This is a genomic window from Arthrobacter pigmenti, from assembly GCF_011927905.1.
Lineage (GTDB): Bacteria > Actinomycetota > Actinomycetes > Actinomycetales > Micrococcaceae > Arthrobacter_D > Arthrobacter_D pigmenti.
The window spans coordinates 1,780,203-1,895,545 of the sequence record NZ_JAATJL010000001.1 but is presented as its reverse complement, the minus strand read 5'-3'; the positions used below and the strand labels follow the sequence as shown (position 1 = coordinate 1,895,545).

Below are 115,343 nucleotides of genomic sequence, written 5' to 3'. Positions count from 1 at the left end.
TTCAAGGTGATTGTAAAAACCTCAATTGAACGTAGGATTGACATCATGGACCGGCAGAAAAAGCACCCAGCCGCCAGCGCCCGCGAGATCAAGGCGCTGGCGCATCCGCTCCGATTGCGCATCATCCGGCTGTGCGGACTCCATGAGCTCACCAATAAGCAGCTCGCGGACCGGTTGGATCAGGATCCGGGGACGGTTCTCTACCACATACGCCAACTGCTCGCCTCCGGATTCCTGGAACCGGTCGAGGTGCGGACGGGGGAGAGTGGCGCGCTAGAGAAACCGTACCGGTCCACCGGGCGGTCCTGGACCCTCGACACCGCGCTGGACCAGGCGGGGCCGGAGGGGCCGCTCGCACCGGTCGAGGCGTTCCAGCAGGAGCTCCGGGAAGCGGGTCCAAATGCGCTCGCCGGGCTTTCACGATTCATGCTGCACCTTTCGGAAGAGGATGCCGAGGAGTTGAACGAGCGCATTCACCGGATCCTCCGGGAGTACACGGAAAGCGACAAGGAACGTAAGGACCAGCCAGCGTATGGCGGGATCTTCGTGCTTCACCGCTCCTCCGACTGAAGCAGCACTCAGCGGACATTCAGCGGATTCCCACCTGACGCCGTTAGCATGAAGGGTTACTGATTCTCGGCAGGGGAGCCTTTCGCTTGACTACGCAGGACTACTACGACGCCCCGCAGCACCCAACCAAAAAACGGCACCCGGTTCGCAACACTCTCCTGGTGCTTCTTGCGCTGCTGGTTGCGGTTGCCGTTGTGGTTGCGGGCTACGCCTTCAGCCTCGCGACGGCCTTCAACTCGCGCACCACCACCATCGAGTCTGCCTTCCCGGAGGATTCGACGAGGCCCACCCGGCCGGCGGCGGCGGAGGGCGCCATGAACATCCTGCTCATGGGAAGCGACGCGCGTGCGGCGGAAACCGCCGGAGAGTCCAACCTTCCAGAAACACCGGAGGGTTCGCGCTCGGACACGATGATGCTCATGCACATCCCGAAGGACCGCGCGAACATCTACGTCATGTCGATCATGCGCGACACCTGGACGGAAATCCCCGGGTACGGCATGCACAAGATCAACGCTGCGATGTCCTTCGGTGGAGTGCCGCTGGTGGTGCAGACGGTCGAGGGCATGTTCGATGCACCAATCGACCACGTGGTGATCGTTGACTTCGAAGGTTTCAAGGGACTGACCGACGCGCTGGGCGGCGTGACCGTGGACAACCCCATCGCCTTCCAGTCCGAGGGCGTCAACGGCGAGTTCTTCGAACAGGGCCCCATCACGCTCGACGGCGAATCCGCACTGAAGTTTGTCCGCGAGCGGTACGCCTTCGCAGACGGCGACTACCAGCGCGTGCGCAACCAGCAGCTATACATCAAGGCAGTGATGTCGGAGTTCCTGAGCGGCAGCACACTCACCAATCCCGCAAAGGTTAGCCGCATTGTCAATGAGATTTCCCCGTACCTGAGTGTCGACGAGCAGTTCGATGCCGCTGCCGTCGGATCACTTGCCTTCAGCCTGCGCAACGTCCGCACCGATGACGTCAAGTTCTTCACGCTCCCGAACCTCGGCGTGGGAACCTCCCCGGACGGGCAGTCGATCGTGGTGAAGGACGAAGCCGCCATCGCCGAGATTGCCGCCGCACTGGATGAAGGAACGCTCGGGGACTACCTGGAAACCGCTAATCTGAGTGGACAGGGAGCGTAAGGACATGATGAAGCGCATTGTTGGGGCACTGTTTGCTGCCGCGTTGCTGTTGGGTGCGGTCAGCGCACCTGCATACGCGGGGCCGGTCGTCACAATTCCGCCCGTGCTGCCGGTGCAGCCCACAGATCCGGCACCACCATCGCCCGGGCCGGAACCTGAGCCAGAACCGACTCAACCTGTTCCAACTGAAGAACCGCCTCCCTCGGAGCCCACACCGGTCCAGCCAGCACCTCAACCGGTACAGCCGCCTCCTCCGCCAGCCCAACCGCAGCAGCCAGTGGGACCTGCGGTGGATCCCGTTACAGGGTTCACGATCGATCCGGGGACGGGTTACCTGATCGAGCCAAACACCGGCTTGCTGATTGAGCCGGGTACAGGAAACCTGATCGATCCGGCTACATTCACCTACACGAACTTCCGCTGGGATCCGGCAACCGGGTTGATTGTTGACCTCACTGCACCGGAGGAAGAGCCCACCGAGGAACCATCGGAAGAGCCCTCACCTTCGGAAGAGCCGGAGCCAACGCCAACTGCCACGGCTGCGAGCGCCTCGCCGTCGTCCACCCCAGCGGCGACACCGAGCCCAAGCCCGTCTACCGTCGAAGCGGAAGCGAGCGCTGACACCGAGGACATCTCCATCGGCGAGCACCCGGTCACCCGCGTCTTGGTCATCCTGGCGCTAGTGGGCCTCGGAATTTTGTATTACACCAAGCTGCGTGGCGGCGCCCGCACGTGATCGGCGGAGTCTTAGGGGCGCAGAACTCGGGCGGAGGGCCGAGCCAGGGCGGGCTCACCGGCATGATTTCGGACGTGATGACCGCGCTGGGGGAGATCGGCGTAGGTTTCCTGGTGCTCCTCGAGACGGTGTTCCCGCCGATTCCGAGCGAGGTTGTCCTCCCGCTGGCCGGGTTCCTGTCGCAACAGGGGCAGATGAACGCGGTGCTGGTTTTTGTCATCGCGACGATCGGCAGTTATGCCGGTGCGCTGGTGCTCTATTTCCTCGGCGCGAAGCTGGGGGAGGAGCGCGTGGTGCGGGGGCTGTCGAAGCTGCCGCTGGTTGACCGCGAGGACTTCGAGCGCGCGGCCGGGTGGTTCCACAGGCATGGCCGGTCTGCCGTGTTTTTTGGGCGGCTGATTCCTGGCGTGCGAAGCCTGATTTCGCTGCCCGCCGGTGCGGAGCACATGCCGCTGGTGACGTTCAGCATCTTTACCGCAGCTGGTAGCGCTGTATGGAATGCGCTGCTCATCGGGCTCGGCTACTTCCTTGGCACGCAATATCACCTGGTGGATCAATATTCGCAGTACTTTGACATCGTCCTCTACGGGGCGATCGCGGCCCTCATTATCTGGCTGGTTGTGCGGCGGGTACGACGGCGGCGTGAGGCTTAGGCGGCAGGCGCGCGCCCGCAGCTAAGGCAACTATGAGCGGGCCGGCCTCCCTGCTCGACGTTCGAAGAGATAGGGTGCAGGAGCGAATCCCTCTGCTTCATACATCGACGCGGCAGAGGCGTTTGCGCTCACGGTCACTCGTGGAACCCCTCGCTCGTCAGCTACGTCGACCAATGATCGGACGAGGGCGGCTCCGATCCCTCGCCTCCTGTGTTCTGGACGCACAAACACACTCTGAATGTCACCTGTCAGACGATGTCGATCGTGAATATCGGGGACCCGTTCGAAAATCACAAGCCACGCCATTCCGACAAGTCGGCTATCGACCTCCGCTACACGGCACATCAGCGCCTGCCCTTGCGAACCTATTCAGTTTGAGAGATCTGCAATGAACTCGTTCCGCTCAGACTCAGATACCGGGTGGGACAGCGCAGCCCACGCTTCCTTCAGAGCGGCCAACTCCGCGGAGTCTTCTGGCTGCGCCCGTCTAATGATTACGTTGTCCTTCACCCATCGAGCATCGCCGTAATGGGCGAGTTGCTGCAAGGGCCATGCAGAAATTTGCCGGACTATATCTGCAAGATTCCCTTGTGGGAGTAAGCCAAATGGGTGAACGCTCGGAAGGAGTGCCGGGAACCGCTCTAGATTAACTTTGATCAGCATGCTTACAGTCTTCTTGTTGAAGGCGCTGAGGAGTCCGCTGACGATGTTGTCCGGTCATATTCTGCGGCGTGCCAATCAGGGATATGAAGTGTAGATGCCTGACTCTTGGCGGCTCCCATTGAGAGGTTGTCATGTTCACTCGATTCAAGTTTGCTCTATCGACTCTTTTCTTGTTTCCCTTGCTTTTGCTCGGTGTTGGACCGGTTGTTGCGGCCGGTGCCGGCGGGGATGGTTCAGCTGCGACGGTCCAGCATGCGGTGAGTTTCACCGTTCAAAACGTCAATAACAGCAAGATCGCCTGTGAGGCGGATGGTCAGACCTACACGGTCCGTGGTCACATCACGGGCCCGCAGGAAGCCCTGGAGAACCCGTCGTCTGTGACTTTGTTCTTGCACGGGCTGAGCTACGGCGAGTTTTTCACCAACTACAATGCCCAGCCGGACTACAACTTCGCGCAGAAGCAGGCCGCAGCCGGTAACGTCACCGTCACGATCGACCGTCTGGGGTATGACTCCTCCGATAAGCCGGCCGGCATGGGAATCTGCTTCGGTTCCCGCGCCGATATTGCGCACCAGATCGTCGATCAGCTGCGTGGCGGCCAGTACGGGATGGGGGACGGTACCCGCAGCATCCCGGCATTCGATCAGGTGGTCATCGCAGGTCATTCCGTTGGCGGGATCATCGCCCAGGCAACCGCATACAGCTTCGGCAATGTCGACGGGCTGATGGTTTTGTCCTACTCAGATACCACCGTCTCTCCTGCAGCGATGCAGGCCATGCAGACAGCCACCGCCGAATGCCAGGCCGGCGGCGGACCATCCGAAGGCGGGGCGCCCGGGTACGTCTACTTCGGTGCGGCCACTCCCGAGCAGTTCATCATGGCGCATTTCTTCACTGATAATGCCGACCCGGCCGTTATCGAGACGACCGCGAGCATGCGCAACCTTGATCCTTGCGGGGACATCATGTCCTACATGGGGGCGGTGGATGCGAACAAAGCTAACGTCGCCTCAATCACCGTTCCTACTTTGGTATTGATCGGTGGGGACGATGCCATCTACCCGATTCAGGCCGAGGATCAGGCGGCACTGCTGACCGGGGTCCAGGACCTCACCTCGGTGACCATTCCGGCTACCGGCCACGCGGTGACACTGCACAACACCAAGGACGAGTTCTCTAACGAGGTTTCGACCTGGCTGAATGATCGGAATTTTGGGTCATCGCAGATGGGGCAGATGCCCGTCGGTGGCGCCGATACCGGTGTATCCGGAGCGGCTGGCACGGAAGGGACGGATCGTTCCAGCGCCGTTCTGTTTGGTGTCGCTGGGCTTGCACTGCTGACTGCAGCTGCAGTGCACATCCTGCGCCGCAGAACTACTAACTAACAACAACGCAGAACTATTAACTAACAACAAATAGTCATGGTTGGGGCTGCCACAACCGGTGACAGCCCGCCCAGATGGGGACGACAGTTCACGAAGAGAAAGAGATTAAGCAATGAAAGCAGTAGTATTCAAAGCTCCCTACGAACTCAGCGTCGAGAACGTCGCCGACCCGAAGATCGAGGGGCCCCTCGATGCAGTCATCCGCATCACCACCGCCAACATCTGTGGTTCGGACCTACACCCCTATGAAGGTCGGGCGAATCTGGACGCCGGTATGGTCTTAGGCCACGAGAACATGGGAATCGTGGAGGAGGTCGGGCCCGGAGTGGACCGCATCAGCGTCGGCGACCGGGTGTCCGTGCCCTTCAATCTGGCCTGCGGCACCTGCCGCAACTGCAACAACGGGTACACCTCCGCCTGCCTGCGCGCTAACCCTTCGGGCCAGCCGGGTGCCGGGTACGGCTACCCGATGATGGGCCCATACTGGGGCGGCCAGGCCGAGCTGCTGCGCGTACCGTGGGCTGACTTCAATCTCCTGAAACTTCCCGAGGGTAAGGAAAATGAATCTGACTTCACAATGCTCTCGGACATCTTCCCGACCGGGTATCACGGCGCTGAAATGGCTATGGTCGCTCCCGGGAAGTCCGTGGCGGTCTTTGGTGCCGGCCCGGTTGGCCTAATGGCAGCCCATAGTGCCTTCATTAAGGGCGCTTCACAGGTCTTTATTGTGGACAAGGAGCCTGACAGGCTTGCCCTTGCCGAGGAGATCGGCGCAACACCCATCAACTTCGCCGACATGGATCCGACCGAGGCGATCATGGAAGGAACCGACGGGTTCGGGGCCGACTGCGGGATCGAAGCCGTTGGGTACCAGGCGCACGATCACACCGGTGAGGAACATCCGGAAATGGTTCTCGATAATCTCGTGAAAGTTGTCCGCGCCACCGGGCATATCGGGGTTGTCGGGGTCTATGTTCCAGAAGATCCCGGCGCCACGAATGAGTTGGCCAAGGAAGGGCGTGTAGCGTTCAACTACGGCGAAGTTTTCACCAAGGGCATCAGCCTGATGGGAGGGCAGTGCCCGGTGAAGAAGTACAACCGAGAACTACGCGATCTCATCATCCGAGGCAAGTCCAAGCCATCCTGGATCGTCTCCCACGAAGTCTCCCTCGACGAAGCAGTTGATGCCTACGCAAAGTTCGACAAACGCGAAGACGGATACACCAAAGTCCTCCTGCACCCGTGAGAAGGGGGAGTCGATGATCGTCCGCAGACGATTGTGCTCAGGTCAGCCCTGTGTGGCATCGGAGGAAGGAGCTGCAGGTTGCTGCAGGATCCATCTGATTGAATGACATATGGCCGATCCCGCATTCCTGCAGCCGTTCGTTATTACTCACGCAAGTGTCCCAAGGGAACGAATCGGCGCCATGGACATCTACCGGCCCGCTGCGAGCAGCGATGAACTGCTGCCGGCGATCGTGTTCATTCACGGAGGCCCTGTTCCTCCTGATCTGTTGCCCACTCCGCGGGACTGGCCGGTTTATATTGGCTACGGCTCGTTGGCGACGGCCAGCGGGGTAGTTGGTGTCACTGTAGATCATCGACTTCACTCGGTCGCGCACTACCCAGCGGCTGCGGACGATGTTATTGCTGCGGTCGATCAAGTCCGTGCTCTCCCAGGCGTTGATCCCCAAGGTATTGCGTTGTGGTTCTTCTCGGGCGGCGGTCTGCTGAGCGCTGACTGGCTGCGGGAGCCGCCAGAGTGGCTCCGCTGTGTCGCGCTGACCTATCCGTTACTGGCACCTGTTGGACCAACGGCTGACCGGGACATCAACGACAGGTTCAATCCCGCCGAAGCAGTGTCGGCGAGCGGCAAGCTTCCCATCCTCCTACACGGGTTGGCCGGGAGCGCCCGCATGTTGAAGCCACAGTCGATGCCTTCGTGAGCAGGGCACGCGAGTCCAGTGCAAGCCTGGAAGTGATTGACGTGCCCGAGGGGCAACATGGGTTCGACATGCTCGATCACACTGCAGAGTCCCGCGAAGCCGTCACGCAAGCCGTGGACTGGGTCAGCGCGGCCCTGCTCCGATGACGGCGCAGGCTTTCAGTCACTCCCTGAATTGGGAGGACGCTTGACCTCAGCGAAGTACGAGCGCATCCCGTGCTTCACTCCAAGGCGAATGACGTAGTAAAGGAGTACGGCCGCCAACATCAACGGAATGATGTACGCAAGGATGGCAAAGACCATCCCGAATCCTGCAGTCGACAAGAAATCCCCCAAGGTGCCAGTCCAGTAAGTATCCCTCCAGACTAGCTGCTGCGCGGGTAAGGGTGCTTCTAACGCTCTCGCAATAAGCCCAGGGGCTTATACGGCGTCCCTCGACTCTTCAGCTGCGAGCGCGAGAGGCAGAGCGACCAGGACTTCGATCCCAAAACCGCCCACCGATTGCTGCACATATCCGTTGGCTGAGTAGACGGCCTGAATCAGTGACTGCGGAGCGACGACGCCAATCACAGCGTGAAGCTCAACGTCCAGGTCGGAGGTAGACGCATCAGCCCGCACGAGGAGGCGGAGCCAATCGTCGTCGCACTCGATCTTTACCGAGATCTGAGCGGCGGTCTCTTTGCGCAGTACACCATCTAGCAGCGTGCGCGCAGACCGATAGAGCAGTATCGCCGTGCTTCGGTCCACCGCGCCTCTTGCTTGTGGGCACTCCATGACAAAGGTCATCCCGTAGGTGCGAGATACGAGTTGCTCGAGAACTCCCAAAAGGCCGAGTGCACTGAAGTCGACGGGACGGGCGCAGGCATCGTGAACAGTGGAGCGAACGAGATGAATCGGCTGAGTGTCGGCAAGACGGTGGCCAATGGGATCGGTGCGCGATAGGGTTCCCCACGTCGTCATGTTCCCACAGTGGTTGGCTGTCCTTGGAGATACCTTGTGAAAGGCGTCGAACAGGCAGCAACGGCCTTGAGCTGACGTCGCCGCGGAGCGTACGTTGTGGTCACCGCACATCCAAAAGCACCAGGGGGAGACCGCATGTTCGTCCTATATACGGTGATCGTACTGGGGCTTGGAACGCTTCTCTGGACGACAGTCGGAATCTTCAGATTCGTAGCAGAACGACGCCGGCAGAAACACCACAACGCAAACAGCACCGAGGACTCAGGGCAGACTGTACTTCCTGAACAAGTAGCGATTCTGGTGGCCGCGCATAACGAGGACGCCGTCATCGCCGAAACCATCGCCTCAGCCGCGGCGCTGGTACCGCTCCGCAATATCTTCATCGTGTCCGACGGCTCAACGGACGGCACGGTGACGGTGGCACGGAGAGCCGACGTCCGCGTACTCGACCTGAGCCAGAACCGGGGGAAGGCAGGGGCGCTGCTCGCCGCAATCGAATACTTCCAGCTCGCCAAACGCTTCGAAGTGGTAACCCTGCTCGACGCCGACACCCGGCTTGCCGCCGATTACCTGCAGACGGGGCTTCCTCCGTTCGCAGATCCCGGCGTGGTTGCCGTCGCCGGGAGAGTAATCACCAGCCCGGTACCTTCTCCCACGCGCTTCGGACGGTTTCTGATCGCTTACCGCGAGCGCTTCTACCGGGTGGTTCAGCTGCTGCACAAGTACGGTCAGGCTGCCGTCGCAGTGAACGTGGTGTCGATCGTTCCCGGCTTTGCCAGCATGTACCGGTCGAGCGCGCTCAAAGACATCGACATCGCTGCGCCCGGGCTGGTTATCGAAGACTTCAACATGACATTCGAGGTCCACGCCCGGAAACTTGGCAGGATCCACTTTCACCCGAAAACAGCTATCGCCTACACACAGGATCCGGATAATTTCCGGGACTACACCAGACAGATCTACCGGTGGAACCTCGGTTTCTGGCAAACCGTGCGCCGGCACGGGCTGCACAGGGGACGTTTCTGGGCCGCCCTTGCCCTGCAGATCTTCGAACTGATCTCCAGCAGCCTGGTGCTCCTCCTGCTCGTGCCGTTCATGCTGGTCTGGTCCGCATTTCAGATCGCAGAGATGTACAACGTCGAAAGCCCCGCAGCCGATTTCTTCAGCGGTGTCTTTGTTCCCGAGGCAATCCTGCTCGGGGTACTAATCCCCGATTTCCTGCTGACAATTTTCGTTGCCGCAGTCACCCGGGATCCGCTCTATCTGATCCGCGGGCTGGCATTTCCGCTCATGCGCCTGCTCGACGCCGGAATTTTCATCACCGCGTTGGTCAGGGCCTGGTTCGTTCGTTCCACTGGTATCTGGGTGAGCCCGGGCCGCAGGCCCCAGACAGAACATGTCCCATCCACCACCACTACTCAAGGTATTCACAAGGATTACGCCGTTTGATGAAACGACAACGGAGTTACAACTCCACCTCCGATCGCCCGTCCGCCATCGGTCTCACTAACCCTATGAGGGATCATTCATGTCAGTCTCGACCAACCCAGCCCGCCTCCAGGATCTAGCACCAATAGCACCCAAGCTTGCCGCACCAGCTCAGACGTTCGACTTCGACCTCGCCGTAGTGGGCCTCGGATACGTGGGCCTCCCAACAACGCTCGCATTCCGCGAAACCGGGCATCGCGTCCTCGCACTGGATGCCAGCCCGGCGCGCCTCGCAGCCGTCGCCAACCAGGATGTCGACCTGCTCCAGGAGGACAGGTGCCGGCTGGTGCGCGCGCTCGCCGACCCCACGTTCGAACTCACCCAGGACGCATCGCGTCTCGGCAGGGCGGCCGCCGTCGTCATCTGCGTTCCGACGCCGGTGGACGACTATCTAGTGCCGGACCTGACGATCCTGAAGAAAGCGTGCGCAACCGTCGTCGAGAACGCGGTGCCGGGGCAGGTCATCCTGCTCACTTCCACCACCTATGTCGGGAGCACCTGGGACCTGCTGGGCGCCCCGCTCACCGCCTCCGGATTCGACGTTGGAAAGGACATCTCGGTGGCCTTCAGCCCCGAGAGGATCAACCCCGGAGCGGACTCCTTTGCGCATGAGGATGTGCCACGGGTTGTCGGCGGGATCACCCGCTCATGCGGGGACGCCGCCGCCGCTCTGCTGGCGACCAGCGTGCGGGAGATCTACGTCGCTTCAAGCGCTGAAACAGCTGAGATGTGCAAACTGCTGGAGAACACCTTCCGCGCGGTCAACATAGCTCTCGCCAACGAGTTCGCGGACATTTGCAACTCGCTGAGTCTGAACGTCAAGGAAGTCATTGACGCGGCGTCAACAAAGCCCTACGGATACATGCCGTTCCTTCCCGGCCCAGGAGTGGGAGGACACTGCATACCGTGCGATCCCCACTACCTGTTGTGGCAAATGAAGAAGGCGCGTCTGAATTCACCGGTCATCGAACAGGCGATGAACGCCATTTCCGTCCGGCCCAGAAGGGTGGTCGAGCGCGCAATCCACGCGCTCGCCGAACGGGACCGGTACATTCACACTGCGAAAGTGCTGGTGGTGGGACTCGCTTACAAGCCCGACGTCGCCGACTTGCGTCAGTCTCCCGCGCTCGAGATCATCTCGGGGTTGCTCTCCGAAGGAGCTGAGGTCCACTTCTACGACCCGCGCTTTGAGACGCTGTCCCTGCCCGGCCACCAGATGCTCTATGGAGTGGCCGATCCGCGGTCGGTCGATGCGGACCTCACCATCGTCCACACAACCCACTCGGACGTGGACCTCGCGTGGCTGGCGGACGAGAAGATTGTCCTGGACACCACCTACCGGTTGACCGACCTACCGCAGCTCGTCCGGCTCTGAGGATCGCCATGAAGAACCTGATCACCGGCGGAGCCGGATTCATTGGTAGCCACCTGACAGAGTTTTTGCTGAACCGGGGGGACGACGTCGTTATTCTTGACGATCTCTCAACGGGATCGCTTGAGAACCTGGCCGGCATTGCCTCGGAGAAGTTGCGCTTCTTCAGCGGCTCGGTGCTGGATCAGGAGGCGCTCCAGCACGCGTTCACCGGCGTCGACCGCGTGTTTCACCTGGCTGCGGCCGTGGGGGTGAAGCGGATCGTGGAGGAACCTCTGGAAAGCCTGCGGACCAACATTCACGGAACGGAGAATGTTCTTGACGCAGCCTGTGAAGCCCACGCGAGCGTACTGCTGGTGTCTACGAGCGAGATCTACGGCAAGAACACATCGGACAGTCTCAGCGAGGACGCCGACCGCGTGCTGGGATCGCCGCTGAAGTCACGGTGGACCTACGCGGCTGCGAAGGGCATCGATGAGTCCTTCGCACACGCTTACTGGCAGAGCGAGGGACTTCCCGTTGCGATTGTCAGGCTGTTCAATACTGTTGGGCCTCGACAGACGGGACGGTACGGGATGGTTGTGCCTAACCTGATCGCGCAGGCGTTGGACGATCAGCCCCTTACAGTCTTCGGCGACGGACGCCAGACCCGGTGCTTCTCCTATGTTGGCGATATTGTGCCCGCGATCGTGAGAATCAGTGAAACGCCCCAGGCATACGGCCAGGCAGTGAATCTTGGCGGGAAGCGCGAGATTTCGATCCTGGAGTTGGCCGAAAGGATCATCGCCCTGCTTGGGAGCCAAAGCACGATTCAGTTGGTTCCCTACGAAGAGGCCTATGCCGATGGGTTCGAGGACATGCGTCGGAGGGTCCCCAACAACGCCAAAGCTGCGGCCATGGTCGGATTTGATCCTGCCACTGAACTCGATGAGATCATCCGCAGTGTGGCGGCAGGCATGGAGGATTCCCGCCGGCCGGACAGCCACGGGTACGCCGAATCACGCATGCAACTTCACCGATAGGCAGGCGTACGAATGAAACCCCGCGAGAAACGATCAATTGGACGAGCCGCCGCCGCGGCATTCGTTGTCATTTCCCTCGTCGCGGTGTTGGCCATCGTTCTCCTGCGTGGGTACGGGGCCATGGAGGCTGCACCGCCAAACCAGCCGGACCGGAATGCCGCTGCCGTGGTCGCGGATGAGCTGGCAGGGCCGGCCCGCGACCCCTACATCCAGCAGCCTGTCGGGAACTATGAGGATCCGCCACCTGACGAACCGCCACCCGTGATCGGAGCGGATGTTGTGGTGAGCCTGACTTTCGACGACGGCTTCAGCTCGCAGTTGCGGGCTGCCGAGCTGATGGACGGGCACGGGCTTTCGGGAACGTTCTTCGTCAATTCGGGCTCGGTCGGGAGGCCCGGATACCTGACGCTGGATCAGTTGCGTGCACTGGCTGATCAGGGACACGAGATTGGCGGCCACAGCGTCTCACACAACAGCCTCCCGTCACTGAACCAGCAGGAGGTTGTCCGGGAAATCTGCCTGGACCGCAGAGTCCTCACTGAGTGGGGATTCACTGTCCGGAACTTCGCCTACCCATTCGCTGCAACGAACAAGGCCGCTCTGCAGGCAGCCATGGACTGTGGATATAACTCGGCGCGCGGACTCGGTGGGCTGGAGAACCGCTTCGGCTGCCCGGGATGCCCAACAGCAGAAACCATTCCGCCCAGGAATCCCAGCCTGACAGCAGCGCCCTCGAACGTCACCGATGAATGGACGCTCGCCGATCTTAAGGACGCGGTCCAGACTCCCCAGCTGACCGGCGGCTGGGTCCAACTGACGTTTCACCGGCTCTGCACCACGGCCTGCGACAACATCTCAATCAAGGAAAACGTCTTCGAGGAGTTCCTGGAGTGGCTGGAGGAACGGACCCGCAACAGCAATGTCGTTGTGCGGACCGTGGAGGAGGTCATTAGCGGCGCAGTACAGCCAGTGGCCGAAGTGACGCCCACAGGGAACACAGGATTGAAGAACGGGTCGCTTGAACGTGCCGTGCCTGCTCCCGCTGAGGTTCCCGAGAGCGTGACGGTCGCGGGGGAGCTGCCCGAGTGCTGGACGCCGGCAGCGTTTGGCGAGCAGCAGGCCCTTGTGACGACGGTCAGCCCGGGTCATGCGGGAGATACGGCGATACGGCTGCGGGTGAAGGATTATATTGACGGCGAAGTGAAAGTGACGCCCACCCAGGACCTGGCCAGCTGCGCGCCTGCTGTGACCCCCGGCGAGCGTTACCAGTTGGGCGCATGGTACAAATCCACCGCTCCCACTCAGTTCAGCGTTTCCTACCGTCTGGAGCGCGGTGTCTGGGTGTACTGGACGTCCGGCCCCGTTTACCCGGAAGCTGAAAATTTCACGGAGGCGACCTGGACAACCCCTACGATTCCGCCGGGAGTCACGGCCATCAGCTTTGGACTGGCGCTTCAGCAAGACGGTGAGCTTGTCACCGATAACTACTCGCTTCGCCAAGCCTCTCACCAGCAGATCGAATGAACAGGGACAGGCGCACGGTCCACCTGGTTCTGACCGCCGGATTGCTTGTATGCGCCACCTCCTGTTCTCTGCTTCCCGGAGCCGGCGCACCCGGAAACCCAGGCGGGGATTCAGCGGAAGACCGGAGCTATCCGTGGCACACGGACATCGTCGCAACCGTGTTCTGGGTAGGGGAGATCCACGATCCAACTGCCTCGGACGGCAGCCAGGAAATCTCCACCTATGACAGCAACTGGATGGCCAATTATGGCGGGTGTGACGGCGTGATCGTCGAGGGGAGCTGTGAAACCGAACCACGGGTGGCGTCCAACGGATACTTCCCAAGCAGCATGACACCCAAGCAGAACCCGTTCTATCTGGACCTGCCGTTCGATGACGTGAATGACGAGGACGCCTTCGAGATGCGGGAAGAAGTGATTCCCTGGGCTGAGGACCCCGGTTATGCAGGCAAAGCGGATGACCGCACCTTCAGTTACATGAAGAACAGGTGGGTGCGGATGGAGAAGGACGGTTCCACCTGCTACGGCCAGATCCAGGATGCCGGCCCGGGAGTGTACGACGACGCCGAGTACGTTTTCGGTACCCTGGACCAAAGGCCCGCCAACACCCGGTTCAACGGAGCTGGCATGGACGTCTCGCCCGCGTTGGCCGGATGCCTGCAGTTCGAACAGCTCAACGGTGCACAAGCCCGCGTCGACTGGAAGTTCGTTGAAGAGTCAGAGGTCCCGGACGGGCCATGGAAGATCCTGGTCACCACCGCCGGCGTGGTTCCCTTCGAAGGACGCTAGCTACCGCAAGCCAACTTACGCCCCTGCGTGCCACAATTGAGTAATAATGACGGTTGCACAATAATTGCTGCTTTCGTCACTCAGCATGACAGGAACAAGATGCCTACCTACGTCACCCGAAGCGCTGACGGCCAGCCGCACCTTCTCAAGACGCAGCAGGCCATTCCGCATGAGCGGTGGCCGTTCTACAGCATCAGCACCGCTCTTGACACGGCAGATCCGGACATTGAGGCGCTGTGCGGGCTCGTCGATGACAGTACCGATCCAGCAACACGCTCATCGTTGCTCCGTTCTGCTGAGCGCCTCAGCAACCAGTTGAATGGGAAGACTGTTCCCGCCGGGGCGCCGCTTCGGACGTGGGAGCTCTCCTGCGCCGGTGCTGGGCTGGAGCATCTGTCCGAAGAATCCACCGATGCGCTCACGGTCATCCTGGAGAGATTCGACGCTATCCAGTCCTTGGCGGTGGACACTGACTCGGGCACCTTCCATGCCACGAGGGGCCGCATCGCGGACTACACCCAGGACGTGGATGATGCGCTTATCTCGATTTTCAGCAGTTCCCCTGCCTTTCGAGCCGTAACCTTCGCGGGCACGGGTGGTGCCGACACTCGGGTGGCCACGCCGCAGGACCCGTTCTGGAGCCCGCATGGCAAGGAAGCAAACCGGCTCGGGTATGAGCGTGCACTCGGCATTGTGGACGACGCTGCCGCCCGGACGGGAGCACTGGAGAACGCACGCACCGAGCCAACCATCACCTCACGTCCGGAGCAGTAAGCGCCGGAGGATCACGGCGACTGTGGGCGACATGAGAAGACCATGAGAAAAGTAACGATTGAGTAGACATTAACGCCACCAGACGGTAATGCGAGCCGATCACGCCTCGATGGGTAGACTGTTGCCTGCTTGCACCAACTTCGAGGGGAAGATCACTTTGGGGGTGACTCTTGCGTGTCCTACTCATGACGCATTCCTATGCGCCCGAACATAGCCCGCCCCAGCGACGCTGGACTCAACTAATCAAACATTTCCGGTCTGCCGGATGGGACGTCGATGTTGTCGCCCCAATTGCCCATGCACCTCATGGCCGCCGTACACTGCCCAAACGCGTGGCTGGGCGCGCTTTTCGCGCTGATACCGGCGAGTTTGGTGAGCGGGTTCGCAGGGTTCCTTACCTCTGGCACAAGAACACCCGCCTCGGGCGCCTCGTCAATCACCTCTTCTCAGCTGGTTGCAGTATTCCTGCCGCGCGAATGGGCGCGAAGCCCGACGTCGTCATCGTCACCGTTCCCAGCTTGCCAATACTTGGCGCCGGCTATGTGGTCTCCCGGATCCTGAAACGGCCTCTCGTGGTTGACATGCGGGATGCATGGCCGGATATTGCGCGAGACGCCCGCTTGGTGAAGGGCACCGCCAAGAGTCTCGCCGAACGCGGCATCATGGCTATCCAGGATCGAGCTGACCTCGTCGTTACCGTGACGCACGGTTTCGCGCGCACTCTGCGGGACCGCGGGCTGAAGAACGTAGCGACCGTAAGCAATGGCGTTGAACTCGAGCGGCTTGAGAAACTGGCGCCTCCGCCCATGGAGAAGCATCGTCTTGAGGTGCTGTACCTCGGGAATCACGGTGAAAGCCAGCGGCTGGAGGTGCCCATCCGCGCTGCCGCGATGGTGGGGGACCGAATGCGGCTGACAATGGTGGGAAACGGCGTCAAACGCAACGAGCTCATGGAACTGGCCGATCAGCTTGATGCCCCAGTGGAATTTCATGCGCCGGTGCACGGTCCCAAGGTCATGGACTTCTACGGCAGGTCTGACAGCTGCATCGTCTCGCTGCGGGATGACTGGAAGTCGTTTGAAACCACCATTCCCTCGAAGACCTACGAAGTACTTTCAGTTGGACGGCACATCACAGGAATCGTCCGTGGTGAAGCCCAACAGATCCTCGAAGACGCGGAAGCCGGCCACGTGGTCGACTCAGACCCGGAAGCCCTGGCGAACCTCTGGCGTCTCCTGGCCGACGATCGCATTCAACTACAGGTCAACGGCCACGGCCGGCTCTGGGTGAAGAACAACGCGGATGTCTATTCACTGGCACAGTCCTATATCAACCTTCTCGCTGAGGTAGCTGGCGGCGGTCCGCACCGGTGAACCTGCTCCGCAACATCCGGCTGACCGCTGCTACGGCGGCTCGGCACCTTGACGATGACCCCGTTCTCCTCCTGCTACAGCTTTCCCGCAGATTTCCCGCCCGGATCATCCAGCGAGCCGTGGACATCGCAAGTATCGTCGCCCGCGGACCGCTCGCTGGTGCGTTCACGGCGCACATCCGCGGTGACTCGGCGCAACGGGACACGATTCTGGCCAGTGCGTACGACGACGGCGTTTCGGGCGCCGCCGCTGCCCGCCTCGCCGACGTTGCATTAGCCGCCCATGACGTCCACCGTGCAGACGCGCTGCTGGAGCGCGCAGGCAACGCTCCCGGAACAAGAGCTCGCCGCCGCTGGTCCGACGGCGACATGACCGGCGCCGTCGCCGAACTCACCTCGGCCGGTCTTCACCGCAAGGCCCAAAGGCTCGAGAGCGAACTGCGGGTCTTCCGAGGCTGGACCCCAACACTTGAACCGGTATCGGGCTACCAACCGCGACCGCAGACGGTGCTGCACATACTCACCAACTCCCTTCCGCACACGGGCAGCGGCTATGCCCAGCGGTCGCACTCCATCCTGAAGGCGCAGCAGGAACTCGGCTGGAACGTTCACGCTGCAACACGGCTGGGCTACCCGGTGCAGGTTGGCAAGTTGTTTGCCGAGGACGTGGACGTGCTCAACGGCGTGACCTACCACCGCCTGATTCCTGCCCGGATGCCCGCCGGCTTCGATGAGCGCTTGCAGGCGCAGACGGAGGCGCTTCTGGAGCTCGCGCTGGAGGTGCGGCCGGCCGTGCTGCACACCACAACCCACTTCGTGAACGGTCTCGTTACCCGCGCCGTCGCTGACGTTCTCGGTATTCCCTGGGTCTATGAGGTGCGTGGGCAACTGGCCGATACTTGGGCCTCCACGCGCCACGATGCGGCTAAATCAAGCGAACGCTATAAACTCTTCACTGAATGTGAGGCGGCTGTGACGCGAAGCGCGGCCCTGGTAGTTACGTTGGGCGAGGCCATGAAGCAGCAAATCCTGGACACGGGCGGTGTCCGCGGCGAGGTGCTGCTCTGTCCAAATGCCGTCGGCGACGAGTTCCTGAATGAGCCAATCGACTCCCATGCCGCTCGAACTCTGCTTGGCCTTCCGTCCGAGGGTGTCTTCGTAGGTACCGTCAGCAGCTTGGTTGAATATGAAGGTTTGGACGTTCTACTTCGTGCCGTCGCGCTAGTTGCTGAGGAACGTCCGAAGGTGCACTGTCTCATAGTTGGCGACGGTGTCGCGGCCCCAGCTTTGCAGCAACTTGCACGCGAGCTCGGGATCGCCTCCCACGTGATCTTCACGGGTCGGGTTCCGCGCGAACAGGCGCATTTGTGCCACCAGGCATTGGACGTGTTCGTGGTGCCCCGGCGCAACCTAGAGGTCACTAGAACCGTGACGCCAATGAAGCCGGTGGAAGCAATGGCCGCTGCCCGGCCGGTCGTGGCGAGCAACCTCCCTGCCCTGAGAGAAATAGTTGAGGACGGAGTGACAGGAACACTCGTGATGCCTGAGGACGCAGAGGCACTGGCCGCTGGGTTGAAGAACCTAATGGACGACGACGGCGCCCGCGTCTCGCGCAGTGCCGTTGCCATGGGAGCGGCTGGCCGCCAGCGTGTGCTTTCGGAGCGTACGTGGGAACGGAACGTGTTGTCGGTTCTTGAGGCGTACCGGGCTATGGGACTTACTGCCTGATGACAGCAGTCGTTCCTCCGGGAGGAGGTCCCCAACCCGTGACGGTTCAGGTGAATCTCTCGAAAATGCGGAGGATTGGAGCTAAACCCTCGTTTCCCGATTATCTGGTTCAGCTTTGGGATCGCAGGCAGTTCATTTTCTTCGATGCACAGTCTCGTGTGCAGTCAGCAAATGACAAGGATCGTTTAGGGAGCCTCTGGCTCATCCTCACCCCGATCCTAAATGGCTTAACCTACTTCTTCATTTTCGGTATTCTGCTTGGCACAAGCCGGGGCATCGAGAACTTCATCGGTTATCTCGTAATTGGTATCTTTACTTTCCAGATTTCCGCCGGTGCGGTCGTTCAGGGCTCGAAGAGTTTAGTGTCCAACTCTTCCATGATCCAGGCGTTCAATTTCCCGAGAGCTGCATTGCCAATTGCGGTTAACATCCGTCAGTTGCTCGCGTCGATTCCCTCTACCATAGTGATGCTACTCATCATCATCGTTGCTGCGCCGGTCGAAGAAATAACATGGCGTTGGCTTCTCGTCGTTCCCGCGATTGTGCTCCAGCATTTATTCAATCTGGGCATCGGCATGCTGCTCGCTCCGGCTGTGCTCAAGGTTAATGACATCGGGAATCTATTGAGCTTCTTCATGCGTCTCTGGATGTATGGATCCGCTGTGTTTTACAGTTTCGATCGCTTATCGGGGTACCCGTTTCTAGTGTCTGTGCTCGAAGCGAATCCTCTTTTCTGCGTTATCGATATCATTCGAGACAGCGTTTTGTACAACACGACGCCTAGCTTTCAGACGTGGGCAGTGCTGGCCTTGTGGGCTTTCGCAGCGATCGCGGCTGGGTTTGTACTCTTCTGGCGGCAGGAGGAATCATATGGACGAGTCGACTAATCGAATTGAAATTGCACACGATGCCTCAATAGTGGTTGATGGTATATCGGTCAATTACCGGACCAAGCGGTACGCCCCCGCGACGGAAAGCAGATCCAGTGGGCCGTTGAGTGCGTTGCGAAAGCGAGTGAATGGCGGCAAGCAGACGATCAACGAGGCCCTGCGAGATGTATCCTTCGTGGGTTATAAAGGAGATTCCATCGGTATTATCGGCCGAAACGGATCTGGTAAGAGCACCCTTATGCGTGTACTAGCGGGCCTTACTAAGCCGAGTAGCGGCTCTGTATACGCGATGAGTGACCCGGTCCTGCTAGGTGTGAATGCGGCGTTGATCTCGGCCCTTTCCGGATCGCAAAATATTCGTCTTGGTTGCCTCGCGATGGGTATGACGGAATCCCAGATTGATCGCAAGTACGGTCAGATTGTAGAGATGTCGGGGCTGGAAGATGATATCAATCATCCAATGAAGTCGTACTCCTCAGGGATGTCCTCCCGGCTGCGCTTCGCCATTGCCGCCGCTGTCGATCCTGAGATACTGCTCATCGATGAGGCGCTCAACACCGGAGATGCTCAGTTCAAGGAGCGATCTAAAAATCGTATGGACGAGATTCGTGCGCAGGCGGGCACAGTGTTCCTGGTCAGCCATAGCCTCGGCACGATCAAGGCCAACTGCAACCGTTGCATATGGTTGGACAAAGGGGACTTCATCATGGACGGGGATACAGAAGCCGTAACCAAGGAATACCGAAACTTCGTCTGGCGGATGACCGAGGGCAACAAAGAATATGGTCAGAAGATTCGGGCGGAGCTGATGCATAATCGCCCGCCCATTCAGGCCGTTGTAGTTGACCGTGGGTGGCGCAGCGCGAAGGGTGGCGCTTGATGGCTTCGGTCAATCAGCTTCGGCAAGCGGTCTGGCACTTTCGAAGCGGGGGGTTAGAGCAGCTTCGTGAGTTCAAGCTTCGCGCGCGTCACAACACCTGGTCGGGCCGTCAGATTTCCGTAGTCGAGCAGGTTTTGGGAGTTGCTTTCCCCGTGCTCAGGAAGCCTACCTTCGTTGAGTTCGAACTTCCTCGACCCGTAGCAGCGAGTCCCCATATCCGTGTTGGCGTAATTCTCGACGATTTCTCACGCGCAGGCTTCGACTGGGAATGGACCTGCGTGCCCTTAAGCCCTGGTGTTGAAGAAGGGGACCTTCTAGCTCTTGAACTGGACTTTATATTCATCGAGTCAGCTTGGGACGGAAATGGTGGCTCGTGGAAATACAAACTGTTGGGATCTGGAGGTCCCAGCGAAGAGGTTCGCTCGCTTATTCGGTTAGCGAATTCACTTGAAGTGCCCGTGGCGTTGTGGAACAAGGAAGATCCCCCACACTACGAGGACTTCCTGCCGCTCGCCCGGCTCTGCGACTTTGTGTTCACGACCGACTCGAACATGATCCCGAGGTACACAGCTGACCTGGGACATGACCGGGTTGATGCACTACCTTTCGCTGCGCAACCGAAGCTTCATAATCCCGTGCGAGAGCGCCGCGGTTGGCATGACCGGGACGTTGCTTTTGCCGGCATGTACTTCAGCCACAAGTACCCCGAACGTCGAAAACAAATGGAAATGATGTTGCCTGGCGCCGTTGCCGCCTGCCAAGCCGAACGAACCACATTTGACATATTTGCTCGTGCGAGCCGAGGCAAGAAGGAATACCAGTTCCCCGACGATTTGCAGAAACACGTTCTCGGAGAACTCAACTATGCGCAAATGCTGGGAGCGTACAAGCGCTACAAAGTCTTCCTCAATGTAAATTCTGTCGTAGATTCCCCGACGATGTGCTCTCGCCGAGTCTTCGAAATGACTGCTGCGGGCGCGTCGGTTGTGACTGCACCCAGTCCCGCGATTGAAGCACTCTTCGAGCCCAAAGAACTGTCTGTCGTCTCCACAACAGAGGACACCACACACCAAATTAGGGCTTTGCTCCGGAACCCCTCCTATGCCGCGAGGCAAGTTCACAGAGCGCAGAGAAGAATCTGGAGGGAACATACCTACGGCAAGCGAGCACAACAGATCATGGCGGCTCTCGGAGTAACGAATTCGTCAAGCGCGAAGTCGCCCACCATCTCCGTCGTTGTGCCGAGTATCCGTCCCCAACAGTTGACGCATGTATTGGAGGGCATCGCTGCACAGAAAGAAGTTTCGGTACAACTTGTATACGGAGCGCATGGATTCAACCTGGACAAGGCGCACTTCCACTCACGTTGTGACGCACTAGGTTTGGAGAACGCGACAGCGGTATTACTACCAGAGAACATGTCGCTTGGGGAATGCTTGAATACTCTTGTCAGCCACGCAACAGGAGATTTCGTCGCCAAGTGGGATGACGACGACGTTTATGCACCTTGGTACCTTCATGACCAAGTGATGGCTTTGTATTACTCGGGCGCCTCCGTAGTAGGCAAGCGAGCGCACTACGTGCGGCTAAACGGGCTAGGCGCAACGGTGATTCGGAACTCTGCTTTCGAGCACCGGTTCACCCACTTCGTGGCCGGTCCAACCCTTCTAGGCAGGCGTGAAGTGTTCGAAGTTAATCCCTTCCTCGCAGTGACCACGGGGGAAGACACAGCCTTCCTGCGGTCCGTGCTTAGCTCCGGCGGCACCGTTTATGCTTCGGACCGTTTCAACTACTGTCAGATCCGGCAAGCCGACTCCAACGACCACACCTGGAAGATCTCGGCGAACGAGTTGTTAGCTACATCGGAAGTGGCGTTCTACGGAGACTCCGTGGAACAAATCTTCGTTTAGGGAGAGATTTAATGGGGCAGGAGATATTCGACGTTGCGGTCATCGGGTTGGGCTACATCGGCTTACCCACGGCGGCCACGTTCGCCGCTCGCGGTTGTACCGTCGCGGGGGTCGACCTGCAGCAGTCCACCGTGGACGCGGTCAATCGGGGTGAGGTTCCTTTTGTCGAGCCGGACCTCGGTGCTGTCCTGTCCGGCGTAGTGAGCAAGGGCAGCTTCAAGGCGTTCACTACGATGCCTAAAGCACAGGCCTATATCATTGCGGTTCCCACGCCGGTGACAGCTGACAAGAATGTGGACCTCTCATACCTTTGGAGCGCCGCAAAGAACATCGCTCCGGCGCTTACCGGCGGTGAACTGATCATTCTCGAGTCAACGTCTCCACCCGGAACCACCAAGAAGCTCGGCGATTACCTGATCAGTGAGCGTCCCGATCTGGCACTTGAACAGGGCTCGGGGGAGAACCAAATCTTTCTGGCGCATTCGCCGGAACGGGTGCTGCCTGGACGCATTATGATCGAGATCGTGGCGAACGATCGTGTCGTCGGGGGTCTTACAAACGAAGCAGCGGAAAAGGCGAAGAAACTCTACGAAGTAATTTGCCAGGGCCAGATCCACGTCACCGATGCCAGTACGGCCGAGATGACGAAGATCGCGGAAAACTCCTTCAGGGATTTGAACATAGCTTTCGCCAACCAATTGGCTCTCATAGCGAATGAGCTGGGCATCGACGTCTGGCGGCTCATTGAACTCGCCAATCATCACCCCCGAGTGAATATCCTTCAGCCAGGGCCGGGCGTAGGCGGGCACTGCATTGCAGTAGACCCCTGGTTCCTGGTCGGCGCGTTTCCGGATTTTTCAAGTGTGACAAGGGCAGCACGAGAGTTGAATGATTCAATGCCGGCCAGAGTAGTGGAGCGGATCGTTGAAACGGTTGCGCACATTGAGAAGCCCACGGTGTGCCTCCTTGGACTATCCTTTAAGGCGAATATCGATGACACAAGGGAGTCACCATCAGTCGAAGTCGCTCTGGGTGTCGCAGAAGCGTTGTCTGGGAGCCGCATTCTTTGCGTAGACCCTCACGTGGTTGAGCTCCCGCAGGAGCTCGCAGCTTTGGACAACATAGAGTTAGTGGACGTTGATGTTGCGATTGATGCCAATATTGTCGTCCTTCTCGTGAACCACGATGAATTCACTGACATTCATAGTCGATTGAATTCGAGCGCGTTGATTGTGGACACTCGAGGCGTATGGCCTTCTGCAGAGCATGCGGAATTAGTTGGACATGCTGAGGTCTTATCATCATGAGTAACGACCTTGAAGAAGCCATACCGGACTGGCTGTTCGAGGAGCACCTTGAGTTCACGGCTCTCCACAACCCGACCACCGAGAAACCCCTATGCCTTGAAATCCTGATCGATGCGCGCCAATCAGATGACAGGGCTGTCGTCCTAACACTTGGCACGTTGTTGGCTAGTACAGCGGGCAGCGCGTCGATTCAGCTATTAGCATCTGCTGAACATGATCATCTCGCACTCAAGGCTTGGGTAGACAACCGACCGAGGGTCGCATTTATAGACAGCATCGATGCGTTCTTGGCAGCACCCGCCGACTTGAAGCTCATATGCCCTGCCGGAGTTCTGTTCGGTGCGTTCTCAGTGGAAGCCGCGGTAGAAGCGCACCGCTCGACGCGCTGTGAGCTCCTCAGGGTCGCTGTAGATGGTGCTTCACGTTCGGTGGAACTGTGGAAGGCCAGCGTGCTGAAAGGTGCGTCGGCAGGAAAAGCAGAAGGGATAGTGCGGGAACGGGGACGCGAACGCTGGGTGTCTGGTTCAAGTCTCGGTGTTCGCAGTATCGGCAAACCTCTAATTCCACAGCATCTAAAAAAGGGTTCCGCAGGCAGAATGGAATCGCGCATCGTCGTGATGGATGCTACACAGAACGCGGTAGCGGAGGATTTTTTGGCACAGGTAAGGCGCCTTGAGCGGAACGTAGCTAGTTTGGAACGACGAAACTGGTCGCTCCAAACTCAAGCTGTAAGGGCGGCATCTAGTACGGCGGTGATTCGGAGTGTTCTTCGGAGGTCCAAAGTCTTGCAGTTGCTAGTTCGCCGCCTTCGGGCTAGGAAGTAAAGCTTATGGCCGGAAACAACGTGCTGCTTTCGTTCTCAGAGGTGGACCTTCACGAGATTGCCAGGGCGCTCCAAATCCCTGAAAAAGATTATGCTTGGGGGATAGTCAATTCCGCTTCGGCGGTAGAATTGCTATGTGTCGATGGTTGGTATCAGAACTTCGTTTTCTATGCCGAATCGATAGTTGAGGCAAATCGAACGTTAGCCCTTTTTCATGCTCAAGGCCGTGCTCAGAAGGTCTATTTGATTATGAAAGCCTTCGATCGCATCTCGGAGCGACCGAGTCACCTACCATCGAAACGGTTGACGAGGTCTTCTCGGTTCACTAGCGAAGGTGATCACCAGTTTGAGTACTGGCTCGTTGAGGCGGGGGGGTGGGTAAATGTTCACCGGGCGATGTCCTCGATTCTTAACGATCTTCAACCTGCGAGGTTCTCGCCGCCTCTGGGCGGAATGCGCCTCGGTATAGCTGAACCAGGGCTTGGCGCCTGGACTGCAGGAGATGCTTGTGGTCGCTACTTGCCGTGGTCGGACATAGAGCCAGCGGCGGGCGACATCCGCCCTGTTGACGTGATGGTGTCGGATGCTTCCGGTGCCTGCGGTGACAGTCCGGTCCCTTGCTTGTCGCCCAAGGCAGGGATGTTCGACGAAGATGGGTGGTCCTCTGCCATTGCGCCTGTTGACATTCGGCAGATCTCACCGAGGGGCTTCGAAGTCACCGAAACCGTCGGTATCTTGGATCTCCAGAGCTGGTACTCGCGAGATACTCCGCCTGAACGACTACTTGGCTCTTGCGGGTTGCAGTTGAGAGCGGATGCTTTCGTCGATGAGCGACAGCTCGCGGGTATCCGACGCTATAGCTATGTGGACCTGGCCGGTCTTGCGGGTCGGTTTTCGGCGCCTGAAATGGGCAATCTGGTGGCTGGCCTCGCCCTATCCGGAGTTCCGATGATCGGTGCGAATACAACCGATCTGCGCCTCTTGGGTAATGAGCTAACCAGCTTGGTCGAGAGATTCGATATCGACGATAACGAAATCGAACGTGAATCGAAGTCCATTGATATGCGGAGGGCCGCATTCGCTCAATTTTCGCCCTCCATGCGGTGGCGCCAATGGTTGAAAGCTTCAGGGAGGCTGATGGTTTCCGAGCCGACAGTGTCCGTGGTGTTGGCTACTCGGAGACCCGAGCGAATTGAGGTGGCCTTAAAACAAATCGACCGCCAGAGTTGGCCATCCGTTGAGGTCGTTCTGGTGTTGCATGGCGCTGACATTAGTGAGGCGGACCTCAAGAGGATGTCGGGAGACTTCACACGTGATCTCGTCGTTCGTAAGTGTGACGCCTCGATAGTTCTGGGAGAAGTGCTTAACGTCGGGGTGGAAGCGGCGGCCGGTGATCTGATCGCCAAAATGGACGATGACGATTGGTACGCGCCGCACCACTTGACTGACTTGGTAAACGCTCGAACTTACTCGGGCGCTGAGCTGGTTGGCTCCCAGGTCGAGTATGTTTACCTCGAAAGCTTGGATATCACTACCAAGCGGCCGTATGAGGGGGAGCGTTATGCCAACCATGTCGCTGGCGGAACTATGCTCATCTCGTCCTCGTCCCTCGCGGAGGTCGGAGGCTGGCGACCAGTGCATCGAGCTGTGGATCGTTGCCTGCTTGAGGCGGTCGATTCAGCCGGAGGTCTGATCTACAGGGGCCATGGACAGAATTACGTGATGCACCGATATAACCCGGTGACTTCGGGCCACGGAGGGCATACCTGGCAGCCTGACTCTGAGGTCTTCTTAAACAATTCGAGCGCGCAGTGGAACGGATTTCGTCTGCCTCCCCAATTCGCGGGATCGTCGGTTTGGTACACCTCGCGCGGACGGGATCGAGCTTGGAATAGTATGCTGGCCGATTTGGATTGATGGGCGGCGAGACCTAGAGACAGCTGTGCCGCCGGTTTCCGGGTTGTGACTTCGTGAACCTGCTTAGTTCGTTCGCGTAGAGAGTTCGTGCAGTACGGCCCCAAGAGCAGGCCGACAGTCAATTGGAAGGTGTGAAGTGGGACAGGTACAGTCGCGGGGCTTCTCAGTACAAAGAGCGGTAAATGGGGCACTAGTGCAACAGGCAGCTGTCGCGCTAGTCCTAGCCGTAGGAGCCCTACTCGTCGCTGTTGGAACGGTAGTTTCCAGCGAACCCATGAGCATTTCCGGTTTGGTCATCCTTGTTATTATGGCCGGTCTGATTGCGGCCCTAGCGTATAGACGAGTTATCCGGGGCGTGCGTCACACTCATAAAAACTCGGCTCTCTCGTTAAAGGCTATCAATGACGCGAAGTTAGAAATACTTAAAGTAAGGGAAGGTCAACGGTCACTTAGCCGCCCGAGCCCAAACGTCGGCGCGTTGGATTGGTGGAGCCGCGAGGCCAGCCTCAGTTCTGCACGAATCGTACAGCGATTGACCATACTCAGGTCAGTCGCAGGGCGTGACATCTTGGCGAGGATGGCCTCAGATGGCAACTGGGATTGGAATGACATCGGAAGGGCGATCGAGGCTTACCGTATGGGTGGTTCACCCAAAAAAGCCGTAATGACCGTTCTCAAAAGCACTCCTCGAGTACGTCTACTTCAGCTCGCGGACCTCTGCTTCCGGCAGAACTGTCTGCCGCAGGATTTGGAGAACGCAGCTACGCTCTATTCCATCGCGTACCGACTGGACGGACCGACGGACTTCTTAGGTAAAAAGCGCAGCGAGTTCTTCTTGGACGCGATATCGCGAAGTGGCGATCGAGAGAAGGCCCAAGAACTGCTCCCACTCTTGGACGGCGGCAATGTGGGCGAGTTTGACCGGTCGCTCTATGAGTCGAACGCAACTCGCCCGAGGGGAAGAGCCGGCCAAGACGAGACCGAATGGTTGAACTCAATCAACCGAATGTACCAATCCGCCGGTTTGGTCGGTATTCGCCTGGTGCCGGGGGACGATCCCGCGTTCCTGCGACTTAGTTCTGAACCGGCTCCCGCCGTTATCGAAGGACCTCTCGTGTCCGTTGTGATGCCTGTCTTCCAGCCCGATGACGCAACCGAATTGGCCATCCGATCCGCACTTCAACAGACGTATCAGAATATTGAAGTAATCGTAGTCGATGACGGATCCGGCCCGGAATACGTCGAGCGACTGAACCGGATTGCGGAGCAGGACCATCGTCTGGACATAATCTTCAACGAGGTCAATTCTGGCGCCTATACATCGCGGAACATCGGGTACCAACGTGTTAGGGGTAAGTACATGACGGTATTCGATGGTGACGATTGGCAGCACCCGCAGAAACTCGAGCTGCTCGTGCGAGAAGCAGAGCGTATTTCGGACGGGCAGCTGGTCAGCGCTCGCTGGACGCGTGTAGATGAGAATCTACACTTCCAGTATCGAGGGTGGAGGGGCGCATATATCACGCCGGCGCACGTCTCTGCCTTGTTCCCCGTGGCGCAGGTTAGGAAAAAACTGGGGCATTGGGACACTGTAAGAAAAGCTGCAGATACGGAATTTATCCTCCGCTATCAGCTATTGATTAATGAAGCTGAGCCGTTAGAGGTGTCTCAGGCACCGTTAACACTGTCCTTGGTGGGCACGGCGAACCTGTCAATAGAGGACTTTCGACTCGGTTACAGGGCGCCGGACCGAGTCTCTTACCGGGCGGCCTACGAGCATTGGCACAACAGGATCAGAGCGGGTGAGGACAACGGATACCTGAAGTTCCCCCTACGCGAACGACGTTTTCCTGCTCCTGCGCGCTTCCTCCCCAACCGGCCGAAGCAAGAAGAGATAGAGGTGCTCATCGTTGGGGACCTCGCTGAAAGCACGCGTGCAGCTGGTTCGTTGGTAACGGCGGCCGAGGGATTAGCCAAAGCGGGAAAACGCGTGGCGGTCATGAATGTGCCGAGTCTCTTGTCTTCGTACTCCTTCACGGATGGAATGAGCGTACACCTCATGGAACTCCTCCGTGATGGCGAAGTCACACGCGTCGCTCGAACCGATGAACTCTCAGCCAACACTGTTGTCGTCACGGACCCAACTGCCTTTCAGTTCGCTCAATTTATAGAAAGTTCAGTTGTTGCGAAGAATTTGTATGTGCTTGCGGATGCGGCGCCGTATGACACATCGAAGAAGCGGCACACATACGAAGTGTTCACGGTCTCGCAGAACCTGGAACACGACTTCCAGATGCGGCCGATGTGGGTTCCCACAAGCGACAGAGCAGCCACCGTGCTGTCAAGGATCGTGTCGGAGAATGATCTACTACCTCTTCCAACCGAGCAGGGCTCGGCAGGTGCTATTGCTGCGGATGACCGATTTGATGTTCATCTGGATAGAGTGCTCGCACATGCCCTTCACCAAGTTACGTCAGGAGGGGTTCATTGATTCCGTCTATGCGGTCTAAGAAGGGTGATTCCAGCGATCTCAGCGAGTGGGATGAGCGGCACGCCGTGAGCATTCGCCGTTTGCAAGCCGCGAGTGACTTTCTGCGAGATAGCGGACGCACCGAAAGAATCATTGTTACGCCGGCGGACGACTCACTACTGCCCTTGGATTTCCTATATGAACCCGAGGAATCAGCAACGCTGATAGTCATCTTGCACGGAGCCTTGAACAGACGTCGCTTCGAGCTCCCCAGATTCGAATGGCGCACCACTCTCGAACGGGTTAGAGCTTCTAAGTTGTATCTTTGCGACACTACAGTCTCCCAGCGTTCTGATATGGAGCTTGGCTGGTACATCGGTAAGGAAGCGGACAACCTAACAAAGCGCTATGCGGATCTGGTGCAGCAGATAACGGTCAAATGCGACTATGAGCGGGTAATCCTTGTCGGAAGTAGCGGGGGAGGATTTGGATCCCTCGCGATGTCTCGCCGAATTCCTCAGTCTTGCGCTGTAGCATTCTCGCCGCAAACCAGCATCGCAGCTTACCACCCTAATCACCGCAAGGTACTTTCAGCAGTGATTTTCCCTCAATTTACATCCTTCGATCAGATAGAGTACGAATTTGCTGAAAGAATCAACCTCCGCACACTGTATCGACGGACTAAGGAATTGAACTTCTTTCGATATGTTCAGAATACGGGTGATAGGTTCCATTTCGAGGCTCACTACGCGGCGTTCGCCCTGTCACACGGGGTGGATCCTGAAACCGGTGGAATGACTGAGTCCGGCAACGGCCACTTCATTGCTGAAAAATACGAAAAGGGTCATGCGCCGCCTCCCCGAGCTCGCTTCCGCGGGCATATTCGGGAGGCACACCGCGCTTATTTTGGTGAGGACCTGAAGATTGATTAAACGATCGTCGGTCGACCGACGGACGCCGATGCTGGCAGTAGCGCTCTACGATGCAATCAGATGCCGCGATTCAGAAAGATGAACTAGGACCTATGTATACCTCCGCGAACCAACATCCTGTGGACGTCGGCCATCTTCTGTACCGTAACGGGTTCTTACTCGCACCGACAGCGATGGCTGGCAGTCCGTTCGATTCGTGGCATTCACTATCAGTGGGAAATTCGACTCTAATGTCTCATCCCGAAACTCCGGTCCGGCAGAGGAAAGCGGCGGACGTAAACTTCATCCTTATCGGGTTCGCCTTTGACCCGGAAGCTGGGAACTTCAACGAGGAAGAAGTATTAACGGATATCGCGTCCTCCTATTGCAGTAGGGCCGCCTTACTGACGGTTTTGGATCGTCTTGCCGGCCGGTTCGTTCTTATAATCGAAGAGCACGGCGAGAGTGAGGTGTTCCACGATGCCATGGGGTCTAGATCGGTTTTTTATTCTTCCGGCACTACCCCCGTTGTTGCCTCCCACGCAGAAATAGTAGCCCGCCACACGGGAGTGGGCCTCGCTGATTTCGTGATTCCCTTTCTCACGTCCCGCAACTATGTTCAGCGTGATGTGAAATATCTGCCAGGACTTGCAACCTCTTATGACGACGTACGTCAGCTCACCCCGAATACATCACTGCGTTATCCTGAACAAGTCGTGTCCCGTTACTGGCCCAGACCTGATGGTTTCCGACATGGATCTACGCATGACGCGACGGACATGCTTGAGACTCATTTGAAGGGACTAGCGTCATACCTGAAATCTTCAGGTCGGCGCCCGGTAATGGGTTTGACTGGTGGGACCGATAGCAGGGGAGTGTTCTCGGCACTTTGGGCTAACGATCCGTTTATTTTCACCTATGTGCGTAGTCAGGACGCGCAGCAGTTGAGTTCCTCAGATTCGCGCAGTGCGGTGGAAATCGCAGGAGCTTACGGATTAGAAGTGAACGTGTGGCCGATATCCAACCGTTTATCCCTCAGCGCAGCTGATAATGGGTTCTCCTACGCTTTCCGGCGCTCTACAGGATACTATCGTGGGCCAGGATCGCCGTGGATAGACGAATTGCGCCTGATGAACTTCGATCCGGACCGATCGCTTTTCGTGCGTGGCTTTGGTGGGGAAATCATGCGTGGATTTTATCAGAAATTCTCGAAAAGAATTCGGCGTGTAAACGCATACCATTTAGCTGATGCCTACGATGTGAATGCAGGGTCCACCATCACGCGGCGGTTATTCGAAGAAATGCTCGAAATTACCAACCTCAATGAAGAAACCATCTGCGGGTATGATCCTAACGATATTTTCTACTGGGAGCATCGTATGGGAACTTGGGGCAGTGTGGCGATGTCGGAGGCCGATTTAGCAACCCCTTCAATAGTCGGGTACAACTCGCGAAATCTCTACTCCGCGTTCATGGATACAAGTGCGAGTGAACGAGATAGTCGGGTTGCCTTTGATGATGTGACAAGGCGGTTAGCGCCGCGGCTAACACCCCTGCTTGACCGATAGAGTGTCTCGAACCGCAAATCACAGACTGGCGAATCTCCGATCATAGAAATGAGCAGCATGAAACTATCCGTAATCGGTACTGGGTACCTTGGTGCTACCCACGCCGCATCAATGGCAGAGTTGGGCTTTGAGGTGTTAGGGGTAGACGTTGACAAGGTAAAAGTGGACAGCCTGAGTCGCGGGCAGTTGCCGTTCCACGAACCCGGTCTACCGGAACTTCTGAAGAAGCACGTTGACTCGGGACGATTGCGGTTCACAACCTCGTTTGACGAGGCTGGATCCTTCGCTGATATTCACTTCATCGCCGTCGGAACTCCCCAGCGTGCGGGTGAACATGGTGCCGACATGACCTACGTCGACGCGTCTGTGGCGGGGATTGCCCGGGCAGCAACGCGAGACACTCTAATCGTTGGCAAATCGACGGTACCGGTGGGGTCGGCGCGCCGGTTGAAGGACCTGGCGCGGGACGGAGCTGGCGTCGGCATAGAAATCGACCTGGCGTGGAACCCCGAGTTTCTGCGTGAGGGGTTTGCAGTTGAAGACACTTTGCGCCCCGATCGACTAGTGGTTGGAACCGATTCTGATTCTGCGGTCGCCAAGCTCCGGGAGGTGTATGCCTACGCGCTCGGTCGAGATACTCCGTTCATTTCAACGGACTACGAAACTGCGGAGTTGGTAAAGGTGGCAGCCAATGCGTTCTTGGCGACGAAGATCTCTTTCATCAACGCCTTTGCCGAGGTGACCGAAACCGTTGGCGGCGACATCCGTGTGCTTGCTGATGCGATAGGTCTTGATAAGCGTATAGGCCGACGCTTTTTAAATGCGGGCGTTGGGTTTGGCGGTGGATGTCTGCCGAAGGACATACGAGCCCTGCAGGCACGAGTATCGGAAATCGGGCTCGACAGCACTATGCGCTTCCTCAACGAGGTTGACGAGGTGAATCTTCGCCGAAGGGACCGGGTCGTCCACATTGTCCATGAGCTTTGTCCGGAACTGGATGGAAAGTCAGTGGCCGTTCTGGGTACTGCTTTCAAGCCCAACAGTGATGATGTTAGAGATTCCCCTGCCTTGGACGTCGCTGGGCGACTCTTCAACGAGGGCGCAGAAGTGAGAGTATACGATCCACAGGCTAACTCGAATGCCGCGAAGCGATTCCCACGTTTGAACTATTGTCAATCGCTCGAAGAAGCAGTCGAGGGGGCGGATGTCATCCTGTTGCTTACGGAATGGGACGAGTTCGTACAGATGAGACCGGAAACCTTGGCGCCTCTGGTCGCTCATCGTCAGATTGTGGATGGCCGCAATGTACTCAGGACGGAGCAGTGGGAGGCAGCAGGATGGATAGTTCGCGCACTCGGCCGGCGGGCCTGAAGGTGTCGGCCACCCGACATGCTGACGGTTCCTTTCTTGAGGTGGGTCAAGAGTTTCAAGCCGTCAGAGCGAGCTTTGATGAACCACGCCGAAACCCGGAATAGCACTCTTGCCCTCCCGGCTGAGGACATCCTTCCTTGAGCTCGTCGGCTAGGTACCCGACGCAAGGGGTGGCACGTCGAAGGTTGTTGATATGGTCGCCTCAAGTGGCCCTTTCGGGGAATACTAGTACCGTGATCGAGCCTGGCGCTTGGCCGTGTTCTATCAAAGTTGCACGGTGGTACCAGCTGCGGGCTATCACGATCGCGCGTGCTGAGAGCTTACGCAGAAGTTGAAAGAGGGCTCGTGGGCAGGACGGTTTATGTTTTCGCCAAAGGTGAGTCGAATCATTTCGGGACTGTGAGTGAAAGAGGGAGCAGAAAATATGACGTCTCCGTACGATGGGCTGCCCGCTAGACAATTCTGGAGGCTGGCTGTTGGCGATTCGGTTGAATCTGTACATGCAATGTATTCAAAGAAGTTTTCCATCTCCGGAAAGAAGATAGCGACTGCTGGTAGTTGCTTTGCGCAAGAAATAGCGCGGGAGCTTCGCAAGCACGGCCATACGGTGATCGATAAAGAGCCAAGCCCGAATACAATCCAAATCAGGGGAGATCTGGAGAAAAGGTATGGCTATGGTCTTTACTCAGCCCGACACGGGAATATCTACACTGTCCGGCAACTCCTCCAGTTGACAAAAGAAGCATTCGGGTTGTTTTCGCCTGAACCCGAAGACTACATCTGGGAGCGTGACGGACGGTTTTACGATGCCCTCAGACCAAACGTGGAGCCGGATGGCTTGCCAACCAAAGAAGAAGTCACGGCACAGCGGAGGGACCATCTGCGGCGGTTCCGGAACGTAATCGAAGAGTCTGACGTCTTCGTCTTCACATTGGGGCTTACTGAAGCGTGGGGCCACCGCGAGAGTGGACTGGTTTATCCCTCGGCGCCGGGGGTACTGGCGGGTGATTACGACCCAGAAGTGCACCATTTCTTGAACTTCGGGTTCATGGAAATCTACCTTGACTTTCTTGAGTTCCGAAAGCTTGCCAAAGAGCACAACCCGTCGATTGAGTTCATCCTAACTGTTTCCCCCGTGCCCCTAACAGCGACCGCTGCCGATTCACATGTACTGGTTTCGACGGTCCGCTCCAAGTCGGTTCTTCGAGCCGTCACCGCGGAGTTGTATGAAGAGTTTCTGGACGTCGACTACTTCCCTTCTTACGAACTATTTAGCACACCATTCCTCGGACCCTCGATGTTCAACGAGAACAAGAGGAACGTCACAAGAAAGGGGGTCGAAGCCGTCATGCGAATTTTCTTCTCTGAACACGATGGCTCGGATGTAGCAATCTTGACCGAGGAAACTGACAATGACGCTGTCTGTGAGGAGGCTCTTTTGGATGCTTTTGCCGGAGGTAGTAAGTGAAAATTGGCGCCATAGGAAACTCTCATATCGCGGCGTTCAAGCTCGGATGGGAAGAGATAAAGTCAGAGTACCCAAGAATCGATATAACGTTCTTTGGTTCTCCCACCACCTCCATGCGCTTCTTTCGTGTAGAAGATAACTGCCTTGTTCCCACGAGTAATGCCTTACGCGAGAATCTGCGTTGGACCTCTGGTGGTTATGAACATATCCCTGGCGAAATGGATGCGTTCATCACGGTTGGCATGGGTTTCAGTTTCGTGCACTTGATGGACCTTTTGAAGAATCATCGGCCGCCAAGCGAATACGACCCACTGGATGACGAGCAACAGCTCATATCTGAGAGCTTCTTTCATACGGCGATGGAGGGGACTCTTAAGAATAGCAATGCACTGAAGTTGATTGCGCAGATACGGCAGATCTCGGCGGCTCCTATGGTCTATGTGCCTAATCCGTACGGGTCGACTGATGTGCTAAACAGTGATCGTTACAAACACTTTCACAGCTGGCGCATCCGAAATCGAGTGTTTGGCTACTACAAGGCCGAACTAAGCGGGATGTTCTCAGAATCCAGCGTGCGCGTTATAGAGCAGCCGGAGGACACCGTTGCCAATAGAATGTTCACGAAGTCCGTATACTCTAAAGGCTCGATGAAGCTCAAGCGAGGCATGTCAAGTCCGCACAATGGTGATGACTGTTTTCATATGAATGCGGCTTTTGGTGCGACCTCTCTTCGAGCGGTGTTAAGGCATTTGCTATAGCACGCATTTCCAATTAGGGTATACGCGCGCCCTGCGATTGGTGACCGCGCACTCTGGCGCCGTTACCTTTTTCGTAGCCCAGGATCAGGGTGTGTTGGCCGGTCCGTCCCGGGATGGTTTTTGCCCCCAGTCGTCAATGATCCGGGGTGGTGTCACCGGGACCGGCTTGGGGGCCGTTGATCGCTGATAGAGGCATGACAACAGGTCCTTCGTAACGTGGATGCCGACAACTGCCGCCGTTGACCAGCCAGCACATGACGGTGACGGTTGAACAAGGGAGCGCGTGTGGCGGTGACTCTGGATCAGCAGGACACAGACGTATTCATTGGATTGGGCGTCGGGAAATCCGGGTAGCCCTGGATCGATCATGGAAGAAGCTCTTCGATAAAGCCCGGCCCAACGACGAGACCAGGCGGGAGATCCTCGCCGACCTGAGCGGGCAAGGACAAATGCTGCTCGTCGTGGACCAGCCGGCCACCATAGGTGCACTGCCGGTCGAGGCTGCCAGAAGCATGCCTCACACGCTACGGTCCATCGCCCTAGATGATGAGATGCTGGCTGAGCTCGGAGTTTTTTTGTGCGGTTTCGATGACGACCTCGCGGCCCATTTCACCGCGACGTCCAACCGGATCCGCGGGCTACTGACCCAGATTCACCCAGCTCTGGAGCGTGCCCTTGGCCCACATCGCGATCATCCCGCAGTCGCGGACTTGCTAATCCGGTATCCGGCCTGAGTTGCACAGGTTGAGCGCGTTCTGAAAAGTTTTCGCAGGTCAGACGCTTGCGAGAGGTGTTTTTGGGGCACTAATCGGTAACCTGCTGAGGTGTTTCCATTCATTCGGAAGGTCAGGACGGCTTCGGGCGCGACTGCGGTGCAGATCGTGGAGAAGCGCGGTGGGGTCCGCCGGATCGTGGAGCATGTCGGATCTGCCCAGACGATACGAGCCTGGCGGTGTTGCTGCAGGCCGCGCGTGAGCGGTTGCATGAGGGCCAGCAAGCGTTCGATCTGGATCTCGGCGGGGACAAGACCGACCAAGCCTCCGGGGCTTCGTCCGCTGTCTCTTCGGCTGTGGTCACCGGCAGCGAATGTGAGGTGCTCTGGCAGGTGTTGACCGGCGCCTATACGCGGCTGGGCTTCGACATCTTGGGCGATGAGGCGTTCGCGGCGATGGTGCTGGCAAGGATCGTGGAGCCGGTCTCGAAGCTGGCCACGATCGGTGTCCTTGAAGAGTTGGGCGTGGACGCACCGCACCGCAACACGCTCACCGCAGCGTTGAAGCGCTCCCAAACACGTGACTACCGCGGCGCCCTGGTCACCGCATGGCGTATTCCGCCCAAACTACGGGCAGGCCGGCGATGGTGCTCTACGACGTGACAACTCTGCATTTCGAGAACAAGGACGAAGACGAGCTGCGCAAGGTCGGGATGAGCAAGGAGCACCGGATTGATCCGCAGGTCCAGGTCGGGTTGCTGGTCGATCCGGGTGGGTTCCCGTTGGAGGTGCACCTCTTCGAGGGCAATAAGGCCGAGACGACAACACTCATCCCGGTGCTGACGTCGTTCCAGGAACGGCATGGTGTCACGGACATGGTGGTTGTCGCTGATGCGGGGATGCTCTCCGCCGCGAACTTGAACGCTCTGGAGGATGCGGGGTTTGCCTTCATCGTCGGGTCTCGGCTGACCAAGGCACCCTATGATCTGGCTACGCATTTCCAGCGCCACGGCAACCACTTCGAAGACGGGCAGATCCTGGAATCCACCCGGTCGATGGGAACAGGGAAGGCCGAACGTGAGCGGCGGATCGTGTATCAGTGGTCGTTCAAACGCCAGAAGCGTGATGACCGCAATATCAACCTGATGATCGAGAAAGCCGAGCGAATCGCCGCGGGGAAGGCGCCGTTGAAGAAGGCCCGGTTCCTGAAGGTCACCGGCGCGGCCAAGGAGCTTGATCAGGCCACGATCGACCGTGCCCGGCAGCTCGCGGGTCTGAAAGGTTACGTCACCAACCTCGACATCAAGAAGATGCCTGGCGTCGCGGTTATCAACGCGTACCACGACCTATGGCAGGTCGAGGCGTCGTTCCGGATGGCCAAGAGCGACCTGAAAGCCCGGCCGGTCTTTCACCGCCAGGAAGAGGCAATCGAGGCGCACCTGACCGTCGTGTTCGCTGCACTGGCCATCGCCCGGCATCTGCAGGACACCACCGGAATATCGATCAAGAAACTCGTACGCACGCTCGGGCCCCTGCGAACCGTGACCATCAGGATCGGCAAACAAACCATCACAGCCGCCCCAAGCATCGGCGCCGACGCCCGAGAAATCCTCGACTGCCTACCAGCCATCAACGCGCCGGGGCACTAAGGCTGTGCAACTCAGGTCCGACGCCGGCCGCGCTGAAGACCACCGGCCGCGGACACGTCCGGGCTCGGCTGAAGAAGCGCGCGCCCCGGGCTGCAGAACGCCTAGCCCCGATTTTCATCGGGCGCCTGATAGGGCTTTTTGAGGGGGTGGTGGTTTGCTGCTGGTGTCTGCCGGTTTCAGGAGCGTGCGTTGGATGGCCCGTTGGGTCCCGTGGATGCGGTCCGGTTCCACGTCCGTTTGGTTTTACTCCTGGTCGTCGGGAGGGGTTTGGCTGCGTGGGTTTAGCCGGGCTTGAAGTGTTTGAGCGCGGTGATTGGCTTCAGGATCAGGTTGATGAGTTCTTTCTCCGGTGCTGATTCGGGGAGCAGGAGTCTGTGTCTGCTAGCTGTAGTGATGAGTTTCCCGGCGGTGGCGAACACGCGGTAGCGCCAGCGTTTGATATCCCAGAACGCTGCCCGGTGCCGGGTGGGCAGGCAGACGAGCTGGAGCCAAGCGGTGAGGTTGAAGGCCAGTACCGCGAGCATCGTCCAGGCCTGGTTGGCGGGGAATGAGTGGAACGATAGTTTGCTCTGGCCGGTGCTCTTCAGTCCCAACAGCACCAAGTACAAATCGGCGTCGACCGTGGCAGACACCACAATCATCCACTCATAACAACCGTGTATCCAGGGCGGAAACCCAGCACGCGAGGTACTTTCTATCGCCACGGAGCGTCAGCGACACTGAACCGCTAGTCCAGGAAGATACTGCGCCGGGATCAGTTTTTTGCTCACGCTAGCGGGGGAGGGAGGGCTTAGAGATCCTGCCTACTCAGTTCAGTCGCGCGGTGCGAATTCAATGTGGTAAGGCCTGAACAATTCCGGGGAGGTGGTTGTGACACGCCTATGGGCGGAATCCCGAGTCATGCCTTTGGCTCATTCAGGCTTTGGTAGCATGGCATCTGGTTCTCTCGCACCCTATGTACACTCACGAGATCGCGGGTCTATGAAGTTTAAGATTGTCAATTTCCATGCCCATCGGATCAGTGGTTGGGTGTACGAGCCGGATGCCGATCAAGGAAATGTGGTCTTGGACCTCATGATCAATGGCGAAACAGTCTCCGTCCTTAGCTGCAACATCTTCCGCGACGAACTTTCGACTGAGGAGTTCAGCACCCGAAACGTGGGTTTCCTCGGAAACCTGCCTCCGCAGTTCTGGACTGGTGAAGAATACGACGTCGCCCTAATCCATCGTGGGACAGGTGATGTGCTCACACAGAAGAGGTTGCGTACAGTCGATTCCCGAGTCGAAGGTACGGAAGATCTCCACGCCGACTTCATGGTTACCTCACGCGGCCAAGTGCTCGGGTGGGCAAGCACTAACAACCGGCCAGCTTGTGCCCGAGTGATTGTGGACGGGAAGGTCATCGACCAAGCGCAAACCGACCGGCGAGTCCTTCCCTGGAAACGCGAGACGGTAAAGTTCAACGGTCCCGTCGGATATATGTACGGCGCGCAAATTCATTCCGAGTTCTTCGACGGTAGGGTACACCGCGTACAAATCCTCGCTGGTAGTGAGCCTCACGCTTCCGTGTCCGTCTTTGATCAGACACTGGCGCTTGCGGAGATGCATCGCCACGCAGCAGAGCGCGAAGCTCAGCGCCTCGTGCAGAGTGCACGCGAAACCGCCTCGACTTGGTTGAAACAAGCCCGAGTCCGTACCGAGATCTGCGTTGCCCATGTGGAACTGACGAAATGCTATGCCTCCGTCACCTTGACGGGTCAGACGCAGCACCGGCGTCTAGTACTGCGTCTGGGTAAAACTGAGGTAATCCTCAGCGCACTTACAGAGCAGCTTGAAGGTGTTCCTGAGGCGGCGGGGACAGCGCGTTATGCTTGCGAAATTCCCTTCGAGAGCCGCTTCACCGACCCTATGCGGTTGTTCACGCCCGGAGCTGAGTTCGGCAACACCTTTGACCTCCGTCTAGGAGATGCCACTGGTCGCCGGCCCGCGGGGCTTCCCGAAACTGTAAATCAGGTCGACGGCGGTGAATTCCTGCTCTCAGCAACTGTTCTCGACGGCGGGGCGTTCACCGGGTGGGCATTTCACACGGCCGATCTCGACTCTCCGGTCGAGCTCGTCCTGCGTGAAGTCGTTGAGTCAGGAGAGGTGGACATTCAACGGTCCTCGGCTGTCTTGAAGAACAGTGACTCCAAATCGAAACATGGCATCCGCCATGCCGGATACGCGCTGGCACTGCCCTCCTCAGTTCTGGAGCGCCGTACTGCCCACCTGCGCCTCGTTGCTCTCCACCCACGGGGTGAGGAGCGGATGCTCTGGGAGAATAAAGCCTTCCTGGCAGCCGACAGTCTCCTGCTTGGTCAAGCGCTGCGGGAGGAGGAGCGAATGGCTGACCTCGCATCGTTGATACATGCGGGTATGGAAAAAGTCGCCTCTGTTATTGAGTCCAATAAGGGATACGACCACATCCTCGGTTCAAGGTTGGATAAGCCTGAGTACGCAAGAATCGCATCCAACTCGGCGGGGCTACTTTGCGATGGCGATGAACTGCAAGCTCTTTTCAGGAAGAGAGTGAAAACATACCGTCAGCGAGTATGTGTCCTTCCAGAAGAGGTGGCGAAAAACAAAATAATCTGTTACGCGTCCACGTCAAATAATCGACGAGAAGTTGCGCACCTGTCGAAGATGCTCAAAAAGCAGATGCTAGACGATAGTATTCCGAATCTATGTGACTATACTCAGCGCAAATCGAACCGCGAACTCCCAAGAGTTCGCGAAGCGATTACTGCCGCGTTTGGCCAGTTTCTGGCTCGACGAGAAGGAATAAGTCGGGGCCTACTGCACCAACTCCTAAACTATGGCGGCTTCTTCCTAACTGCGTATGAGGTACTTGAGGGTAGTGCCTGCGGCACTTTCGTAGTTGCCAATGACCACTCACCCGCACCCGTTGCCTATGCGAAGGCGGCCGCTCACTTCAATAAGCGGGTCGTATATGTGCAGCATGCTGAAGTCACCGCGAACTTCCCCGCTTTGGACTTTGATCTATCTATCCTACGAAACAAGGCTTCTCTGAGAACATACCGCGAAATAGGCCGCATCAGCGGGGAGACGCTGATCAGCGCGCGCGGAGACATGATGGCACGCTCCGCGTTAGTCGAATCTACACGAAACGAGCTCAAGAAGCGCGCTCAATTACCCGCGCTGATCTACCCCACCAGTGTTAGTAGTACTACCGAAATACTTCGTCTATACCAGTCTCTGGCATCTCATCCAGCAGTTTCAGAGATCGCAGTGAAGCTTCACCCGTCGGCAAAGAATGATGATATCTACCGCGACCACGGCATGCGTATTATGCGTGACACCCCGACTTACGCGCACTTGGCGGTTTGTGGGAATTCATCGGTCGCCGTAGAGCTTCTTGCTACGGGTAGCCTTGTCTATCAATGCTTCGATATTGATCAAATAGCACCGGATTACTATGGTTTCGTCAGCCAGGGCCTGGTTGGGAGCGTGAGTATAGCGGATATCGCCGAGGGAGCGTGGCGACCGGGCCAAGACCTACCGGTCCAGATACCGTTACTAGACGACTTCATTCCGAATCCAGACAGTGTCGATGGAATTGTTGAGCACCTCAAGACGCCGCGATTGTTGCTCCAGAACTGCACCGGGAGCTCGTTAGAGGTCGGCGTGGAGCGTCGCATGAGAGAGGAGGAGCGACTCCTTCGAGATTTGTTCTGTTCGCCGGCGGCGTTTTCGCCAGAGTCGGAGAAACGAACGTTTGTTACGTACGACTACGACGACTGGTGGGTGATTGGGGTACTTAACGCTGCGTTCGACCGGCGTGAAGTTTACCTTGATTCTGCATATGGCGCGGTTGATGTTAATTCAGCTCACTCGACCATTGGATTTTGGCTAGCCGCAAAAACGATCGAGTGGACTGGTAGAATTCCTACTTCCGTCGGACTGGATAGTCTGGCGGAATTCGTCGATCAGTACAACCGCAATGTGCGAGCGCGGAAATGGCTCGAAGCGAAACTTTTTGATCTAATCATCCGATTCGGCGAGCCTCCTCAACTTATACGATTCTTGAGTCGCGCAAGATATGTATCAAAGACAACGTTGACTGCAAATAAAAACGTTGCGTTCTATCGGTATATGAAAAGACATCCCGAGTGGAAAGAAGAGCTTCGCAAGCTGTATGACCCGGAGTTTGCCGACCTAGCGTCGCTCGACAAGCTCAAAATATCGGTCCAAGGTCTACGAGAAATCGATGGACGCTTGGAGTACTCGAAGTTCCAGGACGTGGAGAAGGTGTTCTTGGAATCCCACCCAATTATTGCTGACGAGTATAATAAGTATGTAGTTTCGACATACAAGTTGCTAGGTGAGCGTGTCAGGTTCATCGACGTGGAGCGAAACGAGCAGGAGCGCCAAGCCGTATTCAATCTAATTCGTGACCGAATTTCTACACGGACCGGATTCGCCTTTATACGTCTCAGCGATGGAGAAGGAATTATATTCAAAGACGATTCTAATTTCTTCTCATTGTCCGATATTGCGAACAGGCAACGCCACTGGTGGGGCCAAGAGATACCGCAAGACATTTTGGACGAACTAATTCGTGACCTCCAAGCTTCCGTGCGATCTTCAGACCTACTCGGCATTCCGAGCGTTTACCGATTCGTCCGGGACCACTCGCACAGGACAACCTCACTCGGTCAGACATTGCAGGGTAGAGGTCTTCTTTCGGTACTCCAAGGGTTATCTCAGTATGATGATCCAGGGAAACTCTACACGGATGATAAGGCCAATATCGTCCTTTTCACCGATCCCGATAATATTCACAAGTTGGCTAGAGCTGCCAACAAGTTAGTTGTGGTGTCTAGTGGATCACCGGATTCGGTCGACTCGATGTTTGGTAGAGACGGTTACAGAATGATACACATAGCTGTACCCACTCACAACAAAACCCGAACAAATCCCAAGTACCATTCTGACGGTAGACCCTTACCGTTTACTTATCGCGCCGTGAATTCACGACTGACAGAAGTTGTGGAACCAGGCGACTTGGTTCTAGTCGGTGCAGGTGTTGCAGGGAAAGTGTTTGTTGCGACTGCAAAGAAGGCGGGGGCAGTAGGTCTGGACATTGGTAGCGCTATGGATCAGTTGCTCGATGCAGGAATTCATTCACTTTTCTAGATAGGAGAAAGCTCTGTGCTCGAAAATTCAACAATATTGGTGACGGGCGGAACAGGTTCGTTCGGTCACAAATTTATCCCTATGACGCTTCAGAAATATCGACCTAAGAAGATTATCGTCCTGTCGCGTGATGAGATGAAGCAGTGGGAGATGGCGAAAAAGTTCAAGGATGATCACAGAGTCCGGTTCTTTCTGGGTGACGTCCGAGACAGGGATCGGATCTATCGTGCGCTTGACGGTGTCGATTACGTTATCCATGCTGCCGCCACTAAAATTGTTCCAACTGCGGAATACAACCCATTTGAATGCGTCAAGACGAATGTTGTCGGCGCTATGAACTTGATAGACGCGTGCATAGATAAAGGGGTGAAGCGCGTCGTCGCTTTGTCTACAGACAAGGCCAGCAGCCCAGTGAATCTTTATGGTGCCACCAAATTGACCTCCGATAAATTGTTCGTGGCTGGAAATTCATACGCAGGCGGGCACGAAACACGTTTTTCTGTGGTGCGTTATGGAAACGTAATGGGTTCGCGAGGCTCTGTCATTCCGTTTTTTCTCACCGAACGCTCAGAGGGGGTTCTTCCAATCACCCATCCGGACATGACGCGTTTTATGATTTCGTTGGAGCAGGGGGTTGAGTTGGTCTGGCACGCGTTGTCGGACATGGAGGGCGGAGAAATCTACGTTAAAAAGATTCCCTCAATGAAGGTAACCGCGCTCGGTGAGGTCGTAGCGCCCGGTGTGAAGCAGGAAATTGTGGGCATTAGACCCGGTGAAAAGCTCCATGAACAAATGATCGGTTCGGAAGACGCCCCGTACACCTATGAGTATGGGGAGCACTTCAAAATACTTCCGGCCATCAACAGCTGGGATAAGGACGCCAATCGGATTAAAGACGGTCGACTCGTGGCCGAGGACTTCACGTACGCCAGCGACAACAACCCTGAATGGATGGAACCCGGCACACTCCAGCATTGGTTGGAGTCCAATTGGAGTCAGATCGGAGCAATCTGATGCTTCCGTACGGGCGCCAAGATATTCGGACCGAAGATATCGATGCGGTAGTTGCGGTGTTGCAATCGGATTTCTTGACTCAGGGTCCAGTGGTACCCGCCTTCGAAGGGGCAGTTGCCAAAAAGGTGGGTGCCCAACACGGGGTGGCTACGAACAGTGCCACGTCAGCACTGCACGTCGCATGCCTGGCGCTCGGCCTTGGTCCGGGTGATAGCTTATGGACCACCCCAAATACGTTTGTTGCGTCGGCCAATTGTGCGATTTACTGCGGAGCTAAGGTAGATTTTGTGGACATAGATCCATACACCTACAACATGTCGGTGGTCGCCTTGGAGCAGAAGCTACGCTCCGCTGCAGCGTGCGGAGACCTCCCGAGGATTCTAGTTTTGGTTCATTTCGCCGGCGAACCATGCGACCTTGAGGCTATCGCCTCGTTGGCCACTCAATATGGGGTGCGAATTATTGAGGATGCTTCGCACGCCGTCGGCGGTAAATATCGCGACCACTATATCGGAAGTGGAAGATACAGCGACATCACCATTTTCAGTTTCCATCCTGTGAAGATCATCACCACGGCTGAGGGCGGGCTCGCACTGACGGGCGACGCTGGCCTGGCTGATCGAATGCGACTTTATAGGAGTCATGGTGTGACTCGGGACCCTGGTTTGATGGAGAGTGAGTCCGCAGGCGCGTGGTATTACGAGCAGGTCGCTCTCGGATTCAACTATCGGATGACGGAACTGCAGGCGGCTCTAGGGCTCGCGCAGCTGGACCGGTTGGATGACTATGTTGCCCGCAGACATGCGTTGGCTGACCGATATGACGAACTGCTTAGCAGCGTGCCAGTAGTCACCCCCACGCGCGGCCACGATCGGTACTCCGCACTGCACCTCTACCCCGTCTGTCTCAAGAGTCCGGACGTCCGAGAAACTGTTTTCAACGGGCTGCGGTCTCGCGGAGTAGGTGTGAATGTCCATTACATTCCCGTACATACACAGCCGTTCTACCAAGCTCGAGGATTTCAGTGGGGGGATTTTCCGGCGGCTGAATCCTACTACCGAAGGACAATCTCACTGCCACTGTTCCCGGCGATGACCGACGATGACTTAGCTACGGTGGTAGGCGCTTTGGAAGAGACGTTGGAATCCGTGTGAAGCGCTATCTGGTCATCACGACCTACCCGGCTCAAGGCTCTCGGAACATCGGTGACTATCTCATTACACAGTCACTTGTGTCCTTGATCCAGCGTTCGGCGCCGGGCGATGTTGTCGTCGAGGTGGTTTGGCGTGCGGCGCCGTGGAAAGACGTCGTCTCCTTGATCGAGAGATCAGACCACGTCTTCTTCGCCTGTCTGGCGATCCGATCGGATATGGAGAAAACCACTTATCCCTATGCGCGCCGCTTATTGGAGAGCGGTGTGCCATACTCTATTCTCGCTGCGGGCACTGATCTTCCCGTCAAAGGCAATTCTGATTTCTGCGGCGCGATCGACTCCGGGAGCCTCGACCTGTTGCGAGTAATGAGCGAAGGGGCGCGCATATTTACGACTAGAGGCATTCTCACACAGAATTTTTGCCTGGGTGTAGGCATAAAATCGGCCGTATACCATGGCGATATATCTTTTTTTGCGCCTGAGTCGGATGATCGGGAATTTACATTCCCGGAAGAAGTTCGTTCAATTGTATTGTCAGATCCTCATCGACCGGAAAAATACCTGTCATCATTCTCCGCGCTCGTGGCGGGAATTAGGTGTGTTTTCCCGGACGCTTCATTGTCTGTCGCTCTTCATGGCGTCAATGACCTAATTCAGAAATATTGTGTTGAAGAAAAGTTGGACTGCGAGGAGATATTCAAAAGTCCAGCTCGCGGGCTCGAGTTTTATAACAAGTTCGACCTCCATGTTGGATATCGGGTACACGGACACGTGAACGCCCTAAATCGTCGGATGCCGTCGTATTTGCTTGAGCAGGACGGGCGCGGGGCGGACTACGGCTTGAGTCTCTCCCGTAAACTGAGCGTCCCGAACTACTTGCAATACTTCCCGACATCGGCTGGCGGTATCGCGCCTCTGGAGGCCTCCATATCGGCTCCCCAACAGGTTATTAGTATGATGTATCAGGATTCGGTTGACGGCTACTCCCGGTTTTCGGGCCTCGGTGCTGAGCTCGCAGAGATCAGTCGTCGTGCCGAGCGAACAGTGCGCGCCATCGTAGATCCCTCGTGATGGAGTTGTTGGAAAGATGAGTCTTTGTGTGATTCCGGCTCGTGGTGGGAGCAAGCGCATTCCACGAAAAAATGTTCGTGAGTTCTCAGGTCGACCCATGATTAGCTGGTCTATACGGGCGGCCCTAGACAGCAGTATCTTCGATCGGGTCGTGGTATCTACGGATGATGAGCATATTCGCGAGATTGCTATTTCGGCTGGGGCGGAAGTCCCATTCATGAGGCCAGCCGAGTACTCGACCGACTTCGCAGGAACTATCCCCGTCGTCGCGCATGCGATCCAGTCGCTGGGTCTTGATACTGGTCTTGTTTGCTGCCTGTATGCGACGGCGCCTTTTGTCGAATCGCGAGATTTGGTGACTGGCAGGGAGGCGCTGGAATCGGTGGCGAGCGCGGACTATGCAGTGGCTGTCACAACCTATGAGTTTCCAATCCAGCGTGCTCTTCGGTCGAGCGCAGACGGGCGCTTACGACTCTTCACGCCGGAATACGAAACCTCTCGCTCTCAGGACCTCGAGGAGTCCTGGCATGATGCTGGACAGTTCTACTGGGGCCGAGCGTCCGCATGGCGTGAGCAAGTGCCAATATTCGCGAGCGGCGCGGTTCCCGTGGTCTTGCCCAGGTACCGAGTGCAAGACATTGACACCTTGGAAGATTGGGAACGCGCAGAATGGATGTTCAGTGCCCTCAGACGCAAGAAGAATGAAGACGTTGGTTGAGGCTTCGGTGAGATTACCTACTATGCCTTTGGACGTCACGGTAGTCTTCCGTGTTGACGCCTCGACGAAAATCGGGTCGGGCCACGTCATGCGTTGCCTTACTCTTGCCGAGGAACTGGCCTGGGGAGGCCGAGATTGTCTGTTCGTGTGTCGAGCGACTTCCGGTGATTTGGCTTCAGCAATTCGGGCGCGAGGGTTTGTCGTCGTTTCTATGGAACGCGCCGTGACGGCGCCTATTCAGCGAACGGGATCCAATGAAAGCTATGAGGACTGGCTGGTAGGTGGATGGCGCCAAGATTTAGATCAGACCCTTGCTTCGTTGGTTCAAGTGAGATTCCAATGGCTAATAGTGGACCATTATGGGATTGACCATCGGTGGGAGACCGCGTTCCGGGCCTCTCGACCATCGGTGCGAATCGCTTGTATCGACGACCTTGCCGATCGGGTTCACGATTGTGATTTACTTCTGGATCAGAATTTGGGCCGTAGACCGCATGATTACGCTCAGCTTGTTCCTCCTGGTTGCAAGATCTTGGTAGGAACGAGTTATGCACTTGTGCGATCAGAGTTCCGAGAGGCACGGGCTGCGAGTTTGGTTCGCAGGCAAACTCTGCAACGTCCGAGGCGCGTACTCATCAACTTTGGAGGCGTCGACAGCGGGAACGTTACTGAAGACGTGCTCGACGCGTTGGCCCACGTGCCCGGGTCACATTCATTGCGGGTCGACATCGTGATGGGGTTGGCAGCCCCACACCTGAAAGCGGTTCTGCGAGCGGCGGATCGCTCGCAGTTCGATACGAAAGTTCACGTCGACACGACGAGAATGGCATACCTGATGACAATGGCGGATGTGGCCGTCGGTGCTGGTGGGGGGACAAGCTGGGAACGATGCTGTCTGGGGCTACCAAGCCTAGTGCTCGAGATAGCGCTAAACCAGCGAGATGTCGTGCGCCAACTCGCGAGTCACGACGTTGCTTACGTTGTAGATCAGACTTCGCTTGTACGGTCGCTCCTTACCGCGTGGAAAAAAATCCAAAGTGGCGAGCGGCTGCTCGAAATGAGCAAGAACGCTTCCACTTTGGTCGTAGGGAACGGTGCGAGCCTGGTTGCTGAATCAATTATCAGAGGGACGGCACATGAGACCCGCTAGCGTCTTACGAAGTATGGTTCTCGACGACCTTCCCATAGTGCTTGGTTGGAGGAATCACCCTGAGGTTCAACGGTACATGTACACCCAGCACGAGATCACGTCGACCGAGCATAGGTTGTGGTTCAAACGCCTACAGGAGTCGCCACTAGAGCACCCTCTAGTTCTCGAAGCTGGCGCAGAAAGGCTCGGTTATGCGCGGATACACATCGTTGACCAATTGGCGGGACGGGCGGAGTGGGGCTTCTACCGTGCTCCGGAAGCGCCGCGAGGAACCGGATCGGACTTATGTGCAAGCGTCCTACAGCACGCTTTCGGGCAACTTGGACTTCACAAGATCTGGGGTGAGGTCGTATCCACCAACGAACCATCTGTGGCCCTTCACCGCAAGCTAGGATTTCGTGAGGAAGCGCGCCTCCGTGACCACTATTTTGATGGAGACAAATATCAGGACTCGTTAGGGTTCGGCTTGTTGGAATCAGAGTGGTGCAAAAATCTAGGAGTTCAGTAATGTCAAATGTAGATTCAATGTTCATAAATGGTCGTGAGATTTCACACAAAGTTCCTCCGTATATCATTGCCGAACTTTCGGCGAATCATAACGGTAAAATTGAAAACGCTTACCGTATAATTGATGAAGCCAAATTAGCTGGAGCGCATGCCGTAAAGCTACAGACGTATCGACCCGATACCATCACACTCGATAGTAGCCGGGAGGATTTTGTCATTTCAGGTGGTCTTTGGGATGGTCGGACTTTATATGAACTGTACGAAGAGGCTCACATGCCATGGGAATGGCACAAACCTCTATTTGATTATGCGAAAAAGATTGGTATTACGATCTTCAGTTCACCGTTCGACCGTTCCGCCGTGGACCTCTTGGAAGACCTGAACGCGCCTGCATACAAGATTGCTTCGTTCGAGGCTGTCGACCTGCCTCTCATCCAGTACGTGGCGCAGACCGGAAAGCCCTTAATTATCTCCACCGGTATGGCGGACGAAGAGGAAATTGCCGAAGCCATCGCGGCAGCTAGGGAAGGTGGGTGTAGGTCCTTGGCAATCTTGCATTGCGTGAGCGGCTACCCGGCACCTGCAGCGGACTACAACCTGCACACACTTTCCGATATGAGAAAAAGGTTTGGCGTCGTTACGGGGCTTTCCGACCATACCATCGATAATGTGACCGCTGTTACAAGCGTCGCGATGGGGGCTAGCTTGATTGAGAAGCACATTACTCTGGATCGTGCTGGAGGAGGGCCGGACGACAGTTTTTCGCTAGAACCCGAAGATTTGGTCGCATTGTGCAGGGACACGCACACTGCTTGGCGCTCACTAGGAGCTGTTAACTACGGACGAAAATCCAGCGAGTCCAGCAACGCGCAGTTCCGGCGTTCTCTGTACTTTGTGCGGGATATCGAGGAGGGACAGGTAGTGCTCCCTGAGTACGTGAGAAGCGTTCGCCCAGGGTATGGCCTGCCTCCTAAGGCCATCGACCAGGTGTTGGGCCGAACACTGAATCGACGAGTAGAAAAGAATACCCCGGTCACCGAAGAGGTGCTGAACTAGGATCTTTGTTTTGAGATCAATGATGTCGTTGTCATACGCAATGTTTGTGGGTGGGGCGAGAGAATCCAACTGCCAGAGAATCATCCTTACAGGTTTCCAATCTGGCAGCAGGGCTCCGCTGGGTTCTGCTCTCGTTAAGCTATGAGAGCGTGATTCGTTGAACTGTTGTGGAATAGCCCGATCGTTGTCGATACCTCCGGTCCGCATGCCGCACTCCGATATTGGTGCAGACACGCCCTGCTACAGCATGAACTCTGAGCAGGGCGCGGATGGCCGCCGCGGTATGGCCAGTGCGGTCTGCCTTGGGAGATGGGTTCTCGGGTGCGAGGATTCGTCGGATCTGAGACGCCACGGCATGGTCCAGTGCAGTTGACATCAGGGGAGTGTTCAATCTCCCCGTCGGTCGACCGGTGCCCAAGATTCGGTACTTATAATAGCGCAGAGCTATAAAGTCCCTCCGCTGCCTTGTGGAGAAACGTGGTGCGCTCGGCTCAGAGTGGTCGAACGCGATCCGACTTGACTCGTGCCATCGGTTGAGAGTTTCCGGAGGCGCATGCCTCTGACCTGCGGGTTCGTTCTAGTCGGGGGTGTGAAATGGTCACTAAAAGTCGGTGGGTGGGTAGCCTAGCTGGGTGGCTTCACGGGTCGTACGGAAAGTGAGGACCGCGTCCGGGGCGGGCGCGGTCCAGATCATCTCGCGTCAGGGCGGCAAGGTCATTGGCATCGATCATGTCGGTTCCGCGCATTCTGACGGGGATCTCGCGTTGCTGCTGGCGACGGCGCAAGCGCGGTTGTATCCGGGGCAGGAAGGAAGCGCTGGATCTGGGAGATGTGCCGCGGGTAGCAGCCAGCGTCAATGATGTGGCGGACTGGACCGCTCCCAGATACCTGCCAGTGCCGGCTCCGACGGGGCGTCCGCGTGTGGTGCGCGGTGGCGGTCGACTGGTTTCTACGTCCTCGTTGGTGTTGTGGGATGTGCTGCGAAGCGCTTACACCCACTTGGGATTCGACACCCTTGGTGATGAGGCGTTCACCGCGATGGTGCTGGCACGGATTATTGAGCCGGCCTCCAAAGCGGACACGCTGCGGGTGCTGGAGGAAGTCGGTGTTCCGTGTCCGAGCCTTCGCACGCTATTCCGTTCGCTGGCGCGGTGTCAGGAAGGCGATTACCGCGGCCAGCTGGCCTCTGCGGCGTTGGCGCACTCGTTACGCACCACGGGACGTCCCGCCCTGGTGCTTTATGACGTGACAACGGTGCACTTTGAGAACAAGGACGAAGATGACCTGCGCAAGGTCGGCATGAGCAAGGAACACCGCATCGACCTGCAGGTCCAGGTCGGGTTGCTCGTCGACCCGGGCGGGTTCCCGCTTGAAGTGCATCTGTTCGAGGGCAACAAGGCGGAGACTACAACGATCGTGCCCGTTCTGGAGCAGTTCCAGAAACGCCACGGGATCACTGACATGGTGGTCGTCGCCGATGCCGGGATGCTCTCGGCAGCGAATCTGAATGCTTTGGAGGACGGTGGATTCTCCTTCATCGTTGGGTCCCGGCTGACCAAAGCTCCCTATGATCTGGCCGAGCATTTCCAGCGCCACGGCAACTACTTCCAGGACGGGCAGATCCTGGAATGTACCCGCTCAATGGGTACCGGGAAGGCCGAACGCGAGCGGCGGATCGTTTATTAGTGGTCGTTCAAACGGCAGAAGCGCGATGACCGGAACATCAACCTCATGATCGACAAAGCAGAACGGATCGCTGCCGGGAAAGCCCCGCTGAAGAAGGCCAGGTTCCTAAAAGTCACCGGCGCGGCCAAGGAGCTCGACCAAGCCACGGTTGACCGCGCCAGGCAGCTCTCCGGGTTGAAAGGCTACGTCACGAACATCGATGCCGAGAAGATGCCCGGCGCGGCGGTGATCAACTCGTACCACGACCTATGGCAGGTCGAAGCCTCGTTCCGGATGACCAAGAGCGACCTCAAAGCGCGTCCCGTTTTCCACCGTGAACGCGACGCGATCGAGTCACACCTGACCATCGTTTTCGCTGCCCTGGCCATCAGCTGGCACCTGCAGGAGCTCACAGGCATGTCGATCGAAGATCGTTCGCACGCTGCGAACCGCTCGATCAGCAACGATCGAAGTTGACGGCCATCAGATGTCCCTCGACCCGGAACTCTCCACCCCTGCCCAAGAGATCCTCAACCGCCTCGAAAACGGTCACTAAACCAAGTGGCACGAGTCAGGCCCGAGGCCGACGGGTCAATCGGCGAAGTCGGTTACTCGAGTGGATCACCCTCGAGGTTTTCCGACTGATGAGCGACGACGGTATCTGTGCAGGGGGATTGTGCTTTTTCTGTGCCCCTTCGATGAAACAGTTCTTTAATCGCTCCTAGAGTTCGGCGAGCGGCAAAGCCATCTCCGTAAGGGTTGATCGCATTAGCCATGGAATCATAGAGGGATTGATCCGTTAGGAGCGCGTTGACTTCTTTTACTATTACGTCCTCGCTCGTCCCAATCAGCGCGGCAGTGCCGGCCTCCACGGCTTCTGGACGCTCAGTGTTGTCCCGCATTATGAGTACGGGTTTCCCTAAGCTGGGCGCTTCTTCCTGAACGCCACCAGAATCAGTCAGTACTATGTGCGCTAACGATAGAAGTCGAGTGAATTCCCCGTAACTCAGGGAGTCTGTGATTATGATATTAGCTTTGCCTTGAAGGGCAGGCAGCAGTGCTTCACGGACTGCTGGGTTCCTATGTGCTGGTAATACAACTGTCAGGTCGATGTTTTCATCCGCGATTCGCAGGAGCGCTCGAGCGACTCCACGCATTGCATCACCCTGATTTTCGCGCCGGTGAGTAGTGACCAATAGTATGCGTTTGTTCGTAGCCGAGAGTTCCTCAAGGCGTCGATCAGTGAAAGAAACTCGCTTTTCAGCGGTAGCAAGCAGCGCATCTATAACAGTATTTCCTGTTACAACTATGTCCTCCTCTGACACGTTTTCAGCGAGCAGATTCATTTTGTTCGTAAGCGTAGGTGCCAAGTGCAGGGTTGCTATTTGGGAGGTAATCTTCCGATTTGCCTCCTCAGGAAAAGGGGAGAACGGATTGCCCGAACGTAAGCCAGCCTCAACATGCACCACAGGGATCCCGTGATAGAAGGCCGCAATAGCCGCCGCCGTTGAAGTAGTAGTGTCCCCTTGCACTACGATGGCGTCAGGTCTCCGTGATTGAAATAACCGGTCCAAGCCCTCCATCGTTCTAGTCATGATTGAAGTCAGCGACTGGCGCTGCTGAATGATATCCAAGTCATGCAACGGGACGATACCGAAGAGGTCGTTCACCTGGTCAAGCATTGCGCGGTGCTGTCCAGTAACGGTCACCACACACTCAAAATCTTTAGAGTCTTCGAGCGCTTTGACAATTGGAGCCATTTTGATTGCTTCAGGACGGGTGCCATATATTGGCATGATTACAGGCACAAGCGTCCCCCAGATCTTCGAGTGATTGACCGGTTCACCTTATCTCAGCAAGACGAGTGCAACGACGAGAGCGGGAATCGCCAAGGCCACCGTTATCGTGACTACTAGGGCTACGAGCCGCTTACGGCGATACACCGCCTCAATGGGGCGCCCGGGCGCGTCAGCTACAGCTCGCTCGTAGCCTTGTTCCTCAGATATGGGAGGAGACTCGGGCTGTCGCCGCCCTTTGGGAGCTGCTTCGCGTCTCTTTCCAACCGCTACTTTCAAATGTCGTGCTGCTGGTAGGTGCGACTCGTGATCGACCAAGCCCCTGCACCTCCATAATTCCCGCCGTCAACAGATTCTGTACCACTATAGTGCGCAGGCTGATATATGTGGCGCGTGCTATCCACAGCGAACACCGCAATATCACCCGTGCCCAGTACCGTGGAACCATGCCACTCACAGTCGCCCAATTGAGCGAGTCTGACCTGCTCGAACGCATCTTCCCGCGCCTTCGCACCGGGATTCCCTGGCAGGAGTGCGTCGTCGTCGGTCCAGGTGATGACGCCGCGGTGCTCGCCGTGGCGGACGGCAGGGTTGTAGTTTCCATTGATACCCAAGTGCAGGACATGGACTTCCGGCTCCAGTGGCCCAGCGGCTACCACACCACAGGTTTCGACGTCGGATGGAAAGCTGCGGCGCAGAACCTCAGCGACATCAATGCCATGGGTGGTAGGGCAACCTCGCTTGCCGTCAGTCTCACCCTTCCTGGCAGCACCGATGTGCAGTGGGTCGAAGACCTCGCGGATGGACTCAACGCCGCCATCCGTCAGCTCGGCGCAGACGGGTGTTCGGTCATCGGGGGAGACATCGGAGCCGGCGCACAGATTGCGGTGACCGCCGCTGTCACCGGGTCCCTTGAGGGTCGCAAACCCGTCCTGCGCTCTGGGGCGCAACCCGGCGACGTCGTCGTACTGGCAGGAACCGTGGGGCGCGCTGCCGCTGGGCTTGCACTGCTCGAGTCCACCCATGAGTACAGTTCGCTTCAAGCAGAACACTTGAATCTTGTGCAAAACCAATGCTGTCCGCTGCCGCCGCTGGCCGCTGGCCCGGCCGCCGCGGAGGCCGGTTCCACAGCGATGCTGGACATCTCGGACGGCCTGGTGAAAGACGCACAACGGCTCGCTTCCGCCAGCGGTGTGCGGATCGACTTCGATCCCGAGGTGCTTAGCAGCCTTGCGGAACCACTCCGCTCCGCCGCCGATCTGCTTGGAATAGATCCCATGGAATGGGTGCTGGGAGGGGGCGAGGATCACGGTCTGCTGGCCACCGTTAACCCGATCGTTATGCCCCTGCCCGGCTTCACTGCGGTAGGCTCGGTAAAGGCCGGGTCCAAAGGAGTGACCATCGGGTCGCAGTCGCCAGCCAACGTGGGATGGGATCACTTTGCAGACTAAAATCACCGCGAACGCGACAGCGATGAAGCGATGGTTAAGCAAAGCGGAAGAGTCCCTCGGCAACCACAGTGACCGGCTGAACGCCATCAACATTTTTCCCGTAGCCGACGGTGATACCGGCACCAACCTGTACCTCACTGTCCGCGCTGCCGCGCAGGCTGTACACGATCTTGAGACCCATGACCTGGGTGATCTCCTGAAGATTGCCGGTCAGGCTGCCATGGAAGACGCCCGCGGCAACTCCGGAACCCTCTTCGCGGTATTCCTCGCTGCAATCTCCGAACCACTTCACGGTGCACAGCGCCTCTCCGGCCCGCTCCTTGCGGCCGCACTCAACCGCGCGCAGATCCGCAGCTGGTCCGCCCTCAGTGACCCCGTCCCCGGCACCATGCTCTCCGTCCTCGAAGCTGCAGCGCTCGGCGCCGCGACCGTTGACCAGGCGCACAATGGCGATGACAGCAACCACGCCCTCGCCATGACGCTGCAAGGCGCCGTCGAAGCCGCCCTCGAAGCCGTTATCCACACCGAAAGTCAGCTGGGCGCCCTCACCGAAGCACAAGTGGTCGACGCCGGGGGAGTAGGCTTCCTGCTCATCATGGACGCACTCCGCGCTGCCTCGCTCGGCGAGGAACTGCAGGACGAGCTGCTTGACGGCCTCCACGGGTACGATGTGCAGGCACCACACATCCACAACGGCATGCCAGCAGAAGGCGTTGAGGTGATGTGCACCATAAACCTCAGCCCCCTCGACGCCGCAACCCTCCGCCTCCACCTCGACGAAGTGGGGGACTCAGTGATCATGAGCGCCGTCACCGAAGTTGAGGAAGGCTACCGCTGGCGCGTCCACGTCCACGTCCCCGAAGCCGAGCCTGCACTCAAGCTAATCGAAGAAGCCGGCCAGCCCAGCCACATCTCGGTGACCGAACTAGCGGGCGCAGGCGCCGTTGTCGCCCAGGACGGCGCCTAATCAATCGTCTTAGGCGGTTGATTAGTAGGCTGCTTCATCCATCGTGGAGAGAACCATTACGGCATCCTTGAGCGCTGAGCCTGCCTTCAGAGCGGCAAGAACGCCGAGCGCACTCGCCACCGCGACCAAGGACCGACTACCAGCGTGTACCAGCTCGTGATTACTAACCATGATCTGCGACCCTTTCTGCCGTTTCTACCTAGTTACAGAAAGGTAACGCCCCCACCTTGGAAAATCTTGTAAGCACCCTGTAGAACCTCAGCGCGTCGCTACGTGGCGCTGGGACATAAATGCTCCGCTGCCGCTCGCTGCATAATTGCAATGCGTTCGCGGGTTTCGTCTGTTACTCCTGGCTCGGAGTTCTCAAAATCCTCAATTGTCTTCCCTTCGACGAGCTGCGAACACACGTCCTCGCCGACCACAAGAATCTGCTCGTCGGTCAAAAACTCTGCGTCCGGGGCTTCAGCTCGAACTGCCGTCAAGAATGCTGAGGGGTCCGGCTTGCTTGCGGTTGCGGAGCAGCCCGTGGCTAGAACTGCAGTGATGACGACAGCAAACATACGGTTAACTTTCGACACCTATGCTCCTTCAATCGGTTGGTTTCAATAGCCTTGCAGGCACCAACCCCAACAACAAACTTGCAGGCAAGAACCTCACCAACAATGGCGCCTTCAAAGAGGCGGAGTCGATGTAGTGGACGAACAGCGGGGAGGTTAGTCTGGAACGACGCTGAATTCAGCCAAGCTTTGGAGAAAAATGTCTCACCCACCCACTGAACCCAACAACAACGTGCCGCCTGCCGAGGGCGCCAGAGCGCCCCATCAAGACCGCAAGCGTCCAAGTCCTCGAATGATTATCGGCGGTTCGGCTGCAGCACTCGCGCTCGTGGCCGGTGCGTTTGTAGGCGTTTCTGTACTCGCGAATGACGGCGTGTCAGAAACTAGTCCAAGTGTTGGTACGCCTCCGCCGCCCGTCTCCGGAGCTCCTTCCGCCCCAACTTCCGAACCCTCACCGTCGGAGGCGTCTTCCGAGCCGTTGCCGGCTGCGCCGACGGTGTTTTATGAGCAGGCGGGTCCGCCTGCGGGTTCGCCGTTGGAGGTTGTGGAGCCGATGAGTGTGTCGGTCAGTGATGAGCAGACGGGCACGGTTCTTCCAACGGGTCTTGTTGGTATTTCTTTGGAGGCAACGGATCTTGCTAATCCTCAGCTCTCCGGGGATAACCCTGAGATAGTTACGAGTTTGCAGGGGTTGGGGCAGCCGATGCTGCGCTTCGGTGGCAATGCTGTTGACCGTCGCTTCTTCTGGACCTCGTCCGGGGAGCCGCTTCCTGCCGGGCTGGAGGGCGATAAAGCGCATCCGGTGCGGGCTGCGGGACCGGCGGACCTGGAGCGCATCAACACCCTGCTGGTCGCAGCGGATGCCACCATCAGCCTGACCGTGGACCTTGCGCACTTCGATCCTGCCCGTGCCGCGGACATGGCCAAGCACGCCTCGAACATCTTCGGTGACCGCCTGGTGGGTATCACCGTGGGCAATGAGCCCAATGGTTATCCGAAGACCGGTCTGCGTCCGGATGACTGGTGGATCGAGGACTACCTGGCCGAGTTGAAGCAGTACGCGGAGGCGATGTACGCCGTCGCGCCCGACGTCGCGATCGTTGGACCGGGAACATACTCGGAGTCCTGGTGGGAGCCCTTCGCCCAGGCTGAGATCCCGCAGGAGAAGATTCTGTCCTTTCACCATTACCCGCTGTCCCAGTGCGACGGCGCCCAGGATCCGTTGGGTGAGCCGATCATGGAGAACCTGATGGCCGCGCCGATCCATGAACGTGCCCAGGATTACCGGTTGCAGGCAATGGCACCGGCGAATGCGGCCGGGTTGAATACGTGGATCCCGGAGACCGGCATCTCTGCCTGCCCCGGGTCCAACGAGACCACCGAAACCCACGCCTCGGCACTGTGGACCGTTGACTACGCCCTCAGCGCAGCAGAACTCGGGATTCCCCGGCTGAGTTTCCACAGCTCCCTGATTACCTGCCAGGGCGGACCGCCGATGTCCTCCATCTGCACCGGCGGCGAGTACTTGGAACCCGATGGCACGTTCCACGAACGGGCCAACTGGTACGGCCAATCACTCGTGGCCGATCTGCCCACCGGCTGGTTCCTCGAATCCTCACAGCAGGGCGGTGGGCTGGCCTACAGCTACGCCGTCAGGCATGAGGACGGCAGCATGAGTGTGATCCTCGTGAACCAGAACAACCCCCAGACAGCTGCTCCCACCGACGTGACAATCACCCTGCCCGAAGGCGCCCGCACCGGTGTCATGACGCAGATGACCGGGCCGTCCTACGGAGCGCACAACGAGACACGCATCGATGGACAACCAGCACCACCCATCCCAGCCCCGGAACGGCCCTCCATCCCCGACTTCGAACCAGGCACCACCGAGGTCACCCTCCCGATCACCGCCGGAACGGCAACCGTCTTCACCTTCACCTTCTAGCGTGTCGCAGAGCCCCCGAACTCGCTCCGCTCGTTCGGGGGCTCTGCGTTCCTAGTGTCCTGCGCCGTAAATTCGTTCAATAAGTTGTAGAATTGGGGTATGCCACGAACCGGTCGCCCCAAAGCCGAACTGACACTGACTGATGATGAACGCCAGATCCTGACCCGGTGGGCCCGTCGTGCCAAATCATCACAAGCGCTGGCTTTGCGCTCGCGTATTGTCCTGTCCTGCAGTGAGGGAAAGACGAATAAGGATGCTGCTGCCGCGCTCGGGGTCACCTCGCCCACGGTCGCGAAATGGCGCTCGCGTTTCATCGAGCACCGGTTGGATGGGCTCGTTGACGAACCTCGCCCCGGGCGGCCCGCGACGATCACGGCCAACCAGGTCGAAGACGTCGTGGTGTCTACCCTGGAACACACGCCGAAGAACGCCACGCATTGGTCACGAGCGAAGATGGCCGAACGCAGTGGACTGTCGAAATCGACGATCGGGAGAATCTGGAAGGCCTTCGACCTCAAACCACACCGGGCTGATGGGTTCAAGCTCTCCAACGATCCTATGTTTGTGGAGAAGGTCTATGACATCGTGGGTCTCTACCTCAACCCGCCCGAGTCGGCAGTCGTGCTCAGCGTCGATGAGAAGTCCCAGGTCCAAGCACTCTCCCGATCGCAGCCAGCGTTTCCGATGATGCCGGGCATGCTAGAGAGACGCACCCACGACTACGCCCGCCACGGCACCACGAGTCTCTTCGCGGCTCTGAACGTCGCTGATGGGACCGTGATTGCCTCGACGCATCGGAAGCATCGGGCGATCGAGTTCCGGAAGTTCCTGACCAAGATCGACAAGGAAGTCCCCGACCATCTCGATATTCACGTCATCTGCGACAATTACGGCACGCATAAACACCCGACGGTCAAGACCTGGCTCGACAAGCAGCCCCGGTTCCATATCCATTTCACTCCGACATATTCGTCATGGATCAACCAGGTCGAGAGGCTGTTTGCCGAAGTCACCCGGGACCTACTCCAACGCAGCGATCACCGCAGCGTGCAGGCATTGGAAAAAGACCTCAGGGAATGGGTAAAAGCCTGGAACGAGGACCCGCAACCCTACGTGTGGACCAAGACCGCCGATGAGATCCTGGAATCCCTATCCCGACTAATGCAACGAACTACCGGCGCAGGACACTAGCTTGTCTCCCAGCAGAGGCAAAACGGGTGCCCTGCGGGATCGGCATAGACCTGGAAACCCTCCGGCGCCGAAAGGTTCTCCGCCGGCTGCAGCAGACGCGCGCCCAGTGACATCGCCTTCTCGTGTGCCGCCTGGAAATCGTCCACGTGAAGGTCCACATGCAGTTGCTGCGGAGTGCCGGCCGGCCACTCCGGCGCCACATGATCCGGAGCCAACTGCACCGCGTACCGTTTTTCCCCATTGATCCAGATGGAATGCCAGTCATCGTCAGCTTCCACCGTGCCATCGAGGAGGCCTGCCCAAAAGGCGCTCTCGGCGTCCATATCCGCTGCATCGAAAACAGTGATTTGTCGGGTGATCTTCATTACGTCATCGTTCCACGACCCAGTGCACACGGGAACCTCCTGTCGCCGGATTTCTCCCGGACGGACGGTACGAATCGCGGTGGGATAGTCTCTGTTGAGCGCTGATCGGAAGGCAGGGATGGATACGGATACCAGGGCGGCATCGACACGAACCGCGAGGTTCGGCTTCGCCTTCATCGGCGTCCTGCTCATCGCGGTCAACCTGCGCGTCTCCTTCGTCAGCGTGGGCCCGGTGCTGGACAACATCAGCAGCGACCTGGAGCTCACCAGCGCTGCCGCGGGGTTCCTTACCGGGCTGCCGCTGATCGCCTTCGCCGTCTTCTCTCCGGTTGCGCCGGCCTTCGCCTCCCGCGTTGGCCTCGACCGCGCGCTGTGGTTCTCGCTGCTGATCCTGGCCGCGGGCATCATTCTCCGGTCCCTGCCCATCCCCGGGCTCATCTGGGTAGGCACCGCGCTGATCGGCACGGCCATCGCATTCCTCAACGTCCTAGTGCCCTCCCTCGTGAAACGCGACTTCCCCAACCGGGTCAGCCAGGTCACTGGCAGCTACACCGCCACCCAGGCGGCCTTCGCGGCTCTGGGGGCCGCCGTCGTCGTACCCGTGGCGCAAACCTCGCCGGCGGGATGGCGGCTGGCGCTGGGAATCTGGGCGGGCCTGGCGCTCATCGCCCTGGCGGTCCTGTTGCCCTGGCTGCGACGGCATGCCGCGAATCGCCCGGCGCAGCGGCAGGGAGAGGCCGCATACCGGTCGCCGTGGAAATCCGCGCTCGGCTGGCAGGTCACCCTGTTCATGGGCCTGCAGTCCATCGCGTTCTACGTGCTGATGGCGTGGCTGCCCACCATCGAACAGAGCCGCGGGGTCTCCGCGGCCACGGCCGGAGTGCACCTCTCGGTCTTCCTGCTGGTCAGTGTCTTCGCCAGCCTCGGAGCCGGCGCCCTCCTGCACCGTGGCTCGGACCAGCGGTTAATCGCCGTCGTCACCAGCGCGCTCACCTTCGTGACCTTCGCCGGGCTTGCCCTTGCACCGGCCCTGACGCTCCTCTGGGTGCTCGCGGGCGCCGTGGGGTGTGGGTTCTTGATCGTCATCGCACTCTCGCTGTTCAGCCTCCGCACGGTGAACTACCCGCAGGCGGCGGCGCTCTCCGGCATGGCGCAGTCAGTGGGTTACGGACTCGGCGCTGCCGGGCCGGTGTTGTTCGGCGCGCTGCGCGACCTCAGCGGCGACTGGACGCTGCCGCTGCTGACCACGGCGGTGATCATGATCGCCCTCTGCGTAGCGGCCTGGCTTGCCGGACGCAACCGGGTGATCGGCGCGTAGCTCAGGCGATCTCGGCGAGGTCCGGCTCGTTCGCGGCCATGGCGCTGACCAGCAGGCCGTCGCGGGTGGAGTTGATGACGTTCACCAGCGCCCTGCGCAGTTCCTCTTCGGCGAGCCTGTCGCCACCCACCGGAGCGCCAACGCCGCGCTGAACCGCTCCCAGAACCTCACGACCGGAAGCGGTGATCGACACGTACGTCACCCGCCGGTCAATCTCGCTCTTGCACCTGCGCACAAGGTCCCGGTTTTCCAGCCGCTCCAACGACTTGCCGATCGTCTGCGCCTGGACCCTCACAACCTCAGCCAATTCCACCTGGCTTATGGTCTCCATCGATGCGAGAACCTTCAGGATGGTGACCCCGGAGTGGGTGACGCCCAGGCTGCGGAGCCGCTCATTGTCGCGGTTCTCATTCAGCCGCGCGGCGGTGCTCAGCAAGCGGCTCGTGGACCAGTGTGCAGTATCCATGTCATGACCTTCCAGCCCCAGGCGCGCTGATCGACACGAAATGCAGCACGCACAAACGAAAACCGGTGGTACGACACCGGCTCAGGCACCCAGGCAACCGAAGCGGACGTTCGCATAGATAGGAAGGGCGCTTAGTGAAGTATCCTATGCGAAGAAAGTTGATGTTTGTACCATCGAAAGGCGGAGGTTGTGGGGGAATCTGTATCCTTCGAAACCGAACCGGACACCACGGAACTGGAGTCCACCGACGCGGCTCAGCAGGAAGAGCGGTCACTCCTGGAGGAGTTGCAGGACATCATCCTCGCGACCTCCGACATGCAGGAATTCCTGAACGAACTGGCTGTCCTGTCAGCGCGCAGCGTGAGCCACCTGGGCGAAGACGTGCTGTGCGGGATCACGCTCCGCCGTCGTCGTCGTGCTGCCACTGTTGCCTGCAACAGTCCGGAAGCCAAGGCGATGGACGAACTTCAGTACGCCTACCAGGAGGGCCCGTGCCTGACCGCGGCAGAGGAGCAGCGCACCATTGTCGTGAGCGACTTTCAGACTGACGGACGCTGGCCCGAGTATGCTGAGGCCGTCGCCCAGCACGGTATGCGGTCCATCCTCTCCGCGCCCTTCACCGTCGGCCCTGGTGCCAACGCGGCCCTGAACCTCTATTCCTATGAGAAGAACGCGTTCGACCACGGCGCCGTCACCTTCGCTCAAAGCTACGCCCGCCAGGCGTCCAAGGGGCTGCAGCTGGCCTTGCGGATGGCCCAGTACAGCGAAGAGGCCCAGAACCGCGGACGCGCCATGGAATCGCGAACCGACATTGATGTGGCGGTCGGCATTGTCATGGCACAGAACCGGTGCAGCCAGGAGGAGGCCTTCTCGATTCTCCAGCGTGCCTCGACCACACGGAACGTGAAGCTGCGCGTGCTCGCTGCCGAGATGGTGGAGAAGATCTCAGGCACGACGCCGGAGACCCACTTCGAAGAATAGTACACAATTTGCTGTACTATGGGTGGCGTGGAAACACTGGTTCATTCGTCTGTCCTCGCCCGTTTCGGGTACGCGGTTTCAGACCCGACGCGGGCAAGCATTCTGTTGGCCCTGCGGGACGCCCCTGCGTATCCAAGCGACCTCGCTGAGCTCCTTGGCGTGAGTCGCCAGAGCCTTTCCAACCACCTGTCCTGCCTGCGCGGCTGTGGCCTGGTGGTGTCGGTTCCGGAGGGGCGGCGGGCACGCTATGAGCTGGCTGATCCGAAACTGGGGCACGCGCTGACAGACCTCCTGGGCGTTGTGGCAGTAGCGGCGCCCGAGTGCTGCAGTGCCTCGGGGGAAGAGGGCTGCTGCGGATGAGCTCCCTCACCTCCAGCCGCGCACCGCTGACCTCGGAGCGCCGCGGGGTGCTGTCCCGGCGCATCCGAATCTTCGTCGCCGCGACCATCACCTACAACATCGTTGAAGCAATCGTGGCCATCGCCGCCGGAACGGTGGCCTCCTCGAGTGCGCTGATTGCTTTCGGCCTGGATTCGGTCATTGAGGTGACTTCCGCCGCCGCGGTCGCCTGGCAGTTCTCCGCCAGGGATCCCCAGGCGAGGGAGAAAACCGCTCTGCGCTTCATCGCGTTCTCCTTCTTCGGCCTCGCACTGTTCGTCGGGTTCGACGCCGTGCGTGCACTGATCACAGGCGCTGAAGCCAGCCACTCCGCCGTCGGCATTGTGCTCGCCGCCGTGAGCCTTGCCGTGATGCCGCTGCTGTCCTACCTCCAACGGCGGGCGGGCCGCGAGCTGGGGTCGAAGTCGGCGGTTGCAGACTCCAAGCAGACCCTGCTGTGCTCCTACCTCTCCGGGGTCCTCCTGGTTGGACTCCTCCTCAACAGCCTCCTCGGCTGGTCCTGGGCAGATCCGATCGCCGCACTGGTCATCGCCGGTTGGGCCATCAAGGAGGGCCGAGAGGCGTGGAGGGTGATGCCTGCTGCGCAAACCCCCTCGCGAAGCACGAGACCGAGGCCACGGCGGACTCCAGCGGCTGCTCCTGCTGCGACTGACACGTTCCCCCTATTCCTGTCCGCAAGTGAAAGATCGGTAAATGTCATCCTCCCGGCGCGCCATGACGCTGCCCAACAAGATTGCCCTCGGCTTCCTTCTTCTCTCCGCACTGGCCCTTGTCGGCTTCTTCGTTGCCTCAAACGCGAATGACGCCACGGAACGGGAAGACCTCGCCGCATCCGCGCAGGTGCTCCGCGAGAACAGCCACAGACTCTCCTCGCCCGAGGACGAAAAGGCGGTGCTGGTCGAGTTCCTGGACTTCGAATGCGAGTCCTGCGGCGCGGTCTACCCCTTCGTGGAAGAACTCAGGGCGGAGTATGGCGATCAGGTGAGCTTCGTGAGCCGCTATTTCCCCCTGCCCGGGCACCCGAACTCGATGACAGCGGCCGTGGCCGTGGAGGCAGCCGCCCAGCAGGGTGAGTTTGAAGCCATGTACCAGCGGATGTTCGAGACCCAAACCGAGTGGTCCCACAGCGACCAGCCCCAGGCCCCTACCTTCCGCAGCTATGCCGACAGCCTGGGGCTGGACATGGAAGCCTACGATACTGCGGTGGCGGACCCGGCAACCCAGGCGCGCGTTATGCTCGACAAGATGGACGGAACTGGTCTGGGCGTCAGCGGGACACCCACCTTCTTCCTCGATGGCGAACTGATCGAGCCCGCCACCCAGGAGGAATTCCGGCAGCTCATCGAAGCCGCGATCAGCAGCTGAAAAGGAATCCACCGATGCATAGACCCTTGGCGGCCGCCGACTCCGGTTCGAGCACAGAACAGGGCGGTTTCCTGCAGGACCGGCCGCTGGCCTTCATCCTCCTGATAACCGGCACGGTGGGGTGGATAGCGTCGGCCATCCTGGTGCTCGAACGCCTTGCCGTGTACGAGGATTCCGGCCACGTCACCAGCTGCGACGTCAATCCGTGGGTCTCCTGTGGGCGGGTGTTCCAGACCTGGCAGGCCTCGCTCTTCGGCTTCCCCAACCCGCTGATCGGCATCGTGGCCTTCGCGGTCATCATTACGACGACGGCGGCCCTCCTCGCCGGGGCCCGGCTGGCCCGTTGGTACTGGCTCGGTCTGCAGGCCGGGGTCACAGCGGGCTTTGTGTTCGTCGTCTGGCTCTGGAGCCAGGCCCTCTTCGACATCCACATTCTGTGCATCTACTGCATGGTTGTCTGGGCGGCGATGATCCCGCTGTTAGTCCTGCTTACCATCCGCAATCTTGACCGCGGCGTTCTACCCGCTCCGCGTGGCCTTGTCCGCTTCCTCACCGAATGGGCGTGGGCCATAGTGGTCCTGCTCTGGGTGGGTACCGCTGCCTCCGTGTTCTTCAGCTTCCTTCCTGTCTTCACCGGGTGAGGACAGGAAGGAAGCGTCAGCGAAACCTCTACTTGGCCAGGAAGTCGATCAGCACACGGTTCCACTCATCGGCGTGGCTCACGTTGCAGCCGTGCGGGGCGCCCGCGATCACGTAGAGCTCGCTGTTCGTCAGCGCAGCGTGGGTGCGCTGCCCGGAACCCTCGAACGGAACTGTGGCATCGCCGTCGCCATGAAGAACCAGCGCGGGCACGCTGACGTTCGGCAGATCATCCCGGAAGTCGGTTGACCCGAACGCGGTCATGCAGGCCAGCGCCGCCTTCTTGTCTGCCTGCTTGCACAGGGTGATGGCCTCCTGCCGCTGCTGCTCAGTGACCTTCAGCTCGCCGTTGACGGAGAAGAACTCGGTGGTGAACTGGTCGTAGAACGCGTCCTCGTCCTTGGTCAGCTCGGCGCCCATTTTCGCGGCCTCCGACTTGGGCAGTGGGCCCTCGGGATTGTCATCCGTCTGCATCATGAAGGGTGGTACCGCCGAGGCGAAGACAACGCTGCGCAGCCGCTCCGCGCCGTACTTGGTGAAGTAGCGGGCAACCTCACCACCGCCCATCGAGAACCCGACCACCGTGACATCATCCAGGTCCAGTTCCGTTAGCAGCGCGTGCAGATCCCCGGTCAGGGTGTCATAGGTGTAGCCGGTCATCGGCTTGTCGCTGCGGCCGAACCCGCGGCGGTCGTAGCTGATGACGCGATAGCCGGCGCCCTGGAGTGCACTGACCTGCTCCTTCCAGGACTCGCCCGACAGCGGCCAGCCGTGGATCAGGACAACGGGACGGCCCGAACCGCCGGTGTCATCAACGTGCAGGTTGGTGTCCTTGAAAAGACCATGGTGTGCGGTAACTTCCGTCATGTCGCTCGCCTTTCTTCGTGGGTACACTGCCTCTTTCATCGCCCACCCTACGTATTTAGTAAGCAGGCTGCCTATGGTTCGGAGGCATCGCCTCGGAGGATTGTCGGTGCCCTCGACTAAGCTCGAATCGTCCGCCCATACGGGCGGCTTTGCTGACTCGACCCCAGGAAAGGGTTATGGAGAACAGACGTCCGGCCGAACTTGCCTCCCCGCTGGACCCGGAGGTTATTGGCAAGCAGCGAGTCAAGGAGCTTGGGAGCGCCCTGGGCATCCACTCCGTCGGCCAGCTCCTCAACCATTTCCCGCGCGCGTACCTCGATCACCGGGCGCCCACCCCGCTGAGCGAGCTTCCGTTAGGGGAGGAGGTCACGCTCATCGCCCGGGTGCAGTCAGCCAATGATCGCCGCATGCGCACCCGGAAAGGCATGCTGCTGGACGTGGTGGTGACGGACGACGACGCCGGGCGCCTGGGCACCATGCATCTCACCTTTTTCAACGGGTACACCGCGAAACGCGAGCTTACCCCAGGGGTTCGCGCGGCTTTCACCGGCAAGACCGGGAGTTACCGCGGGCAGCTCACGCTGACCAATCCGCGCTATTCCCTATTGCACGACGACGGCGCGGCGGACCTTGAGCTCCTCAAGCCGACGCCCGTCTACCCTGCTTCCGAGGGGATCACCAGCGAATCCATCCAGGAATCCATCGGCAAGGCGCTGGACAGCCTGGTCCACTCGCAACTGAATGACCCCATACCGTTCGAGATCGCGCGCCGCGACAAGTTCATGAACATCACCCAGGCGTACGAGATGATTCACCGCCCCAAGCAGGTGGAGGATGCCTACCGCGCACAGCACCGCTTCCGCTACCAGGAGGCACTGGTCCTGCAGACGGCACTGGCACGACGCCGGGTCCAGACACTCGCGGAGGAAGCGACGTCGCGTCCGCCCCGCGCCGGCGGGCTGCTGGAGCAGTTCGACGCCGCACTTCCGTTCACCCTCACCGACGGTCAGTTGGTGGTGGGGGAGCAGTTGGCCAATGATCTCGCCGCGGCGCACCCGATGAACCGTCTGCTGCAGGGTGAAGTGGGTTCCGGTAAAACCCTGGTGGCGCTGCGGGCGATGCTGCAGGTGATTGACGCCGGCGGTCAGGCCGCACTGCTGGCGCCCACCGAAGTCCTCGCCGCCCAGCACTTCCAGTCCATCACCCGCACCCTGGGCCCGCTCGCGGAGGGCGGCATGCTCGGCGGCGCCGTGGACGGAACCAGGGTGGTACTGCTGACGGGTTCCATGTCCACGGCCCAGCGGCGTCAGGCAATGCTGGATGCCGCATCGGGGGACGCCGGAATTGTGATCGGAACGCACGCGCTGCTGTCCGAGAACGTCCAGTTCTTCGACCTGGGGCTGATCGTGGTGGATGAACAGCACCGCTTCGGTGTGGAGCAGCGTGATGCGCTTCGAGCCAAGGCCTCCGCTATACCGCACGTACTGGTGATGACGGCCACGCCCATTCCCCGCACTGTCGCCATGACAGTATTCGGGGACCTCGACGTCTCCACTCTCACCGAGCTTCCCGCAGGGCGGGCGCCCATCGCGACCCACGTCGTCGGGCTTTCCGAGAATCCGCGCTGGATTTCGCGGGTGTGGACGCGTGCGCGGGAAGAGATTGACGCCGGGCGGCAGGTGTATGTGGTGTGCCCGAAGATCGGCGACGCGCAGTCGGACAGTGACAGTCCGGACGCCGTCGAACTCTACGAAGGGCCGCCGGCGAACAAGCAGCAGCTGACATCCGTCGTCGAACTCTTCGAATCGCTGACGGAAGTTCCCGCAATGGACGGGGTCAGCATAGGCGTTCTCCACGGCCGGTTGGATCCGGCGGAGAAGTCAGAAACCATGGCGCGCTTCAATGAGAATGCCGTGAGCCTGCTGGTCTCCACGACGGTGATCGAGGTGGGTGTTGACGTACCCAATGCAACCCTGATGGTCATCATTGACGCCGACCGCTTTGGCATTTCGCAGCTGCACCAGCTGCGCGGGAGGATCGGGCGTGGCGGCCACCCGGGAACGTGTCTCCTGGTCACCGGGCTTGAGCCGGAGCATCCCAGTCGGGAGAGGCTGGACGCCGTTGCTTCCACTACCGACGGATTCGAACTCTCACAGAAGGACCTCGAACTGCGGAGGGAGGGTGACATCCTCGGTGCGTCGCAGTCCGGTGGGCGTTCAGCGCTGCGTTTCCTGAAGGTGATCCAGCATGCAAGCGTGATCGAGAAGGCGCGGAAGGACGCCCAGGAACTGATCGAAGCGGATCCGGCGCTCACGGAACACCCGGAGTTGGAGGAAGCGCTGGATCTTTACCTGAACGAGGAGAAGGAAGCGTTCCTCGAACGGGGGTGAGGCGCGCCGCTAGTAGGCGCGGGGCGTCCTTGCGGGAATGAGCCGGAAGCGGGACCGCTCCGAAGCCGGGATGAGTGCCGTCAACTCCCGGTGTCCTGCGAGGTAGCTGCGGACGACAGGGCAGAACGGCATGACGGAGAGCCTGCGCTTGTGCAGATTCTCCAGCACATTTCCCACCAGGTAGGTGTCCAGCCGGGCGTGCCTGAACCGCCGGTCAATCATCGTGTGAAGGAGCCAGATCTGCCCGTTCCGGGATTCGTATTGCACATGGCCGGCATGATCGCCGTCGACATACAGCTCAAAGCGGCTCAGCCGGGCATTGTCGCGTACTGCGGTTCTCATGGCGGGTTCCCCTCGGAAATGCTTCCTATGGCTCCCTGCTGAACCTGAGTTCAACTGTACAAGATGAACAGCCTGCTGATCAATCTACTTAGACGATCTAACTATCGAAATGTGTCTTTACATCCGCGGAGCCGCTGGCAGAAGCAACAACTGCCGACGCGACCTCGCGCAGCTTGATGTTGCGGTGGCTGGAGGCATCCTGGAGAAGCTTGAAAGCGTCCTGCTGGGTGCAGCGGTTCTGGCCCATCAGTATCCCCACTGCAACATCAATAACAGTGCGGGATTCCAGCGCCGCCTTGAGATCGTGATTGATCTCCCGATCGCCAGCAACCTTGACTGCCAGGCTGAGCGCCCGGGACGTGCGCAGCGCATGGGCTTTTGCCGTCCGGATGGCTTCCTCACTAAACCTGTCCGGCGATTCGCTGTACAGGTTCAACGCCGCCTTGGCATCTCCAATCAGGTCGAATGGGACGGCGAGGATGGAACGCATGCCCTGGCGGACAATTTCCGCCGCATAGTCCGGCCAGCGCAACTCATGAATGAGATCCGGGGCATACATAATTTCCTGTTCACGTGATGCGCGCAGGCACGGGCCGTCATCGTAGCTGTACTGAATCTCGTCCACAGCCCGGCCACGCTCATTGCTGCTGGCAACTGTTGCCGCGCGGTTGTGCCGCAGCAGTGTCACCCCGCAGAGCAGCTCACCGTCCTCATCGAGCTGCTCGACCGAGAAGAGGGCGAGCTCGGAGAGGAAGTCGTGGACATCCTTGCTGTCCAGCACGGCATCGACCAGCCGGCCTTCCGGTAAAAGCTCCTGGGACTCTTGATGGGCCATGCGGCCTCAATTCACGTTGCGCCCCGCAATGTGCTGGAACACCCCGGACGCCGTCACACGCAGGCGAGGTGAGACTCAGGCTCACGATCGAAAAGCTGGTGTTGCGACCGGTTCCGGCCGTGCATTAACTCTACCGCGTCGCGGGCTCCCGTCGATTGTCCGGGCATTGAAGAGTAGGGTTGAACGCATCGGTTCGACTGCGTCGGCGTCCGTCGGTTGCGGTTGGCCGGATCGAAAGAAAGGTGGGGAGCGCCAAGCCGTGAAATCTGACCTCCCGCTCGACGAGTTGTCGCTGACCATGGCTCGCGTGAGCAACCTCCTCCTCACTGAAGAGACGGTCGACCGGGCAATCGTCCAACTGGCGGCTGCGGCGAAGGCGATGCTTCTCGGCTCGCTGGGCGCCGGCATAACCCTCATCGATGCGCGTGGGCGGAGAACCAGTGCGGGTAGTACGGATTCTTTGGTGAGGGTGCTCGATAATTTGCAATACGAAGCTGGCGAAGGCCCGTGCCTCACCGCGTGGGCCTCCGGGCAGCCGGTCATCATCAACGATCTAGGTGCGGAAACACGCTGGCCGCGATGGACGGCGTCGGTTTATGCAGAGCCGGTACGGTCGGTTGTGAGTGTCCCCTTGATTTACAATGCTGAACCGCTTGGTGCACTGAAGGTGTACGCGGCAGATGCGGACGCCTTCGACCGGAATGCGGTGCAGACGCTTGTGCGATTTGCCGAACCGTCCGCAATCCTCCTTTCACATGTGCAAACCTCGGCGCTTCCAGCCAAACTGAGTGCGACGTTGGTTCAAGCACTGAGCAGCCGCAATGCCATCAGTGTGGGCAAGGGGATCCTCATGGAGCGGCTCAACCTCGACGAAGAGGCGGCTACCGAAGAGATGATTCGTCAATCGCGCACACAGGGCGTGGCCCTCCGATCAGTGGCGGAGCGCTCATCTCGGATCGCCCGGTGAAGCGCGCATAAGGTACTCACAATGAATTCCAGATCACAACAGGGGAACAGCGACGCTGGAAATGAGGAGACCCAGCGGCGCCTTATCGGCAAAGCAGTACGCCACTCACGCCTGGCGATCAATGATGTCTGGATGTATTACTTCAGTATCGGCGGAACGGTAGGGGAGTACGAGATCGAAGCCTTCCTGCATGCTTCCTATTCGTTGCCTCCGCTCCAGAGAGACATCCTGGCGCACGCAGTCAACGAGATGATCGACGAACTGGCTCCGCCGCCCCGCGCACCCTACTGCGACGACGTTGCAGAGGAGCGCCACAGGCGCGCCGAGTCCACACGCGATTCTCGGACGCAGGGGAGCGCGGGAGAGCAGCACGACGGCTGAAGCCGAACTTCAGCCGCCTAGCGAATTAGGCTACGCCTGATTTCAACTCTCGCAGCCGCAGCTCGTCGCAAATTGCTTCGTAGCGCTCCATAGCCCGCAGGTCGGGCGCCTCAGAGTCGAGTTCGTCGAAGAGGGCGTCAGACATCTGCGCCAGTTCGGACTCCGGCACTGCGGAGAGGTCTACTGGAAAGGTGTCATCCGCGGTTGGTTCCATGCCGAAGCCCGCGTAAACATCATCGCTGATCAAGTATTGGAGGTAGGGCTCGAAATCAGAGTCCACATGAGCGTCCATTTAGGTGCACTCCCACAAGGTTGGAAAGATCTCGTGGCTCGCTGCTGAACCTTTCGCCAGTGTAGCTGCATGCAGCTGGCTCGCAACACCCGGTACCGGTTCACAAGCCAAATAAAAAACTAATAAGCATGCTTCCAATTAGGTGTCTACAGTGTCTAGTCTTGATCCACCGGGACATTTCGGGGGAGTCCTTGAGCCAATCAACTTTCAAGGAGACGACATGATCACGCAGGAACACATCGACCGGATCCTCGACGGCAACGGAAACGTGGTTGACCAGGACGGCAACAAGATCGGATCCGCCGGGCAGGTCTACGTCGACGACCACACGGGTGAGCCCAGCTGGGTGACAGTGCGCACGGGCCTCTTCGGTACATCCGAGTCATTTGCTCCGCTTCAGGGCGCAAACATGGATGGCGACGACGTCCGTATTGCCTACACCAAGGATCAGGTGAAGGATGCGCCGAAGGTGGATCCGGACCAGAACCTCAGCGAAGCAGAGGAAGAAGAGCTCTATAGTCACTACGCCCTGACCCGGCCGGGTACCGGCACGGGTAACGGGTACGACGACGGATCGGCTGCCGACCACGGCACGTACGCAGGCACCACCACCGGCTCCGATGACATGGGTGATTCCCGTCCGGGAATTGCCGATGTCGGCGACCGCGACCGCGACCCATACGACGCGGACCGGGGTGACCGCGCTGTTGGCCACGACACGTCCGGTCCCACTACCGACGACGCCATGACCCGCTCCGAGGAGCGACTCCGTGTGGGAACCGAAGACCGCGAAGCCGGGCGCGCGCGCCTTCGCAAGTACGTTGTAACCGAGAACGTGACCGAGACTGTGCCGGTGCAGCGCGAGGAGGTACGTGTGGAGCGCGAGCCGATCACGGACGCCAACCGCGGCGATGCCTATGACGGCCCGGACATCAGCGAAGAGGAGCATGAGGTCACCCTTCACGAGGAACGTCCGGTAGTGGAGAAGGAAGCCGTACCGGTGGAAAGGGTTCGTCTGGACAAGGAAACAGTGACGGATGAAGAGACCGTCTCTGAAGATGTCCGTAAGGAAGAGGTCGAAACAGAAGGAACCGATCGCCGTCAGCGCGGTTTCTGATCGGAGTCGATGTCAGCCATGAAGAAATTGCTGCTGCAGGCACTTCGTTGGTTGGGCGGACGGCGCCTGCTGAGGCAACGGACCTTTCCGAACGCGTGTGCCGGCTCAATACCGCACAACTGTGCAGGGCGTGGCGGGTCAGCTTCCTTGCGGTGATCAGCGCCAAGACAGAGCAGGAGCTGGAGCAGCTGACGCAGAAGCGCCGGTTCTACCTGGAGGAACTGGAGCGTAGGAACCCGCAGGGCTTTGCCGCGTGGTTGAACTCCAACCCGCGTGCCTCAAGTGATCCGGAGCCATATCTGCTCGATGACGCGAACGGACGGCAGGGCGCCCAGTAAATCTTTGCTGAAGGTCAGGCCTGACTCGCTGGGACGGCCGTGACCACCACATTCTTGCCCCAGGGATCCTCGGTATAACAGCTGATGAGGACCAGGCGATTTGGCACGATGTCCCAAATGTCGCTGTCCTTCAGGGTGTCCTTGTCATGGGTGGTGATGGAATCGACCACATACCGTTGCTCACCGGACTTGGTGTACAGGATGATCTCATCTCCCACCTCGGTGTCCGTGCTGAGGTGGTTGAACGGCGCTTCGCGGTCTTGCCAGCTGTGCCCGGTGATGTAGGTGGTGTCTTTCGAGCCGTTGCCGGGCATCCCGTAGCTGGTCAGCCAGTACCCGTCCAGGGTGAAGGGTGGAACCAGGGACTGGGACGCCTGGTCCTCCGCCGTGGGCGTCAGCGGCAGAACCGCGACGTCGATCCCCGCGGACTCGACAACCAGCCGCTCCGGTGCCGCGGCTTCGGGGCCCTCGTCTGATTCGGCGGCTTCGGCCGTGGTCGGTGTTGGTGCAGGCGCCGCCGTTGCGCTGGTTGCCTCGTGGGTCGGAGCGGTTTCGGGAGCAGCTTCCGGCCCGAATCCGCCGATGAGTGCCGCCCCCAGCGCGAGGGTGGCCAGCACGGCCGCCCCCGCGCCCCAGTACCGCAAACGCGGACGGGGAGCGGGGGCGGCATCGTGCTGTGGATCTGTCATGCGCTTAGGTTAGCCGCGTTCTACGCTGCGACGGCGAACGACGACGACGGCGCCAGCCGCAGCTACTGCCCCAAGTCCGGCCAGCCCAAGCAGGAAGGCGACGTTCGCCGGGTCCGTAGCTCCGGCGTCGGACACTGCTGCGGTCTGGATGTTCAGGCCGCGCTGCTGCTGCTGTGCCGCGACGGTGACTGCAGGCTTCACTGCAACGCCGGAGCACGCAGCGATGGTGGCGTCAGCGAGTGCAACGAGCTGCTCCGGATCCGTTCCCGGTGTGGCGCCGAGCGTCACGAGGGCTGCATCCAGTTCGGTTGCAGCCGCGCCCCCCTGTGCCTCCAACGCAGTGATTTCAGGAGCCGAGTATGCAGCGATCGAGGCCGCCTCGAGGGCAGCGTTGGCTTCCTCCGAAGCGGTGATGGCCGCTTCAACAGCGGCGTCGGCCGCCGTAGCCTGTGCCTGTGCGGCCACGGTCACTGCAGCGGCAGCGTTGAGGGCTTCCTGTGCGGCGGTTTGCTCCGCTACAGCGAGAGCGAGTGCTTCGTCATCACCAGGCGGAACTTCATCGACTGCAGTGTCGGCGGCTTGGAGTCGAAGATCTGCGGCGGTCTCCACAGCGATAGCGGCGTTCAAAGCAATAGTGGCCTCGTCCGAGACACCGAAAGCTTCCCCGACGGCGGCGTCGGCGGCAGCGACCTCGTCCTGGACACTGGCTTCCGCCTGGACGTAAAGGGCTTCGAGCTGAACGCCCACTGTCTCGAGAACTGCGATGGAGGCCCGGATCTGGTTGGCCAGCGTGAGATCCGCTGAGGCAACGCCCAGTTGCGTGCCGAGGGCGGCCTGGGCCGTCAGGCACTCGGAGGACCCGGGTGCTGCTGTTGCCGGGGCAGCGGCGAATGCCGAGCCGGTTACCAGAAGTGCTGAGACACCTACAGTGAGCAGGCTGGAACGAGTATTCATTTGTGTTCTTTCTGAGAATGCCCCCAAGTCCCCCTTGAGCGGCGAGCGCCGGACGCACATTCGCGGACGCGGCTGCTTTCGGCTGGACTAATTGGAACATGCGGGACCGCTTTCTGCCAGTAGGCTTAGCGTCTTTTCTGTGGCAGACGTCACGCACAGGAGGCGCTGTAGAGATTCGTTGATTAGAGTTCTTCCTCATGAGTCGAATCATCGCGGGCGCGGCAGGGGGAACAACACTGACCAGTGTGGCGGGGCAGGCCACCAGGCCCACCACCGATCGCGTCAAGGAAGCGCTGTTCTCCCGGCTCGACGCCTACAACGTGCTCACCGGTGCACATGTGCTGGATCTCTTCGCCGGCTCCGGCTCGCTCGGCGTCGAAGCCGCGAGCAGGGGAGCGGCCACTGTTGACCTCGTTGAGTCCGCCGACCGCGCAGCTGCGGTCTGCCGAACCAACGCCGAAGCGATCAACTCCGTGCTCGGCTGGACTTGTGTGCGGGTGCACCGCTCGAAAGTCGAAACTTATCTGGACCGGGTTCCTGCCGGTCAATCGTGGGACCTTGTGCTCCTTGACCCGCCGTATCCGCTCGCGGACGCCCCGCTGATGGCCATCCTCGGGGCGCTGGCTCAGCACCTGGCGGAGGGCGCCGTCGTCGTACTGGAACGCTCCGCACGCTCGGGGGAGCCGGACTGGCCAGTTGGCCTGGCCCGCTTCGCGGAGAAGAAGTACGGCGAGACGCGGCTCTGGTACCTCGAGCCTGCCTAGATCCTCGTCACGGCGCTGCCCTGCACCGAGCGGACAGCCGCGTCTCATCTAACTCTCATCCCTAGTTCATCTGCACCCCATGCGGCGTCCGTACGGTGTTTCACAGAGCAACATCAGGAACATCAACGAATGCAGCTAGGGGATTCATCATGCGGTTATCTGTCATTGGGTGCGGTTATCTGGGCGCGGTCCATGCAGCCTGCATGGCGAAGCTGGGACACGATGTCGTAGGTATCGACGTCGATCCCGCAAAGATCGCGGGCCTCAACGAGGGGCAAGCGCCCTTCTTCGAACCCGGCCTCCCCGAACTCCTTGCCGATTCACTGGGCACCGGCAGGCTGCGCTTCTCCACGGACATGGCCGACGCCGCCGGCTCGGCAGTGCACTTTGTGGCAGTCGGTACGCCGCAGAAGCGTACCGAGAACGGAGCGGACCTCACCCACGTCTACGCCGCAGTTGACGCACTTCTTTTGCATCTGCGTCCCGGCGACATCGTGGTGGGCAAGTCCACGGTCCCTGTCGGGACAGCGCGCGACCTCTCCCTTCGGATCGCCGATGGTTGCCCGGGCGCCTCGCTGGTGTGGAACCCGGAATTCCTGCGCGAGGGATTCGCCGTGCAGGACACGCTTGAGCCCGACCGCCTGGTGTACGGCTTGGCCGACCCCGCGAATGGCGCCCAGCTGATCCTCGACGAGGTTTATGCGCAGGCGCTCGCCGACGTTCGGCCGCGCCTGGTCATGGACTATGAGACCGCTGAGCTCGTCAAGGTGTCTGCGAATGCGTTCCTCGCGACGAAGATCTCCTTCATCAACGCGATGGCTGAGGTGTGCGAGGCATCGGGCGCCGACGTGTCACTGCTTGCTGATGCCATCGGGCACGACGTCCGGATCGGCCGGAAGTTCCTCAATGCCGGCCTTGGGTTCGGCGGCGGGTGCCTGCCCAAGGACATCCGCGCGTTCATGGCACGCGCAGGCGAACTTGGGGCCGATCAGGCGCTGACCTTCCTGCGTGAGGTGGACTCCATCAACATGCGCCGCCGCTCCCGCATGGTGGACCTGACCCGTGAGGTTTGCGGGGGTTCTCTGCTCGGCCAGCGCATTGCGGTGCTGGGACTCGCATTCAAGCCAAATTCCGACGACGTGCGCGATTCACCCGCACTCAGTGTTGCCGCGCAGCTCCAACTGCAGGGCGCGGCCGTCACTGCATGCGATCCGGAGGCAGTCCCGAACGCTGCCCGGCGCTTCCCGGAGTTGGCCTACACCACCTCCGTGGAGGAAGCGGTCCAGAACGCCGACGCCGTAGTTGTCCTGACCGAATGGGAACAGTACCGGACGCTCGACCCCGCAGCTCTCGGCCGGCTGGTTGCGCGCCCGGCAATCGTGGACGGCCGCAACTGCCTGGAACCCTCGGTCTGGCGTGACGCCGGGTGGACGTACCGCGCGCTGGGCCGTCCCAAGGCGGCGGCCGTGGCTGCCGCGCCGGTTGCCGTGCCTGCCACGCCGGTTGCCGTGCCCGCCGCGCCGGCCGCAGTTCCTGCCACGCCGGTTGTCGTGCCTGCCGCGCCGGTTGCTGTGCCTGTGCCTCTTCCGGCTTCGCCCCTCGCCTAAGGGGCCGCAACCACTTACTCCATCGACTCTCCCCAAATGGGCCTTTTGACGGGGTTTTAGCCCCTCAGAAGGCCCATTTGGGGAGAGTGGTTGTGTGCGTCAGGTGCCGGCCAGCTTCAGAATCTCAAGTTCGACATCGATGCCCAGGAAATCCTCCGGGCGTCCCGTGGCGATCTTCATGTTGAGAACCCGCGCGGTTGCGGCCGGAATGAGCGTCGCCAATGGATACGTGCGTCCCTCCGGGTGAGGTGTCAGCGCGAGCTTGGCAAGTTCAGCGGCGGCCTTCTCATCGAAGGGGAGAACCCGCCGGTGGAGCGCGCCGTCGAGCGCCGCACGCATTGCCCGGTGGCGGGCCTCGCGGAAGATGGCTTCCGGTGCCCGGCGGATCGCGGCATAGACCTCGGCCAGGGCCAGCGCGGTGGTGTGCGGCTTGGCGGGAAGTTCTTTCACCCACTCCTCGACGGCGGTATTGTCCGTCCGGACCAGGGCCAGCAGCACATCCGAGTCCATGATCATCACGCCGCAACCTTCTGCTGAGCGTGGGCATCGCGGCTCTGCGCCGGCAGGTCGAGCAATCGAAAGGCCGAGCGGCGAGGCGGAAGAAGCGCCGGGCTGAGCCTGACGAAATCGATGGACGTACGCTGGAGATCGGTGTACCAGCGCGGCAACGGAATCATCGCGACCGGATAATTGGCGAGCTGGGATTCCCACGGTAGGTCCGCGAATCGCCGGAGGAGCAGGCGTAATTCGACTTGCATGGAGCGTCCGTTCGATGCGGCAATGCGCTTGATCTCATCTGCCGTGTGCTGGTCGACGTCGCGAATACTGATGTTCGGCATGGGGGTCTTTCTTCTGGGATTCCGCCTGCGGTGCAGGCATTGCATGCAATGAGTGCACCGCAGGCAGAATCCTGGAACAAGGGTGTCCCCCCGCTACGTTGAAAAGTGCAGCCGAAACAGCCCTGTTGGGGAGGAAAAGTGCAGCGCCGTCACTCGGCGCGGCGGCGGTTCATCCTGCGGGCGAGGTCGACGACGGCGCCGCCGCCCAGCACAATCGAGCCCGCCACCGCGGCGAGCATGAGATAGAGCCAGATCACGCTGCCCACCGCGTTTTGCGGCACGCTGAGCATCTCGAACCACTCCAGTGAACCGCCGACCCAGAAGATCGCCACAGCGAGCAGCACCAGCAGCGCCGGTGCGCAATCCCAGTGCAACACGCGCCGCATTCTTTTCTTGACTGTTTCATCAAACTGTTGCGTCCCCATGGCTCCAGTATTGAACAGCTAGCTGAGCTTTTCCCGCGTGTCGGAAGGCCGTTAGCGAATCGGGATGACACCGTTATGGAGCGGTTACGCGCGCTATGGAACAGGTCACATTCGAGCCTGGCCGGGCGTCCGGAGCGGGCTTTGGCCCCTACCCGATTCAACCTCTTCGAACCACCTCACCGCCACATCCCGGTATGGGGGACGGAAAGCGTAAATGCAGGCCAGCCGGAGGGCCGTCGCGGACGCGTACGCGCGCAAACGTCCCATCGGAACGCCCATGCCGCCCGCCGCATCCAGGATGTAGTGCTTCCCGATCGCGGACGCCGCAGCAGTCATCAAACCCTGGGCAACCCGGAAGTCCAGATGGACCATCAGGTTAGCGAGATCGAGAGCCGGTTCGGCGAGTGCAAGGGTGTCGCAGTCGATCACACCGATCGAGGAGGTGCGGGCGTCGAAGAGAAGCTGTTTGTCGTGCAGATCGCGATGCGCCAGTACCGCAGGCGAGGGATCGTCAGCCAGCGCCCGGGCCACGCGCGCCTGCACACGGCGCAACCTGTCTGCAGGTAGCCCCAGCGCGTCGAAGGACACCGCCTGATCAACCCAGCGGCTCACGGTCTGCGCTTCCGCCCGTGCGTTGTGCGTTGGCATGGAGCCGCCGTCCTGCCCCGGCGGAGTTGCGAACCGTGGCCAGCGCAAAGACCAGAGCTGCCATGCCCGGACCCACAGGTCGGCTGCGTCCAGGCTACTGCGCTGGCCCAAGTCATGCAGGCTCACGCCCGGAACCGCACTGACGGCAACGCTGCTCTCACCGGCAGTAACAACGCGGGGAACCGTCAACCCGCTGTCAGCCAGCTTTACAGCCACCGAGCGGTGCGCAGACGCGACCGCTGCCGCCTTCCCGGGAGCAACAAACTTGGTGTAAAGGCTGTCCGAGCGGACGACCGCCCGCCGCTTGTAACGGTGCACCAACAGGTCGCCTTCCATCGCGGCCGGCGTGAGCCCGCGCAGCACTGGATCCTCGCCGAAGGGGGCAATCCTCGCGAACCCCGCAGCATCGATGGTGCCCGCGCGTATTCGGCCGTTCCCGGTGTCCACGGCCTCGAAGATCAGCCGGCCGCCGTCGCGGGGCCATGCCCGCTGAACGTCCAGCTCAGTCCCGTGCCTGTCCGCCAGGTGTTCTGGAACGTGCATCACCACAGAACCCCTTCGATCATCGCGAGCCGGTTATCCATCTGTTGTCGCCACCCAGGCATGCAGGCACGGAACGGTTCACGCAGGCGGTTCAACAGGAAGAACACCGTCCAGCCCAGCACCTCGGATTCGTTGACCGCATCCGGCCCGGCGCTGTACCCGTCAAGGAGGGCGGCGGTGCGGGGCAGCGCCAGCACATCATCACCTGCTGGGGAGTCTGCCCCGAGTGCCTCCATGGCCGCGAAGCTGCCCAAATCCGATGCAGCGGCTCCGTACGTACAGCGTTCAAAGTCGATCAGCCGTACGTCACTTCCATCCACGAGCACCTGATCGGCGGAGAAATCCCCGTGAATCATCGCTGCGCGGCCCGGCCTGCGCAGCAGCGGCTCCAACGCGCTGCGCACGCGTGTCAATCGGTCTCCGCTCTCGGGTATCAGGGCAGCATTCTCCCGGACGAGTGACATCAGGCGGCCGGCCGGAGCCCGCCACGCGTGCGACTGATGCACGGGAGGCTGCCGGTGCAGGAGCGAGAGCGCTTCGCCGGCGGCATAGGAAGCCGCGCCGGCCTGCGCGGGCTGCACGGTGCTGAGGTCGCCTTCGCCGTACCAGGGCAGGTAGTGGACGTGCTTACCCGTCGGCGTCCCCGCAGCAAGCGCAGATCCGGAAAGCGGAACCAGCAAGGGGACACCGTTCGCGGCAAGCCCGGCGAGCATGTCCGGCGTGGTCCACGGAGCGGCGGCGCTGACCCTGCCCACCAGCGTGCCGCCGTCGGTCCCTCCACGCGTGCCGCGGTCGGTCCAGCCAAAACTGCCACCGCCGTCGGTCCCTCCAAAACCGCCGTCGCCGAACTCAGCTGTGCTGTCAGCGGCGTCGACCGCGAAGACCAGACGGCGGAATGGGTTGTACTTGAGCACCCGCACGGCTGGGGAAGCGAAGTAGTCGCCGAACCCGCGAAAAGGGCGCAGCGCGCCGTACAACCGGGGGTCCAGTGCAATCGGCCCGCTCGCCAGCACACCGCCGTCAATCTCGTATTGCTCCAGCGGAAGCCCATGGGCGCCTGCGCGCCGGAAGGTTTTCTCCAACTTCACCGCCGCGTCCTTGCTGTACGCGGCGAGCCAGCGCACGCCGTCGTCGTCGTGCAGGCGGGCAATCGCCGAGACACCGCGTTTCCAGCGCAGGTGGCCCGCGCGCGCCGGGCGGCCAAGCAGCGAACTGAGGGCATCGGCGTCGAAAAACAGATCGAGAGCCGCCAAACCCGGATCCAGCGGCGTAGTCACACAACTCATTGAACGCTCCCGACCGCGACGCCGGGCGATTCCGGCTGCTCATCCTGCGACTTGCGCTGCTGCTCTATCCAGCGGGCAAAGAGCGGATAGCCCATGAGCTCGTCCGGCGTGCCGTCCAACAGGACACGCCCGTCCTGGAGCCACACCAGCCGGTCGCTTTTCAACGCCACGGACGCTTCATGCGTGATGGTCACTGTGGTGCGTCCGGCCGTGAGGGTGGAGAGGGCTTCGAGCACCTCTGAACGCGCATCATGATCGAGCCCCGTGGTGACCTCGTCGAGGATCACCACAGGCGCATCCCGCAGCAGTGCACGCGCGATCGCGATGCGCTGCCGTTGCCCACCGGAGAGTGTTCCACCGCGTTCACCGACTACGGTTTCGTATCCGTCGGGGAAGGCGGAGATGAATCCGTGTGCCTGGGCCAGCCGGGCGGCCTTCTCGATGTCCTCATCGGAGGCATCGAGGCGCCCGAACCGGATGTTCTCACGCAGCGTTCCCGTGAAGAGCACGGCGTCCTGCAGCACCAGGCTCACGTTCGCGCGCAGTGAGGACAGGGTGATGTCCTTGACGTCGATCCCGTCCAGGCGCACCGAACCGTCCAGAGGATCCATCATGCGCACCAGGAGCGAGACGAGCGTCGACTTCCCCGAACCCGAAGGCCCCACAATCGCGGTGTTGCGGCCCTCCTGCAGGGAGAGGTTGAGCCCGGACAGCACCGGCGGTCCGTCGCCGTAGGATGCGGACACGTTCCGGAACTCGAGTTCACCCCAGACCTTGCCGAGCGGCATCGCGGTGGGGGAGTCTGTGATGTCAACCTTCTCCTCGAGCAGTTCGGCCACCCGTTCGCCCGACGCCGTTGCCCGCGCGATCCTGCCCGTGTACTTCGCGAGGTCCCGCAGCGGCTTCATGGCGGTCTTCAGGTACATGAGGAACAGCACCAGATCACCCGGGGTCATTGCGCCCTGGACAACCCGCCACCCGCCGCCGGCCAGTACGACGGCGGTAGCAACACCGACGATCACATCGGTCCGGCGTTCCAACGCGGCGGCGAGACGGCGTGACTTCACGCCTTCCTTGAGGGTCTTCTGGTTGCTGCTGCCGAACCTGTCGGCGAGCGTACGTTCCAGCCCGTAGGTCTGGACCACGCGGATAGCTCCGAGGCTTTCCTGCGCCGTATTCGCCAGCGAACCCTCGCCCTTGCGGGTTTTACGGGCAGCGATAGTGATCTTGCCGGTGCTGATCCTGGAAAGCAGGACGAACCCGGCACAGGCAACAATCACAACGAGCGCCAGCAGCGGATCCAGCCAGAACATGACACCGGCCATCGCCACGAGCGTGATGCAGTTCGCGAGGAGCGGCATGCCGGCGGTCACGGCGACCTCCTGGAGCCGCCCCACATCGCCCACCAGGCGCTGCACCGTGTCACCGCTGCGGTTCGCCGAGTGGTAGCGCGTGGACAAGGACTGGACGTGGTCAAAAACTTTCCCGCGCAGCTTCGTCGCCACGCGGGAACCCACCAGGGCAAAGGCCAACGTGGCAAAGAAGTTGCAGACCGCACGCATGCCGGTGAAGAACACCAGTGCCGCGCCGCACGCCAGGAGCAGCATCGGCGTGGCAACCGGACCGGTGCCCGCGAAGTCCGCGCCGAGGCTGCGGGTCACCGCATCCACCACGAACTTCACCGGCCACGGCTCCAGTACGCGGAAGGCCACTTCAAACAACAGCACGACGACGCCGCCCGCCATGAGCAGCTTCTGACCATTCAGGTGCGGAGTCAGGATACCGAGGGTCCGCCGTAGGGGAGACACTGTGGCGCTCATAGTTTCACTCCGTCCACGATGCGTTCCAGGACGCTGTCCCAGCTGTGGCTCCCGGTGGCCATCCCGCGAGCCGCGGAGGACATAGCGGCCCTGGCCACCGGTGCTGCAGCGAGTTCGTCGATGGCCGCAGCCAGCGCCCGCGGATCCGAGGGCTCAACCAGGAGCCCGGTGACGCCATCGTCAATAATCTGCGGCACCTGGCCCACACGGGACGCAACCACCGGCAGGCCCGCCGCACAGTACTCGTAAATCTTCAACGGGGAGAAGTACTGGTCATTGGCGTCCTGCGTCCTGGGGTAAGGTGCGGCGGCGATGGCGCATCCGGCCAGCGCCTCGGGAATGGACTCGGGCGGAACGGCGCCCGTGAACTCGACATCCGCACCGACCTTCGCCGCCAGGCTGCGCAATTCCTCACCCTGGGGACCATCTCCAACCACCCGCACTGTCCAGTCTCCCGATCCCGCGGCCTGCGCCTCGATGAGGGTTTCCACACCGTGCCAGGGTTTGAGGGTGCCGACGAACGCGACCACCGGCGTACCGGGTGCTTCCGCGGCCGGCCGGATCCGGCGCACGTTCACGCCGTTGGCGACCGTGCGGACGCAGTCGTGGTGCCGTACGTCAACGCGGTCACGAACCCAGCGTGCCACCGGGTCGGAAACGCATACCGTGCGTACCGCTGCTCCCACCTGAACCTGGAGTGCGTCCTGGGCTGCTGCTTCGTCATGGAGCGTGCGGTGAATGCGCTGCTCATCGATCAGTGGCGCGTTGACCTCCAGGAAGCCGGGGACGTCCAACGCGGCAGTAACCCTCGCCAGCCCGTCGCTGAACAGGGAGTAGCGCTCGTAGACTGCCGCGGCGCCGTCGCCGATGATCCGGTCCGCGAGCTCGCCGGCGGCCTTGGCCTGCGAGCGCTCGCGTTCGGCGCCCTTCCCCGTAACGGGTGCACTGACCACCGGGACGTCCCTGAGATCGGCGGGAACTTCGCCGCCCTTGCGGGTGCAGTAGATTGTCACCTCGAAACCACGGCTCCGCCAGGCACGGACAATTTCCTGTACATGGACGGATGCTCCCTTGCTGCCGAAGACCGGCACTCCGGGGTCCACGCAGAGGTAGGCGAGGCGCTTCACGGCGTCACCGGCTCGAGTTCGGGTGCCTTCGGGAAGACTCCCTCGCGGAGCGTCCGCAGGTGCGCGGACTGCACACGGGAGTCGAAGTTCCGCTCGATGAGCCGGCGTGCAGCGTGCGCCGTGCCGGTCCTGTCGAAGCCGGGGGAGGCGACCGTGCGTAGCGCCCGCACGAGGTCGCCGACGCTACCCGCACGGACAAGCTGTCCGGTGCTTACGCCGTCGTCGTCTGTGAGCAGGACCTCCGGGATGCCGGTGACGTCGGACCCGATGCAGGGCACTCCCATCGCCATGGCTTCCAGCAGCACCGTCGGGAGTCCGTCCGCGTTGCCGTCCGCGCCGATCACGCAGGGAGCCGCGAAGACGTCCGCCCAGCGCAGGAGCTCGATGACCTCACTCTGGGTGCGTGGGCCGAGGAGGTGCACGTGCCCGGTCAGACCGTTGGCGCTGATCTGCGCAGTCAGGTCTTCGGCGAGTTCGCCGCCGCCCGCAATACGCAGATCCACTTCAAGCCCCGATTCCGCAAGCAGCCGAACGGCTTCGATCAGCAGCCCGAACCCCTTCTTCTCAACAAGCCGCCCGACTGCCGCCACACGGAACGGCGAATGGAGCGGCGTCGGAGTCTCGAACGGGAAGCGGTCCAGTTCCAGCCCGTTGTAAATGCGGTGAATGGTTCCCGCTGCCGAGGGAGCCAGCTCTGAAAGGTAACGAAGGTTGAAGTCGCTCACCGTGACCGTGTGATGTGCCTCCTTCAGCAGGCGTACCAGCGCTTGATGGTCCACCAGTTCGTGGTAGATGTCCTTGGCGTGCGCGGTGAAGGAGAACGGAACGCCGGACAGGGCTGAGGCGATGCTGGCGGTGCGCGCGGCGATCGACCCGAAGTGCGCGTGCAGGTGCGTGATGCCACGTTCCACCACGCGGGTTGCGAGCTCGATGCCCTGGTGCACCTCGGAGGCTTCGGCGTCGGCAATTTCCGGCAGGAGCGCGGCGAAGCGCTGGGCGAAGTCCGGGATTACGCGGTGTGCGGCGGAGATGATCGGCCAACCCTCGGAAAGCTTCTGCGGACGTGCTACGTAAGTGACCGGTGCCTGCACCCGCCCAAGCTCCGGGTGGAACCGCGGATCCACCGGCGGGCGCAGGGAGAAAATCTCCAGCTCTTCCCCGGCGGCTTCACGCGCGAGGATCTCGGTGACAATGAACGTCTCGGAAAAGCGCGGGTAGATTTTCAGGACGTACCCGATCCGCGCGGGACTAGCCGGCTGCATGATGCTGCCAATCCGTAGAGTTGTGCGTGATGGCGCCGGGCGCTGTGAGGAGTTCGTCCGCGAACCGGGAGGCGGAGGCCAGCCCGTCGAGCTTCACACCGGTCCGCTGCACCTGCGTGCCGGCCACGTCACCAAGCCACGTAGAGAGAGCATTCGGGGTGAATTGGTCCGGATGGCAGAAGTCCAGCAACTGGTGCCGCGCAAGTGAGCGGGCCCGGATAAGCTGCTCCCTGCGGGGATGCACCCTGGGGACGATGAGCGCCGGCGTGGTGGTACTCATGATCTCGCACACGGTGTTGTAACCGCCCATGGCGACGACGGCGGCCGCGTCCCGGATTTCCGAGAGGGCGTCCCGCACAGACCCAAGCACTTCGGTGCCGGGCTGGGCAGCCGCTTCGATCTGCGCGCGGTGCGCCTTGGGCATCTGCGGGCCGGTGATGATGAGATGTTCGTGACCTGCCGGGACAGCTGCGCGGGCCGCGGTCAACAGGACGTCAAGGCCGTCCGAGCCTCCGCCTGCCATGGTCACCACATAGGGGACGCCGGTGCTGCTGGTACGACGCCGGACCGGACGGCCCGCGGATAAGTACCCGGTATGCCGCACGAGGTGCGTAAGTTCGGGCGGGATCTCACCGGTGTGCACCGGATTGTGGACCTCGGGATCACCGTAGACCCATAACTCGTCGAAGTCGTCGCGCACCTGGTTGAGGTCCAGGGCGTCCCATTCCTTGCGTGCTGTGGCCGGACGGTCGAGAACTTCGCGGAGGCCGAGGACAACCCGGCAGCCAGGACGCTTCCGGCGCAGGCGGTCCAACCCGTCGGCGAGTTCGTGGTCCACACCGAACGGATGCCGGTCGATGACAACTAGGTGGGGACGGAAGTCTTCGAGTACCGCCCCGATCAGCGAGGACCTCAGCTTGATGAGCTTCTTCTGTTTGATGGCGAGGTTTCGCGGGAGGTAGCCGTCTGTGCCCTTGGTGATCCCGGGCACCACAACCCAGTCCCAACCCTCGGGCGGGTCAAACCGGGTGGCCCCTGCAACTCCGGTGACCAACACCCCGCTGACCTCTCGGCCGGATTCCTTGAGACCGTTGGTGAGGGCGTGGGCCAGAGCGAGGTTACGCCGTGTGTGGCCCAGGCCCTGCGAATCGTGCGAGTACAGAATGACGCGCAGTGTGCGGCGTTTTTCCCGTGCCATGATCGGCCCCAACTTTCCCCGCAGCGTGGTGTGTGCCGCAGGGTTCCCATTTAGCCAGCCCGCTATGAGATGTTGGTGAGCCGTTCATGAGAGAGCTCTCATGGACTGAGGTACTACAGTGCTGAGCCCTGACGTGCTTCGTAGGAAAGGCAGTCCGCGAGGTCAGCGCCTGAGCCGATCTTCACATCGTGCTTCTGGCACATCAGGTGGCTGTTGTGAACGCACTCGTTGCGCTGACAGGCGCCCACGTGAGCAAGCACCATGGGCAATCCACCGGTTTCGGAAGTGTCGATGAACGTGGCGCAGGAAGCGTGCTCAGGGCTGCCGCTGACCGTGATGGCGTAGGCGGTGCAGCCGTCGTGGTTGAAGGCGCAATTGTGGACGGTGCAGTCGGATACTTCGGTGATTTCCGTGGTCATGATTCCTCCATCATTACGGCGTTCTCGAAACTGCTTTTATCCGTGCTTGTCCTTCAACGGTACTGCTGTGCGCGGCCTTTTTCAGCAGTTCAATAGCGCATGATAACTGCGCGTAAATCAGCGGTTTCCGCGGGCGAAATGCTCGTACTCAGCGCCGGTCAGCGCTGCCGCCGGATGTGGCCCAGCGGCGATCAGCGCCGGCGTCCATTCGGGCCGCCAACGGGTCGTGGCGGCGAGGACAATGTTGCCCGAGTGCCGCCCGCTGAACATGCCCACCTCGCCCAGCGCGGCGACGTCGTACCCGGTGTCCTGGAGCATCCGCGCCTGTTCGCGGGCAAATGTGAATGGAGGATCGTCACCGACATTGACCAGCACCACACCCTGCGCAGCAACCACAGAGGTCAACAGGTGGTAAAACTCGGGAGTGGCCAGCTCAGTGGCGCCGTCCGCGCCGGAGAAAACATCGAGGACGACGGCGTCGAAGGCACCGGGATCGGCGGAAGCGAGGGTGTCGCGGGCGTCCTCGATCAGCAGCGAGCACCGGGTGCCCTCCGGGAGCGGTAGGTGTTCGAGGACGAAACCGAGGAGTTCCCGCTCGCGCTCGACCGCAACCTGTTCGGAGCCGGGCCGCGTGGCCTGCACATACCGTGGAAGGGTCAGCGCTCCAGCGCCGAGGTGAAGAACACGGATGGGCTCGGCGGCCGGTCTGAAGACGTCCAGGACGTTCGCGATCCGCCGCAGGTACTCGTAGAACACGTGCCCGGGGTCCGCCAGGTCCACGTGGGACTGCTGCGCCCCTCCGATGCTCAGGATGAACGCGCCGTCGTTGAAGGCGTCGCGGTCAATCTCCGCATGCGCTCCGGCGTTCCTGAGGAAACGCGTCGGAACGCTCACAGGTGTTGGCGGAGGGTGGAGAGGCGTTCGGCAGCTTCGGCGAGCACGTCATCTTTCTTGCAGAATGCGAACCGCAGGAGGGAACGGGTGCGCCGGGCCCCTTCCTCGTGGCAGAACACGGGAACGGGTATCGCAGCGACTCCGACGAGTTTGGGCAGGCGGCGGGCCAGCTCGGTGGCGTCGGTGACCCCGAGCGGCGCGGCGTCAACCACGGTGAAGTAGGTCCCCTGCGGGGTGTAGACCTCGAACCCGGCCGCTTGCAGCCCCGGATTGAGCAAATCGCGTTTGCGCTGCAGGTTTTCGGCGATACCGCGGTAGAACTCATCATCGAGTCCAAGGCCGGCCGCCACCGCACCCTGGAAGGGTGTGCCGGAACTGTAGCTGAGGAAGGATTTCACTGTTCGGACGGACTCGACCAGGTGCGCCGGGCCGGTCAACCAGCCGATCTTCCAGCCGGTCACCGAGAACGTCTTGCCGGCCGAGGAAATGGTGATGGTGCGATCCCAGGCACCCGGCAGCGTCGCGACAGGAATGTGCCGCGCGCCGAACGTCAGGTGTTCATAGACCTCGTCGGTGACGATGATCGCACCGTGCCGTTCGGCTACTTCTACAATGCGCGCCAGGACCTCGCGGGAGAACACAGTGCCCATCGGATTGTGCGGGTTATTGACCACGATCACCCGGGTGCGTTCATTCACTGCGCGTTCCAGGGCTGCCAGGTCCGGCTGGAAGTCCGGCGCCAGCAGCGGGACGGTGGTGTGGCGGGCGCCGCTCAACCCGATGATGGCGCCGTAGGAATCGTAGAACGGCTCAAAGGTGAGCACCTCATCACCTGGGCCGGCCAGGGAGAGGATGGACGCCGCGATGGCCTCGGTGGCACCGGTGGACACGACCACTTCACGTTCCGGATCCACGTTCAGGCCGTAGAAGCGCTCCTGGTGGGCAGCGATTGCCTCACGCAGGACCGGCAACCCCCGTCCGGGTGCGTACTGGTTCATCCCTGATGCAATGTTTGTGCGGGCAAGGTCGAGGATGAGATCCGGGCCATCTTCATCGGGGTAGCCCTGGCCGAGGTTGATGGCCTCGTGCGTGGCTGCGAGCGCAGTGATCTCTTCGAAGATGACGGTTCCCAGTTGCCCGTCAGCGGAGAGGAGGTTCGCACCGCGCGCAGTGCGCTGCCAGGGGGAGAGGTGGGCGTTCATGTCCTCCAGTATGTCGAACGCCTCCCCGGGTGCACCAAAACGCATCCCTGGCGGACACGTTTGGTTCACAAGCCCGGTATTTAGGCCGGGTACGCGATAGATTCGACGTATGCGCCGCGCCGTCTGCCCTGGATCCTTTGACCCCATCCACAATGGTCACCTGGAGATCATCGCGCGCGCGGCCAGCCTCTTCGACGAGGTGATTGTTGCTGTCTCCACCAACTACGCCAAGAAATACCGCTTCTCCATTGAGGACCGGTTGGACATCGCTAACGAAACGCTCACGTACCTGCGCGGTGTCTCCGTTATTCCCATGGGCGACGGACTGCTTGCGGAGTTCTGCCGTGAGCACGGCGCCAACCTCATCGTCAAGGGACTGCGCTCCAGCCAGGATTTCGACTACGAATTGCCCATGGCCGCGATGAACCGCCAGCTCACCGGCGTCGAAACCGTGTTCATTCCGGCTGAGGCGAGCTATTCGCATCTCTCCTCAACCCTGCTGAAGGAAGTGTCAGCACTCGGCGGCGACATCTCGCAGTTCGTTCCCAAGGCTGTACTGAAGCGGCTCAAGGAGAAAGACGACTAAGGCGACTATGACCCTGTGACCGTCGTAGAATCGAGTCTCAATGCCAGTCGAGGATTAGGGGCGCATCGTGGGCAAGAGCCGGATCAAACCCGAAGACCCGTTCCCTGAGGACCTGAACCAACTCAAGGACAGTCAGGTGGAAGTCCTGAACAGCAAGGTCCACCGCCAACTTGAGGTCGAGTACGTCGAGGACGGCGAACCGGACCCCGAGACTGAGCAGCGGCATGAAGAACTCGACGAGGAACTCGATGACCGGGACCTCATGTCCGAGGCTGCGGGTGCTCATGCCGCCGAGCAGGGCAAAGCGGCTCCAGCGCTATAAACCTGATTACCAGCTGACTTCTCAGCGAAGGTAGAGGCTGACCTCCGTCGACTTCACGCTGAAGAAAACTTCCATCCCGGGCAGCAGATCCAGCTCCGCCGCTGCGGCAGTGGTGATTTCGGCGCTCAGGTGTCCGGCGCGCACCGTTGTTCGGCCGCCGTGCGGTTCCAGATCGGTAATTGTCACCGGGAGCACATTGCGTGGGCTACCTGTTGGGTGGTCCCGATGCACAGCGACTGCCCGTGGACTGAAAATCGCTGCCGCCTCTTCTCCCTCCGGCAACGGCGGCTCGGTCAACGCTGCCAGGTGGACGCCGTCGGGTGCCGTGAGTCCATCCGCCACTGTTTGTCCGGTCACGAGGTTCAGTCCCGCAAGTCCCGCCGCGAAGCTGCTCCTCGGTTCCTCGAGCACCGTGCGGGTAGGCCCATCCTCCACAATCCGCCCGTTGTCGATGACCACCACCCGGTCTGCGAGCAGGAGGGCGTCCACGATGTCGTGGGTGACGATCACCGCGCTGCGCCCTTTGAGAACGCGGCGAAGGGTCCGCCGCAGCAGTGGCGCCACTGAAATGTCCAGGGCGGACAACGGTTCATCGAGCAGCAGGAGATCGGGTTCCGTGGCAAGGGCACGCGCAACGGCCACGCGCTGCGCCTGGCCCCCGGACAGGCTTACCGGGCGGCGGTCCGCGAGGTCGAGGGCCTCCACCTCACCCAGCCAGCGCCGTGCCGAATCCCTTGCCACGGCGCGGGACGCACCGGCGCAGCGGGGGCCGAACGCAACGTTTTCCAGGACCGACAGGTGCGGAAACAAGAGCGCGTCCTGGGCAAGGAGCGCCACCCCGCGCGCGTGCGGCGGGACCCATTCCCGACTGGAGAAGAGGACGTGGCCGCCCAGGGTGGCAGCGCCGTCGTCGGGCTTGATCAGGCCTGAGAGGACGCCGAGCAGGGTCGACTTCCCCGCGCCGTTGGGTCCCATGACGGCCACCGTTTCGCCTGGGGCCAGAGCGAACCGGACGTCGAAGTTGCGCGCGGGAACACGTGCTGCGAGTTCGAGGGTCATTGCGGACGTCCGTCCTGTACCCGGTGCGCGAGGCCGACCACCAGGACGGCCACGGCGACAAGGACGAGGGAAAGCGCGACGGCGGCGTCGGCGTCGGTCTCTCGCTGAAGGTAGATTTCCAGGGGCAGGGTGCGCGTCACGCCCTGGAGGCTTCCGGCGAAGGTGAGTGTCGCGCCGAACTCGCCGAGGGCGCGGGCGAAGGACAACACAGCCCCCGAGACGATGCCCGGGAGGACCAGCGGGAGGCTGACGCGGCGCAGCACGGTGGTGGGGCGCGCGCCAAGTGTCGCGGCGACGGCCTCATACCGTGTGCCGGCAGTTCGGAGCGCACCCTCCAGGCTCAGGACCAGGAACGGCAGCGCCACGAAGGTCTGCGCCAGCACGACGGCGGTGGTCGAGAACGCGATATCCACCCCGAGCATGGTCAGCGACTCTCCAAGGAGGCCCTGCCTGCCGAAGGTGTACAGCAGTGCGATGCCGCCAACTACCGGCGGGAGGACCAGCGGGAGCAGAACGAGCGCACGCAGCACCCGTTGGCCGCGGAAGCTGGTTCTCGCCAGGGCAAACGCCATCGGAACCCCGAACACAATGCATGCCAGCGTGCTCGCGGCGGACGTCTGCAAGCTGAGCAGGAGCGCGGCCCGCGAGGAGTCCGTGGTGATCAGGGCACCGAACTGAGCCCAGTCGACCCGGAGGACGATCGCCAGCAGTGGGATGATCACAAACAGTGCGCCGACACCCGCCACCGCGAGGACCCAGCGGGGGACACCCGTGGGGGCGTGGCCCGACATCACGGTTTCGCGAACCCGGCCTGCGTGAGGATCTCCTGTCCTTCCGCGCCCGTCACCAGATCAATGAACGCCTCAGCGAGTTCCTGATTACCGCCCTCCACCGCGGAGATCGGGTAGACATTCACGGCTTCGGCTGACTCCTCGAATTCGATGCCTTCCACTGCGTCACCGGCAGCGGCGACATCTGTCACATAGACCAAACCGGCGTCCGCCTGCCCGGAGGTTACCTTGCCCAGAACATCGGTAACCGAGGATTCCTCGCTGACCGCCGGGATGTCCGTTCCGGATGCTTCCTCCACCGTCACAGTGGCAGAGCCACACGGCACCTGTGGCGCGCAGACCACCACATCCAGCGCAGGGTCTGCCAGGTCCACCAGCCCGGTGATGCCGGCCGGATTTCCGGCCGGGACCGCGATCATGAGCGTGTTGGTGGCGAAATCCACGGGTGCGCCCGCTACGAGGCCGGCGTCGGTCAACTTGTCCATATTCGCCGTATTGGCCGATGCGAAGACATCGGCAGGGGCGCCGGCTGTGATCTGCGTGACCAGGTCGGAGGAACCGGCGAAGCTGAGCTGCACCGTGGCGTTTGGATTCCGGTCCTCGAACTCATCAGCTATTGCGGTGAACGTGTCCTTCAGGGAGGCGGCCGCGAACACCGTGACGGTGCCGCTCAGTCCCTCCGCCGCCGTCGTGCTGTTGTCTTCGCTCGCGGGCTGAGTGCCGCAGCCGGCAAGGACAACCAGGGCCGCAGCGCCCGTGATCACTCGGGTACGCACGTTCATCTCAGAACTTCCCTTCGGGGGTTTGGACAATAACCGTTGTGGCCTTGATGACCGCCACCGCGACGCTGCCGGGAGTGATACCAAGGTCGCGCACCGCTTCGCTGCTCATGAGGGAGACCACGCGGTGCGGTCCGCACTGGAGCTCGACCTGGGCCATAACCTTGTCCGTTATTACATTGGTCACCAGGCCCACGAACCGGTTGCGCGCGGAGGTGTCGGCGCCCGAGGGGTCGGTGGGCAGGATGGCGCGTTCGCGGGCAAGGCGCGCCAGCTCGAGTCCGTCCACCACCGTCACACCGGAGGCACGCTCGGCGGTCAGGGTGCCGTCTTCGATCCAGCGCCGCACGGTATCGGCGCTCACGCCGAGGAACTGCGCTGCATCGCGTACACGTATTTGCGTCATAACGAGAAGCATAATGCAGCATCTGCGGCTATCTGCGTTCGTTACGTGCGCATTCTCGTTACGCGCGCATAAGTTCAGATCTGGTTCGCACAGACCGGCCGCAGCGCCCCTCCGGCCAGACCGGCTACTTCCTCGACAAACCGGGGAAGCCAGCCGAAGAGCCCGAGTTCCGGATCCGAGGCCGCCATGATCAGCCGTGCCTCGGAGCACTGGCCGATGTGCTGGTAGGAGCGCAGCATGTGGTACCGCGAGGTCACCACCAGTACCGTGTCCCAGCGGTGCTCGTCCGCAAGGCGGGCAACAGCGCGCGCTTCACCGCGGGTGGTGAGTGGTTCGGGCCGGAAGCAGATGATGCGTTCGGACTTTCTGCTGTTGCATACCCGATCCATGTCCACGTTGCCGGGGGTGTCCGTGTGCGAGAGCACCAGAACCGGCGCCCATCCGTCCTCCACCAGCCCGCGGCCCACCGGATAACGCTCCGTGCTCGCGCCACCCAGGACCACCACAGCATCCGCGCGCTGCAACTCAGACAGCGGAGGGTTGTAGAACAGTGCGTAGGAGGTCAGAAGCCACAACACCAGTACGACGACGGCGGCAACGGCGGCCTTGAGCGCGGCGCCTTTCCTGGTCAATACTGGAGTTGATCGTGAATGCACGCCCTCCACACTACGGGGCGGATGGCGTGCGTTCGTTCCGTTGTGCACCGGCAACAGGGCTCGCCGGCGCCGTACCCGGTTTGGGATGGGCGTTTGTTTCGGGCTAAGATGATTCGTCGGTCATATGTTCTACAGGAGTTCCCATTAAGAGCGATCTCAGTTCGCCCCTGATCTTCAGTGTCAGGGACCTCGGGCGCAGCCCGGGAAGCATGCGGACAGTCGAAGAACATGTGCCCGCACCGAAGGATTTTGGTGTGGCGCTCATCGGCGTTCAGGAAGGTTCCGAGATGGAACTGGACCTGAGGTTCGAAGCTGTACATGAGGGAATCCTGGTATCCGGGACCGTGGACGTCGAAGTTAAGGGCGAATGCGGTCGGTGCCTGGATCCTCTTCGTTATGGCAGTAGCGTCGATGTGCAGGAACTCTTCTACTACGACAACCAGGAGTTGGCGGAGGATGAAGAGGAGGACGCGCTGCGCGTGGTCGAGAATGACACAGTCAATCTCGAACCGGTGCTGCGGGATGCGGTAGTGACAACGCTGCCGTTCCAGCCGGTGTGCCGGGAGGATTGCCAGGGTTTGTGCGCCGAATGTGGTGTGCGGCTGGAGGATAATCCGGGCCACCAGCATGAAGTCCTCGATCCCCGCTGGGCTTCACTGGCAGGGCTGACCGGCACGGCCGCTGACCCACAGGCGGCGAAACCAGAAGCAAAGACAGTGTTAGACGAGAGAGAAGAGAGTTAGCCGTGGCTGTTCCCAAGCGGAAGATGTCCCGCTCGAATACGCGTGCACGCCGGTCCCAGTGGAAGGCTGTTGCCCCGAAGCTGGTGAAGACGGTGGAGAACGGTCGCGTCACCTACAGCCTTTCCCACCAGGCAAAGGTTGTTACCGACTCCGCAGGCACCGAGCTGTTCCTTGAGTACAAGGGCCGCAAGGTAGCCGACGTCTAAGTGCTGCCCGGACACCGCGAGGCGGTATCCGCAGCATCAAAACGCGTAAGCGTCGCTAGCGTGGAAAATTCAGAAGACCTTTTGAAGCGTCTCGGCGTCACTATCGACGCCGAGACGCTTCGTCTTGCCCTGACGCACCGCTCCTACGCGTACGAACAGGGCGGCATCCCCACCAACGAACGCCTGGAGTTCCTTGGCGATGCCGTCCTCGGCCTTTCGGTAACGGACGCACTGTACCGCGACAACCCGACCCTCTCCGAGGGTGAACTGGCGAAGCGGCGTTCCGCCGTTGTCAGCACGCGGGCGCTGGCCGGAGTTGCGCGCGGCATTGGTCTCGGCAAGCACATCCTGCTTGGCCAGGGTGAGAAGCTCACCAACGGCTGGGACAAGTCCTCCATCCTTGCGGACACCATGGAAGCCATTATCGGAGCCACGTATGTGAGCAACGGTATGGAGACCGCACGCTGCCTTGTGATGCGTATTATCGGACCGGTCCTTGAGGACGCAGCCGCCCTCGGCGCCGGAACGGACTGGAAGACCAGCATCCAGGAAATCGCCGCTGCGGAGCGGATGGGTGTCATTGATTACCGGGTGACCGGGTTTGGCCCGGACCATGACCGCCGTTTCGAGGCTGTCCTGGTGATCGGCGGGACCACCTACGGTTCCGGTGGTGGACGGTCCAAGAAGGAAGCCGAGCAGGAAGCGGCCGCTGCCTCCTGGAAACTGCTGCGCGAGGCAGATGGCAGCAAGACAATCCCGCAGCCGGTGCTCGCCGATCAGCCGGCTGACTCCCGTTAACGCTCCCTGAGAACCGGACGCGCCCGAACATGCCTGAACTACCCGAAGTAGAGGTGGTGCGCCGCGGGCTTGCGCGGTGGGTACGCGGCCGCACCATCGAAGCGGTCGAGATCCTTGACCCCCGATCCATCCGACGCCATGCCCTCGGGGCCGAGGACTTCCGCGGGAACCTCGTGGGAGCAACCGTCACTGATACGGTGCGCCGTGGCAAGTTCCTCTGGATGCCCCTGGCGGACACAAAGCACGACGACGGCGCCAGCCGGCTTGCGCCGTCGTCGTACTTACCTGCCGCACGGCTGGAATCCGAGGCCGGCGGGATAGTCCACACCGCACCACGGGTGGCGTTGATGGCGCACCTGGGGATGAGCGGACAGCTGCTGGTTGAGGATGAGGACCAGCCGGACGAGAAACACCTGAAGGTGCGGCTGCGGCTGTCCCAGGACGGTGACCATTTGCCGGCGGAACTGCGGTTCGTTGACCAGCGCATCTTCGGCGGGCTCTTCGTGACCGGTATGGTGGCCACCGCTGACGGCATGCCGGGTGGGCTGGGGGAGGATCCTGAGGCGCTCGTGCCCGTGGAAGCCTCTCACATTGCGCGGGATCCGCTTGATCCGGCGTTCTCCTTTGAGGAATTCTTCTCCAGGCTGCGCGCGCGCCGGACGGGCCTTAAGCGGGCGCTCCTCGACCAGTCCCTCATATCGGGCATCGGGAACATCTATGCCGACGAAGCTCTATGGGCGGCCAGGCTCCATTTCGCGCGTGCAACCGATACCGTGCGGCGTCCGGAGGTTACCCGGCTCCTCACCGCCTGCCGCGACGTCATGGAACGCGCACTCGAGGCCGGTGGAACGAGCTTCGACTCGCTGTACGTGAACGTCAACGGTGCCTCGGGGTACTTCGAGCGATCGCTCAACGCCTATGGACGGGAACACCTGCCGTGTCTTCGATGTGCGGAAGCGGGTTTGGACTCCCGTGTGCGGAGGGACACCTTCATGAACCGCTCCTCCTACACGTGTCCGCGCTGCCAGCCGAGGCCGCGTAACGGCCGTTGGTGACGCCTCGACGTGACAAAACTAAGTACGCTGACTAGATTCGACATCTGAGGAACCCGACAGGTCAGGAGTATCGCCATGAAGAACAAACTGGTTTTTGCAGCAGGAATGGCCGCAGGCTATGTGCTGGGCGCGCGTGCCGGCCGTGCGAGCTATGAGCAGATCAAGGTGAAGGCGCAGGAACTCTGGAACAACCCGAAGGTCCAGGAAACTGTCACAGAGGCAACCGAGGCAGTGAAGGCCAAGGCGCCGGAAGTGCAGGCGCAGGCTGAGCAGGCGGTGAAGAAGGCGCAGGACGCAGTGCATCGCTCGGGTAACCGTTCGGGCGACGATGAGAAGCCCAAGGACGCTACCGACCAGTACAAAATCTAGTCGATGGGCATATATCAGTAGTTCTCCGTAAAAGCCCGCCATGGCGTGGGTTTGTGATCGAAACGTGACAATTCAACGAATCGTATGTAACGTTAAGGCCACGCCGGGTTTCTAAAGCCCGGCTTCCTTCTGGCGGATTGCCTAATCCTGTCGCCGTCGGAAGGTCCGTTCGCTACACATCCGGCAGGAGCGGGGGAACCAGATAGCGGGCTTCGTTTTTCCGAAGTCCTAGGGGTTAAGACGCGCATAAGTTCGCAGTACGCGTCCGGGTGGCTCCCATCCGAATCCGACAGCTAACTCCGCAGGCACTGGGAGAGGCCCTTCGTTGTCCAAAAACCGCCATATTGCGCGTCACCGCGCCACCCCGCCCAGCACGATGCAGATCGTCTCGAAGGCAGTCAGCACGCACGCCGGCACCGTCGGACGTCCTGCGGCTGTTGTCGTAGCAGCATCGGGCATCATGTTCGGCGCAGCGCTACCGGCCAGCGCCGGAACCACCTACAGCTCGACCTCAGGTGCAGTTCAGTCCGCTGACGCCGCCGTCCAGGTCTCCGCCCCGGCCGCTGCCCCTGCCGCGCCGGTCACCGCGCAGACCGTATCGGCGCCGGCTCCGGCTCCGGTCACGAATGCTCCGACCCACACCGTGCGTTCCGGTGACACCCTTGGTGCCATCGCAGCGAACTACGGCGTGAGCCTGGATGCCATCTTCGCGGCCAACGGGCTCGGCTGGAACTCGATCATCTACCCGGGTCAGGTCATCAGCCTGTCGGGCAGCGCCGCTGCGGCGCCTGCTCCGGCCTCACCCGCCCCGCAGGTGCAGGTTGCACCGGCTCCTGTTGCTCCGGCTCCCGTTGCTCCGGCTCCGGCTGAGACCAGCACCATGGGCATAACAACGGCGTCCTCCAACATCGAGGTTGCCTCCTACTCGGCCGCTCCTGCTTCCTCTTCGGTTGCTGGAACCATCGCTGCAGCAGCGCAGGGTCAGCTTGGAGCGATCCAGGACTGCACCCGGCTGGTATCGAACGCCCTCGCGGCGGCCGGTATCAACTTCCATGACTGGCCCGCCGGCTACCTGTCCCTCGGCAGCACGGTGAGCGCCAGCCAGGCGATGCCGGGCGACCTGATCTACTACGCCGATGGTGGCATGGGTGCAGCCCACATCGCCGTGTACATCGGTAACGGCCAGGCCGTCCACGGTGGCTTCAACGGCAACCAGACCGTAGTTGCGCCGGCTCAGCTTGGTTCGGGTCCGGTGTTCATCCGGGTCAACGGCTAACGTCAGCATCAGCACAGGGAGGACCGGTTCGCCGGTCCTCCTTTTGCGTTCCTGGACGGTGCCTACGCCCGCCCGCCATAGTGGGCGGCGAGCCGGGCGAATCCCTCGTCCAGTGAAACCGCCGGCGTCCAATCCAGCAGCTCCCTGGTCTGCCGCTGGTCGAACCAGTGTGCGGTCGAAAGCTGTTCGGCGAGGAACCGGGTCATAGGCGGTTCGCCATCCGCGTTCGAACCACGCCACAGGGTTTCGACGGCGGTGCCCGCCGCACGTCCAAGCCACGCCGGAACGGACATCCGCGGCGCGGGCGCACCACCTGCTGCGCAGATCCGGGCCAGCAGCTCACCAATCGGCCGGGGTTCGCCGTTGGTCACCACAAGCGGTCTCCCGTGAACCCGTTCGATGTGATCGTGGGCAGCGACGATCGCGGACGCTGCGTTGTCCACATACGTGGTGTCCACGAGAGCGGTCCCGCCTCCCAGCAGCGGCAACCTGCCGGCCCGCGCCCGGGACAGCACGCGTTCGACTAGCTGCGTGTCGCCCGGTCCCCAGACGATATGGGGGCGAATGGCCGTGACCGGCATGGCGTCGTCGTCGTTCGCCAGGACCAGTTGCTCGGCCTTCGCCTTGGTACGGGCGTAATCCCCGCGGGCGCGCGTCGGGTCAGCGGGTTCTGCACCGGCTCCGATGATCGAATGGCCCAGATGCGCCACCGACGGTGAAGACACATACACAAACCGCCCAGCACCCGCGAAGTGCGCCGCTTCAAGCAGGTCATGGGTCCCGGCGACGTTCACGCGTTCAAACTCGGCAGGGTCGCCACTGAAGGACACCTTCGCCGCACAATGGATCACGGAGTCCACGCCCTCAACGGCACGCTTCACCGCCTGCGGGTCACCCAGCGAACCGGCCACGTCCTCCACGCCGGTAATTCCCGATGCACGGCGCTGAAAGGTACGCACCGACTCACCACGGCTGCGCAGCAGGCGGGCAACGGCGCCGCCGAGCATTCCGCTTGCACCCGTTACCAGGAGCGTCATGGGCGCCGCTTCCGGCGTCCCTCGAGCACCTGCCCGGCCCAGGCCGCGACCTTCGTCCGGTCGATTTTCGCGTTGTGGCGCACGTCCGTCGGCAGCTCGGGCAGAGTCAGCACTGCAGCGATCTCCACACCAGTTGAATGTCCCGCCTGACGGACGGCAGCAGACAGGCTTTCCGTCGCCAGAGACCCAGCGCGCGTCGTTGAGGCGGGTACGACGACGGCGACAACCGCCTGGGTTCCGGCTGGCCCCACGCCGACGACGGCCGCCTGCCCCACTCCTTCCGTGCACTCGATAGCCTGCTCGGCGCCGACGGGAGTAACCGCCCCTGCCGCCGTGGGAATGATGTGGGCGAGGCGCCCTTCAACCCACAGCCGACCGTCGGCGTCCAGATGGCCAACGTCCCCGGTACGGTGCCAGCCCGAGGTGCGCGAGGACTCACGCTCGGTGATCCAGAGCCGGTGGTAGCGGTCCTTGACGTGCGCGGCGCGGACGAGGATCTCCCCGGTAATGCCCGCCGTCGTCGTCGGCTTACCGCTCGCGGAGCCGGTGCCGTCGAGCGGGCTGATCGCCACCTCCGCACCCGGCACGGGTGTGCCCACGCAGACTCCGTTGCCCGATCCGGCTACCGAACTGTTCGTCGCAGCGAGGATACCTTCAAGGTCGATGTCGGTCACAGGAAGGGCTTCGGTCATGCCATACGGGGTGTGCAGGGTTGCTTTGGGCACCAGGGGCTGGAGGGCTTCGAGCAGAGTTGTGGGCACCGGCGCTCCGGCCGAGAGCAGGGTTTTCACGGCGCCCAGTGCCTCAGCGCCCCGTGGAGTGATGCTGTCGGCGGTTTCCAGGACGTTGCGCAGCGCAGCCGGAGATGCGAATACCACCGTGGCGTCGATCGCGGATACGGCGTCGGCGAGGGCGCGCGCGGAGAGCGTCCGGGGAGCGGTGACGTCCATCGCGGGCGTCACCGATGAGGCGCCGAGCGCCGGACCAAGCAGTGCGAAAGGCGCGAAGCCTGCGACCAGGGCGCTTCCGGGCCTAAGGTCCAGTGTGTTGGCGAGCGTATCCCGCATCGCCGAGAGCTGGCGGTGGGTGTAGACAACGCCCTTGGCAGGGCCGGTGGAGCCGGACGTGAAAAGGATGGCGGCGTCGGCGTCCGGTTCGATCCTGGGATCGTTGAACACCGCGTCGGCGGAGGCGAGTTCCTCCAGGCTGTGCTGCACGCCCAAAGCGCGTGAACGGACCGTAGACAGGGCTCCCACGCTGATGCGGGTACCCGGCCAGCCGAAGAGCCGGGCTGCTACCAGCGCCCGGTCAATCCCAACGAGGAACTCCGGCACAGCGCCGCGCACCGCGCGGCTGAGACCCTTCGCTCCCAGTCCGGCGTCCGCAACAACGATAACGGCGCCCAACCGCAGGCAGGCATAAATCAGGACCGTCAGCTCAACACCGGGCGGAACCATGAGGCTGATCCTGCTGCCCGGTCGGACCCCGATGCCCTGCAGCGCGCCCGCCAGTGCGGTGATACGGGCGTCGAGCTCCCGCCAGGACAGCGAACGTGCCACGGAACCGTCCTCGTCCATGTCCGCCACGGCCAGCGACTCGGTGCCGGCGCGCTCCTGAACCTGCTGCCAGAGCGGAGTGAACGTGTCGCTCGAGACCCGGGACGCGTCGTCGTCGTTCTTCCGCCCGAGCCAGTTGAAGATCGGTGTGGCGATGTCGCGATCCTCGGCGACCAGGTGGCTCGCACCCTCGAAGCGATGTACGTCTGCGTGGGGGAGCCGGCGGGTGAGGTCCTCGAGATACGTGTCGGAGAAGATCGGGTCGCCCGGGCCCCAGAGCATCAAGACGGGTACATCCAGGGAACGGATGTCCTCCGCGATCCCCGTGAGGGTGGCGAAGCTCGGGTGGCTCGCGTCGACAGGGATATCAGCGACGAACTGTGCAATACCCTGCCGCCTGGAGGCGCGCAGGTATGGCGCGCGGTACGCAGTACGCACGTCCGGGGCCAACCGCGGGCGTGCGAGCGCGAGCGTGGTGTCGAGGAAGGCTGTAGTCCCGGCGGTGCCCGCGCGGTGCACGGCGCCGTTCAGGGCGAGCCGCAGCGGGGCCGGGATCGGCAAGTTCGGATCCTGGGAAATGGCGGTGTTGGTCAGGATCGCGGCCTGGAGGTTTTCGCGGTTGCGGCTGGCGTAGCCGAGGCTGACGACGCCGCCCCAGTCATGTCCCAGCGTCACAAGGGGGCCGCTGAGACTCAGCGCTGCGGTGAAGTTTTCGAGATCCTGAACGCGGTCTGCGAGCTTTCGGGGGCGTCCGGTCCGTTCCGAGTAGCCCATCTCGAGCTGATCCACCGCGACAACCCGCCATCCCTGCCGCGCGCCGGCCGCGAGGACGCTTCGCCAGAGGTAGGACCACGTGGGGTTGCCGTGGACGCACAGCAGCGTTCCGTGTTGAACCCCCTCGAGGGACGGCAGGTTGTCCAGGTGATGCCATCGGTTAACTGTGCCCGCGGGGTCGACACCGGCTGTGGAGGGCACGTCGAGATAGGCCGACCACCGGGGGTCGACGCCGGGGAGTTCTACCACTCAATCTCCAGCATTGCGGTGTTTAAACCCGATCCCACGCCCATGCACAGCACCCGGTCGCCCGGGTTCAGTGTCTGGGATTCGGTTGCCAGGGTCATCGGAAGGGAAGCGGGGCCAACGTTGCCCCAGTGCGGGAACGTCTGTGGGACCTTCTTCGGGTCCAGATTCACGGCCTCGATGATCGCTTTGGTGTGAGTGGTGCTCACCTGGTGCGTAATGTACCGGTCCATGTCCGCCCAATCCCACTGCTGCTGTGCCTCAGCCCACGCGGCCGACACGAGTTCCAGACCACCGTCAAGGAGGCCCTGGGCGTCCGTGTACATGCCGTCGATCCCGCCGACGCAGAGCTCGTGGTGTTGGGTTCCGGCACGGGCCACTCCGCCAAGCATGCGGTGGGAACCGGGATGGATATCCGCTGGTCCGACGATTGCGGCGGCGGCGCCTGAACCGAGGGTGAGGGTAGCGAACTCCTGCATGAACCCCTCACGGGTGTCTACGGTCTCGTTCAGCCGGCGAAGTGTGGCTTCCTGGGTGGCCTGGGAATCCTCGCCGTTGACCACCATGGCGTACTGGATCTGACCGGCCTCGATCATATTGGCCGCCAGCATCATGCCGTTGACGAATCCGAGGCACGCGTTGGTCACGTCGAAGTTCATGGCCGACGACGGCAGGCCGAGCCCGTGGTGAATCTTCACGGCAACCGATGGCTCAAGGTTGCTTCGCGAAACGGACGTATTGATCAGCAGGCCGATCTGCGATGCTTCGATGCCGGTGGAGGCCAGCGCCTTGGCACCCGCTTCGATGGCGCCGTCCTCAAATCCGGTGCCCGGAGCCCACCAGCGCCGCTCGGTGATTCCGGCCACACGCTGCAGCAGGCCCTTGGAAAGCCGTAAACGTTTCAGGGCCGGCGCGAGGAGACGATCGAATTCTGCGGAGGTGACTATGACCGGAGCCTCAACACTTTCCACGCCGAGCAGGGCGGTGTTGTGGTGTCGGAAGTTGAAATTACCGGTCAAATTTCCTGCCCTTAGTCCGCTGGTACCCGCGGATTTGCCCGCTGGCTCGCTGTTCACCGCACCGGAACCGATAGCGCTTAGCCGGCGTTTGATGCCAATCTGCAATTGGTAAGCACACTTCGGTTACTAACGATCCTGAGGAAAGCCTAGTTCCTCCAGCAGATAACGGCACGTTGGGCGTCTCAATCCTCGCCCCCAAAACCGGCCGCAATACCCTGAACTTCCCGCTGAACACAGTAGATTGTGAGGTAAAGAACCCCTCCTAGAAGAGAACCGTAACCCGTGCACCTGAAAAGTCTGACCGTGCGAGGCTTCAAGTCATTTGCCTCTGCCACGACCTTCGACTTTGAGCCGGGCGTCACCGCCGTCGTCGGTCCCAATGGTTCCGGCAAATCCAACGTGGTGGACGCACTGGCCTGGGTGATGGGGGAGCAGGGCGCCAAGACGCTGCGCGGCGGCAAGATGGAGGACGTCATCTTCGCGGGGACCTCCGGCCGTGCGCCCCTGGGCAGAGCGCAGGTCTCCCTGACAATTGACAACGCCGACGGCGCCCTGCCGATCGAATACTCCGAAGTCACCATCTCGCGCACCCTGTTCCGGGCAGGCGGTTCCGAGTACGCCATCAACGGCAATAACTGCCGGCTGCTTGACATCCAGGAACTGCTCTCCGATTCCGGCCTGGGCCGCGAGATGCACGTGATCGTGGGGCAGGGTCAACTGGACAAGGTGCTGCACGCCACACCGGAGGACCGGCGCGGGTTCATCGAGGAAGCAGCCGGCATCCTGAAGCACCGGCGCCGCAAGGAAAAGACGGTGCGTAAGCTCGAGGCGATGCAGGCCAACCTCACCCGCCTGACCGACCTCACCGGCGAAATCCGACGCCAGCTGACTCCATTGGGCAAACAGGCGGACATCGCGCGCCGTGCCCAGCAGGTCCAGTTCCAGGTCCGCGACGCCCGCGCCAGACTGCTTGCCGACGATCTTGCGCAGCTCGTTGCCTCCTTCGAGCAGGAGGTCGCTGATGAAACCGCCCTGAAGCAGCGGCGCGCCGAGGTTGAAGCGCTGCTGGAGACCGGCCGTTCCCGGCAGGCGGAGCTGGAGCGGCTTGCAGCAGACGCCACCCCGCGGCTGAACGCCACACGGGATGCGTGGTATCGGCTCTCCTCCACCCGCGAACGCTTCCGGTCGCTGGGGACCCTGGCGGAGGAACGACGCCGGCTCCTGGGTTCAGTGGACACCGCTGCGGACGGTAGCCGGGATCCCGATGAGCTGGAGCGGCAGGCCAGCCTCGTTCGTGCTGAAGAGGCCGAGCTTGCCGAGCACATAGGGAACCGGCGGGACGCGCTCGAAGACGCAGTGGAGCAGCGTGCCGAGGCAGAGGACGCCGCGGCAGCCGAAGAGAAACGGCTCGCATCCCTGCTTCGTGCTGCGGCCGACCGCCGGGAGGGCCTGGCGAAGCTCTCCGGGCAGGTCGGTGCGGCCCGATCACGGGTCGAATCAGCGGAGGCGGAGCTGGGCAGGCTGCGCGCCTCCGTGGTTGAGGTGGGCGAACGCCGCCGCCAGGCGCAGTCTGATTTCACGGCCCTCGAGACTCAGGTGGCCGGTGCAGAGCAGGGTGAGGAAAGCCTCGACGCCGACTATGAGGAAGCGAGCGCCGCACTGGAGGCGGTTCTCGAATCGCTGGAGAACCTGAACGACGAGGAGCGGGCCGCGGAACGCGAGCGCGATGCCCTGCAGGCGAGGATCGAAGCCCTGCGGATGGGCCTGGAGCGCAAGGACGGGTCCAGCGCCCTCCTGACCGCGGATGTCAAAGGCGTGCTCGGATCCGTAGCCGAACTGCTCAGCGTTGAAGCCGGCTACGAGGCTGCCGTCGCCGCGGCGTTGGGAGCGGTCGCGGAGGGTGTTGCCGTCGATTCCCTGGAAGCAGCAGACGCCGCGCTCCGTCTCATGAAGAACGACGACGCCGGCCGGGTTGAGTTGCTGGTTGCAGGGCTCATGACTGAGCCCCCGGTGGCCCTGCCGGATGGCCTGCGCTCCGCGGCGGAACTCGTCACCGCACAGGCTGGGCTCGAAGGCGCCGTGCGCGCCTTGCTGGGTGGCGTCGTCGTCGTCGGCTCGCTGTCCGAGGCAGCGGAGCTGGTGAACCGGAATGCGCAACTGACCGCCGTGACCCGTAGCGGGGACGTTTTCACCGCGGCGACGGTGCGTGGTGGAACGGCGGCGGCACCTGGAACCCTTGAGGTGCAGGCGGCGGTCGATGAGGCAGCGGAAGCGCTTCGGGCGGTCACGGAACGGTATGAGCGCGCGCGCTTCGGGATCTCTGCTGCCACAGCGCAGCGCGCCGAAGCCCAGGAGCGCGCTGACGCTGCCCTCGAACGGCTGCACGAGTCGGATGCGCGGCTCGCGGCCGTAGCGGAGAAACTCGGACAGCTGGGTTCCGTATTGCGTTCGGCCTCTGGGGAGACGGACAGGCTGACCCGCCTCGCCGAAACCGCTGAGGCAAACCTCGCCGCCGAGGAGCAACGGCTGGAAGAGATCACCCTACGGTTGGCACAGGCCCAGGAGGCCCCCGCGGAGAGCGAACCCGACACGCAGGACCGCGACACGCTCGCCCTCGCTGCGACCCATGCCCGACAGGCCGAAATGGAGGCCCGGCTCGCGCTGCGCAGTGCCGAGGAACAGCTCAATGCCACGGCCAACCGGGCGGCGTCGCTTGAGCATGCAGCGCAGACCGAGCGCACCGCCCGCGAGCAGGCTGCCGAACGCGCCCGGATCCGGCGTCTGCAGGGCGAGAAGGCGGCGGCTGTTGGGCAGGCGGTGCGGCAGGCGCTGACGTTCCTCGACGTTTCAGTGGACCGCGCCGCGCAGAGCCGTGACGCAGCCGAAGCCGTCCGTTCGGCGTGGGAAGCCGAGCTCGGGACGGTCCGAACAGACAATGAGAAGCTTCTCGCAGAGCTTGCCGAACTGACGGATTCCGTGCACCGTGACGAGCTGGCCCGGGCACAGCAGCGGCTGCGGATCGAGACGCTGGAGAACCGCTCTATCGACGAGCTCGGGCTCACAGCCGATCACCTGGTGGCCGAGTACGGGCCGGATCAGCCCGTTCCCTCCGCCGGTGAAACCGGCGACAAGTGGGCGCAATTGCGCGTGGCGGTGGACGAGAGCGGCAATCCCGTCCGCGAAGGAGTCCCTTTTGTGCGCGAGGAGCAGGAGAAACGGCTCAAACGCGCCGAGAGGGATCTTTCAGCACTGGGCAAGGTCAACCCGCTGGCACTGGAGGAATTCGCGGCGCTCGAGGAACGGCACCAGTTCCTCAGTACCCAGCTGGAGGACCTCAAGGCCACGCGCAAGGACCTGCTGGACATTATCCGCGAGGTGGATGAACGGGTAGAGCAGGTCTTCACCGCCGCCTACCAGGACACCGCCGAGCAGTTCGAGCGGGTCTTCGGGCGCCTCTTTCCGGGCGGTGAGGGGCGGCTCGTGCTCACTGACCCGGATGACATGCTGACCTCCGGGATCGAAGTTGAGGCCCGCCCTGCCGGAAAGAAGATTAAGCGGCTGTCGTTGCTGTCCGGTGGGGAGCGTTCGCTGACCGCGGTCGCCCTGTTGGTAGCGATCTTCAAGGCGCGTCCGTCACCGTTCTACGTGATGGACGAAGTTGAAGCCGCGCTGGACGACACCAACCTGGGCAGGCTCATCACCATCTTCGAGGAGCTGCGCGAGTCCAGCCAGCTCATCGTCATCACGCACCAGAAGCGCACCATGGAGGTTGCGGACGCCCTGTACGGCGTCACCATGCGGGGCGACGGCGTTTCCACGGTGATCAGCCAGCGCCTCGTGGACGCTTAAGACTTGCTCTGCAGGGTCTCCCGCGCGAGCGTCCACATCAGGAACGCTGCGAGGGCGGTCACGCCCGTCAGCCCGAAAGCCCATCCGTAGGACAGGGTGTCAACGAGGACGCCCGCCAGGATGGGGCCGAAGATGGTTCCGGTATCGGTGCTCATCTGGAAGGCAGCCAGCACCTTCCCGCCGCTTCGCTCGTTCCCTACGACGTCAGCCACCGCCGCCTGCTGCGCCGGGTTCAGGATGCCTGCCCCGATGCCCGCCACCACCGAAACGGCGAAAAACGTAACGACGTCGCCGGTCAGGCCCAGGCACGCCATCGCGATTCCGTTGACGGCCAGCCCGGTAAGCACCAGCGGTTTTCGGCCCACCGAGTCGGTGAGCCGTCCCGAGAAGGTCAGCGCCAGGGCCGTTCCTCCCGCGAAGAAGGCCAATGAGATACCCGCGACTTCGGGACCGGCTCCCAGGACCGCAGCAGCGAACAAGGGAACGAGCGCCATCCGCACACCGAAGGAAGCCCAGCCGTTCGCGAAACCGGAAACCAGCGCCGCCCGGTAGGCAGAATCCCGTAGCGCCTCGCGCACGGGCAGGACAGGCTGCACCGGACCTTTGGTGCGGCCGCCCAGCGTGGTGTCCTTCAGCTGGAAGAAGACGACGGCGGCAGCCACCAGCAGCGCCCCCGCATACACGAGGAACGGCACCCGCAGGCCGAATCCGGCGAGCAGCCCGCCGATGAAGGGTCCACCGATACTGCCGAGCAGGAATGCGGACGCATACGCACCGCTCACCCGGCCGCGCATTCCCGGCGGCGCCAACCGGATGATCAGCCCCATCGCCGAGATGGTGAACATGGTTGAGCCGATGCCCCCGAGCCCCCGGAAGATCAGCAGTTGCCAGTAGTCCGCTGCGAAGGCACACGCCGCCGTCGAAAGAGCAACGATGATCAGCCCTGCCACGTAGACCGGCCGCTCGCCAAGACGCTCGACAAGCTTGCCGCCGGCAGGCGCGAACACCAGTCGCGTGAATGCGAACGCGCTGACGATCACGGCCGCTGCCGTCGCTTCGACGCCGAAGCTCTGGGCGAACTGGGGAAGGACGGGGGACACGAGCCCAAAGCCGATCGCGATCACGAAAGCCGCAGCGATCAGTACCTTGATTTCACGCGGCAGACGTAAGCGCTCAGCCGCGCCGGCGGCAGGTTTCATCCGCCGGGGAAAGTTCCGAAAAGCAACCACAAAGTACGATTCTCCCAGTTCCGGCGACTTCCGATTGCCAATGCCCGGTGTGAGAAGCTTGGGAACGTGAACGAGATCCTCCCGATAGTAATTTACGTAGTCGTAGCGCTGGCCGTTCTGGGCACGCTTGCAGCCCTGCTCGTGCGGTCCCGCCGGACCCCGCCGGGCACCTACACAACCACGCGGGACGCCGACGACGACGGCGGCGTCACCTCGCGCGGTGCCGGCACCGACACCCTGGACCGGCCCGTCGAGACTGACACTGCACCCGACGTCGTTATTCCGGACGATCTCCGGGACCTCGAGGAGACGGACACCGGCGTCGAGACCGTCCCGGTTGAAACCCCTGATCCGGTCCAGGGCCGGCTCGCGCGTCTGCGCGCACGGCTGGTCAAGTCCAACAACGCGCTCGGCAAGGGACTGCTCGCCCTTCTCTCGCGCGATCAGATCGACGAGGACGTCTGGGACGAGATCGAGGAAACGCTGCTGCTGGCAGACCTTGGCACCGAGCCGACGACTGAACTTGTTGATGCCCTGCGCACCCGCGTGAAGATAGCGGGCAGCCGAAGCCCCGAAGAGGTCAAGGAGATGCTCCGCGAGGAACTCGTGAAGCTGGTCGATCCCACCATGGACCGGTCCCTGGCCACAGACAGGCACGCGGACCGTCCCGCAATTGTGATGGTTGTCGGCGTCAACGGGGTAGGAAAGACCACCACCGTAGGCAAGCTGGCCAGGGTTCTGGTAGCAGAGGACAAGGACGTGCTGCTGGGTGCGGCGGACACGTTCCGTGCTGCCGCGGCAGAGCAGTTGGCCACCTGGGGACAGCGCGTGGGAGTGCCGACGGTGAAGTCCGACGTCGACGGCGCGGACCCCGCATCGGTCGCGTACGAGGCCGTGAAGGCAGGTATCGAGGGCGAGGTCGACGTCGTCATGATCGACACAGCCGGGCGCCTGCAGAACAAGGTGGGGCTGATGGATGAGCTCGGCAAGGTCAAGCGGGTCATCGAGAAGCAGGGCACCGTGGACGAGGTTTTGCTTGTCCTCGACGCAACCACCGGGCAGAACGGACTCAACCAGGCGCGGGTATTTGCCGAGGTCGTCAACATCACCGGCATCGTCCTCACCAAACTGGACGGCACAGCCAAGGGAGGGATCGTCGTCGCGATCCAACGCTCACTCGGCGTTCCGGTGAAACTTATCGGGCTCGGTGAAGGTGCTGACGACCTCGCACCCTTCGAGGCCGAAGGATTCGTCGACGCACTGCTGAATTAGTCCGGCCCAGAGCTGAATAACCGGATGCGCCGGCGGAGATTGCTCCGCCGGCGCATTCGGTGTCGGCCCGAAATGGGCTAGAAGGTGAAGGTGAAGACGGTTGCCGTTCCGGCGGTGATCGGGAGGGTGACCTCGGTGGTGCCTGGTTCGAAGTCGGGGATGGATGGTCGTTCCGGGGCTGGGATGGGTGGTGCTGGTTGTCCATCGATGCGTGTGTCGTTGTGGGCTCTGTAGGACGGCCCGGTCATCTGTGTCATGACACCGGTGCGGGCGCCTTCGGGCAGGGTGATGGTCACGTCGGTGGGAGCAGCGCTCTGGGGGTTGTTCTGGTTCACGAGGATCACGCTCATGCTGCCGTCCTCATGTTTGACGGCGTAGCTGTAGGCCAGGCCACCGCCTTGCTGTGAGGATTCGAGGAACCAGCCGGTGGGCAGTTCGGCCACGAGGGATTGGCCGTACCAGTTGGCCCGTTCGTGGAACGTGCCATCGGGTTGCAGGTACTGGCCGCCGGTGCAGATGGAGGACATCGGCGGTCCGCCCTGGCAGGTGATCAGCGAGCTGTGGAAACTCAGCCGGGGAATCCCGAGTTCCGCTGCGCTGAGCGCGTAGTCAACGGTCCACAGGGCCGAGGCGTGGGTTTCGGTGGTCTCGTTGGACCCGGGGCAGGCAGAGATACCGGTCTCCGGGATCCACGTATTCAACCCGGCCGCATTCGCCGGTGCCATTGCCTGCAACCGGTAGTCCTGGGCACGTTCATGGATCGGTTCGGCCATCAGGTTCTCCATGATCGGCTCACCCAACGGATCCTGGGCGCCGTCGCACTGGGACAGCGGGTAATGGTGGAAAGACAGAATCTTCTCCTGCGGGATCTCAGCCTGGGCGAAGGGCTCCCACCAGGACTCCGAGTACGTTCCCGGTCCAACGATCGCGACGTCAGGCGCGACGGCGTACATCGCCTCCGCGTACTGCTTCAACTCGGCCAGGTAGTCCTCGATCCACCAGTCATCCGGACGCAGACCGGTCTTCGGGTAACCATTGGGCTCATTGCCCACAGTGATACCCACCAGGCGGTCCCCGAAGATGTTCGAGGCGTGCTTGGCCATGTCCGCGGCACGGGCAGGATCGAAGTGCGCAAGGTCCACGGTCAGACTGATGGTGGCATCCGCTGCGACCAGCAGGGTGTTGATACGCTCCAGGTCCGCCGGTCCCGCAGCCCGCACCGGATGGGCTTTATCGCCCTCGAGTCCGGCAGGGATCGGCTCCCCGGACGAGGTCCAGAAGAAGCGGCGGTCAACGGCGTTGCCTCCGAAGCGCAGCATCGGCTGCCCCAACCCCTGCAAACTCGTAACTATCTCAGCGTTGTCCCCGGAGAGCTGAGGATTAGCAAGATCCGTTGCCTCCAAAGAAATACCAACAAGACCCGTCGGAAGAACCGTGCCAGTCTGCTCATCACTGACCGAAACACTCATCGGTTCCACGGCCTCCAACGGAGACCCCGCGGGCGGACCCGCCTGCTGATAGAACACCGTCGGCGCAGCCGGCAGCGGTTCGGTAGACGCAGGCGACGGAGTTCCGGTAAGTTCCGGCGGCGGAGGAGGCGCAATGCTCTCAACCGTGGCCGGACGCCCGCCGTTGGGCAGAACGGTGACACCCACAAGGGTCCCTGCAAGCAGCATTGCAGCGGCCGCGGCAGCACCGATCATCAGGCGGGGATCCGGACGGCCCTGGGCCTGGTGGCGCGCCGTTATACGCCGCCTGCGCGGCGTGTCGTTCGGTTCAGTGGGTGGATGAGACATTCTTCTCCAAAGCGTGGCTGAGATTCAGCGTCATTCAAGCTTAACCGCCAGCTCCCGACATGCCCGACAACGACGACGCCACCCACTCCCGCGCCGTCATCCCCACCGTGAAACACACCCGAAACAAAGCGGTCATCCACTCTTTACCTCGGGTCGCGGCTTGTAACGTCCCCGCAACACAATTCCCAAGGCGGCGAAACACGGGATTGCCAAGATTTTGAACCAGCGGGAAGTGCCCGCCACTTCCGAGAGGACGAAAAGATGGATCTGACTGCAGGTCACGTCTGGGTCATGGTTTCCGCCGCCCTGGTATTGCTCATGACCCCCGGACTGGCATTTTTCTACGGCGGCATGACCCGCGCCAAGGCAGCGCTGAACATGATGATGATGAGCTTCATCGCTGTGGGCCTCGTTGGCATCGTGTGGGTTCTCTGGGGTTACTCGATGACCGGTGGGGAGGGTATCGCCCAGCTATTCGGGAATCCCTTCGCCTCCTTCGGGCTTGAGGGCCTGATTGGTACCGAGGACATGATCAGCGCCGGCTACGGTGCAACCTTCGCAATCATCACGGTAGCGCTGATCAGCGGTGCGATCGCCGACCGCGCAAAGTTCGGCGCCTGGTCGCTCTTTGTTCCCATCTGGGTCACCGCTGTCTACTGTCCCCTTGCTTTTATGGTCTGGGGAGGCGGACTCCTCAGCGCTGAGGGCGCCATCGGCGGTGCAGTGGGCGAAGCAATCGACTTCGCGGGCGGAACAGTTGTCCACATCAGCGCGGGCGTGGCAGCGCTTGTCCTGGCCATCATTCTGGGCAAACGGCAGGGCTTCGGCAAGGATCCGGCGCACCGCCCACACAACGTTCCACTGGTGATGCTCGGCGCTGCGCTGCTCTGGTTCGGCTGGTTCGGATTCAACGGCGGTGCTGCCGGCACCGCGGAGGAAGCAGGACTCATCTGGGTCAACACGATGGCCGCTCCGGCCGCAGCGATGGTCGGCTGGCTTGTCATCGAAAGGTTCCGCGACGGCCGTCCCACCTCGCTGGGAGCCGCTTCGGGGATCGTCGCCGGACTGGTAGCGATCACACCGGCCTGCGCGAGCGTGAGCCCGGTTGGCGCCGTCGGACTCGGCCTGGTCTCGGGCGCGGTGTGCGCCCTCGCCGTCGGGCTCAAGTACAAGCTCGGCTTCGATGACTCGCTCGACGTCGTTGCGGTGCACCTTGTGGCGGGAACGCTCGGTACGATCGCGATCGGCTTCATTGCCCTGCCAATCGACGGCGTAGGCGGCGGCCTGTTCTACGGCGGTGGGTTCGGCCAGCTAGTGGCGCAGGTGGTGTCGGTGCTGGTGGCGGTTGCCCTCTCGGCGATCATGACCGCACTCATTGGCCTGGCCATCCACAAGACCATCGGATTCCGCGTCACCGCCGACAACGAGGTGTCCGGCGTGGACCTCTCCGAGCACGCCGAGACCGCGTACGAATTCGGTGGGCTGGGCGTCGGTGGCCCCTTTCACCCCTTCCACGAGCCCGCACCGGCACCACCGGTTGAAGCGGCACAGCAGAAAGTGAACTCATGAAGCTAGTGACAGCCATTGTCCGGCCGGACAAGCTCGACAACGTCCGGGGAGCCCTCGAGAACTACGGGGTGCAGGGCCTGACGGTCAGCCAGGCCAGCGGTTACGGTCGCCAGCGCGGACACACTGAGGTCTACAGGGGAGCGGAATACACGGTCGATCTCCTGCAGAAGGCACGCGTTGAGGTCCTGGTGGCTGACGCCTGGGTCAACGACATCGTCGATGTACTGGTCTCAACCGCCAACACCGGCAAGGCCGGAGACGGCAAGGTCTGGGTCCTTCCGGTCGAGGATGCTGTTCGCGTCCGTACTGGTGAGCGGGGGGAAGCCGCGCTCTGACCCTCTGGGAAGGTTCGTGCAGATAAGGCGGGTTGAACTCGGTTCAAACCCGCCTTATCTGTGCGAAAGTTCGGCCTTAGGAATCGGGCCACGAGGACGGGCCGTCCGAGCCGGCGGGATATTCATCCATCGGAACCTCGTCTGCCTGCCAGGCGGCGAGGACAGGCTCGACGATGCGCCAACAGTCCTCCGCTGTGTCCCCTCGGACGGACAGCGTCGGATCCCCTGATAGCACACCGTCCAGAACTTCGCCGTAGGGGAGCAGCTCGGAAGCGTTGAGTTCCGCCTGCAGGGTGGCCCGGTCCAGGCAGAACACGTCACCGGGGCCGTTGACGTCGATGTCCAGCTGCAGAGTGTCGGGACCGAATCCAATCCGTAGCCGCGTGGGCGAATCAACGCCGGTGAATCCGTCAGGCAGGTGATTCACCGGTTTGAAAGTGATGACGGCTTCCTTATGGGTGCGGCCCACTGCCTTGCCCGAACGCAGCCTGAAGGGCACTCCGGCCCAGCGGTCGTTGTTGATGGAGACTTCGATCTCCGCGAGTGTTTCGGTTCCCCGGGCAGGATCAACGCCGTCCTCATCCACGTAGTTGGGCACATCCCGGTTCTCGATCGTGCCGGCCGTATACCGGGCGCGCCGGGTGGTGTTCCTATAGTCGCGACCAACAGAGCTGGCGCGAAGGACCGTCCCGATGTGGTCGCGGAGGTCCCGCTCGTGGAGGGTCGACGGCGCGTTCATCGCGATCAGCGCCATAATCTGCAGCAAATGGCTCTGGATCATGTCACGCAGGGCCCCGGCGCCGTCGTAGTAGCGAGCGCGGTTCTCCAGCGTGAGCTTTTCGTCGAACACGATGTCCACGGATTCGATATGGAGGTTGTTCCAGACCGGTTCTAGAAGGCGGTTCGCGAAGCGCAGGCCCAGGATGTTGAGCACCGTGGCCTTGCCCAGGAAGTGGTCAACCCGGTGGACATGGTCTTCGGGGACGAGGTCCTCGAGGATGGAATTGAGCCGGTGCGCCGATTCCCGGTCCGTCCCGAACGGTTTCTCCATTACCAGCCGGGAGCCCTCCGGCAGGTCTTCGGGCTCGAGCGTGGCGCACGCCTTCTCGCTGACGGCTGGGGGCAGGGCGAAGTAGATGGCGACCGGTCCCTGAAGCCCGGCGATCAGCTCTGCGAGCGCACCCCTGGCGGTCACGTCCACCTGGTGGTACGTGCTCTCGGTCCGGATGCGGGTCAGCGCGTGTTCGCCGTCGTCGTCGTCATTTTGGGTGAACGCGGGGGAAGCGGCAGCAAAGGAGGTTTTCAGCCGGTCCTGCCACTGTTCTTCGCTCCAGGCGTCCGACCCCGCTCCGACGAGGGCCAGGTTGCCCGCCTTGCCATGCCGGACCAGGCGTGCGAGGCCGGGCAAGAGGAGGCGTCCGGTGAGGTCCCCCGAGGCGCCGAGGATCAGTAGCGTACGGATTGCCTGCCCCTGGAACTGGTGGCCCGAGGCCTGTTCATCAATCGCATGAGTAGTCACCCTTAACACCCTGCCACCGAAGGTGTGTCCCTGTCTCGCGCACACGGGGAAGATGCCCAGTTGCTACCCTTGATAGTTGAATCCACGCAAGCTCGAGGAAAGCAGTTCACGTACCGTGTTCAATTCACTCTCAGACCGGCTGACAGCGACCTTCAAGAACCTTCGCGGCAAGGGTCGCCTGTCAGAGGCCGACGTCGACGCCACGGTCCGCGAGATCCGCCGCGCCCTGCTCGACGCAGACGTTGCTGTCCCGGTCGTGCGTGCTTTCGCCGCACAGGTCAAGGAACGTGCGCTCGGTCTGGAGGTTTCGCAGGCGCTGAACCCCGGCCAGCAGGTTGTCAAGATTGTGAACGAGGAGTTGGTGGGAATCCTGGGCGGGGAGACCCGCAGGATGCGCCTCGCCAAAAACCCGCCGACGGTGATCATGCTCGCCGGCCTGCAGGGTGCGGGTAAAACCACGCTGGCCGGAAAACTGGCCAAGTGGCTCAAGGGTCAGGGCCACAGCCCGCTGCTGGTCGCCTGCGACCTGCAGCGGCCCAACGCGGTCAAGCAGCTGCAGGTAAACGGTCAACGTGCAGGTGTGCCGGTCTTTGCGCCGCATCCCGGTGTCAGTTCCGAATTTGAAGCCGCCACAGGTGATCCCGTTGACGTCGCCCGCCAGGGCGTTGCGGAGGCACGGACCAAACTGCACGACGTCGTCATCGTCGACACAGCGGGTCGTCTGGGCATCGACGCCGAGCTGATGCAGCAGGCATCCGACATCCGCGATGCGGTAACTCCGGACGAAGTCCTCTTCGTCATCGATGCGATGATCGGCCAGGACGCAGTGAACACTGCGCAGGCCTTCAACGAGGGCGTGAACTTCACCGGCGTGGTGTTGACCAAGCTCGACGGCGATGCCCGCGGCGGCGCGGCACTCTCCGTAGCGTCCATAACTGGCAAGCCCGTCATGTTCGCTTCGACCGGTGAAGCGCTGACCGACTTCGAGGTCTTCCACCCGGACCGGATGGCATCCCGGATTCTCGACATGGGAGACATCCTCACCCTGATCGAGCAGGCCGAGCAGGCATGGGACAAGGATGAAGCCGCACGGATGGCGAAGAAGTTCGCCGACCAGGAGGACTTCACCCTCGATGACTTCCTCGCGCAGATGCAGCAGATCCGCAACATGGGCTCCATGAAGAAGATGCTCATGATGATGCCGGGTGCGGCGAACATGCGGCAGCAGCTCGAGAATTTTGATGAGCGTGAGATTGACCGGGTGGAGGCGATTGTTCGCTCGATGACGCCCCATGAGCGGGTTGCACCGAAGATCATCAACGGTTCCCGCCGGGCGCGCATTGCCCGTGGGTCCGGTGTGCACGTGTCCGAAGTCAACGGCTTGCTGGAGCGTTTCGGGCAGGCCCAGAAGATGATGCGAAAGATGGCTGCAGGCGGTGGTATTCCGGGAATGCCGGGCATGCCCGGGCCCGGGGGTTTCTCGGGTGGAGCACGTAAGGGCAAGCCGAATGCCAAGGGCAAGAAGAAGCCCAAGTCGGGCAATCCCGCAAAGGCAGCGCAGGAAGCTGCCGCTGCGGAAGCCAAGCGGAACGGGCAGCGTGCGGCGGTTCCCAGCGGTGCCGCTTTCGGCAAGCAGGATGACTTCGATCCTGCCTCGCTCAACCTGCCCAAGGGCTTCGAGAAGTTCCTCGGCAAGTAGTAGCGGACCAGGCTGCCCCAGGAGATTTCTGCATTTCGTCAGAGGCGGCACCTAGGTTGAGGCCATGAAAAGTGAACGCGTTGTTTTCGTGCACGGTGCCGGTAACTTCGGTGCCGCCGCCTGGACCCGTCAGCACGGGATGGCTCTGGAGTTTGACTGCCTCTTTGTTCGCCGCCACGGGTTCCATCCGGTAGCCGCTCCGCTGCCCACCGATTTCGCGCAGGATCAGCGCATAGTCGCCGAGGCGCTCGGATCGGGCGGTCATCTGGTGGCAGCGTCGCAGGGCGCCGTCGCAGCGATGATGGTTGCGGTCGAACGCCCCGAGCTCGTGAGGTCGTTGACTTTGGCTGAGCCTGCGTGCCTGTCGCTCACGGAGTCACTGCCGGCCACAGCCGCGCACAAGGCGCGGGTGCAGCCCTTGTTCGACAGGGCGGGGGAGCTCACGGACGAGGAGTTCAACCGCGAATTCGTTCGCCTGGTCTTCGCCGCCGAGCCCCGGACGCTTGATACCCCCGAGGCAAAGCGTGCGGCGCGGCGCCTGAGGTTGCAGGCACCACCCTGGACGGCGCCACTGCATATTGTTCCCGGCGTGCCCACCCTCGTGCTGACCGGTGGGTGGGAGCCGCTCTATGAGGAAGTGGCGGGATATCTGGCTGAGACGGGCGCCCGCCATACGGTGGCTGGTGGAGGACACCGTCCGCAGGACACCCCCGCCGGCGCGGACCTGATCAGCGGTTTTATTCGCACCCACAGCCGGAAAGCGGCCTGAAAACTGATAGTGCCGGAAATAACTTTAACCTTCAAGTAGTTAGCTTGTGTAACAGCGCGCACTTGGAGGAACTCATGAACTTAGTACAGGACCTGCTCCCGGCCGAGACGGCAATGGGAACCATCACGCTGAAGGTGGGGGATCTGGCCCGGATGGCGGGCTACTACCGGTCGGCCCTCGGGCTGGTTGATCTCGCCGAATCCGCGGAAGGGTTGTATCTGGGCCGCCCCAATACGCCGCTTGTGCACCTGGCTCCTGCCGGTGGCCTGAAACTGCCCGCCCGTTCGGAGGCGGGACTGTTCCACACCGCCATTCTCTTTGCCGACCGCGCGGACCTGGCGGCAACAGTTGCATCCGCAGCGCAGTCGGCACAAGCCGGGGAAGGCCGCTACGTGGGCAGCGCGGACCACCTTGTGAGCGAGGCCTTCTACTTCACGGACCCGGAGGGCAACGGCGTTGAGCTGTACTTCGACAAACCCCGGGAGACCTGGAACTGGACCACATCAAACGGCCACCGCTCCGTCACGATGGACAACACGCCACTGCCGCCACAGCAGTACCTGACCGCGAACCTGACCGAGGATTCGGTGAGGAATCAGGAGAAGGCTCCCGCCGACGTCGGGCATGTCCATCTGCAGGTGGGCGACGTTGAGACGGCGGAGAACTTCTACGTGGCTACGCTTGGTTTCGAGCGAA

General features: G+C 61.2%; 106 protein-coding genes, 4 pseudogenes and 1 riboswitch (1 of these 111 only partly in view). Of the genes and pseudogenes, 70 read left to right on the top strand and 40 right to left on the bottom strand.

All coding sequences use genetic code 11. From position 1 onward, the window contains the following. Positions 1–45 precede the first annotated feature (45 nt). The 4 genes from BJ994_RS08735 to BJ994_RS08720 all read left to right on the top strand — a co-directional run bounded on the left by BJ994_RS08735 (position 46) and on the right by BJ994_RS08720 (position 3,101). On the top strand, positions 46–570 hold the full coding sequence (locus BJ994_RS08735; RefSeq protein ID WP_167993400.1) for a winged helix-turn-helix domain-containing protein: 525 nt from the start codon (positions 46–48) through the stop codon (positions 568–570). A gap of 86 nt (positions 571–656) precedes the next feature. Further along, positions 657–1,712 (top strand): LCP family protein, encoded by a 1,056-nt coding sequence (locus tag BJ994_RS08730; RefSeq protein WP_167993398.1) that lies wholly within the window; start codon positions 657–659, stop codon positions 1,710–1,712. 289 nt (positions 1,713–2,001) lie between these two features. Then, positions 2,002–2,448 carry a hypothetical protein gene (locus BJ994_RS08725; protein ID WP_167993396.1) on the top strand — a complete coding sequence of 149 codons (447 nt, stop codon included), beginning with the start codon at positions 2,002–2,004 and terminating at the stop codon, positions 2,446–2,448. Between the two features lie 77 nt (positions 2,449–2,525). After that, positions 2,526–3,101, top strand: a complete 576-nt coding sequence (locus BJ994_RS08720; protein WP_245192501.1) for a DedA family protein — start codon at positions 2,526–2,528, stop codon at positions 3,099–3,101. Between the two features lie 30 nt (positions 3,102–3,131). Here the strand turns inward: BJ994_RS08720 and BJ994_RS18555 are convergent, their stop codons facing one another. Continuing rightward, positions 3,132–3,446, bottom strand: a complete 315-nt coding sequence (locus BJ994_RS18555) for a GNAT family N-acetyltransferase (protein WP_167993392.1) — start codon at positions 3,444–3,446, stop codon at positions 3,132–3,134. A 24-nt stretch (positions 3,447–3,470) separates the two neighbouring features. Continuing rightward, positions 3,471–3,611, bottom strand: coding sequence for a hypothetical protein (locus BJ994_RS08710; protein WP_167993390.1), 141 nt, complete (start codon positions 3,609–3,611; stop codon positions 3,471–3,473). A 323-nt stretch (positions 3,612–3,934) separates the two neighbouring features. On the opposite strand from BJ994_RS08710, the gene BJ994_RS08705 reads away from it, so the two are divergent. The 4 genes from BJ994_RS08705 to BJ994_RS17980 all read left to right on the top strand — a co-directional run bounded on the left by BJ994_RS08705 (position 3,935) and on the right by BJ994_RS17980 (position 7,241). Next, a complete protein-coding gene (locus tag BJ994_RS08705) occupies positions 3,935–5,149 on the top strand; it encodes an alpha/beta fold hydrolase (RefSeq protein WP_167993388.1) in 1,215 nt (404 codons plus the stop codon). A 112-nt stretch (positions 5,150–5,261) separates the two neighbouring features. Beyond that, positions 5,262–6,395, top strand: a complete 1,134-nt coding sequence (locus BJ994_RS08700) for a glutathione-independent formaldehyde dehydrogenase (protein ID WP_167993385.1) — start codon at positions 5,262–5,264, stop codon at positions 6,393–6,395. 109 nt (positions 6,396–6,504) lie between these two features. Further along, positions 6,505–7,095 carry an alpha/beta hydrolase fold domain-containing protein gene (locus BJ994_RS08695; protein WP_209066727.1) on the top strand — a complete coding sequence of 197 codons (591 nt, stop codon included), beginning with the start codon at positions 6,505–6,507 and terminating at the stop codon, positions 7,093–7,095. Continuing rightward, entirely contained in the window at positions 7,092–7,241 is a 150-nt protein-coding gene (locus tag BJ994_RS17980) for a hypothetical protein (protein WP_209066725.1), read from the top strand. Before BJ994_RS08695 ends, BJ994_RS17980 begins: the two co-directional genes overlap by 4 nt. Positions 7,242–7,253: 12 nt before the next feature. Here the strand turns inward: BJ994_RS17980 and BJ994_RS08690 are convergent, their stop codons facing one another. Further along, positions 7,254–7,397, bottom strand: a complete 144-nt coding sequence (locus BJ994_RS08690) for a hypothetical protein (RefSeq protein WP_167993383.1) — start codon at positions 7,395–7,397, stop codon at positions 7,254–7,256. 117 nt (positions 7,398–7,514) lie between these two features. Next, complete coding sequence (locus tag BJ994_RS17975; protein WP_209066723.1) at positions 7,515–8,054, bottom strand: sensor histidine kinase; 540 nt, start codon at positions 8,052–8,054, stop codon at positions 7,515–7,517. Positions 8,055–8,189: 135 nt separating this feature from the next. Here BJ994_RS17975 and BJ994_RS08680 point away from each other — a divergent pair, with 135 nt between their 5' ends. The 22 genes and pseudogenes from BJ994_RS08680 to BJ994_RS08575 all read left to right on the top strand — a co-directional run bounded on the left by BJ994_RS08680 (position 8,190) and on the right by BJ994_RS08575 (position 36,756). After that, positions 8,190–9,503, top strand: coding sequence for a glycosyltransferase family 2 protein (locus tag BJ994_RS08680; protein ID WP_167993379.1), 1,314 nt, complete (start codon positions 8,190–8,192; stop codon positions 9,501–9,503). Between the two features lie 79 nt (positions 9,504–9,582). Beyond that, positions 9,583–10,917: a nucleotide sugar dehydrogenase gene (locus BJ994_RS08675; RefSeq protein WP_167993377.1), complete on the top strand. Its 1,335-nt coding sequence runs from the start codon at positions 9,583–9,585 to the stop codon at positions 10,915–10,917. Between the two features lie 8 nt (positions 10,918–10,925). Further along, a complete protein-coding gene (locus BJ994_RS08670) occupies positions 10,926–11,936 on the top strand; it encodes an NAD-dependent epimerase/dehydratase family protein (RefSeq protein WP_167993375.1) in 1,011 nt (336 codons plus the stop codon). 12 nt (positions 11,937–11,948) lie between these two features. Next, positions 11,949–13,460 (top strand): polysaccharide deacetylase family protein, encoded by a 1,512-nt coding sequence (locus BJ994_RS08665; RefSeq protein WP_167993373.1) that lies wholly within the window; start codon positions 11,949–11,951, stop codon positions 13,458–13,460. Beyond that, on the top strand, positions 13,457–14,248 hold the full coding sequence (locus BJ994_RS08660; RefSeq protein WP_167993371.1) for a hypothetical protein: 792 nt from the start codon (positions 13,457–13,459) through the stop codon (positions 14,246–14,248). The genes BJ994_RS08665 and BJ994_RS08660 overlap by 4 nt, the downstream gene beginning before the upstream one ends. A 99-nt stretch (positions 14,249–14,347) precedes the next feature. Continuing rightward, positions 14,348–15,022 (top strand): hypothetical protein, encoded by a 675-nt coding sequence (locus tag BJ994_RS08655; protein WP_167993369.1) that lies wholly within the window; start codon positions 14,348–14,350, stop codon positions 15,020–15,022. Between the two features lie 185 nt (positions 15,023–15,207). Next, positions 15,208–16,395: a glycosyltransferase family 4 protein gene (locus BJ994_RS08650; RefSeq protein WP_167993367.1), complete on the top strand. Its 1,188-nt coding sequence runs from the start codon at positions 15,208–15,210 to the stop codon at positions 16,393–16,395. Then, positions 16,392–18,122 (top strand): glycosyltransferase family 4 protein, encoded by a 1,731-nt coding sequence (locus BJ994_RS08645; protein ID WP_342450327.1) that lies wholly within the window; start codon positions 16,392–16,394, stop codon positions 18,120–18,122. The genes BJ994_RS08650 and BJ994_RS08645 overlap by 4 nt, the downstream gene beginning before the upstream one ends. 38 nt (positions 18,123–18,160) lie before the next feature. Next, complete coding sequence (locus BJ994_RS08640) at positions 18,161–19,009, top strand: ABC transporter permease (protein ID WP_342450326.1); 849 nt, start codon at positions 18,161–18,163, stop codon at positions 19,007–19,009. Further along, a complete protein-coding gene (locus tag BJ994_RS08635) occupies positions 18,993–19,892 on the top strand; it encodes an ABC transporter ATP-binding protein (protein ID WP_167993363.1) in 900 nt (299 codons plus the stop codon). The genes BJ994_RS08640 and BJ994_RS08635 overlap by 17 nt, the downstream gene beginning before the upstream one ends. After that, entirely contained in the window at positions 19,892–21,802 is a 1,911-nt protein-coding gene (locus BJ994_RS08630; RefSeq protein ID WP_167993361.1) for a glycosyltransferase family protein, read from the top strand. Before BJ994_RS08635 ends, BJ994_RS08630 begins: the two co-directional genes overlap by 1 nt. An 11-nt stretch (positions 21,803–21,813) precedes the next feature. Beyond that, positions 21,814–23,109 carry a UDP-N-acetyl-D-mannosamine dehydrogenase gene (gene wecC, locus BJ994_RS08625; RefSeq protein ID WP_167993359.1) on the top strand — a complete coding sequence of 432 codons (1,296 nt, stop codon included), beginning with the start codon at positions 21,814–21,816 and terminating at the stop codon, positions 23,107–23,109. Beyond that, a complete protein-coding gene (locus BJ994_RS08620; protein ID WP_167993357.1) occupies positions 23,106–23,933 on the top strand; it encodes a hypothetical protein in 828 nt (275 codons plus the stop codon). Before wecC ends, BJ994_RS08620 begins: the two co-directional genes overlap by 4 nt. 5 nt (positions 23,934–23,938) lie before the next feature. Further along, positions 23,939–25,849, top strand: a complete 1,911-nt coding sequence (locus BJ994_RS08615; RefSeq protein ID WP_167993355.1) for a glycosyltransferase family 2 protein — start codon at positions 23,939–23,941, stop codon at positions 25,847–25,849. A gap of 577 nt (positions 25,850–26,426) precedes the next feature. Continuing rightward, positions 26,427–28,340: a glycosyltransferase family 2 protein gene (locus tag BJ994_RS08610; protein ID WP_167993353.1), complete on the top strand. Its 1,914-nt coding sequence runs from the start codon at positions 26,427–26,429 to the stop codon at positions 28,338–28,340. A gap of 335 nt (positions 28,341–28,675) precedes the next feature. After that, positions 28,676–29,251, top strand: a complete 576-nt coding sequence (locus BJ994_RS08605; RefSeq protein ID WP_209066721.1) for a hypothetical protein — start codon at positions 28,676–28,678, stop codon at positions 29,249–29,251. A 230-nt stretch (positions 29,252–29,481) separates the two neighbouring features. Further along, complete coding sequence (locus tag BJ994_RS08600) at positions 29,482–30,798, top strand: hypothetical protein (RefSeq protein ID WP_167993348.1); 1,317 nt, start codon at positions 29,482–29,484, stop codon at positions 30,796–30,798. Between the two features lie 57 nt (positions 30,799–30,855). Further along, complete coding sequence (locus BJ994_RS08595) at positions 30,856–32,169, top strand: UDP-glucose dehydrogenase family protein (RefSeq protein WP_167995938.1); 1,314 nt, start codon at positions 30,856–30,858, stop codon at positions 32,167–32,169. 403 nt (positions 32,170–32,572) lie between these two features. Beyond that, a complete protein-coding gene (locus BJ994_RS08590; RefSeq protein WP_209066719.1) occupies positions 32,573–33,637 on the top strand; it encodes a GSCFA domain-containing protein in 1,065 nt (354 codons plus the stop codon). Beyond that, the gene (locus BJ994_RS08585; protein ID WP_167993345.1) at positions 33,634–34,395 is read left to right on the top strand and encodes a hypothetical protein; all 762 of its coding nucleotides are present in this window, start codon (positions 33,634–33,636) and stop codon (positions 34,393–34,395) included. The genes BJ994_RS08590 and BJ994_RS08585 overlap by 4 nt, the downstream gene beginning before the upstream one ends. Before the next feature lie 285 nt (positions 34,396–34,680). Further along, positions 34,681–35,126 (top strand): annotated as a pseudogene (locus BJ994_RS08580) (IS110 family transposase); the annotation flags it as partial. A 93-nt stretch (positions 35,127–35,219) separates the two neighbouring features. Continuing rightward, positions 35,220–36,756 (top strand): annotated as a pseudogene (locus BJ994_RS08575) (IS1634 family transposase). 281 nt (positions 36,757–37,037) lie between these two features. Here BJ994_RS08575 and BJ994_RS08570 read toward each other — a convergent pair. Beyond that, the gene (locus tag BJ994_RS08570) at positions 37,038–37,388 is read right to left on the bottom strand and encodes a transposase (protein WP_167993343.1); all 351 of its coding nucleotides are present in this window, start codon (positions 37,386–37,388) and stop codon (positions 37,038–37,040) included. 349 nt (positions 37,389–37,737) lie between these two features. On the opposite strand from BJ994_RS08570, the gene BJ994_RS08565 reads away from it, so the two are divergent. From BJ994_RS08565 to BJ994_RS18535, 9 genes and pseudogenes are all read left to right on the top strand, one after another. Further along, a complete protein-coding gene (locus BJ994_RS08565; protein WP_167993340.1) occupies positions 37,738–41,952 on the top strand; it encodes a hypothetical protein in 4,215 nt (1,404 codons plus the stop codon). Between the two features lie 15 nt (positions 41,953–41,967). Continuing rightward, a complete protein-coding gene (pseB, locus tag BJ994_RS08560; RefSeq protein WP_167993338.1) occupies positions 41,968–42,966 on the top strand; it encodes a UDP-N-acetylglucosamine 4,6-dehydratase (inverting) in 999 nt (332 codons plus the stop codon). Then, a complete protein-coding gene (gene pseC / locus BJ994_RS08555) occupies positions 42,966–44,120 on the top strand; it encodes a UDP-4-amino-4,6-dideoxy-N-acetyl-beta-L-altrosamine transaminase (protein ID WP_167993335.1) in 1,155 nt (384 codons plus the stop codon). Before pseB ends, pseC begins: the two co-directional genes overlap by 1 nt. After that, complete coding sequence (locus tag BJ994_RS08550; RefSeq protein ID WP_167993334.1) at positions 44,117–45,190, top strand: polysaccharide pyruvyl transferase family protein; 1,074 nt, start codon at positions 44,117–44,119, stop codon at positions 45,188–45,190. The genes pseC and BJ994_RS08550 overlap by 4 nt, the downstream gene beginning before the upstream one ends. A 16-nt stretch (positions 45,191–45,206) precedes the next feature. Beyond that, on the top strand, positions 45,207–45,908 hold the full coding sequence (gene pseF, locus BJ994_RS18550) for a pseudaminic acid cytidylyltransferase (RefSeq protein WP_167993333.1): 702 nt from the start codon (positions 45,207–45,209) through the stop codon (positions 45,906–45,908). Beyond that, complete coding sequence (gene pseG, locus BJ994_RS18545) at positions 45,892–47,058, top strand: UDP-2,4-diacetamido-2,4,6-trideoxy-beta-L-altropyranose hydrolase (protein ID WP_425339376.1); 1,167 nt, start codon at positions 45,892–45,894, stop codon at positions 47,056–47,058. The genes pseF and pseG overlap by 17 nt, the downstream gene beginning before the upstream one ends. Next, positions 47,045–47,566: a UDP-4-amino-4,6-dideoxy-N-acetyl-beta-L-altrosamine N-acetyltransferase gene (gene pseH, locus BJ994_RS18540; protein WP_425339375.1), complete on the top strand. Its 522-nt coding sequence runs from the start codon at positions 47,045–47,047 to the stop codon at positions 47,564–47,566. Before pseG ends, pseH begins: the two co-directional genes overlap by 14 nt. Then, a complete protein-coding gene (gene pseI / locus BJ994_RS08530; protein ID WP_167993330.1) occupies positions 47,566–48,621 on the top strand; it encodes a pseudaminic acid synthase in 1,056 nt (351 codons plus the stop codon). The genes pseH and pseI overlap by 1 nt, the downstream gene beginning before the upstream one ends. A 632-nt stretch (positions 48,622–49,253) precedes the next feature. Then, a pseudogene (locus BJ994_RS18535) lies at positions 49,254–50,842 on the top strand (IS1634 family transposase). Positions 50,843–50,894: 52 nt separating this feature from the next. Here BJ994_RS18535 and wecB read toward each other — a convergent pair. After that, positions 50,895–52,094 (bottom strand): non-hydrolyzing UDP-N-acetylglucosamine 2-epimerase, encoded by a 1,200-nt coding sequence (wecB, locus tag BJ994_RS08520; protein ID WP_167993329.1) that lies wholly within the window; start codon positions 52,092–52,094, stop codon positions 50,895–50,897. A 434-nt stretch (positions 52,095–52,528) separates the two neighbouring features. On the opposite strand from wecB, the gene thiL reads away from it, so the two are divergent. Together thiL and BJ994_RS08510 are read left to right on the top strand one after the other, a co-directional pair. Then, entirely contained in the window at positions 52,529–53,533 is a 1,005-nt protein-coding gene (gene thiL / locus BJ994_RS08515) for a thiamine-phosphate kinase (RefSeq protein WP_167993327.1), read from the top strand. Positions 53,534–53,555: 22 nt separating this feature from the next. Then, entirely contained in the window at positions 53,556–54,500 is a 945-nt protein-coding gene (locus BJ994_RS08510; RefSeq protein WP_167993324.1) for a DAK2 domain-containing protein, read from the top strand. Between the two features lie 21 nt (positions 54,501–54,521). Here BJ994_RS08510 and BJ994_RS08505 read toward each other — a convergent pair whose 3' ends face one another. Beyond that, positions 54,522–54,671 carry a hypothetical protein gene (locus BJ994_RS08505; protein WP_167993322.1) on the bottom strand — a complete coding sequence of 50 codons (150 nt, stop codon included), beginning with the start codon at positions 54,669–54,671 and terminating at the stop codon, positions 54,522–54,524. A 98-nt stretch (positions 54,672–54,769) separates the two neighbouring features. Further along, entirely contained in the window at positions 54,770–55,078 is a 309-nt protein-coding gene (locus BJ994_RS08500) for a DUF732 domain-containing protein (RefSeq protein ID WP_167993319.1), read from the bottom strand. Between the two features lie 178 nt (positions 55,079–55,256). On the opposite strand from BJ994_RS08500, the gene BJ994_RS08495 reads away from it, so the two are divergent. Both BJ994_RS08495 and BJ994_RS08490 read left to right on the top strand, forming a co-directional pair. Then, entirely contained in the window at positions 55,257–57,002 is a 1,746-nt protein-coding gene (locus BJ994_RS08495) for a hypothetical protein (protein WP_167993316.1), read from the top strand. A 99-nt stretch (positions 57,003–57,101) separates the two neighbouring features. After that, positions 57,102–58,193: an IS630 family transposase gene (locus tag BJ994_RS08490; protein WP_167993314.1), complete on the top strand. Its 1,092-nt coding sequence runs from the start codon at positions 57,102–57,104 to the stop codon at positions 58,191–58,193. Here the strand turns inward: BJ994_RS08490 and BJ994_RS08485 are convergent. Continuing rightward, positions 58,190–58,558 (bottom strand): VOC family protein, encoded by a 369-nt coding sequence (locus BJ994_RS08485; RefSeq protein ID WP_167993312.1) that lies wholly within the window; start codon positions 58,556–58,558, stop codon positions 58,190–58,192. The genes BJ994_RS08490 and BJ994_RS08485 overlap by 4 nt on opposite strands. 118 nt (positions 58,559–58,676) lie before the next feature. Between BJ994_RS08485 and BJ994_RS08480 the strand changes: the two genes are divergently transcribed. Beyond that, positions 58,677–59,876: an MFS transporter gene (locus tag BJ994_RS08480; protein WP_167993310.1), complete on the top strand. Its 1,200-nt coding sequence runs from the start codon at positions 58,677–58,679 to the stop codon at positions 59,874–59,876. Position 59,877: 1 nt separating this feature from the next. On the opposite strand, the gene BJ994_RS08475 is transcribed toward BJ994_RS08480, so the two are convergent. Continuing rightward, positions 59,878–60,342, bottom strand: coding sequence for a MarR family winged helix-turn-helix transcriptional regulator (locus BJ994_RS08475; protein WP_167993308.1), 465 nt, complete (start codon positions 60,340–60,342; stop codon positions 59,878–59,880). 189 nt (positions 60,343–60,531) lie between these two features. Here BJ994_RS08475 and BJ994_RS08470 point away from each other — a divergent pair, with 189 nt between their 5' ends. The 5 genes and pseudogenes from BJ994_RS08470 (at position 60,532) to BJ994_RS08450 (ending at position 63,728) form a co-directional block, all read left to right on the top strand. Further along, positions 60,532–61,323, top strand: coding sequence for an ANTAR domain-containing protein (locus BJ994_RS08470; protein WP_342450325.1), 792 nt, complete (start codon positions 60,532–60,534; stop codon positions 61,321–61,323). 27 nt (positions 61,324–61,350) lie between these two features. Then, positions 61,351–61,683, top strand: a complete 333-nt coding sequence (locus tag BJ994_RS08465) for a metalloregulator ArsR/SmtB family transcription factor (RefSeq protein ID WP_167993306.1) — start codon at positions 61,351–61,353, stop codon at positions 61,681–61,683. Beyond that, a pseudogene (locus tag BJ994_RS08460) lies at positions 61,680–62,374 on the top strand (cation efflux transmembrane domain-containing protein). The gene BJ994_RS08465 and the pseudogene BJ994_RS08460 overlap by 4 nt, the downstream one beginning before the upstream one ends. 62 nt (positions 62,375–62,436) lie before the next feature. Beyond that, positions 62,437–63,087: a DsbA family protein gene (locus tag BJ994_RS08455; protein WP_209067945.1), complete on the top strand. Its 651-nt coding sequence runs from the start codon at positions 62,437–62,439 to the stop codon at positions 63,085–63,087. Positions 63,088–63,101: 14 nt separating this feature from the next. After that, complete coding sequence (locus BJ994_RS08450; RefSeq protein WP_167993302.1) at positions 63,102–63,728, top strand: vitamin K epoxide reductase family protein; 627 nt, start codon at positions 63,102–63,104, stop codon at positions 63,726–63,728. A 28-nt stretch (positions 63,729–63,756) separates the two neighbouring features. Here BJ994_RS08450 and BJ994_RS08445 read toward each other — a convergent pair whose 3' ends face one another. Continuing rightward, a complete protein-coding gene (locus BJ994_RS08445) occupies positions 63,757–64,593 on the bottom strand; it encodes an alpha/beta fold hydrolase (RefSeq protein ID WP_167993300.1) in 837 nt (278 codons plus the stop codon). Positions 64,594–64,769: 176 nt separating this feature from the next. Between BJ994_RS08445 and BJ994_RS08440 the strand changes: the two genes are divergently transcribed. Continuing rightward, positions 64,770–66,983: an ATP-dependent DNA helicase RecG gene (locus tag BJ994_RS08440; protein ID WP_167993298.1), complete on the top strand. Its 2,214-nt coding sequence runs from the start codon at positions 64,770–64,772 to the stop codon at positions 66,981–66,983. Between the two features lie 9 nt (positions 66,984–66,992). Here the strand turns inward: BJ994_RS08440 and BJ994_RS08435 are convergent, their stop codons facing one another. Further along, positions 66,993–67,325, bottom strand: coding sequence for a GNAT family N-acetyltransferase (locus BJ994_RS08435; RefSeq protein WP_167993296.1), 333 nt, complete (start codon positions 67,323–67,325; stop codon positions 66,993–66,995). A gap of 97 nt (positions 67,326–67,422) precedes the next feature. Continuing rightward, a complete protein-coding gene (locus BJ994_RS08430; protein ID WP_167993294.1) occupies positions 67,423–68,160 on the bottom strand; it encodes a GAF and ANTAR domain-containing protein in 738 nt (245 codons plus the stop codon). Between the two features lie 259 nt (positions 68,161–68,419). Between BJ994_RS08430 and BJ994_RS08425 the strand changes: the two genes are divergently transcribed. Together BJ994_RS08425 and BJ994_RS08420 are read left to right on the top strand one after the other, a co-directional pair. Further along, positions 68,420–69,127, top strand: a complete 708-nt coding sequence (locus BJ994_RS08425; RefSeq protein WP_167993292.1) for a GAF domain-containing protein — start codon at positions 68,420–68,422, stop codon at positions 69,125–69,127. Between the two features lie 21 nt (positions 69,128–69,148). Continuing rightward, the gene (locus BJ994_RS08420) at positions 69,149–69,508 is read left to right on the top strand and encodes a hypothetical protein (RefSeq protein WP_167993290.1); all 360 of its coding nucleotides are present in this window, start codon (positions 69,149–69,151) and stop codon (positions 69,506–69,508) included. Between the two features lie 25 nt (positions 69,509–69,533). On the opposite strand, the gene BJ994_RS08415 is transcribed toward BJ994_RS08420, so the two are convergent. Beyond that, entirely contained in the window at positions 69,534–69,788 is a 255-nt protein-coding gene (locus BJ994_RS08415) for a hypothetical protein (RefSeq protein WP_167993288.1), read from the bottom strand. Positions 69,789–70,020: 232 nt separating this feature from the next. Between BJ994_RS08415 and BJ994_RS08410 the strand changes: the two genes are divergently transcribed. Together BJ994_RS08410 and BJ994_RS08405 are read left to right on the top strand one after the other, a co-directional pair. Further along, positions 70,021–70,917, top strand: a complete 897-nt coding sequence (locus tag BJ994_RS08410; RefSeq protein ID WP_167993286.1) for a YsnF/AvaK domain-containing protein — start codon at positions 70,021–70,023, stop codon at positions 70,915–70,917. Between the two features lie 47 nt (positions 70,918–70,964). Beyond that, positions 70,965–71,255, top strand: coding sequence for a hypothetical protein (locus BJ994_RS08405; RefSeq protein WP_167993285.1), 291 nt, complete (start codon positions 70,965–70,967; stop codon positions 71,253–71,255). 14 nt (positions 71,256–71,269) lie between these two features. On the opposite strand, the gene BJ994_RS08400 is transcribed toward BJ994_RS08405, so the two are convergent. Both BJ994_RS08400 and BJ994_RS08395 read right to left on the bottom strand, forming a co-directional pair. Then, positions 71,270–71,944, bottom strand: coding sequence for a class F sortase (locus BJ994_RS08400; protein WP_167993284.1), 675 nt, complete (start codon positions 71,942–71,944; stop codon positions 71,270–71,272). Between the two features lie 9 nt (positions 71,945–71,953). Beyond that, positions 71,954–72,898, bottom strand: coding sequence for a hypothetical protein (locus tag BJ994_RS08395; protein WP_167993283.1), 945 nt, complete (start codon positions 72,896–72,898; stop codon positions 71,954–71,956). A 197-nt stretch (positions 72,899–73,095) separates the two neighbouring features. Between BJ994_RS08395 and rsmD the strand changes: the two genes are divergently transcribed. Together rsmD and BJ994_RS08385 are read left to right on the top strand one after the other, a co-directional pair. Continuing rightward, entirely contained in the window at positions 73,096–73,662 is a 567-nt protein-coding gene (gene rsmD, locus BJ994_RS08390; RefSeq protein WP_167993282.1) for a 16S rRNA (guanine(966)-N(2))-methyltransferase RsmD, read from the top strand. Positions 73,663–73,811: 149 nt separating this feature from the next. Next, the gene (locus BJ994_RS08385; protein ID WP_167993281.1) at positions 73,812–75,269 is read left to right on the top strand and encodes a UDP-glucose dehydrogenase family protein; all 1,458 of its coding nucleotides are present in this window, start codon (positions 73,812–73,814) and stop codon (positions 75,267–75,269) included. A 99-nt stretch (positions 75,270–75,368) separates the two neighbouring features. Here the strand turns inward: BJ994_RS08385 and BJ994_RS08380 are convergent, their stop codons facing one another. The 12 genes from BJ994_RS08380 to BJ994_RS08325 all read right to left on the bottom strand — a co-directional run bounded on the left by BJ994_RS08380 (position 75,369) and on the right by BJ994_RS08325 (position 86,932). Further along, the gene (locus BJ994_RS08380; protein WP_167993280.1) at positions 75,369–75,788 is read right to left on the bottom strand and encodes a PIN domain-containing protein; all 420 of its coding nucleotides are present in this window, start codon (positions 75,786–75,788) and stop codon (positions 75,369–75,371) included. Next, a complete protein-coding gene (locus BJ994_RS08375; RefSeq protein WP_167993278.1) occupies positions 75,785–76,108 on the bottom strand; it encodes a FitA-like ribbon-helix-helix domain-containing protein in 324 nt (107 codons plus the stop codon). The genes BJ994_RS08380 and BJ994_RS08375 overlap by 4 nt, the downstream gene beginning before the upstream one ends. Before the next feature lie 149 nt (positions 76,109–76,257). Further along, positions 76,258–76,485: a hypothetical protein gene (locus BJ994_RS08370; RefSeq protein ID WP_167993276.1), complete on the bottom strand. Its 228-nt coding sequence runs from the start codon at positions 76,483–76,485 to the stop codon at positions 76,258–76,260. 153 nt (positions 76,486–76,638) lie between these two features. Further along, positions 76,639–77,724 (bottom strand): phosphotransferase, encoded by a 1,086-nt coding sequence (locus BJ994_RS08365; protein WP_245192492.1) that lies wholly within the window; start codon positions 77,722–77,724, stop codon positions 76,639–76,641. Continuing rightward, entirely contained in the window at positions 77,724–79,001 is a 1,278-nt protein-coding gene (locus BJ994_RS18400) for a phosphotransferase (RefSeq protein WP_209066715.1), read from the bottom strand. The genes BJ994_RS08365 and BJ994_RS18400 overlap by 1 nt, the downstream gene beginning before the upstream one ends. Before the next feature lie 5 nt (positions 79,002–79,006). After that, positions 79,007–80,830 (bottom strand): ABC transporter ATP-binding protein, encoded by a 1,824-nt coding sequence (locus BJ994_RS08355; protein ID WP_167993269.1) that lies wholly within the window; start codon positions 80,828–80,830, stop codon positions 79,007–79,009. Next, positions 80,827–81,957 (bottom strand): glycosyltransferase, encoded by a 1,131-nt coding sequence (locus BJ994_RS08350; RefSeq protein ID WP_167993267.1) that lies wholly within the window; start codon positions 81,955–81,957, stop codon positions 80,827–80,829. The genes BJ994_RS08355 and BJ994_RS08350 overlap by 4 nt, the downstream gene beginning before the upstream one ends. After that, positions 81,954–83,219 carry a glycosyltransferase gene (locus BJ994_RS08345; protein ID WP_167993265.1) on the bottom strand — a complete coding sequence of 422 codons (1,266 nt, stop codon included), beginning with the start codon at positions 83,217–83,219 and terminating at the stop codon, positions 81,954–81,956. Before BJ994_RS08345 ends, BJ994_RS08350 begins: the two co-directional genes overlap by 4 nt. Next, the gene (locus BJ994_RS08340) at positions 83,206–84,417 is read right to left on the bottom strand and encodes a glycosyltransferase family protein (protein WP_167993263.1); all 1,212 of its coding nucleotides are present in this window, start codon (positions 84,415–84,417) and stop codon (positions 83,206–83,208) included. The genes BJ994_RS08345 and BJ994_RS08340 overlap by 14 nt, the downstream gene beginning before the upstream one ends. A gap of 113 nt (positions 84,418–84,530) precedes the next feature. After that, on the bottom strand, positions 84,531–84,836 hold the full coding sequence (locus BJ994_RS08335; RefSeq protein WP_167993261.1) for a DUF1540 domain-containing protein: 306 nt from the start codon (positions 84,834–84,836) through the stop codon (positions 84,531–84,533). A 117-nt stretch (positions 84,837–84,953) separates the two neighbouring features. Continuing rightward, entirely contained in the window at positions 84,954–85,730 is a 777-nt protein-coding gene (locus BJ994_RS08330) for a fused MFS/spermidine synthase (protein ID WP_167993259.1), read from the bottom strand. After that, positions 85,727–86,932, bottom strand: coding sequence for an aminotransferase class I/II-fold pyridoxal phosphate-dependent enzyme (locus tag BJ994_RS08325; RefSeq protein ID WP_167993257.1), 1,206 nt, complete (start codon positions 86,930–86,932; stop codon positions 85,727–85,729). The genes BJ994_RS08330 and BJ994_RS08325 overlap by 4 nt, the downstream gene beginning before the upstream one ends. A gap of 109 nt (positions 86,933–87,041) precedes the next feature. On the opposite strand from BJ994_RS08325, the gene coaD reads away from it, so the two are divergent. Next, positions 87,042–87,518 carry a pantetheine-phosphate adenylyltransferase gene (gene coaD, locus BJ994_RS08320; protein ID WP_167993255.1) on the top strand — a complete coding sequence of 159 codons (477 nt, stop codon included), beginning with the start codon at positions 87,042–87,044 and terminating at the stop codon, positions 87,516–87,518. A gap of 37 nt (positions 87,519–87,555) precedes the next feature. Here coaD and BJ994_RS08315 read toward each other — a convergent pair whose 3' ends face one another. From BJ994_RS08315 to BJ994_RS08290, 6 genes are read right to left on the bottom strand one after another with little or no spacing between them, the layout of a single operon-like run. Next, positions 87,556–87,804, bottom strand: a complete 249-nt coding sequence (locus tag BJ994_RS08315) for a hypothetical protein (RefSeq protein WP_167993253.1) — start codon at positions 87,802–87,804, stop codon at positions 87,556–87,558. A gap of 57 nt (positions 87,805–87,861) precedes the next feature. Beyond that, a complete protein-coding gene (locus BJ994_RS08310) occupies positions 87,862–88,899 on the bottom strand; it encodes a sulfate/molybdate ABC transporter ATP-binding protein (protein ID WP_167993251.1) in 1,038 nt (345 codons plus the stop codon). Continuing rightward, on the bottom strand, positions 88,896–89,690 hold the full coding sequence (locus tag BJ994_RS08305; protein ID WP_167993250.1) for an ABC transporter permease: 795 nt from the start codon (positions 89,688–89,690) through the stop codon (positions 88,896–88,898). Before BJ994_RS08305 ends, BJ994_RS08310 begins: the two co-directional genes overlap by 4 nt. Then, a complete protein-coding gene (gene modA / locus BJ994_RS08300; RefSeq protein WP_167993249.1) occupies positions 89,690–90,472 on the bottom strand; it encodes a molybdate ABC transporter substrate-binding protein in 783 nt (260 codons plus the stop codon). Before modA ends, BJ994_RS08305 begins: the two co-directional genes overlap by 1 nt. A gap of 1 nt (position 90,473) precedes the next feature. Beyond that, entirely contained in the window at positions 90,474–90,953 is a 480-nt protein-coding gene (locus BJ994_RS08295) for a TOBE domain-containing protein (protein ID WP_280801348.1), read from the bottom strand. Beyond that, on the bottom strand, positions 90,950–91,531 hold the full coding sequence (locus BJ994_RS08290) for an ElyC/SanA/YdcF family protein (protein ID WP_209066705.1): 582 nt from the start codon (positions 91,529–91,531) through the stop codon (positions 90,950–90,952). The genes BJ994_RS08295 and BJ994_RS08290 overlap by 4 nt, the downstream gene beginning before the upstream one ends. 209 nt (positions 91,532–91,740) lie before the next feature. On the opposite strand from BJ994_RS08290, the gene BJ994_RS08285 reads away from it, so the two are divergent. The 6 genes from BJ994_RS08285 (at position 91,741) to BJ994_RS08260 (ending at position 95,978) form a co-directional block, all read left to right on the top strand. After that, entirely contained in the window at positions 91,741–92,274 is a 534-nt protein-coding gene (locus BJ994_RS08285; RefSeq protein ID WP_425339374.1) for a YceD family protein, read from the top strand. 2 nt (positions 92,275–92,276) lie between these two features. Next, a complete protein-coding gene (rpmF, locus tag BJ994_RS08280) occupies positions 92,277–92,480 on the top strand; it encodes a 50S ribosomal protein L32 (protein ID WP_167993247.1) in 204 nt (67 codons plus the stop codon). 60 nt (positions 92,481–92,540) lie between these two features. Continuing rightward, complete coding sequence (gene rnc / locus BJ994_RS08275; RefSeq protein WP_167993246.1) at positions 92,541–93,278, top strand: ribonuclease III; 738 nt, start codon at positions 92,541–92,543, stop codon at positions 93,276–93,278. A gap of 29 nt (positions 93,279–93,307) precedes the next feature. After that, positions 93,308–94,333, top strand: coding sequence for a bifunctional DNA-formamidopyrimidine glycosylase/DNA-(apurinic or apyrimidinic site) lyase (mutM, locus tag BJ994_RS08270; protein ID WP_167993245.1), 1,026 nt, complete (start codon positions 93,308–93,310; stop codon positions 94,331–94,333). A gap of 75 nt (positions 94,334–94,408) precedes the next feature. Continuing rightward, a complete protein-coding gene (locus BJ994_RS08265) occupies positions 94,409–94,702 on the top strand; it encodes a YtxH domain-containing protein (protein WP_167993244.1) in 294 nt (97 codons plus the stop codon). Between the two features lie 160 nt (positions 94,703–94,862). After that, positions 94,863–95,024, top strand: a riboswitch (cyclic di-AMP (ydaO/yuaA leader). 3 nt (positions 95,025–95,027) lie between these two features. After that, positions 95,028–95,978, top strand: coding sequence for a LysM peptidoglycan-binding domain-containing protein (locus BJ994_RS08260; protein ID WP_245192270.1), 951 nt, complete (start codon positions 95,028–95,030; stop codon positions 95,976–95,978). A 62-nt stretch (positions 95,979–96,040) separates the two neighbouring features. Here BJ994_RS08260 and BJ994_RS08255 read toward each other — a convergent pair whose 3' ends face one another. From BJ994_RS08255 to BJ994_RS08245, 3 genes are read right to left on the bottom strand one after another with little or no spacing between them, the layout of a single operon-like run. Beyond that, on the bottom strand, positions 96,041–97,015 hold the full coding sequence (locus BJ994_RS08255; RefSeq protein WP_167993243.1) for an NAD-dependent epimerase/dehydratase family protein: 975 nt from the start codon (positions 97,013–97,015) through the stop codon (positions 96,041–96,043). Then, positions 97,012–99,594, bottom strand: a complete 2,583-nt coding sequence (locus tag BJ994_RS08250) for an alpha/beta fold hydrolase (RefSeq protein ID WP_167993241.1) — start codon at positions 99,592–99,594, stop codon at positions 97,012–97,014. The genes BJ994_RS08255 and BJ994_RS08250 overlap by 4 nt, the downstream gene beginning before the upstream one ends. Then, positions 99,588–100,610, bottom strand: coding sequence for a 3-oxoacyl-ACP synthase III (locus tag BJ994_RS08245; protein WP_167995932.1), 1,023 nt, complete (start codon positions 100,608–100,610; stop codon positions 99,588–99,590). The genes BJ994_RS08250 and BJ994_RS08245 overlap by 7 nt, the downstream gene beginning before the upstream one ends. Positions 100,611–100,892: 282 nt before the next feature. Here BJ994_RS08245 and smc point away from each other — a divergent pair, with 282 nt between their 5' ends. Beyond that, a complete protein-coding gene (gene smc / locus BJ994_RS08240; protein WP_342450323.1) occupies positions 100,893–104,459 on the top strand; it encodes a chromosome segregation protein SMC in 3,567 nt (1,188 codons plus the stop codon). Here the strand turns inward: smc and BJ994_RS08235 are convergent. After that, positions 104,456–105,658, bottom strand: a complete 1,203-nt coding sequence (locus BJ994_RS08235) for an MFS transporter (protein WP_167993239.1) — start codon at positions 105,656–105,658, stop codon at positions 104,456–104,458. The two genes, smc and BJ994_RS08235, sit on opposite strands and share 4 nt — an antisense overlap. Before the next feature lie 96 nt (positions 105,659–105,754). Here BJ994_RS08235 and ftsY point away from each other — a divergent pair, with 96 nt between their 5' ends. Further along, positions 105,755–106,960 carry a signal recognition particle-docking protein FtsY gene (ftsY, locus tag BJ994_RS08230; protein ID WP_167993237.1) on the top strand — a complete coding sequence of 402 codons (1,206 nt, stop codon included), beginning with the start codon at positions 105,755–105,757 and terminating at the stop codon, positions 106,958–106,960. 77 nt (positions 106,961–107,037) lie between these two features. Here the strand turns inward: ftsY and BJ994_RS08225 are convergent, their stop codons facing one another. Further along, positions 107,038–108,756 (bottom strand): hypothetical protein, encoded by a 1,719-nt coding sequence (locus BJ994_RS08225; RefSeq protein WP_209066703.1) that lies wholly within the window; start codon positions 108,754–108,756, stop codon positions 107,038–107,040. A gap of 261 nt (positions 108,757–109,017) precedes the next feature. Here BJ994_RS08225 and BJ994_RS08220 point away from each other — a divergent pair, with 261 nt between their 5' ends. Continuing rightward, a complete protein-coding gene (locus BJ994_RS08220; protein ID WP_167993235.1) occupies positions 109,018–110,325 on the top strand; it encodes an ammonium transporter in 1,308 nt (435 codons plus the stop codon). Continuing rightward, entirely contained in the window at positions 110,322–110,660 is a 339-nt protein-coding gene (locus BJ994_RS08215) for a P-II family nitrogen regulator (RefSeq protein ID WP_167993233.1), read from the top strand. The genes BJ994_RS08220 and BJ994_RS08215 overlap by 4 nt, the downstream gene beginning before the upstream one ends. Before the next feature lie 76 nt (positions 110,661–110,736). Here the strand turns inward: BJ994_RS08215 and BJ994_RS08210 are convergent, their stop codons facing one another. Beyond that, positions 110,737–112,179 carry a glucose-6-phosphate dehydrogenase gene (locus BJ994_RS08210; RefSeq protein WP_342450322.1) on the bottom strand — a complete coding sequence of 481 codons (1,443 nt, stop codon included), beginning with the start codon at positions 112,177–112,179 and terminating at the stop codon, positions 110,737–110,739. 115 nt (positions 112,180–112,294) lie between these two features. Here BJ994_RS08210 and ffh point away from each other — a divergent pair, with 115 nt between their 5' ends. The 3 genes from ffh to BJ994_RS08195 all read left to right on the top strand — a co-directional run. Next, the gene (gene ffh / locus BJ994_RS08205) at positions 112,295–113,878 is read left to right on the top strand and encodes a signal recognition particle protein (RefSeq protein WP_167995929.1); all 1,584 of its coding nucleotides are present in this window, start codon (positions 112,295–112,297) and stop codon (positions 113,876–113,878) included. Positions 113,879–113,942: 64 nt separating this feature from the next. After that, complete coding sequence (locus BJ994_RS08200; protein WP_167993230.1) at positions 113,943–114,647, top strand: alpha/beta fold hydrolase; 705 nt, start codon at positions 113,943–113,945, stop codon at positions 114,645–114,647. Between the two features lie 74 nt (positions 114,648–114,721). Then, positions 114,722–115,343, top strand: the 5' portion of a protein-coding gene (locus BJ994_RS08195; RefSeq protein WP_167993228.1) for a VOC family protein. It continues 266 nt past the right edge of the window; the window shows 622 of its 888 coding nt (coding positions 1–622); it begins with the start codon at positions 114,722–114,724; the stop codon falls past the right edge of the window.

Bases quoted from the DNA above. Each gene is read 5' to 3' on its own strand.
- BJ994_RS08735 (WP_167993400.1), top strand. From the start codon at position 46: ATGGACCGGCAGAAAAAGCACCCAGCCGCCAGCGCCCGCGAGATCAAG.
- BJ994_RS08720 (WP_245192501.1), top strand. From the start codon at position 2,526: ATGACCGCGCTGGGGGAGATCGGCGTAGGTTTCCTGGTGCTCCTCGAG.
- BJ994_RS18555 (WP_167993392.1), bottom strand. From the start codon at position 3,446: ATGTGCCGTGTAGCGGAGGTCGATAGCCGACTTGTCGGAATGGCGTGG.
- BJ994_RS08700 (WP_167993385.1), top strand. From the start codon at position 5,262: ATGAAAGCAGTAGTATTCAAAGCTCCCTACGAACTCAGCGTCGAGAAC.
- BJ994_RS08695 (WP_209066727.1), top strand. From the start codon at position 6,505: ATGGCCGATCCCGCATTCCTGCAGCCGTTCGTTATTACTCACGCAAGT.
- BJ994_RS08690 (WP_167993383.1), bottom strand. From the start codon at position 7,397: ATGGTCTTTGCCATCCTTGCGTACATCATTCCGTTGATGTTGGCGGCC.
- BJ994_RS17975 (WP_209066723.1), bottom strand. From the start codon at position 8,054: ATGACGACGTGGGGAACCCTATCGCGCACCGATCCCATTGGCCACCGT.
- BJ994_RS08680 (WP_167993379.1), top strand. From the start codon at position 8,190: ATGTTCGTCCTATATACGGTGATCGTACTGGGGCTTGGAACGCTTCTC.
- BJ994_RS08675 (WP_167993377.1), top strand. From the start codon at position 9,583: ATGTCAGTCTCGACCAACCCAGCCCGCCTCCAGGATCTAGCACCAATA.
- BJ994_RS08670 (WP_167993375.1), top strand. From the start codon at position 10,926: ATGAAGAACCTGATCACCGGCGGAGCCGGATTCATTGGTAGCCACCTG.
- BJ994_RS08665 (WP_167993373.1), top strand. From the start codon at position 11,949: ATGAAACCCCGCGAGAAACGATCAATTGGACGAGCCGCCGCCGCGGCA.
- BJ994_RS08660 (WP_167993371.1), top strand. From the start codon at position 13,457: ATGAACAGGGACAGGCGCACGGTCCACCTGGTTCTGACCGCCGGATTG.
- BJ994_RS08655 (WP_167993369.1), top strand. From the start codon at position 14,348: ATGCCTACCTACGTCACCCGAAGCGCTGACGGCCAGCCGCACCTTCTC.
- BJ994_RS08650 (WP_167993367.1), top strand. From the start codon at position 15,208: ATGACGCATTCCTATGCGCCCGAACATAGCCCGCCCCAGCGACGCTGG.
- BJ994_RS08635 (WP_167993363.1), top strand. From the start codon at position 18,993: ATGGACGAGTCGACTAATCGAATTGAAATTGCACACGATGCCTCAATA.
- BJ994_RS08630 (WP_167993361.1), top strand. From the start codon at position 19,892: ATGGCTTCGGTCAATCAGCTTCGGCAAGCGGTCTGGCACTTTCGAAGC.
- wecC (WP_167993359.1), top strand. From the start codon at position 21,814: ATGGGGCAGGAGATATTCGACGTTGCGGTCATCGGGTTGGGCTACATC.
- BJ994_RS08620 (WP_167993357.1), top strand. From the start codon at position 23,106: ATGAGTAACGACCTTGAAGAAGCCATACCGGACTGGCTGTTCGAGGAG.
- BJ994_RS08615 (WP_167993355.1), top strand. From the start codon at position 23,939: ATGGCCGGAAACAACGTGCTGCTTTCGTTCTCAGAGGTGGACCTTCAC.
- BJ994_RS08610 (WP_167993353.1), top strand. From the start codon at position 26,427: ATGGCCTCAGATGGCAACTGGGATTGGAATGACATCGGAAGGGCGATC.
- BJ994_RS08605 (WP_209066721.1), top strand. From the start codon at position 28,676: ATGGAGCTTGGCTGGTACATCGGTAAGGAAGCGGACAACCTAACAAAG.
- BJ994_RS08600 (WP_167993348.1), top strand. From the start codon at position 29,482: ATGTCTCATCCCGAAACTCCGGTCCGGCAGAGGAAAGCGGCGGACGTA.
- BJ994_RS08595 (WP_167995938.1), top strand. From the start codon at position 30,856: ATGAAACTATCCGTAATCGGTACTGGGTACCTTGGTGCTACCCACGCC.
- BJ994_RS08565 (WP_167993340.1), top strand. From the start codon at position 37,738: ATGAAGTTTAAGATTGTCAATTTCCATGCCCATCGGATCAGTGGTTGG.
- pseC (WP_167993335.1), top strand. From the start codon at position 42,966: ATGCTTCCGTACGGGCGCCAAGATATTCGGACCGAAGATATCGATGCG.
- pseF (WP_167993333.1), top strand. From the start codon at position 45,207: ATGAGTCTTTGTGTGATTCCGGCTCGTGGTGGGAGCAAGCGCATTCCA.
- pseG (WP_425339376.1), top strand. From the start codon at position 45,892: ATGAAGACGTTGGTTGAGGCTTCGGTGAGATTACCTACTATGCCTTTG.
- pseH (WP_425339375.1), top strand. From the start codon at position 47,045: ATGAGACCCGCTAGCGTCTTACGAAGTATGGTTCTCGACGACCTTCCC.
- pseI (WP_167993330.1), top strand. From the start codon at position 47,566: ATGTCAAATGTAGATTCAATGTTCATAAATGGTCGTGAGATTTCACAC.
- thiL (WP_167993327.1), top strand. From the start codon at position 52,529: ATGCCACTCACAGTCGCCCAATTGAGCGAGTCTGACCTGCTCGAACGC.
- BJ994_RS08510 (WP_167993324.1), top strand. From the start codon at position 53,556: ATGAAGCGATGGTTAAGCAAAGCGGAAGAGTCCCTCGGCAACCACAGT.
- BJ994_RS08505 (WP_167993322.1), bottom strand. From the start codon at position 54,671: ATGGTTAGTAATCACGAGCTGGTACACGCTGGTAGTCGGTCCTTGGTC.
- BJ994_RS08495 (WP_167993316.1), top strand. From the start codon at position 55,257: ATGTCTCACCCACCCACTGAACCCAACAACAACGTGCCGCCTGCCGAG.
- BJ994_RS08490 (WP_167993314.1), top strand. From the start codon at position 57,102: ATGCCACGAACCGGTCGCCCCAAAGCCGAACTGACACTGACTGATGAT.
- BJ994_RS08485 (WP_167993312.1), bottom strand. From the start codon at position 58,558: ATGAAGATCACCCGACAAATCACTGTTTTCGATGCAGCGGATATGGAC.
- BJ994_RS08480 (WP_167993310.1), top strand. From the start codon at position 58,677: ATGGATACGGATACCAGGGCGGCATCGACACGAACCGCGAGGTTCGGC.
- BJ994_RS08475 (WP_167993308.1), bottom strand. From the start codon at position 60,342: ATGGATACTGCACACTGGTCCACGAGCCGCTTGCTGAGCACCGCCGCG.
- BJ994_RS08455 (WP_209067945.1), top strand. From the start codon at position 62,437: ATGACGCTGCCCAACAAGATTGCCCTCGGCTTCCTTCTTCTCTCCGCA.
- BJ994_RS08450 (WP_167993302.1), top strand. From the start codon at position 63,102: ATGCATAGACCCTTGGCGGCCGCCGACTCCGGTTCGAGCACAGAACAG.
- BJ994_RS08445 (WP_167993300.1), bottom strand. From the start codon at position 64,593: ATGACGGAAGTTACCGCACACCATGGTCTTTTCAAGGACACCAACCTG.
- BJ994_RS08440 (WP_167993298.1), top strand. From the start codon at position 64,770: ATGGAGAACAGACGTCCGGCCGAACTTGCCTCCCCGCTGGACCCGGAG.
- BJ994_RS08435 (WP_167993296.1), bottom strand. From the start codon at position 67,325: ATGAGAACCGCAGTACGCGACAATGCCCGGCTGAGCCGCTTTGAGCTG.
- BJ994_RS08430 (WP_167993294.1), bottom strand. From the start codon at position 68,160: ATGGCCCATCAAGAGTCCCAGGAGCTTTTACCGGAAGGCCGGCTGGTC.
- BJ994_RS08420 (WP_167993290.1), top strand. From the start codon at position 69,149: ATGAATTCCAGATCACAACAGGGGAACAGCGACGCTGGAAATGAGGAG.
- BJ994_RS08410 (WP_167993286.1), top strand. From the start codon at position 70,021: ATGATCACGCAGGAACACATCGACCGGATCCTCGACGGCAACGGAAAC.
- BJ994_RS08400 (WP_167993284.1), bottom strand. From the start codon at position 71,944: ATGACAGATCCACAGCACGATGCCGCCCCCGCTCCCCGTCCGCGTTTG.
- BJ994_RS08395 (WP_167993283.1), bottom strand. From the start codon at position 72,898: ATGAATACTCGTTCCAGCCTGCTCACTGTAGGTGTCTCAGCACTTCTG.
- rsmD (WP_167993282.1), top strand. From the start codon at position 73,096: ATGAGTCGAATCATCGCGGGCGCGGCAGGGGGAACAACACTGACCAGT.
- BJ994_RS08385 (WP_167993281.1), top strand. From the start codon at position 73,812: ATGCGGTTATCTGTCATTGGGTGCGGTTATCTGGGCGCGGTCCATGCA.
- BJ994_RS08375 (WP_167993278.1), bottom strand. From the start codon at position 76,108: ATGCCGAACATCAGTATTCGCGACGTCGACCAGCACACGGCAGATGAG.
- BJ994_RS08365 (WP_245192492.1), bottom strand. From the start codon at position 77,724: ATGCACGTTCCAGAACACCTGGCGGACAGGCACGGGACTGAGCTGGAC.
- BJ994_RS08355 (WP_167993269.1), bottom strand. From the start codon at position 80,830: ATGAGCGCCACAGTGTCTCCCCTACGGCGGACCCTCGGTATCCTGACT.
- BJ994_RS08345 (WP_167993265.1), bottom strand. From the start codon at position 83,219: ATGCAGCCGGCTAGTCCCGCGCGGATCGGGTACGTCCTGAAAATCTAC.
- BJ994_RS08340 (WP_167993263.1), bottom strand. From the start codon at position 84,417: ATGGCACGGGAAAAACGCCGCACACTGCGCGTCATTCTGTACTCGCAC.
- BJ994_RS08335 (WP_167993261.1), bottom strand. From the start codon at position 84,836: ATGACCACGGAAATCACCGAAGTATCCGACTGCACCGTCCACAATTGC.
- BJ994_RS08325 (WP_167993257.1), bottom strand. From the start codon at position 86,932: ATGAACGCCCACCTCTCCCCCTGGCAGCGCACTGCGCGCGGTGCGAAC.
- coaD (WP_167993255.1), top strand. From the start codon at position 87,042: ATGCGCCGCGCCGTCTGCCCTGGATCCTTTGACCCCATCCACAATGGT.
- BJ994_RS08315 (WP_167993253.1), bottom strand. From the start codon at position 87,804: ATGAGCACCCGCAGCCTCGGACATGAGGTCCCGGTCATCGAGTTCCTC.
- BJ994_RS08310 (WP_167993251.1), bottom strand. From the start codon at position 88,899: ATGACCCTCGAACTCGCAGCACGTGTTCCCGCGCGCAACTTCGACGTC.
- BJ994_RS08305 (WP_167993250.1), bottom strand. From the start codon at position 89,690: ATGTCGGGCCACGCCCCCACGGGTGTCCCCCGCTGGGTCCTCGCGGTG.
- modA (WP_167993249.1), bottom strand. From the start codon at position 90,472: ATGAACGTGCGTACCCGAGTGATCACGGGCGCTGCGGCCCTGGTTGTC.
- BJ994_RS08285 (WP_425339374.1), top strand. From the start codon at position 91,741: ATGCGGACAGTCGAAGAACATGTGCCCGCACCGAAGGATTTTGGTGTG.
- mutM (WP_167993245.1), top strand. From the start codon at position 93,308: ATGCCTGAACTACCCGAAGTAGAGGTGGTGCGCCGCGGGCTTGCGCGG.
- BJ994_RS08265 (WP_167993244.1), top strand. From the start codon at position 94,409: ATGAAGAACAAACTGGTTTTTGCAGCAGGAATGGCCGCAGGCTATGTG.
- BJ994_RS08255 (WP_167993243.1), bottom strand. From the start codon at position 97,015: ATGACGCTCCTGGTAACGGGTGCAAGCGGAATGCTCGGCGGCGCCGTT.
- BJ994_RS08235 (WP_167993239.1), bottom strand. From the start codon at position 105,658: ATGAAACCTGCCGCCGGCGCGGCTGAGCGCTTACGTCTGCCGCGTGAA.
- BJ994_RS08225 (WP_209066703.1), bottom strand. From the start codon at position 108,756: ATGTCTCATCCACCCACTGAACCGAACGACACGCCGCGCAGGCGGCGT.
- BJ994_RS08220 (WP_167993235.1), top strand. From the start codon at position 109,018: ATGGATCTGACTGCAGGTCACGTCTGGGTCATGGTTTCCGCCGCCCTG.
- BJ994_RS08215 (WP_167993233.1), top strand. From the start codon at position 110,322: ATGAAGCTAGTGACAGCCATTGTCCGGCCGGACAAGCTCGACAACGTC.
- BJ994_RS08200 (WP_167993230.1), top strand. From the start codon at position 113,943: ATGAAAAGTGAACGCGTTGTTTTCGTGCACGGTGCCGGTAACTTCGGT.